90 protein-coding genes, 1 tRNA gene and 1 pseudogene (1 of these 92 only partly in view) are annotated in these 87,919 nt (G+C 71.0%); 58 read left to right on the top strand and 34 right to left on the bottom strand.

The annotated features are described in order from the left end of the window. The 6 genes from AB0L06_RS21915 to AB0L06_RS21890 form a co-directional block, all read right to left on the bottom strand. Positions 1-193: replication-relaxation family protein (locus tag AB0L06_RS21915; protein WP_500232896.1), on the bottom strand; the 193-nt coding region annotated here is incomplete at its 3' end. Then, positions 193-2,574: a type IV secretory system conjugative DNA transfer family protein gene (locus AB0L06_RS21910; RefSeq protein WP_500232895.1), complete on the bottom strand. Its 2,382-nt coding sequence runs from the start codon at positions 2,572-2,574 to the stop codon at positions 193-195. The genes AB0L06_RS21915 and AB0L06_RS21910, both read right to left, overlap by 1 nt. Then, on the bottom strand, positions 2,571-4,283 hold the full coding sequence (locus AB0L06_RS21905; RefSeq protein WP_500232894.1) for a VirB4 family type IV secretion system protein: 1,713 nt from the start codon (positions 4,281-4,283) through the stop codon (positions 2,571-2,573). Before AB0L06_RS21905 ends, AB0L06_RS21910 begins: the two co-directional genes overlap by 4 nt. Positions 4,284-4,318: 35 nt before the next feature. Beyond that, positions 4,319-5,275, bottom strand: coding sequence for a PrgI family protein (locus tag AB0L06_RS21900; protein WP_500232893.1), 957 nt, complete (start codon positions 5,273-5,275; stop codon positions 4,319-4,321). Next, a complete protein-coding gene (locus AB0L06_RS21895) occupies positions 5,275-6,393 on the bottom strand; it encodes a conjugal transfer protein TrbL family protein (protein ID WP_500232892.1) in 1,119 nt (372 codons plus the stop codon). The genes AB0L06_RS21900 and AB0L06_RS21895 overlap by 1 nt, the downstream gene beginning before the upstream one ends. A gap of 395 nt (positions 6,394-6,788) precedes the next feature. Next, the gene (locus AB0L06_RS21890; protein WP_500232891.1) at positions 6,789-7,379 is read right to left on the bottom strand and encodes a pilin; all 591 of its coding nucleotides are present in this window, start codon (positions 7,377-7,379) and stop codon (positions 6,789-6,791) included. 324 nt (positions 7,380-7,703) lie between these two features. Here AB0L06_RS21890 and AB0L06_RS21885 point away from each other — a divergent pair, with 324 nt between their 5' ends. From AB0L06_RS21885 to AB0L06_RS21875, 3 genes are read left to right on the top strand one after another with little or no spacing between them, the layout of a single operon-like run. After that, positions 7,704-8,291, top strand: coding sequence for a hypothetical protein (locus AB0L06_RS21885; RefSeq protein ID WP_500232890.1), 588 nt, complete (start codon positions 7,704-7,706; stop codon positions 8,289-8,291). A 53-nt stretch (positions 8,292-8,344) separates the two neighbouring features. Then, positions 8,345-9,415, top strand: a complete 1,071-nt coding sequence (locus tag AB0L06_RS21880; protein WP_500232889.1) for a DNA cytosine methyltransferase — start codon at positions 8,345-8,347, stop codon at positions 9,413-9,415. Positions 9,416-9,441: 26 nt separating this feature from the next. After that, positions 9,442-10,326 carry a DNA-methyltransferase gene (locus AB0L06_RS21875; protein ID WP_500232888.1) on the top strand — a complete coding sequence of 295 codons (885 nt, stop codon included), beginning with the start codon at positions 9,442-9,444 and terminating at the stop codon, positions 10,324-10,326. Positions 10,327-10,647: 321 nt separating this feature from the next. Here AB0L06_RS21875 and AB0L06_RS21870 read toward each other — a convergent pair whose 3' ends face one another. Beyond that, positions 10,648-11,151, bottom strand: coding sequence for a hypothetical protein (locus AB0L06_RS21870; protein WP_500232887.1), 504 nt, complete (start codon positions 11,149-11,151; stop codon positions 10,648-10,650). On the opposite strand from AB0L06_RS21870, the pseudogene AB0L06_RS21865 reads away from it, so the two are divergent. After that, positions 11,116-11,583, top strand: a pseudogene (locus AB0L06_RS21865) (recombinase family protein); the annotation flags it as partial. The gene AB0L06_RS21870 and the pseudogene AB0L06_RS21865 overlap by 36 nt on opposite strands. Positions 11,584-11,610: 27 nt before the next feature. Here AB0L06_RS21865 and AB0L06_RS21860 read toward each other — a convergent pair. After that, complete coding sequence (locus AB0L06_RS21860; protein WP_500232886.1) at positions 11,611-12,270, bottom strand: hypothetical protein; 660 nt, start codon at positions 12,268-12,270, stop codon at positions 11,611-11,613. 122 nt (positions 12,271-12,392) lie between these two features. Further along, a tRNA-Arg gene (locus AB0L06_RS21855) sits at positions 12,393-12,464 on the bottom strand. Between the two features lie 132 nt (positions 12,465-12,596). On the opposite strand from AB0L06_RS21855, the gene AB0L06_RS21850 reads away from it, so the two are divergent. The 14 genes from AB0L06_RS21850 to AB0L06_RS21785 all read left to right on the top strand — a co-directional run bounded on the left by AB0L06_RS21850 (position 12,597) and on the right by AB0L06_RS21785 (position 27,583). After that, on the top strand, positions 12,597-12,956 hold the full coding sequence (locus tag AB0L06_RS21850) for a response regulator transcription factor (protein ID WP_500232907.1): 360 nt from the start codon (positions 12,597-12,599) through the stop codon (positions 12,954-12,956). A 148-nt stretch (positions 12,957-13,104) separates the two neighbouring features. Further along, on the top strand, positions 13,105-13,677 hold the full coding sequence (locus AB0L06_RS21845) for a DALR anticodon-binding domain-containing protein (protein WP_500232885.1): 573 nt from the start codon (positions 13,105-13,107) through the stop codon (positions 13,675-13,677). Further along, entirely contained in the window at positions 13,674-15,068 is a 1,395-nt protein-coding gene (gene lysA, locus AB0L06_RS21840; protein WP_500232884.1) for a diaminopimelate decarboxylase, read from the top strand. Before AB0L06_RS21845 ends, lysA begins: the two co-directional genes overlap by 4 nt. A gap of 20 nt (positions 15,069-15,088) precedes the next feature. After that, positions 15,089-16,378 carry a homoserine dehydrogenase gene (locus AB0L06_RS21835; RefSeq protein ID WP_500232906.1) on the top strand — a complete coding sequence of 430 codons (1,290 nt, stop codon included), beginning with the start codon at positions 15,089-15,091 and terminating at the stop codon, positions 16,376-16,378. Between the two features lie 119 nt (positions 16,379-16,497). Continuing rightward, on the top strand, positions 16,498-17,565 hold the full coding sequence (thrC, locus tag AB0L06_RS21830) for a threonine synthase (RefSeq protein ID WP_500232883.1): 1,068 nt from the start codon (positions 16,498-16,500) through the stop codon (positions 17,563-17,565). Then, entirely contained in the window at positions 17,562-18,470 is a 909-nt protein-coding gene (thrB, locus tag AB0L06_RS21825) for a homoserine kinase (RefSeq protein WP_500232882.1), read from the top strand. The genes thrC and thrB overlap by 4 nt, the downstream gene beginning before the upstream one ends. A 429-nt stretch (positions 18,471-18,899) precedes the next feature. Beyond that, positions 18,900-20,933, top strand: coding sequence for a transcription termination factor Rho (gene rho / locus AB0L06_RS21820; protein WP_500232881.1), 2,034 nt, complete (start codon positions 18,900-18,902; stop codon positions 20,931-20,933). A 179-nt stretch (positions 20,934-21,112) separates the two neighbouring features. Further along, positions 21,113-22,474 carry a sensor histidine kinase gene (locus AB0L06_RS21815; RefSeq protein ID WP_500232880.1) on the top strand — a complete coding sequence of 454 codons (1,362 nt, stop codon included), beginning with the start codon at positions 21,113-21,115 and terminating at the stop codon, positions 22,472-22,474. Positions 22,475-22,547: 73 nt separating this feature from the next. Beyond that, positions 22,548-23,393 carry an endo alpha-1,4 polygalactosaminidase gene (locus tag AB0L06_RS21810; protein WP_500232879.1) on the top strand — a complete coding sequence of 282 codons (846 nt, stop codon included), beginning with the start codon at positions 22,548-22,550 and terminating at the stop codon, positions 23,391-23,393. Positions 23,394-23,441: 48 nt separating this feature from the next. Beyond that, entirely contained in the window at positions 23,442-24,089 is a 648-nt protein-coding gene (locus AB0L06_RS21805; protein WP_500232878.1) for a response regulator transcription factor, read from the top strand. A gap of 299 nt (positions 24,090-24,388) precedes the next feature. Beyond that, the gene (gene rpmE, locus AB0L06_RS21800; RefSeq protein ID WP_500232877.1) at positions 24,389-24,601 is read left to right on the top strand and encodes a 50S ribosomal protein L31; all 213 of its coding nucleotides are present in this window, start codon (positions 24,389-24,391) and stop codon (positions 24,599-24,601) included. A gap of 89 nt (positions 24,602-24,690) precedes the next feature. After that, on the top strand, positions 24,691-25,764 hold the full coding sequence (gene prfA, locus AB0L06_RS21795; protein ID WP_500232876.1) for a peptide chain release factor 1: 1,074 nt from the start codon (positions 24,691-24,693) through the stop codon (positions 25,762-25,764). Further along, a complete protein-coding gene (gene prmC / locus AB0L06_RS21790) occupies positions 25,761-26,621 on the top strand; it encodes a peptide chain release factor N(5)-glutamine methyltransferase (protein WP_500232875.1) in 861 nt (286 codons plus the stop codon). The genes prfA and prmC overlap by 4 nt, the downstream gene beginning before the upstream one ends. A 98-nt stretch (positions 26,622-26,719) precedes the next feature. Next, entirely contained in the window at positions 26,720-27,583 is an 864-nt protein-coding gene (locus AB0L06_RS21785) for an L-threonylcarbamoyladenylate synthase (RefSeq protein WP_500232874.1), read from the top strand. A 187-nt stretch (positions 27,584-27,770) separates the two neighbouring features. Here the strand turns inward: AB0L06_RS21785 and AB0L06_RS21780 are convergent, their stop codons facing one another. Next, on the bottom strand, positions 27,771-28,295 hold the full coding sequence (locus tag AB0L06_RS21780) for a hypothetical protein (RefSeq protein ID WP_500232873.1): 525 nt from the start codon (positions 28,293-28,295) through the stop codon (positions 27,771-27,773). Positions 28,296-28,673: 378 nt separating this feature from the next. Continuing rightward, positions 28,674-28,856, bottom strand: a complete 183-nt coding sequence (locus AB0L06_RS21775) for a hypothetical protein (RefSeq protein ID WP_500232872.1) — start codon at positions 28,854-28,856, stop codon at positions 28,674-28,676. A gap of 374 nt (positions 28,857-29,230) precedes the next feature. Here AB0L06_RS21775 and AB0L06_RS21770 point away from each other — a divergent pair, with 374 nt between their 5' ends. The 14 genes from AB0L06_RS21770 (at position 29,231) to AB0L06_RS21705 (ending at position 42,055) form a co-directional block, all read left to right on the top strand. Further along, positions 29,231-30,244: a DUF2207 domain-containing protein gene (locus tag AB0L06_RS21770; protein ID WP_500232871.1), complete on the top strand. Its 1,014-nt coding sequence runs from the start codon at positions 29,231-29,233 to the stop codon at positions 30,242-30,244. A gap of 122 nt (positions 30,245-30,366) precedes the next feature. After that, a complete protein-coding gene (locus AB0L06_RS21765) occupies positions 30,367-31,626 on the top strand; it encodes a glycosyltransferase family 4 protein (protein ID WP_500232870.1) in 1,260 nt (419 codons plus the stop codon). 309 nt (positions 31,627-31,935) lie between these two features. Next, positions 31,936-32,403: a Cg1360 family ATP-synthase-associated protein gene (locus AB0L06_RS21760; RefSeq protein WP_500232869.1), complete on the top strand. Its 468-nt coding sequence runs from the start codon at positions 31,936-31,938 to the stop codon at positions 32,401-32,403. A gap of 81 nt (positions 32,404-32,484) precedes the next feature. Beyond that, positions 32,485-32,745, top strand: a complete 261-nt coding sequence (locus AB0L06_RS21755; RefSeq protein ID WP_500232868.1) for an AtpZ/AtpI family protein — start codon at positions 32,485-32,487, stop codon at positions 32,743-32,745. A 136-nt stretch (positions 32,746-32,881) separates the two neighbouring features. Further along, positions 32,882-33,691 carry a F0F1 ATP synthase subunit A gene (gene atpB, locus AB0L06_RS21750; RefSeq protein WP_500232867.1) on the top strand — a complete coding sequence of 270 codons (810 nt, stop codon included), beginning with the start codon at positions 32,882-32,884 and terminating at the stop codon, positions 33,689-33,691. A gap of 66 nt (positions 33,692-33,757) precedes the next feature. Next, entirely contained in the window at positions 33,758-34,006 is a 249-nt protein-coding gene (atpE, locus tag AB0L06_RS21745; RefSeq protein WP_500232866.1) for an ATP synthase F0 subunit C, read from the top strand. A 35-nt stretch (positions 34,007-34,041) separates the two neighbouring features. Then, positions 34,042-34,578 carry a F0F1 ATP synthase subunit B gene (locus tag AB0L06_RS21740; RefSeq protein ID WP_500232865.1) on the top strand — a complete coding sequence of 179 codons (537 nt, stop codon included), beginning with the start codon at positions 34,042-34,044 and terminating at the stop codon, positions 34,576-34,578. Continuing rightward, a complete protein-coding gene (locus AB0L06_RS21735; RefSeq protein WP_500232864.1) occupies positions 34,575-35,393 on the top strand; it encodes a F0F1 ATP synthase subunit delta in 819 nt (272 codons plus the stop codon). The genes AB0L06_RS21740 and AB0L06_RS21735 overlap by 4 nt, the downstream gene beginning before the upstream one ends. An 88-nt stretch (positions 35,394-35,481) precedes the next feature. Further along, positions 35,482-37,116: a F0F1 ATP synthase subunit alpha gene (atpA, locus tag AB0L06_RS21730; RefSeq protein ID WP_500232863.1), complete on the top strand. Its 1,635-nt coding sequence runs from the start codon at positions 35,482-35,484 to the stop codon at positions 37,114-37,116. Between the two features lie 4 nt (positions 37,117-37,120). Further along, positions 37,121-38,020 carry a F0F1 ATP synthase subunit gamma gene (locus AB0L06_RS21725; protein ID WP_500232862.1) on the top strand — a complete coding sequence of 300 codons (900 nt, stop codon included), beginning with the start codon at positions 37,121-37,123 and terminating at the stop codon, positions 38,018-38,020. 4 nt (positions 38,021-38,024) lie between these two features. Then, on the top strand, positions 38,025-39,458 hold the full coding sequence (gene atpD, locus AB0L06_RS21720; protein ID WP_500232861.1) for a F0F1 ATP synthase subunit beta: 1,434 nt from the start codon (positions 38,025-38,027) through the stop codon (positions 39,456-39,458). Positions 39,459-39,533: 75 nt separating this feature from the next. Next, complete coding sequence (locus AB0L06_RS21715) at positions 39,534-39,926, top strand: F0F1 ATP synthase subunit epsilon (RefSeq protein WP_500232860.1); 393 nt, start codon at positions 39,534-39,536, stop codon at positions 39,924-39,926. An 8-nt stretch (positions 39,927-39,934) separates the two neighbouring features. Beyond that, complete coding sequence (locus tag AB0L06_RS21710; protein ID WP_500232859.1) at positions 39,935-40,438, top strand: DUF2550 domain-containing protein; 504 nt, start codon at positions 39,935-39,937, stop codon at positions 40,436-40,438. A gap of 114 nt (positions 40,439-40,552) precedes the next feature. After that, a complete protein-coding gene (locus tag AB0L06_RS21705; protein ID WP_500232858.1) occupies positions 40,553-42,055 on the top strand; it encodes a M28 family peptidase in 1,503 nt (500 codons plus the stop codon). Positions 42,056-42,125: 70 nt separating this feature from the next. Here the strand turns inward: AB0L06_RS21705 and AB0L06_RS21700 are convergent, their stop codons facing one another. Next, positions 42,126-42,854: a DUF4097 family beta strand repeat-containing protein gene (locus tag AB0L06_RS21700; RefSeq protein ID WP_500232857.1), complete on the bottom strand. Its 729-nt coding sequence runs from the start codon at positions 42,852-42,854 to the stop codon at positions 42,126-42,128. 173 nt (positions 42,855-43,027) lie between these two features. Continuing rightward, the gene (locus tag AB0L06_RS21695; protein ID WP_500232856.1) at positions 43,028-43,669 is read right to left on the bottom strand and encodes a cob(I)yrinic acid a,c-diamide adenosyltransferase; all 642 of its coding nucleotides are present in this window, start codon (positions 43,667-43,669) and stop codon (positions 43,028-43,030) included. 85 nt (positions 43,670-43,754) lie between these two features. Between AB0L06_RS21695 and AB0L06_RS21690 the strand changes: the two genes are divergently transcribed. Both AB0L06_RS21690 and AB0L06_RS21685 read left to right on the top strand, forming a co-directional pair. Continuing rightward, positions 43,755-45,347 carry a GMC family oxidoreductase gene (locus tag AB0L06_RS21690; protein WP_500232855.1) on the top strand — a complete coding sequence of 531 codons (1,593 nt, stop codon included), beginning with the start codon at positions 43,755-43,757 and terminating at the stop codon, positions 45,345-45,347. A gap of 401 nt (positions 45,348-45,748) precedes the next feature. After that, positions 45,749-46,480 carry a methyltransferase domain-containing protein gene (locus tag AB0L06_RS21685; RefSeq protein WP_500232854.1) on the top strand — a complete coding sequence of 244 codons (732 nt, stop codon included), beginning with the start codon at positions 45,749-45,751 and terminating at the stop codon, positions 46,478-46,480. Here the strand turns inward: AB0L06_RS21685 and AB0L06_RS21680 are convergent. Next, positions 46,468-47,874, bottom strand: a complete 1,407-nt coding sequence (locus AB0L06_RS21680; RefSeq protein WP_500232853.1) for a DHA2 family efflux MFS transporter permease subunit — start codon at positions 47,872-47,874, stop codon at positions 46,468-46,470. The genes AB0L06_RS21685 and AB0L06_RS21680 overlap by 13 nt on opposite strands. Positions 47,875-47,993: 119 nt before the next feature. Here AB0L06_RS21680 and AB0L06_RS21675 point away from each other — a divergent pair, with 119 nt between their 5' ends. Beyond that, positions 47,994-48,635 (top strand): TetR/AcrR family transcriptional regulator, encoded by a 642-nt coding sequence (locus AB0L06_RS21675; protein ID WP_500232852.1) that lies wholly within the window; start codon positions 47,994-47,996, stop codon positions 48,633-48,635. On the opposite strand, the gene AB0L06_RS21670 is transcribed toward AB0L06_RS21675, so the two are convergent. After that, positions 48,636-49,187: a TetR/AcrR family transcriptional regulator gene (locus tag AB0L06_RS21670; protein ID WP_500232851.1), complete on the bottom strand. Its 552-nt coding sequence runs from the start codon at positions 49,185-49,187 to the stop codon at positions 48,636-48,638. An 82-nt stretch (positions 49,188-49,269) separates the two neighbouring features. Between AB0L06_RS21670 and AB0L06_RS21665 the strand changes: the two genes are divergently transcribed. Continuing rightward, positions 49,270-49,668, top strand: coding sequence for a nuclear transport factor 2 family protein (locus AB0L06_RS21665; protein ID WP_500232850.1), 399 nt, complete (start codon positions 49,270-49,272; stop codon positions 49,666-49,668). Between the two features lie 9 nt (positions 49,669-49,677). Here AB0L06_RS21665 and AB0L06_RS21660 read toward each other — a convergent pair whose 3' ends face one another. The 3 genes from AB0L06_RS21660 to AB0L06_RS21650 are packed head-to-tail and all read right to left on the bottom strand — an operon-like array spanning position 49,678 to position 53,202. Beyond that, complete coding sequence (locus tag AB0L06_RS21660) at positions 49,678-51,177, bottom strand: aldehyde dehydrogenase family protein (protein WP_500232849.1); 1,500 nt, start codon at positions 51,175-51,177, stop codon at positions 49,678-49,680. A 60-nt stretch (positions 51,178-51,237) separates the two neighbouring features. After that, positions 51,238-52,557, bottom strand: a complete 1,320-nt coding sequence (locus AB0L06_RS21655; RefSeq protein ID WP_500232848.1) for a carotenoid oxygenase family protein — start codon at positions 52,555-52,557, stop codon at positions 51,238-51,240. A 42-nt stretch (positions 52,558-52,599) separates the two neighbouring features. Then, a complete protein-coding gene (locus AB0L06_RS21650; protein ID WP_500232847.1) occupies positions 52,600-53,202 on the bottom strand; it encodes a hypothetical protein in 603 nt (200 codons plus the stop codon). Between the two features lie 104 nt (positions 53,203-53,306). Between AB0L06_RS21650 and AB0L06_RS21645 the strand changes: the two genes are divergently transcribed. Beyond that, entirely contained in the window at positions 53,307-53,843 is a 537-nt protein-coding gene (locus AB0L06_RS21645; RefSeq protein ID WP_500232846.1) for a PadR family transcriptional regulator, read from the top strand. Between the two features lie 109 nt (positions 53,844-53,952). Here the strand turns inward: AB0L06_RS21645 and AB0L06_RS21640 are convergent, their stop codons facing one another. Beyond that, entirely contained in the window at positions 53,953-54,774 is an 822-nt protein-coding gene (locus tag AB0L06_RS21640) for an NAD(P)H-binding protein (protein ID WP_500232845.1), read from the bottom strand. Positions 54,775-54,891: 117 nt separating this feature from the next. On the opposite strand from AB0L06_RS21640, the gene AB0L06_RS21635 reads away from it, so the two are divergent. Next, positions 54,892-55,638 (top strand): TetR family transcriptional regulator, encoded by a 747-nt coding sequence (locus AB0L06_RS21635; protein WP_500232844.1) that lies wholly within the window; start codon positions 54,892-54,894, stop codon positions 55,636-55,638. On the opposite strand, the gene AB0L06_RS21630 is transcribed toward AB0L06_RS21635, so the two are convergent. From AB0L06_RS21630 to nucS, 4 genes are all read right to left on the bottom strand, one after another. Next, the gene (locus AB0L06_RS21630; protein WP_500232905.1) at positions 55,635-56,432 is read right to left on the bottom strand and encodes a site-2 protease family protein; all 798 of its coding nucleotides are present in this window, start codon (positions 56,430-56,432) and stop codon (positions 55,635-55,637) included. The two genes, AB0L06_RS21635 and AB0L06_RS21630, sit on opposite strands and share 4 nt — an antisense overlap. A gap of 101 nt (positions 56,433-56,533) precedes the next feature. Beyond that, the gene (locus AB0L06_RS21625; protein ID WP_500232843.1) at positions 56,534-57,127 is read right to left on the bottom strand and encodes a TetR/AcrR family transcriptional regulator; all 594 of its coding nucleotides are present in this window, start codon (positions 57,125-57,127) and stop codon (positions 56,534-56,536) included. A 90-nt stretch (positions 57,128-57,217) separates the two neighbouring features. After that, positions 57,218-57,616 carry a DUF3224 domain-containing protein gene (locus tag AB0L06_RS21620; protein WP_500232842.1) on the bottom strand — a complete coding sequence of 133 codons (399 nt, stop codon included), beginning with the start codon at positions 57,614-57,616 and terminating at the stop codon, positions 57,218-57,220. A 14-nt stretch (positions 57,617-57,630) separates the two neighbouring features. Further along, positions 57,631-58,311: an endonuclease NucS gene (nucS, locus tag AB0L06_RS21615; RefSeq protein ID WP_500232841.1), complete on the bottom strand. Its 681-nt coding sequence runs from the start codon at positions 58,309-58,311 to the stop codon at positions 57,631-57,633. 164 nt (positions 58,312-58,475) lie between these two features. Here nucS and AB0L06_RS21610 point away from each other — a divergent pair, with 164 nt between their 5' ends. From AB0L06_RS21610 to AB0L06_RS21595, 4 genes are all read left to right on the top strand, one after another. Then, positions 58,476-58,658 carry a hypothetical protein gene (locus AB0L06_RS21610; protein ID WP_500232840.1) on the top strand — a complete coding sequence of 61 codons (183 nt, stop codon included), beginning with the start codon at positions 58,476-58,478 and terminating at the stop codon, positions 58,656-58,658. 115 nt (positions 58,659-58,773) lie between these two features. Then, positions 58,774-60,273 (top strand): 3-hydroxyacyl-CoA dehydrogenase family protein, encoded by a 1,500-nt coding sequence (locus AB0L06_RS21605; RefSeq protein WP_500232839.1) that lies wholly within the window; start codon positions 58,774-58,776, stop codon positions 60,271-60,273. Between the two features lie 58 nt (positions 60,274-60,331). Next, positions 60,332-60,652, top strand: coding sequence for an Rv1322 family protein (locus AB0L06_RS21600; protein WP_500232838.1), 321 nt, complete (start codon positions 60,332-60,334; stop codon positions 60,650-60,652). 157 nt (positions 60,653-60,809) lie between these two features. Further along, positions 60,810-61,604, top strand: a complete 795-nt coding sequence (locus AB0L06_RS21595; RefSeq protein ID WP_500232837.1) for an alpha/beta fold hydrolase — start codon at positions 60,810-60,812, stop codon at positions 61,602-61,604. A gap of 24 nt (positions 61,605-61,628) precedes the next feature. Here AB0L06_RS21595 and AB0L06_RS21590 read toward each other — a convergent pair whose 3' ends face one another. From AB0L06_RS21590 to mce, 3 genes are all read right to left on the bottom strand, one after another. Beyond that, entirely contained in the window at positions 61,629-62,936 is a 1,308-nt protein-coding gene (locus tag AB0L06_RS21590) for an AI-2E family transporter (protein WP_500232836.1), read from the bottom strand. A 270-nt stretch (positions 62,937-63,206) separates the two neighbouring features. Next, a complete protein-coding gene (locus tag AB0L06_RS21585) occupies positions 63,207-64,565 on the bottom strand; it encodes a DivIVA domain-containing protein (RefSeq protein WP_500232835.1) in 1,359 nt (452 codons plus the stop codon). Positions 64,566-64,946: 381 nt separating this feature from the next. Beyond that, complete coding sequence (gene mce, locus AB0L06_RS21580) at positions 64,947-65,375, bottom strand: methylmalonyl-CoA epimerase (protein WP_500232834.1); 429 nt, start codon at positions 65,373-65,375, stop codon at positions 64,947-64,949. A gap of 82 nt (positions 65,376-65,457) precedes the next feature. Between mce and AB0L06_RS21575 the strand changes: the two genes are divergently transcribed. Beyond that, on the top strand, positions 65,458-66,648 hold the full coding sequence (locus AB0L06_RS21575; RefSeq protein ID WP_500232833.1) for an acetyl-CoA C-acetyltransferase: 1,191 nt from the start codon (positions 65,458-65,460) through the stop codon (positions 66,646-66,648). 52 nt (positions 66,649-66,700) lie between these two features. Here the strand turns inward: AB0L06_RS21575 and AB0L06_RS21570 are convergent, their stop codons facing one another. Together AB0L06_RS21570 and AB0L06_RS21565 are read right to left on the bottom strand one after the other, a co-directional pair. Then, complete coding sequence (locus AB0L06_RS21570) at positions 66,701-67,414, bottom strand: DUF4230 domain-containing protein (RefSeq protein WP_500232832.1); 714 nt, start codon at positions 67,412-67,414, stop codon at positions 66,701-66,703. 100 nt (positions 67,415-67,514) lie between these two features. Continuing rightward, the gene (locus AB0L06_RS21565) at positions 67,515-68,273 is read right to left on the bottom strand and encodes a DUF2127 domain-containing protein (protein WP_500232831.1); all 759 of its coding nucleotides are present in this window, start codon (positions 68,271-68,273) and stop codon (positions 67,515-67,517) included. Positions 68,274-68,390: 117 nt separating this feature from the next. Here AB0L06_RS21565 and AB0L06_RS21560 point away from each other — a divergent pair, with 117 nt between their 5' ends. Then, the gene (locus tag AB0L06_RS21560) at positions 68,391-68,723 is read left to right on the top strand and encodes a DUF3817 domain-containing protein (RefSeq protein ID WP_500232830.1); all 333 of its coding nucleotides are present in this window, start codon (positions 68,391-68,393) and stop codon (positions 68,721-68,723) included. 8 nt (positions 68,724-68,731) lie between these two features. Here AB0L06_RS21560 and AB0L06_RS21555 read toward each other — a convergent pair whose 3' ends face one another. Further along, positions 68,732-70,627 (bottom strand): hypothetical protein, encoded by a 1,896-nt coding sequence (locus tag AB0L06_RS21555; RefSeq protein WP_500232829.1) that lies wholly within the window; start codon positions 70,625-70,627, stop codon positions 68,732-68,734. Then, on the bottom strand, positions 70,620-71,639 hold the full coding sequence (locus tag AB0L06_RS21550; protein ID WP_500232904.1) for an ATP-binding cassette domain-containing protein: 1,020 nt from the start codon (positions 71,637-71,639) through the stop codon (positions 70,620-70,622). Before AB0L06_RS21550 ends, AB0L06_RS21555 begins: the two co-directional genes overlap by 8 nt. 569 nt (positions 71,640-72,208) lie before the next feature. Between AB0L06_RS21550 and AB0L06_RS21545 the strand changes: the two genes are divergently transcribed. Both AB0L06_RS21545 and AB0L06_RS21540 read left to right on the top strand, forming a co-directional pair. Beyond that, the gene (locus tag AB0L06_RS21545; protein ID WP_500232828.1) at positions 72,209-73,156 is read left to right on the top strand and encodes a tetratricopeptide repeat protein; all 948 of its coding nucleotides are present in this window, start codon (positions 72,209-72,211) and stop codon (positions 73,154-73,156) included. A gap of 376 nt (positions 73,157-73,532) precedes the next feature. Further along, on the top strand, positions 73,533-74,936 hold the full coding sequence (locus AB0L06_RS21540; protein WP_500232827.1) for an NAD-dependent malic enzyme: 1,404 nt from the start codon (positions 73,533-73,535) through the stop codon (positions 74,934-74,936). 82 nt (positions 74,937-75,018) lie between these two features. Here the strand turns inward: AB0L06_RS21540 and AB0L06_RS21535 are convergent, their stop codons facing one another. Then, positions 75,019-75,699 carry a hypothetical protein gene (locus tag AB0L06_RS21535; RefSeq protein ID WP_500232826.1) on the bottom strand — a complete coding sequence of 227 codons (681 nt, stop codon included), beginning with the start codon at positions 75,697-75,699 and terminating at the stop codon, positions 75,019-75,021. Positions 75,700-75,872: 173 nt separating this feature from the next. On the opposite strand from AB0L06_RS21535, the gene AB0L06_RS21530 reads away from it, so the two are divergent. From AB0L06_RS21530 to AB0L06_RS21515, 4 genes are all read left to right on the top strand, one after another. Then, positions 75,873-76,448, top strand: a complete 576-nt coding sequence (locus AB0L06_RS21530) for a YqgE/AlgH family protein (RefSeq protein ID WP_500232825.1) — start codon at positions 75,873-75,875, stop codon at positions 76,446-76,448. A gap of 17 nt (positions 76,449-76,465) precedes the next feature. Further along, positions 76,466-76,723, top strand: coding sequence for a DUF3039 domain-containing protein (locus AB0L06_RS21525; protein ID WP_500232824.1), 258 nt, complete (start codon positions 76,466-76,468; stop codon positions 76,721-76,723). Positions 76,724-76,828: 105 nt separating this feature from the next. After that, entirely contained in the window at positions 76,829-77,890 is a 1,062-nt protein-coding gene (locus AB0L06_RS21520; protein WP_500232823.1) for a zinc metalloprotease, read from the top strand. Positions 77,891-77,926: 36 nt separating this feature from the next. After that, a complete protein-coding gene (locus AB0L06_RS21515; protein WP_500232903.1) occupies positions 77,927-79,672 on the top strand; it encodes a DEAD/DEAH box helicase in 1,746 nt (581 codons plus the stop codon). A 24-nt stretch (positions 79,673-79,696) separates the two neighbouring features. On the opposite strand, the gene AB0L06_RS21510 is transcribed toward AB0L06_RS21515, so the two are convergent. From AB0L06_RS21510 to AB0L06_RS21500, 3 genes are read right to left on the bottom strand one after another with little or no spacing between them, the layout of a single operon-like run. Next, positions 79,697-80,242: a gluconokinase gene (locus AB0L06_RS21510; protein WP_500232822.1), complete on the bottom strand. Its 546-nt coding sequence runs from the start codon at positions 80,240-80,242 to the stop codon at positions 79,697-79,699. Continuing rightward, positions 80,239-80,823 (bottom strand): isochorismatase family protein, encoded by a 585-nt coding sequence (locus AB0L06_RS21505; RefSeq protein ID WP_500232821.1) that lies wholly within the window; start codon positions 80,821-80,823, stop codon positions 80,239-80,241. Before AB0L06_RS21505 ends, AB0L06_RS21510 begins: the two co-directional genes overlap by 4 nt. A 36-nt stretch (positions 80,824-80,859) precedes the next feature. After that, complete coding sequence (locus AB0L06_RS21500) at positions 80,860-82,137, bottom strand: nicotinate phosphoribosyltransferase (protein ID WP_500232902.1); 1,278 nt, start codon at positions 82,135-82,137, stop codon at positions 80,860-80,862. A 321-nt stretch (positions 82,138-82,458) separates the two neighbouring features. Between AB0L06_RS21500 and clpS the strand changes: the two genes are divergently transcribed. The 8 genes from clpS to AB0L06_RS21460 form a co-directional block, all read left to right on the top strand. Further along, positions 82,459-82,755 (top strand): ATP-dependent Clp protease adapter ClpS, encoded by a 297-nt coding sequence (gene clpS, locus AB0L06_RS21495; protein ID WP_500232820.1) that lies wholly within the window; start codon positions 82,459-82,461, stop codon positions 82,753-82,755. Beyond that, entirely contained in the window at positions 82,755-83,342 is a 588-nt protein-coding gene (locus tag AB0L06_RS21490; protein WP_500232819.1) for a DUF2017 domain-containing protein, read from the top strand. Before clpS ends, AB0L06_RS21490 begins: the two co-directional genes overlap by 1 nt. 90 nt (positions 83,343-83,432) lie before the next feature. After that, entirely contained in the window at positions 83,433-84,401 is a 969-nt protein-coding gene (locus AB0L06_RS21485) for an MEDS domain-containing protein (RefSeq protein ID WP_500232818.1), read from the top strand. After that, positions 84,398-85,501: an anti-sigma factor RsbA family regulatory protein gene (locus AB0L06_RS21480; RefSeq protein WP_500232817.1), complete on the top strand. Its 1,104-nt coding sequence runs from the start codon at positions 84,398-84,400 to the stop codon at positions 85,499-85,501. Before AB0L06_RS21485 ends, AB0L06_RS21480 begins: the two co-directional genes overlap by 4 nt. Positions 85,502-85,540: 39 nt before the next feature. Next, positions 85,541-85,972: a M67 family metallopeptidase gene (locus tag AB0L06_RS21475; protein ID WP_500232816.1), complete on the top strand. Its 432-nt coding sequence runs from the start codon at positions 85,541-85,543 to the stop codon at positions 85,970-85,972. A gap of 228 nt (positions 85,973-86,200) precedes the next feature. Next, positions 86,201-86,473, top strand: a complete 273-nt coding sequence (locus AB0L06_RS21470; RefSeq protein WP_500232815.1) for a MoaD/ThiS family protein — start codon at positions 86,201-86,203, stop codon at positions 86,471-86,473. Between the two features lie 16 nt (positions 86,474-86,489). Beyond that, entirely contained in the window at positions 86,490-87,437 is a 948-nt protein-coding gene (locus AB0L06_RS21465) for a PLP-dependent cysteine synthase family protein (RefSeq protein WP_500232814.1), read from the top strand. 336 nt (positions 87,438-87,773) lie between these two features. After that, on the top strand, positions 87,774-87,919 hold the beginning of the coding sequence (locus tag AB0L06_RS21460; RefSeq protein WP_500232813.1) for a thioesterase family protein. It continues 697 nt past the right edge of the window; 146 of the gene's 843 nt are visible here — the first part of the coding sequence; its start codon is at positions 87,774-87,776; its stop codon lies beyond the right edge, outside the window.

Genomic DNA, 87,919 nt, shown 5'->3' with positions numbered 1-87,919 from the left:
CGACGACGCTCATCTCGTGCAGGCGCAGCATGCGCTTGCGGGCGGTGTCGTCGGAGTCGAAGGCGATCTGGGCGATCTGCGGGGCGGTCAGGACGCGGTGTTCCCAGACCAGGCGCAGGACGTGCCGGTCGCGGCTGGTGATGCGGGGCGCGAGGGCGGCCAGGACGGCGGGTGTGTAGCGGCGTGCGGACATCATTCTCCTTCGGTGGGTGCGAGGCGGGGATCATCAGGACGTGCGGTTGCGGCCTCCGAGCGGCGGCCATGGGCGGCGCTCGCGGCGGCGCGAATGCGGTTCGCGCGTTCGCGGTCGGGTTCGGGGAGCGGGCGGGTTCGCAGGGTGAACGGGGGAGTCTCGGCGGCCTTGACGACCAGGCGGGCTGCGGCTTGGTAGGCGGCGAGGCTGGCCAGGTCGTGCGCGGACAGGACGGGCCGGAAGTGGGTGGCGACCGTCGCGGCGTCGTCGGGGGACAGGGCGAAGTAGAGCTTGTTGCGGGCGTCGGAGGAGATCGCCTGACGCAGGGCGCGGGGGAGCTGGTCGAGGTACTGGTGGGCCAGCGTGAGCGAGACGCGGTAGGCGCGGGCCTCGGCGAGCATGTCCGACAGGGCGTGCGGCAGTGTGAGGAAGTTGTGGCACTCGTCCACGTACATAGCGGCGTGTGGGCGGGCGTGGCCGAGGCGTGCGCGGCGGGCGGCGGCCTGCCAGACCTGGGCCAGGATCATCGATCCGAGCAGGCGGGCGGTGTCGTCGCCGAGGACGCCCTTGGGGAGCCGGACGAGCAGGACGCCGCCGTCCAGGATGTCGCTCATATCGAAGGTGGAGCGGGCCGAACCGAGCACGTCACGGACGAACGGGCGCAATAGGAGCGCGCGCAGCTTGTTCATGATGGGGCTGGTGACGTGTGCCTGGGCGGTCTCCGACAGCCCCTCGTACCAGTTCCAGAAGCCGCGCAGCAACGGGTCGGCAAGACCTGCGGTGCGCCGGCGCCGGTAGACGGGGTCGGTGAGCAGGGCGGGAATGTCGGCGAGGGTGCCGCCACACTGGGAGAGGGTGAGGCAGCAGCCGCGCAAGATGTCGTCGGTGCGGGGGCCCCAGGTGTCGGCGTAGATCTGGCGGAAGATCCCGACGAGGTTGTCGGTGGCCATCGCGACGTCCCCGCCCCGGCCGGAGGTCTGCAGGACGTTCAGAGAGGGATGGGAATACCGGTCGTCGGGATCGATGAGCACGACCCGGTTCGCGCATTCCTCTGGCAGCAGCCCTAGCAAGTCGGTGACCAGGTCTCCCTTGGCCTCGATGACCACGGTGCCGCGTCCGGCGTTGACATCGGCGAGGATCATCTGGGCGAGCAACGTGGACTTACCGGTGCCGTTCGGGCCCATGACGTGGACGTGGTGGACAGCGTCCGCGACGCGCAGCCCGACCGGACGGGCCGTGCCGGAGTCGGAATCCCCGAGGGGCTTGGCATCGGGCCCGTGGCGGGCGATCACCGGGGACGGTGCGACGGAGTGGGCTCCGGCCCTGTTCAGCCCGGGGACGGCCTCGTCCAAGGGCAGGTGCGCAACGGCCGCCAGCTCCGAGACCGAGACCAGCTGGCCGCGTCCCAGGTGACGTCCGTTGAGGGCTTGGGCGGGACGGCGCAGGCGGCGGCGCTCCAGCCGGTTGTGCCCGGAGTAGATAGCGAAGGCGGACGCGATGGCGTGCGCACGTCCGACGATGGCGTTGCGGCGAGCCACTTCGGCTTCGGCGGTGAGCGGCTGTTCTGTGGGCGCAGCGGCGACGGCGTACCGGATGGCGATCGCGTAGCGGGACTGGGCGGCCTTGTCTGCGGCGGCGCGTGCTTGGGCGGTGTGTTCGATCTGGTCGGCGCGGTCGGTCACGTCCCGGCCCGCAGGGACCGGAGCACGACGGCGGACGGGATCGAGGAGGGTGAGCAAGGCGCGGGTGTGACGTTCGACGGCCAGCAGGTCCAAGGCGGCCAGGCGGCGTCCAGTCGCGGGCCGGGCCAGGATCTGCACACAGGCGTGCTGGCCGTGGGGCATGGCCGACGTCGCGCCGATCAGGGCACGGAGGGGGTCGTTGTTGTGGCGATCCTTCAGCGGGAGATGGTCGCCGCGCGCCAGCATTAGCCAACCTCCGGCCGCCCACTGCGACGGCGGGATTGGGACGGCCTGGTCGGCTGGGATCGTGGTGGTGCGGGCGGACGGCCAGGCGGCTTCGACGGCGTGTTCGGCCAGACCGTCCGGGACGTTGCCGGGCACCCAGAGCCGGATGCGGATGCCACCCGCGTCGAAGAGGTACTCGAACGCAAGATGCGGCTGCCCGAACAGCACGCGGGCCCAAGCCGGGCGCAGCAGCCCCATTAGGTTGCTCCACAGTGCGTGGGCGCTGGCCAGGTCCGCCTGCGGCGGTGGCTGGATCTCGATGCACCGGCCTCCGGCTGCCATCCGCCGTTGGCGCGAGCGGAGGACGGCGTACCGGACCGTGTCTGCGGCGGTCAGGAGCGGCGCGACGATCAGGTAGTGGCTGTACAGCCAGGTCAGCAGTAGCCGGGGCGCGAACCACGGGTCGGGGTTCACAGCAGGTCGTCCTCCTGTTCGTCCAGGTCGGCCAGCTCGGCGGGGTCGGTCGTGGCGATGCGGGTCTCGGCGTCGCTGGCGATCACCTGGAACGCCACCCGCTGGGATCCGGCGGTGAGCAGGCCGCGTCCGCGTTCGGCCGACAGCAGGAGGCCGCGTTCGCCGTCCGACAGCGCGAATGCGTCGGCGATGGCGTCGATGGCCTGCGGGGCCTGGCGGAGCAGGATCTGGGTGGCGGCGTTGGCGACCACGGCCTGGCCGAGGTCGGAGCCGAGCAGGTCGGCGGCGTCCTGGCTGATGACCGCGAGTCCGGCCCAGTGCTTCCGGGCGGCCTTGGCCATGCGGTACAGGAACTTGGCGCCCTCGGCGTCGCGCATCAGCAGCCACGCCTCGTCCACCACGATCAGCCGGGGACGCCGGTTGCGCGGGTCGGACACGCGCCGCCAGATGACGTCCAGCGTCATCAGCGTGCCGACCGCCTTGAGCTCGTCAGGCAGGTCGCGCAGCGAGAAGGCGACCAGATGGGAGTCGGGGCGGGTCGTGGTGTGCCCGTCGAACAGCGTCTTGTGGCTGCCGGAGGTGAACGGCGCGAGCCTGTCGGCCAGCGACCGCGCGTGCGGGGCCGGGTCGGCGGCCAGTGTCTTGGCCAGGTCACCCAGTAGCGGCGGACGGCGTCGCCAGGTGCGCGGGTCGGCGGTGATCCCGGCGAGCCGGTAGGTCTTCATGACGGCGCGGTCCAGTGCCGCCTTGGTCGCGCCGTCCATCGTCTCGCCGAGCAGGACGGCCAGCAGCGTGTGGATGAAAACCGCGCGGCGGATCAGCGCGTCGGACTCCGCGCGCGGGCCCGCGGGCAGGTCGAAGGGATTGAGCCGCACCTTGGGTGCGCCCAGCCGCAGGTGCGCGCCACCGACCGCGCGGGCCAGGCGCCCGTACTCGTCCTCGGGATCGATGACCGCGACTTCGACTCCGGCGTACAGGTTCCGCAGCGCCTCGAGCTTGGCCAGAAAGCTCTTGCCCGCACCTGAGCGCGCCAGGATCACGCTGTTGTGGTTGTCCTGGGCGAACCGGTCCCACATCACCAGCGACGCCGAGTCGGCGTTCACCCCGTAGAGCACCGGGTGCTCGCCGAGCTCAGTGTTCAGATCGGGTGAGGTGAAGGGGAAGGACGCCGCGAGCGCAGCGGTGTCGAATGCGCGCCGCAGCTTCAGCCGGTCGGTCCCGAGCGGCAGCGTGCTCGTCCAGCCTTGCAGCGTGCGGAAGGTTGCGGGCTTGGCGTCCAGCAGCAGCGATGCGGCCAGAGTGCGGACGCGCCCAACCTCGGCCTCGAGCAGCTTCAACGTGGGCGCGTGCACCGTCAGGTACACCCCGACGCGGAACAGCCGTCCCTGACCTCGGGCGAGCTGGGACGCCAGTTCGTAGGCGTCTTCGGCGGCGGCCTCGGCCTCGAAATCGACCAGGCGTCCGTGGTCGGCGTCGGCCCGGCTGGTGGATTCCAGCCGGGCGAGCTGGCGGCGCAGCCGGTCGGCGGCCACCAGCGGCGGTACCGGCTCGACGTGCACCGACACGTCCAGCCGTCCGGGATAGGTGAGCAGCGGCTGCAGCCACCCTTGGCCGACCTCACGCGGGTACCCGACCACGGCGAAGGTGGTGCACACGCTGCCGTCCAGGCACAGGTGCCGAGGCGCGACCTCGACTGCTGGCGAAGGCACCTGTGACGGCTCTGCTGCGTGACGGTTCAGACGGATCACAGCTGGTCCTCCTTGAACAGGCGGGGCGCGGTGACGGGCTCATCTGGTGCGGCCAGATCGGTCAGGCCAGGCGGCATGTTGGGGTCCAGGCATCCGGCCAGAACGGCGGCGGCCTGCGCGGCATCCAGCACGCGCGCGGTGATTTGCGCAGCTCCCAGTGCATGAGAGGCGTCCTCGGCGCGGCGCAGCACGCGCCCAGCAGCCCCGGCGGCATCCCGGCCACCGGAAGTGTCGTGGGGTTCTCGCAGCACCAGAAGAACGCGGCGGCGCAGCAGGTCACGCGACGCGCCCAGACGTTCCAGGAACGCGGCATGCTCCAGTGCCGCACGCTCCAGCGCCGGATGCGGCAACGCGGGCGCGTCGGCGCGCAGCCGCACAATCGCCGGTCGCAAGTTGACGCGCTCGGCCACCACGACCACCTGGACGGGATGGGTGAGCGAGTTCAGCCAGCGTCCGAACGCCGCCACCAGCGCGAGCTGCTCCTCATCGGTGCGCAGGGCGAAACTGATGGTCGAGCAGTCCACGATCACCGCGACGCCGTCGCCGCTCAGATCCAGAACCCCGTCCTGGCGGATGGATCGGACTGGCAGATTCAGCACACCAGGCAGCGGCTCGTCCAACCGTGGGCCAAGTTCAGACGGGCCAGACACGCCCTCGGGAGCGAAGACCTGGCGGCGCGGTACCCGGCTCTGCCTCCAAGCCGCGACCGCCAACTGGTCCAAGCCGACCCCGTCCCGGCGGAACAGCGCCAGCGCCGCACCGAAGGTCAGCAGCGGAACAACGCTCGCCAGCGCCAGCGCCGCCGGGACGGCACGAGAAGCCAAGCCGTACAGCAGGTAGGCGGTGACGGCGGTGACCGACAGGATCGCCAGCTGCCGGGCAGTCAGCCCCCAGAGCAGGCGGTCCTCGCGTTCCATATCGGCAGGGATCAGGACCCGGGTGTCGTCGTGCATCACGTCCCCTTTCCTCTGCGGTTCGCCTGGGGTGCCGGGCGACGCCGGGGTGACGGCTGCTGAGGGGTGGACGGCGAGCCCGAGGCGGGTCTCTGCGGCGGCTGAGGCGCCGGCCGGGGCGCGGGTTGCCGTGGAGCCTGTGGTTGCCCGCCCGGCTGCGCTGAGGAGGGGCCCGGACGCGGCCCGTAGTACGTGGGCTGTGCGCGGAATGGCCGAGGGCCGGGTTGCCGCGGCGGGTTCTGGCCGCCGCCCCTCCGCCGTCCGCCGCCCGGTGGCCACCCCCCGCCAGGTCGCCGTCCTCCGCCACGTTCCCGGCCCGTGCCGCGGAACCCTCGATGGGCACGACTGACCTGGTAGCGGACGTAGAGATAGGTGCCTACCCGGCTGACAGAGCTGCGCGGAGCCGAGCCCTGGACGACCAGGTGCCACACCCATACAGGAACGCGAACCAGGACGTACAGCAGGCAGATCACCAGGACCATGTCCCAGAACTGGCCGTTGTCGGTGAACGCCTTGGAGCCGTCCGGGGTGAACAGCACCTCGATCGCGATGAGGAACACCAGCGACTGGACGACCTGCGTCAGCAGAACCGCGAGCAGGATCCGCCACCACACCCGCGCGATCGCCTCGGTCTGCGGCAGCGCCTGGCAGGCCAGTGCGAGCGGCCCTCCAACCAGGAGCACCATCAGCACCATCACGCGGATTGCGTAGGTGGCCACCAGGATGCACGCCATGAACGCCGCGACCAGCACCAGGATCACCAGGAAGATCGATCCTGAGCTGATGTGATTACTGAGCCGATCGCCCAGCACCTTCACGGCCGCGTCCGGTGCGATGCCCGGCCCCGCCAGCGCCCTTGCCAGAGCGTTGGCGAAGTGCACCGACTTCTCAACGATCAGGCGGCTGAACTCGGTGGTCATGAACGCCACCACCAGGCGGGGCGCGACGTCCTTGACCGAGTAAGACGTCTGTACCGTCTCGTGCCCCATCAGCAGCAGCCCACCGGCCATCACCAGCAGCACGAAGCAGGTGTTCGCGATCCACAGTGACTGCTGCCACGCGCTCTGGACCCGGGGAAAGCGGACGAACTCCGGGGTCTGGATGAGGTTGTCGCTCATCCCCCCGAACGCCGACTTCACCGCCGACCGCGCGAGCGACACGAACCAGGAGTTGATCGTGCCAGCGATCTTGCAGGGGTAGTCCAGGGGATCGCACTTCTTGTCGTCCTCGGATTCGGACGGGTAGTCGCCGCCGGGCGACGTGGCGTCCGAGCTGGACGATGACGGGCTCCCCGCCCCAGACGGCGACGGCTGAGGAGAGGATTCAGGAGACCTGCCAACTGAAGGTCTCGGCTCAGGCCCCGGGGATGGCAACGGATCAGGCGGCTCGTTCACCGCAACAGGACGGGCATCCAGTGCCCCATGTCCGTGGAGGGCGAGGCCCAGCCCGATCAGCACCGAGACGACCAGCGGGCTGACGACGCACAACCGCGTCCGGCATGAGAGGCCCATGTTCAGACCCCCACGATCTTCTTCAGCGCGGACACCAGAACCGGCGCCAGGGCGGCGATGCCGTAGCCGATCGCGGCGCTGCGCAGAGTGTTCTTGGCCTTGGCCACCTCGCCGGGATCACCACCGGCCAGCAAATACCGCAGGCCGCCGAACGTCGCCATCAGCGTGGCCAGCCCAACCAGGAACCCGATCAGCCAGGTCCGCAGGTTGTCGATGATCTTCCCTAGCTGCGCCTTGGGATCGTCCTGATCCGGCGGCGCGAACGGAACCTGAGCACGCGCAGCGATTGCGATCACCAGCACCACGACCGCAACGATCAGCACCACCGTCAGACCCCGCCGCAACCACCCACCGCCCGAGCGCAACAGCCCGCGTGGATGCAGCCGCCCTGCTGGGGAAGACATCGGGGGAGCGGCCGAGGAGATTTGACCCGCCCGGACGGCGGGACGCTTTCTCGACGGAAATCCACCGGCGTACTCGTGGCCTTTCCATGCCAGAGAACCTGTCTTGCCGGCCGGCAGCTGGAACGTGGCCTCCGCAGCATCCAGCGGAGGACCGGAAGAACCGTCACCAGCTGAGAATTCGAAGGCCATCAGATGCTCCCGCCGACAGGAAATGCGTCTCGGTGACCTGTCTAGGAGCCGCCATTGGCGGATCTCTGGCGCCGCTGATTCCCTCCGCCGTGATCACGTGCCAGCAGGAGGCCCGCCAGAGGCTCAGCACACGCCGCTTGTGGGCCTGCCAGCGATCCGCCAGAGCCGCCCTCGCAGTTGCCAGAGCACCGCCAGACACCGGTGATGGCCTGGGCTCAAGCGTCCATCAGCGAACTCGCGCCCAGCCTCCGCATGTCACCCGCGGCGGCCCCCGGCCGAGATCCAGCGGACGGACATGGGACCCACGAGAAGGACACAAGAGCCATGGACAAGGCGCTCCACCCGGAACTGGCCAAGCACCACCAGAGCGACACCGGAACCTTCGTCTTCCGCCCGCCGGTCACCAGCAACCACAAACCCGAGACCATTCAGGGCGACCCGGCCCTCCGCGTTCTGTCGCTCGACACCAGCCCGCAGGCATCCGCCCTGCTGATGCTCTCGGTCGACGGCGACATTCCGAAGTTCGACCTCGCCATGTACGTTGACCGCCCTGCCGACCGGCCGCGCATGTTCGCCCACCTGGCCGTCATTCAGCAGCGCGCCATCAAAGCCGGAATCCCGATTCTGCGAGTACCGGCCACCGGTCCCGCCGAGCCCGCCCTGCACGACAAGATCCGCGAGATCCTCGGCTTCCCGGCCCCCAGGCCCGTCCCGCCCGGCGTCCACGCCGAACTTGCCTGGCCCGTCAGCCTCGACAACATCCACCAGGCCACCGACTCCACCGAGCGCTACGTCCAGCACTCCTTCCCCCTGCTGGACCTCGGCTGGGCCCTCGGCGACTGCCAGGGCTACCTGCGCTCCCTCAAGCTCGATGTCCCCAGCCGCAACATCCCCGGCCGGGAACTGGCATGACTACCCCCACGCCAGTACCTCCGGAAAGGCGCCCTCCACGCCGGAGCCGCATCATGGACGCCGCGCCGCTGCGCATAGGCTCACTGTGCACCGGCTACGGCGGCCTCGAGATGGCGATCGAAATGCTCTACGACGCTGACGTCGCCTGGTGCGCCGACAACGACCCGCGCGCGGCGACTGTGCTGGCCACCCGCTGGCCCCACGTCCCCAACCTCGGCGATCTCCTCGACCTCGACTGGACCACCGTGCCCAAGGTCGACCTGGTCGCCGCCGGATTCCCCTGCCAGGACATCAGCTTCGCCGGACGCGGGGCCGGGATCAGAAAGGACACACGTAGTGGGCTCTGGATCACCATCGCCAGTTCCCTTCGCCTTCTACGACCGGCATACGTCTTCCTGGAAAACGTCGCAGCCCTCCGCACACGGGGCCTTCCCCAGGTACTCGGGGACCTGGCCGCGCTCGGGTACGACACGGCATGGATGTGCCTACGAGCATCCGATATCGGCGCGCCCCACCGCCGCGACCGGATCTTCCTCCTTGCCGCACGTTCAGATCGCCAGATCCAGCTGCTCCCAGGCCCCGGCACGGGAGCTCCTGGACGGACGCAGGATCGACCGGGCCGAGGTGGTCAGCTTCCGCCTGCTGCCAACTCCGGCGGCATGCAAAGCCAACGACAGCGAACGCGTGGAGAGCTGGCTGGCACGCGCCCGCAGGCAGTGCCCCAACCGCTCGATGCCGCTCAGCATCGCGATCCGGCTGCTCCCCATGCCGGTGGCCAGCGCCACCAGTCGTGGCACCGCGACGACCCCGGGTCCCGAGGGAGACCCGGACCTGCGCCCGGCGCCTCACAGGAATGGGGTGACTACGAGCCCGCCATCCGCCGCTGGGAACAGCTCCTCGGCCGGCCAGCGCCCCATCCCACCGAGCCCGGACGCACTGGGCACCCTCGCCTGAGCGCTCGCTTCGTCGAATGGATGATGGGCCTGCCGGGCGGGCATGTCACCGGCCTTCCCCTGTCCCGCCAGGCCCAGCTCCAGATCCTCGGGAATGGTGTCGTCCCACAGCAAGCTGCCTGTGCGCTGAGCCTGCTCACGGCCGCCCTTGCCGGAACCGAGGCACGATGAGGCAGCCCTACTGGCGCAAGGACACCATGACCCTTCACCTCGGCGATGCGCGGCAGGTCCTGGCGAGCCTGCCGGATCACACCGCCGACTGTGTGGTCACCTGCCCGCCCGCCTACCGTCCCGACGGCAGGCCCACGGCAGGGCACATCGGAAGGGCGGAAACTCCTGCCGCCTACCTGGGCGCCCTGCGGCAGGTGTTTGCCGAGATCTACCGCGTTCTGGTCGCTGACGGCACCGTCTGGATCAACCTTCGTGACCACCGGCTCCCGTCCGCTGCCGGGCAAAGCGCCACTGTTACCGTCGGCGGCAGCCTTCTCGGCATGCCCTGGCAGGTCGCGTCCAGCCTGCGCGCGGACGGCTGGGTCATCCGCGACGCCATTATCTGCCTCAGCCCCACCGCGTCCCCGGGCGACGGCTGCTTCGCTGACAGGTACGACACGCTGTTCCTGCTGGCCAAGCAGCACAATCACTGGTTCACTCCACCGCGCAGCGGCGAAGTCCGCCACGGATGCCGTCCCCCATCTCGCCCCAACACTCATTGCGGCCTGTGGCCGCTTCCGACCGGCCGCCCTCATGACAGGAGGAACCAGCCAGACGTGCTGCCAGCCCGTCGGCAACACGAGGCAAGTGATGGCAGCACCAGCGGAAATGTCTGGACGATCCCTGCCACACCGTCCGGCAAACGGCTTGGGGCGGCAATCCCGGTCGGCACCTCGCTCCGTTGCGTTGCCGCAGGATGCCGTCCGGGCGGCACGGTGCTAGACCCGTTCGCCGCCACCGGCAATGTCGGCATTGCCGCGCGGCACCTTGGGGCCCGCTTCGTGGGCAGCGAACTGAGCCCCTGCCGCTGCGCGCTGATCGCTTGCCGCCTGAACGCCACTGGCTGCCGCGACCTGCCACCGGACGGCTGAGGTGGCTGAATCGGGGCAAGAGCCCTTCCGCGTGCCTGCCGCCAGGCCACATGACCCTTGCCAGGGGCCTCCGGAAACACCTGGGCCTCCCTACGCTGACAAGCCTGCACGACGTCACGGGCGCCCCATGAAGGCGCGGGGCGAACTCCTCGCCCTCACCGACGACCAGAGTGACGAGCTCGAAGCCCGGCAGAACGCCGCGATCTTGGAGATCCTTCGATGGCTTCACCGACATCGGGGAACGTGAGATTTCCCTGGCAAGAGTCCGAGAACAACGACGTAGCCACCGAGGCCACCAGCATGGCGATGCCGGTGGCCTGGCTAGGCCGGACCTCCACCGATGACCAGCAGGACCCGACGTTGTCGCTGCCGCGCCAGCTCAACAGCGCCCGCAACGCGCTGCCCTCCAACTGCATGATCGTCGCGCATTTCTACGACATCGAATCCGGCCGGATGGCCCTGGAGGACCGGGGCCGCGGTCACGCACACGAGGCGTTCGACATCCCGATCGCCCGCGACGGAGGTATCCAGGACCTGCTCGCCGAAGCCAAGCGCCCCGACCGCCGGTTCGTGGCGGTGGTGTGCGAGTCGGTGGAGCGGGTCGCGCGGCGCACCTACTTCGGCACCAAAGTCGAGTACGAGCTGGAGCAGGCCGGGGTCATGCTGCTGGCCGCCGACGAGCCCATGCCCGAATTCGGCAAGCCGTCCACAGGGCGGGCGCAGAAGCGCGCGACTCCGATCCTCACCCGCCGGGTCAAGCAGGCCGTCGCCGAGTGGTACGTCCTGCAGATGCTGGAGCTGTCCTGGGACGCCTTCTGCGAGCACACCGAGCAGGGATGGAACGTCGGCAAGCCCTGCTACGGCTACCGGGCCAAGAGAGTTCCGCACCCAGTCGAGGCCAAACGCGCCCAGGGACGGACCAAAACGCGGCTGATCCCGGATCCGGTCGAGGGGCCTGCCGTCACCAAGATCTTCGAGCTTCGCGCTGTCCTCCGCCTCGGCTACGACGCCATCGCGGATCGGCTCAACGCGGATCCCGAAAAGTACCCGCCGCCGAAGCCGGTGGACCCGCGCCGGGCTTTGGGGCGGTGGAGCGGTTCGGCGATCCGGGAGATCCTGATCAATCCCAAGTACACCGGCTACATGGTGTGGAATCGCCGCTCGACCAAGAAGGGCGGACGCTGTAACCCGCCGGAAGAGTGGGTCTGGTCCAAACATCCTGTCCACGAACCTCTGGTGACCAAGGCGCGTTTCGAGGAAGTAGCGTCCGCTTCCAAACAGGGTTCACGAGCGAAGCCCGGAATCAACCGTCACCCGCAGGCCAAGCGCGTCTACCGCCTGCGTTCCTACGTCGTATGCGATATGTGTGATCGGCGCATGCACGGAAAAGCTCGACGCGAGGTGCCCTATTTTGCCTGCGAGTCGGATATGCGCCACCACCGCGACCGCCGCCAATGGTACGCCGATCACCCCAAGAGCCTCTGGGTGCGTGAAGACGACCTGATGGAAATCGTGGCCGTATTCTTCGCTGATCACGTCCTTGGCCCACAGCGAAAGGCGGCGCTGCGAAGTACGCTCACGGCCGAGAAGACGCCTCCGCCCGCCGTGGTGCGGCTGACCCGTGAGATCGCCGACCTGGAGCGGCGGCGCGAGAACCTGATGACGCAGATGGAGGAGTTCGCGCCCACCGGCGACCCGGAAGCTGACGCCGACCTGCGTGAACGGCTGAGGCGGCGATTTGCCGAGGTGACCCGCGAGCACAAGGGCAAGACCACGGAGGTCGCGAACCTCACCGCCCAGAACGCCGTCGATGCCCCCGACGCCCCGGAGCTTCTCGAAGAGTTGCCCACATTCGCCGCCAGGCTGTGGACAGTGCCTGATGATCTGCTTCGCGAGCTGTTCGACAGCTTCAACCTGGAAATCCGGTACCGGCACACTGATCACTCGGTGATCGTGCGCGTCACCATGAAGGAGAGTTCCATGCCCGTGATCAAGGCCGTTACAAGCAAAATCGCCGACACACCCGAAGGTGTATCGGCGAATGATTCTGCTTTCCTTGTTCCGGGTGCCCCCTGCAGGATTCGAACCTGCGCACACGGCTCCGGAGGCCGTTGCTCTATCCCCTGAGCTAAGGGGGCGTTGCGCCTGGTGTTCCTTGGCGCGAGATGAAGACTACCAGGGTTGGGGGCGTGGTGCGCACCTGGTTGTTTGGGGTGCGACGGGTTCGGTCGTCGGCTAGCTTCGGGGGCGTGACCGAGCCACTGGGACGGGTGCTGGTCGTCGATGACGACGAGGTGATTCGGCAGCTGATCGCTGTGAACCTGCAGTTGGAGGGGTTCGATGTCGTCACGGCGGTGGACGGTCAGGACTGCCTCGACAAAGTTCGGGACGTGCGTCCGGACGTGATCACGTTGGACGTGATGATGCCGCGGCTGGACGGGTGGGGCACGGCGGTGCGGCTGCGCGAGGACGACGAGACGCGGCACATCCGGGTCGTGATGATCACCGCGCGCGCGCAGGATCACGATGTGCGGCGGGGGCACGAGATCGGGGTGGACGCGTACGTCACCAAGCCGTTCGACCCCAATCGGCTGATTCAGACGGTGCGGAAGCTCGCGGCCGGTGCGTGACGTGTCCGCATAGTGGTCGGATAGTCTCGCGAGGGTGACTCCAGCGGTGGTGAGCGGCGTGCTTCGGGACGCCGTGCGCGACGTCGCGGGCGTAGAGCCCGGGGACGTCGCATTGCGCTGCGTTGGGGCAGGGGTTTACGCGAGCCCGGTGGCGTTCAGGCTGGGGCTTGACGCGGGGGCCGTGGCAGAGGCCATCTCACATGATGAGATTTCGGCCGAGATTGATCAGGGGTTCGTGATTCTGCGGGTCCGGGCCGGGGCGCTTGCCGAGGCGATCGCGGACGATTCGGAATATGCGGTCGCGGCCGGGGTGCCCTCAGTTGAGCTGAGCGATCGGCCCAGGGTTTTCGAGAATTCCGGGTTTTCGGTGCGGTTCGCTTATGCGCGCGCGATGGCCGTCCAGAGGCGGGCCGCGGATTTCGGTGTTCGGTGTGGACGGGTTGAGCCCGCCGGGGACGAGCTGCCGCTGATCCAGGTGTTGGGGGAGCTGCCCGGGTGGGCGCGGAGCGCCGCCCGTAAGAAGGACGGTCGGCTTCTCGTGCAGGCGCTGGTCGAGGTGGCGGACGCCTATCACACGGTCTATGAGCGCTGTCCGGCGTTGCCGGTGGGGGAGAAACCCTCGGCGGTGCACGCGTCCCGTGTGACGATCGCGGCGGCTGCGGGCATCGCCTTGCGCAATGGCCTCACCATGATCGGCGAAACCCCGAGAGAGCGGATATGAGCAGAGTTCACCCGGCCGGCCCCCGGCACGCGGACGTCCTTCCCGAAGAGCACCCCCTGCCCGCCCCCGCGGACCTGAACGCGCTGGACGAGCAGGTCTGGCCGCTCAACGCGCGCAGGGACGAGGGCGCTGTGACCGTCGGCGGCGTCGACGTCCGCGACCTGGCCCAGCAGTTCGGCACCCCCCTGTACGTGTATGACGAGAACGACGTGCGCGCGCGGGCGCGTGAGTACGCGGCGGCGTTCCACGACGGCAGCGTCCACTACGCCGGCAAGGCGTTCCTGTGTGTGGCGATGGCCAAGTGGATCAAGGAAGAGGGCCTGGGCCTGGACGTGTGCACCGGTGGGGAGCTGGCCATCGCGCTGGCCGCGGACTTCCCCGTCGAGCGCATCACCCTGCACGGGAACAACAAGTCCGTGCACGAGCTCGAGCGGGCGGTCGAGGTGGGCGTCGGCCGCATCGTCATCGACTCGTTCGAGGAGATCGCCCGGCTCGCCTACCTGGCCGAGAAGCTGGGCAGGCGGCCCAAGGTCATGGTGCGCGTGACGACCGGCGTGGAGGCGCACACGCACGAGTTCATCGCCACGGCCCACGATGACCAGAAGTTCGGGTTCTCGCGCGGTAGCGGGGCCGCGCTGGAGGCCGTCCGGCGCGTTCTGGAGCTGCGGGAGACCCTTGAGCTGGTGGGCCTGCACAGCCACATCGGTAGCCAGATCTTCGATCCGGACGGTTTCGAGGTCGCCGCGCACCGGCTGGCGGAACTGCTCGTCTCCATCAGGGACGAGCACGGTGTCGAGCTCCCCGAGCTCGATCTCGGCGGTGGCTACGGCATCGCCTACACCGACGGTGACCAGCCCATCGATCCGAAGCAGATGGCCGATTCGCTCAGGGACATCGTCCAGCGCGAATGCCGTGCCTATGGGCTGACCATGCCGAGGCTCACGGTGGAGCCCGGACGGGCGATCGCCGGTCCCGGCGGCATTACGCTGTACGAGGTCGGCACGGTCAAGGACGTCGAGGGGCTGCGCACCTACGTGTCCGTCGACGGGGGTATGAGCGACAACCTTCGCACCGCCCTCTACGGCGCCGAGTACACCTGCGTCCTGGCAAGCCGGGAATCGCAGGCGGAGCCCATGCTCAGCAGGCTCGTGGGCAAGCACTGCGAGAGCGGCGACATCGTCGTCCGCGACCTGTGGCTTCCGGACGACCTGGCGGCGGGCGACCTGGTGGCGGTGGCCGCGACCGGTGCGTACTGTCGTTCGATGGCGAGTAATTACAACCATGTCCCCAGGCCGGCCGTTGTGGCCGTGCGGGACGGCGTGGCGCGGGTCGTCGTGCGGCGCGAGAGCGACGCCGACCTGCTCCGGCTGGATGCGGAGGTAGAGGCGTGAATCAGGGCGGGCCGCTGCGGGTGGCGCTGCTGGGGTGCGGCGTCGTCGGCACCGAGGTCGTACGGCTGCTGCGCGAGCAGGCCGACGATCTCACGGCGCGTGTCGGGGTGCCGCTGGAACTGGCGGGGATCGCCGTCCGGCGGCCGGAGCGGGTTCGCGAGGGAGTGCCGCGCGAGCTGCTCACCACCGACGCGCTGGGCCTGGTCACCCGGGACGACGTGGACATCGTCATCGAGGTGATCGGCGGCATCGAGCCCGCCCGGACGCTGATGCTGGAGGCGATGAAGACCGGCAAGTCGGTCGTCACCGCCAACAAGGCGCTGCTCGCCGAGGACGGCGCGACCCTGTTCGCCGCCGCGCGCGAGTACGGCGCCGACCTGTACTACGAGGCGTCCGTGGCGGGGGCGATCCCCCTGCTGCGGCCGCTGCGCGAGTCCCTGGTCGGCGATCACGTGCACCGGGTCCTGGGCATCGTGAACGGCACGACCAACTACATCCTCGACCAGATGGACACGCACGGCGCCGGGTTCAACGAGGCGCTGGAGGAGGCCCAGGCGCTCGGCTACGCCGAGGCCGACCCGACCGCGGACGTGGAGGGTTTCGACGCCGCCGCCAAGGCCGCGATCCTGGCGCAGCTCGCCTTCCACACCCCGGTCACGGCCGCCGACGTGCACCGCGAGGGCATCACCGAGGTCTCCGCCGCGGACGTGGCGGGCGCCAAGGAGACCAACTCCGTGGTCAAGCTGCTCGCCATCTGCGAGCGCGTGCCCGCGGCGGAGGGACGCAACGGACGCGGCGTCTCCGTCCGCGTCTACCCGGCGATGATCCCGCGGTCCCACCCGCTCGCGAGCGTGCGCCAGGCGTACAACGCGGTGTTCGTGGAGGCCGAGTCCGCCGGATCGCTGATGTTCTACGGCGCGGGCGCGGGAGGAGCTCCCACGGCGAGCGCCGTTCTGGGCGATCTCGTGGCCGTCGCGCGCAACATGCGTGGCGGGACGCCCGGTCCGCTAGAGGTCACCTACGCGGAGCTGCCCGTCCTGCCCATGGGCGAGACGCGCACGCGCTACTACGTCCAGCTCGACGTCGCCGACCGCTCCGGCGTGCTCGCGACCGTCGCGGAGGAGTTCGCCAAGCACGACGTGTCGATCCAGGCCGTTCGGCAGGTCGGATCGGGCGAGGACGCCCAGCTCGTCGTCGTGACCCACCGGGCCACCGATGCGGCGCTTTCCGCCACCGTCGAGCGCCTGCGCGGCCTGGAGGACGTCCGCCAGGTGGCCAGCGTCATGCGCGTGGAAGCGGACGAAGTCTAAGGACAGCGGACGAAGTGTAAAGACGGCGGAGTTTTCCACAATCGCCGTCACGGACGACAAGGGCGTCGGCCGGTCCCCTAGGATTCAGATAAAACCGCAGGTCAACAAGGAGACCGACTGTGAACGCGACCACCCGTCCCTGGCGTGGCCTCATCGAGGAGTACCGTGACCGGCTGCCGGTGACGGAGGCGACGCCCGTCGTCACGCTGCTCGAGGGCGGCACGCCGCTCGTGCCCGCCACCCGGGTGTCCGAGCTGACGGGCTGCGAGGTGTACCTCAAGGTCGAGGGCCTGAACCCGACCGGCTCGTTCAAGGACCGCGGCATGACGGTCGCGATCTCCAAGGCCGCCGAGGCCGGCGCGAAGGCGGTCATCTGCGCGTCCACCGGCAACACCTCGGCGTCCGCCGCCGCGTACGCCGTCCGCGCCGGGATGACCTGCGCCGTCCTCGTCCCGCAGGGCAAGATCGCGATGGGCAAGCTGGCGCAGGCCCTGGTGCACGGCGCGCGCCTGCTCCAGGTCGACGGCAACTTCGACGACTGCCTCGAGCTGGCCCGCAAGCTCGCCGTCGACTACCCGGTGGCGCTGGTCAACTCGGTGAACCCGTACCGGCTGCAGGGCCAGAAGACCGCCGCGTTCGAGATCGTGGACGCGCTCGGCGACGCCCCCGACGTGCACTGCCTGCCCGTCGGCAACGCCGGCAACATCTCCGCCTACTGGATGGGCTACACCGAGTACGCCCGCGACGGCGTCGCCTCGCGCCGCCCGCGCATGCTGGGCTTCCAGGCGTCCGGCGCGGCCCCGTTCGTCAAGGGCGAGCCGGTGCTGAACCCGCAGACCATCGCCACCGCGATCCGCATCGGCAACCCCGCCTCCTGGGATCTCGCCGTCGCCGCGCGGGACGAGTCGGGCGGTGCGATCGACGCGGTCACCGACCGCCAGATCCTGCGGGCCTACCGGATGCTCGCCGCCGAGGAGGGCGTGTTCGTCGAGCCGGCGTCCGCCGCGTCCGTCGCCGGCCTGCTCCAGGCCGTCGAGCAGGGCGTGGTCGAGCCCGGCTCGCGCGTGGTCTGCACCGTGACCGGGAACGGCCTCAAGGATCCTGACTGGGCCATCGCCGGCGCCCCCGCCCCCACCACCGTGAAGGTCGACGCCCAGGCGGCCGCCGCCGCCCTGGACCTCGCATGACCGGCCTGCGGGCCGTGACGGTCGAGGTTCCCGCGACCAGCGCGAACCTGGGGCCGGGGTTCGACTCGCTCGGGCTCGCGCTGACGCTCGCCGACGAGGTGACCGTCGAGCTCGGCGGCGACGGCGTCGCCATCGAGGTCGAGGGAGAGGGCGCCGACGTCGCCGATCGGGGCGACCGGCACCTGATCGTCATGACCGTCCGGGCCGCGCTGGAGGCGATCGACGGGCTCGCGGGCACGGACGAGGCCGCCCGGCTCGGCAAGGGCGTCCGGTTGCGCTGCGTGAACCGCATCCCGCACAGCCGGGGGCTCGGGTCGTCCTCGGCGGCGATCATCGCCGGCGTCCTGGCCGCGCGGGCCCTGCACCCGGGTGGCGACGCGATGGACGACGCGGCCGCGCTGCGGCTGGCGACCGGGATCGAGGGCCACCCCGACAACGTCGCGCCCTGCCTGCTCGGCGGGCTGACGGTCGCCTGGGGCGACCGGGCCGTCCGGCTCGATCTCGACCGCGAGGTCGTCGCGTTCGTGCCGGAGACGCGGCTGGCGACCGAGCTGGCCCGGGGGCTGCTGCCCGAGACCGTCCCGCACGCCGACGCCGCCGCGAACGCCGCGCGCGCCGCGCTGCTGGTCACGGCCCTGACCCGGGGCCTGGACGAGGCGACCCTGCTGGACGCGACCGAGGACCGGCTGCACCAGGCGTACCGCGCCCCGGCGATGCCGGAGTCCGCGGAGCTGATCCGGAGGCTGCGCGATCGAGGGGTTCCGGCCGTCGTGTCCGGGGCCGGGCCGACTGTCCTGGCCTTCACATCGGCGTCGCGGATTGATTCAGACGCGCTTGAAGTGGGTAATGGCTGGCACATACACCCCTTGCGTGTCGCCCCCGAAGGCGCCTCAGTCCGAACCTGACCTGCGTCCGTGAGCGGCCGGGTGTGACGAACCGGCTAGGTAAAATGCGAAGACATCGACCTCTGGGGAATAGCAGTGTGCCCTGGTGATGTTAGGCTGAATGCCGCACCAGATGCCCCGTTCGGGGCCGTGTGCTCGTCAGCCACGCGTCACCTGACCGGCCCGTCGGTCGAGTCGGTCCCGCGTACCAGGCTTCCCGTCTCCGTGACACTCCGTTGTCCGGTATTCCAGCGAACTTCGGATCCCCGCGGTCATGGGAAGGCCTGTGAGCGAGCCGTCCCGGCCGACCGCCATCTGGCTGTTGCCCAGCATCGTCCGCCGCGGTTCCTCCGCGGTGAGGCGAGCCCGACTCGGCGCCCCCGCCGGGCCGCACCACCGGGTTGACTGGCCGAACGCCGGCCAACGCCCGCTCCCTGGGAAGGACCCTTAGTGAGCGAATCCAGCGAACTCCTTACGGACGCATCCAGCACGGCAGCCGCGACCGCGGACGAGGCCGGCCAGGGCGCCGCCCCCCGGCGCCGCCGCGCCACCGGCACGGGCCTGTCGGCCATGGTGCTGACGGATCTGAAGAAGATCGCGTCCGACCTCGGCATCAAGGGCGTGAGCCAGATGCGCAAGGGCCAGCTCATCGCCGCCATCCAGGAGAAGCAGGGTGGCGCGGGGCAGGGCGCTTCGGGGGGCGAGCAGGGAGCCGCTGCCAGCGACCGCACCGCGTCCGGCAAGGCCTCGGGCAAGGCGTCCGAGCGGGCGGCCGACAAGGCCGAGAAGACGGAGAAGGCCGAGCGTCCGCGCCGGACCCGCACCGCCGCCGCCAAGCGCGACGCCGAGGCGACCGTGACGGCCGACGCCGGGCAGGCCGAGGGCCGGCAGAGCGAGGAGCGCGCCGAGCGTTCCGACCGCGACCGTGACCGCGACCGGGGCGAGCGCTCCGAGCGCGACGGCGGCCGCGGCCGTGACCGCGACCGCGGCCAGCGGGACGAGCAGTCCGGCGAGCACGGCGGAGACCAGCAGGGCGGCGGCCGGGAGCGCGGCGAGCGCGGCGAGGGCGGGGGACGCCAGCGCAGCCGCCGTGACGGCCGTGACCGCGACGGGCGCGACCGTGACGGCCGCGACGGTGGCCGTGACGGCGGCCGCGGCCGTGACCGTGATCGGGACCGCGACCAGGGTGACCAGGGCGGCAACCGGCAGCGCGGCGGCCAGGGCCAGAGCCAGGGCGGCCCGGCGGACGACGACGAAAGCGGCCGGGGCCGGCGCGGACGCCGGTTCCGCGAGCGCAACCGCGGCCGCGGCCGCGGCGAGCGCTACGAGGAGCCCGTGATCAACGAGGACGACGTCCTCATCCCGGTCGCCGGCATCCTCGACATCCTCGACAACTACGCCTTCGTCCGGACGACCGGCTACCTGCCCGGCCCGAACGACGTGTACGTCTCGCTCGCCCAGGTCCGCAAGAACGGCCTGCGCAAGGGCGACGTGATCACCGGTGCGGTGCGGCAGGCCCGTGAGGGCGAGCGGCGCGAGAAGTTCAACGCGCTGGTCCGGCTCGACACCGTCAACGGGATGGAGCCCGAGCAGGCCCGGCAGCGCGTCGAGTTCTCCAAGCTCACGCCGCTGTACCCGCAGGAGCGGCTGCGCCTGGAGACCGACCCGGGCGTGCTGACCACGCGGATCATCGACCTGGTGTCGCCGATCGGCAAGGGCCAGCGCGGTCTGATCGTGTCGCCGCCGAAGGCCGGCAAGACCATGGTGCTCCAGTCGATCGCGAACGCGATCACCAAGAACAACCCGGAGTGCCACCTGATGGTCGTCCTGGTGGACGAGCGTCCGGAAGAGGTCACCGACATGCAGCGGTCGGTGAAGGGCGAGGTCATCCACTCGACCTTCGACCGTCCCGCCGAGGACCACACCACCGTCGCCGAGCTCGCCATCGAGCGCGCCAAGCGGCTGGTGGAGCTGGGCCACGACGTGGTCGTGCTGCTCGACTCGATTACCCGGCTCGGCCGCGCCTACAACCTGGCGGCCCCGGCGTCCGGCCGCATCCTGTCCGGTGGTGTGGACTCCACCGCGCTGTACCCGCCCAAGCGGTTCTTCGGCGCGGCCCGCAACATCGAGAACGGCGGCTCGCTGACCATCCTCGCCACCGCCCTGGTGGAGACCGGATCCCGCATGGACGAGGTCATCTTCGAGGAGTTCAAGGGCACCGGCAACATGGAGCTCAAGCTCAACCGGGCTCTGGCCGACAAGCGGATCTTCCCGGCGGTGGACGTCGACGCGTCCGGCACCCGCAAGGAGGAGATCCTCATGGCGCCGGAGGAGCTGCGCATCGTCTGGCAGCTCCGCCGCGTCCTGCACGCCCTCGACACCCAGCAGGCGCTGGAGCTCCTCATCGAGAAGATGAAGGAGACCAAGTCGAACGCCGAGTTCCTCCTGCAGGTCCAGAAGACCACCGTGTCCGACGACCGCTGAGTGAACTCCTGAGGAACGCCCCGGCCGCTCCGGCCGGGGCGTTTCCTTTCTCCGGGACGTGCCCGCGCCGCCCGGGGTGGGGTTTACCCCAGTACGGGGTCGGGTGGCTACTTCATGGTGGGGGAGCGGCCGCGTCGGGCAGGCTGGTTTACGGCTTGGACGAGCATGTGGAGGCACGAGTGGGCGAGGATGCCCGGACGCTGATGGGCAGGTCCCGGACGTTGGTGGGCGGGGCCCGGACGCTGTGGGACAGGTCCGTGCTGGACGCGCCGTGGCGTCCGCTGGCGATGCTGCGGACGCCGACGACGTGGCTGGCGGTGGCGCAGGCGCCGCTGGCGTTCGGGTTCGGGATGTTCTGGTTCCTCGCGCTGGCCGTCGGGTTGACGCTGTCGCTGGGGCTGTCGGTCCTGTGGGTGGGACTGCTGATGCTCGGCGCGATGATGGTGCTGTGGCGGGCCGGGGCGATGCTGGAGCGGCGGCTGCTGCGGGTGACGTTCGGGCTGCGGATCGATGATCCGTACCGTCCGCTGGCGCCGGGACGCGGCATGTCGGCCAAGCTCAGGGCGATGGTGGCCGACCCGGCGACGTGGAAGGACCTGATCTACCTCGCTGTGCTGCTGCCGATCGCGATGGCCGAGTTCGTGGTGTGGGTGTCCGTCTGGGGGATGGTGGGACTGCTGGTCCTGTCCCCGGTGCTGGCCGCGCAGGACGGCGGGATGCAGTACGTCATCGGGCCGTTCTCGGTGTACGTCAGTGATCCGCTGAGCGGGTTGTGGACGACGGCGGTCGGGCTGGTCCTGCTCGTCCCGGCGCTGTACGTCACCCGGGTGATGTCGATCGCGCACGCGCTGTGGGCGCGGACGCTGCTCGGCAGGTCCGGGGCGCAGGAGGAGAACGCCCGGCTGAGGGAGCGCGCCGAGCGGCTCCGGGCGAGCCGGGCGCGCGGCGTGGACGCCGTGGAGGCCGAGCGGCGCCGGATCGAGCGTGACCTGCACGACGGCGCGCAGCAGCAGCTGCTGGCCGTCGCGATGGACATCGGCCGGGCGCGCGCCAAGCTGGACACCGACCGGGAGGGCGCGCGCGTGCTGATCGAGCAGGCGCACAAGGGCGCGAAGGAGGCGATCGCCGAGCTGCGCAACCTCGCTCGCGGGATCTACCCGGCGATCCTCACCGACCGGGGCCTGGACGCGGCGCTCTCGGGCCTCGCCGGCCGCGCCGCCGTCCCGGTGGAGGTGGAGGTCGATCTCGCCGAGCGCCCGCCGGCGGCGGTGGAGAGCATCGCGTACTTCGTGGTGGCCGAGGCGCTGACGAACGTGTCGAAGTACTCGAGGGCGACGAGCGCGTCCGTCCGGGTGGCTCGCGCGGACGGGTGGGTGGTGGTGGAGATCGCCGACGACGGCGTGGGCGGCGCGAAGTCCGAGGCGGGCGGCGGTCTCGCCGGGCTGGCCGACCGGGCCGCGACGATCGACGGGATCCTCACGGTGGACAGCCCGCCCGGGGGCCCGACCGTGATCCGCGCGGACCTTCCCTGCGATTGGTGATCATCGCGACGCCTGTCCTGGCATGATCAGAGCAATGCCGACAGGTATGCCGACATAGCCGACGGGGACTTACATGTCGCGTTCGATGCGGGGATTCGCGCTCGTCCTGACGGCCGTTCTGGCCGCGGGCGCGTGCGGTGGGACGGGTGGGAAGCGGGCGGCCGACACGGCGTCCGTGGGGAAGACCGGGGAGAAGGCGGCCGCCGCGGCGTCCTGGTGGCGGCCCAAGCCGCGGACGACCTGGCAATGGCAGCTCAGTGGACGCGTCGACACCTCCGTCCGCGCCCAGGTGTATGACGTGGACCTGTTCGAGACGCCCGCGGCAACGGTCGCCAAGCTGAAGAAGGCCGGACGACGGACGATCTGCTACACCGCGATCGGCTCGGCCGAGAACTGGCGTCCGGACTACAAGCGCTTCCCGGCGCGCGTGCTGGGCAAGAAGGTCGCGGACTGGCCGGGCGAGCGCTGGGTGGACATCCGGCAGCTGAACGTCCTTCGCCCGATCTGGGCCGCGCGGCTCGACCAGTGCAAGAAGAAGGGCTTCGACGGTGTCGAGCCCGACTGGATGGACGGCTACAAGAACGACACCGGGTTCAAGCTGACCGCCCGGGACCAGCTCGCGTTCAACCGGATGCTGGCGTCCATGGCCCACCAGCGGGGTCTCGCGATCGGGCTCAAGAACGATCTCGACCAGATCCCCCAGCTCGTCGGGACCATGGACTTCGCGGTCAACGAGCAGTGCGCCCAGTACGGCGAGTGCGGACGGCTGATCCCGTTCATCAAGGCGGGCAAGGCCGTTTTCCACGCCGAGTACGAGCTGCCGGTCAGTAAATTCTGCCCGACCTCGCGGAAACTGGGCCTCAGCTCGATCCGCAAGCCGCTGGAACTGACCGCCAAGCGCCAGACCTGCCCGGCGTAGCGGCCGATGTGGCGCGGAGACGCCCCCGGGAACCGGGATACTGGGGGCATGCGGGTGGTGATCGCCGAGGATTCGGTGCTGTTGCGCGAGGGGCTCGTCCGGTTGCTGGCGGACGAGGGTATCGAGACGGTCGCGCAGGTCGGGGACGGTACGGGGCTGCTGCCGGCGGTCGAGGAGCACCGTCCGGACCTGGTGGTCGTGGACGTGCGGATGCCGCCGTCCTTCACCGACGAGGGCCTGCGGGCGGCGCTGGCCGTCCGGGAGCGGCTGCCCGGGACGCCGATCCTCGTGCTGTCGCAGTACGTGGAGGAGCGGTACGCGACCGATCTGATCGGCGGCGGCGCGGAGGGCGTCGGCTACCTGCTGAAGGAGCGGGTCTCGGACATCGCGGAGTTCGTGGACGCGGTGCGCCGGATCGCCGGGGGCGGGACGGTGATCGACCCCGAGGTGATCGGCCAGTTGCTCGGCCGCCGCCGGGTCGGGGACCCGCTGAAGAGCCTCACCCCGCGCGAGCAGGAGGTGCTCGGCCTGATGGCGCAGGGACGCACCAACGGCGCCATCGCCGCCGACCTCGTCGTCACCGAGGGGGCGGTGGAGAAGCACATCTCCAGCATCTTCGCCAAGCTCGGCCTCCAGCCCGCGAGCGGTGAGCACCGTCGCGTTATGGCCGTGCTCACCTACCTCGGTCACGCCTGATCACCTGCCCTGGCCACGCCGGCCCACTTCCCTCCCGGCCCGGCACGGCCGGTTTTCCGGGCCTCTGAAGCGGCCTTGTCACCCACGGTGTCCACATATGATCGGAACGTGCTTGCCGCCGTCCGGGTTCCAAGAGCGTGAGAACGGCCCGGAGCAAGATCATTGAGGCGGGTCGGGAATGCCCGGTGACCTCGGCACGTTCGGGTATCTGGCACACTTGGTGTGCAAGCGCTGCGGTACCGGTTCGCGCCCCCACGTCGCGGGACGTCCGGCGACCGCCCCGAGCGAGGAGAAAACCAGTGAAGCCCGACATTCACCCGAACTATGCCGTCACGACGGTGACGTGCACGTGCGGCAACACCTTCGAGACGCGGAGCACCGCCAAGAACGGCGTCATCAACTCCGACGTCTGCTCCAACTGCCACCCGTTCTACACGGGCAAGCAGAAGATCCTGGACACCGGCGGCCGTGTGGCGCGCTTCGAGCAGCGCTTCGGCAAGAAGGCCAAGTAGCTCGCGCCTGCACCACAGCGCCAAGGAGGGGGCCCGGGGACGAGCCGTCCCCGGGCCCGCTCAAGTCTGCTACCAGGCCGGGACCCATCGTGAAACTCGACGAACTCATCAGCGAATACACCGACATCGAGGGACGGCTCGCCGACCCGTCGGTCCACGCCGACCAGGCGCTCGCCCGCAAGCTGGGCAAGCGGTACGCCCAGCTGCGCCCGATCGTCGAGACCTACCGTGAACTGGGCGCGACCGAGGACGACCTCGCCGCCGCCCGTGAGCTCGCGGGCGAGGACCCGGCCTTCGCCGCGGAGGCCGAGGAGCTGGAGAAGCGCTCCGGCGAGCTGGAGGAGCGGCTGCGGCACCTGCTGCTGCCCCGCGACCCCAGCGACGACAAGGACGTGATCCTCGAGATCAAGGCGGGCGAGGGCGGCGAGGAGTCGGCCCTGTTCGCCGGCGACCTGCTCCGCATGTACCTGCGCTTCGCCGAGCGGACCGGCTGGAAGACCGAGATCATCGACACCCACCCGTCCGACCTCGGCGGGTACAAGGACGTCACGGTCGCGGTGAAGAACAAGTCCGGCGGCGCCGACGCCGAGGGCGTCTGGACCCGGCTGAAGTTCGAGGGCGGCGTCCACCGCGTCCAGCGGGTGCCCGCGACCGAGTCGCAGGGCCGCATCCACACCTCCGCCGTCGGCGTGCTGGTCACCCCGGAGGCCGAGGAGGTGGACGTCCAGATCGACGCGAACGACCTGCGCATCGACGTCTACCGGTCGTCCGGGCCGGGCGGGCAGTCGGTCAACACCACCGACTCGGCGGTCCGCATCACGCACCTGCCGACCGGCGTGGTCGTCTCCTGCCAGAACGAGAAGTCCCAGCTCCAGAACAAGGAGCAGGCGCTGCGCATCCTGCGGTCCCGGCTGCTGGCGATCGCGCACGAGGAGGCGGAGGCCGCCGCGTCCGCCGAGCGCAAGTCGCAGGTCCGGACGGTCGACCGGTCCGAGCGGGTGCGCACCTACAACTACCCGGAGAACCGGATCTCCGACCACCGGGTGGGCTACAAGGCGTACAACCTCGACCAGGTTCTGGACGGCGACCTGCACAACGTCGTCCAGGCCCTCGTGGACGCCGACACCGAGCGACGCCTCGCGGAGGCCCAGCAGTCGTCATGAACCTGCTGCTCGACGAGATCGCCAGGGCCACGGCACGGCTCGCCGACGCCGGGGTCGCCTCGCCGCGCGCGGACGCCGAGGAACTGGCCGCCGCCGTGCACAACGTCAGCCGCGCCGAGCTGCACACCGTCCCGGACGGCGCGTTCGACGCGCTGTTCTGGGAGTACGTGGCGCGCCGCGAGGCCGGCGAACCGCTGCAGCACATCACCGGACGGGCGTTCTTCCGCTATCTGGAGCTGAAGGTCGGCCCGGGGGTGTTCGTCCCGCGTCCGGAGACCGAGGTCATGGTCGGCTGGGCCCTGGAGACCCTCCGCGACATGGACGTCCAGGACCCGCTCGTCGTCGACCTCGGCACCGGTTCGGGCGCGATCGCGCTGTCGCTCGCGCAGGAGGCCCCCCGCGCCCGCGTGCACGCGGTCGAGAAGGACCCGACCGCCTACGTCCACACCGACCGCAACATCGAGGACCTCGACGAGCGCGGCCAGGTCAAGCTGCACCTGGGCGACTTCGCGTCCGCCCTGCCCGAGCTGAACGGCACGGTCGACCTCGTCGTCTCGAACCCGCCGTACATCCCGATGAGCGAGTGGGAGTACGTCCCGACCGACGTCCGCGACCACGACCCGGCGGACGCCCTGTGGGGCGGCGGCGAGGACGGCCTGGACGCGATCCGCGTGGTCGAGCGCACCGCCCGCCGCCTGCTGCGTCCCGGCGGCCACATCGCGGTCGAGCACAGCGATCTGCAGGGCACCGCCGTCTACTGGATCTTCGCCGAGGAGCACGGCTGGCGGGACGTCCGCAACCACAAGGACCTCGTCGGCCGGGACCGTTTCGTCACCGCCCGCCTCGGCACGTCCTGACCGTCCGGCGGCCGTCGCGGACCCGCGCACGCGCACTGCCCGGCCGCCGATAGTCTTTCCCACGTCAGCACAGCAAGCCGAGTTCGACGAGGACAGCCGTGAGCCGACGTTATGACTGCTCGGATCCGATGGAGCGGACGCGCGGGATCGCCGAGGCGGTGTCGGCCGTCCGGCGCGGCGAGCTGATCGTCCTGCCGACCGACACCGTGTACGGGATCGGCGCCGACGCGTTCACCCCGTCGGCGGTGACCGGCCTCCTGAACGCCAAGGGCCGCGGCCGCAACATGCCGCCGCCCGTGCTGGTCGGCTCGGTCCGCGCGGCGACCGCCCTGATCGACGATCTCGGCACCTACGGGCAGGACCTGATCGACGAGTTCTGGCCGGGCGCGCTGACCCTCGTGTGCCGCGCGAACCCCAACCTGATGTGGGATCTGGGCGAGACCAAGGGAACCGTCGCCGTCCGGATGCCCATGGACACCCTGGCCGTCGAGCTGCTGAAGGAGACCGGCCCGCTCGCGGTGTCGAGCGCGAACCTGTCGGGCCGTCCGGCGGCCCGGAACGCCGACGAGGCCGAGGAGATGCTCGGCGACTCGGTCGAGGTCTACCTGGACGGCGGCCAGGTCTCACAGGGCGACGCGTCCACGATCGTGGACCTGACCGGCCCGATCCCGCGCCTGCTGCGCCTCGGCGCGATCTCCGAGGACAAGATCCGCGCGGTCGTCGGCGTCCTGCTCACCGACGAGGACGACATCAAGCCGGACGACGACCTCAAGCCGGAGGACGACGTCCAGCCGGACACCCCGCTTGACGCGCCCGCCGAGACCTCCAAGCCGTACGAGCCGTCCGCGGAGCAGCGGAAGGCCGAGGAGCCCGAGGCCGCGAGCGGTGCGCAGCGCGGCGAGGTCCCAGGGGGAGACACAAAGCCTTCACCTCGCAAGGACGAGCCGGGCACGGCCTCCTGAGCGCCGCCTGAGCCCCGTTCCGGGCGTCCGTCCGGCCCCAAAGCAACGCAAGACACCACAAAAGCCCTGAACCGGCGCCCGAGAACAACGAAACGGGGGCCTCACCGCAGCCGCTGCGGTGAGGCCCCCGTCGTCGTTCATCTACTGATCACGTCCGCGCGCGTCAGCGCGCCGGACGGAGGGTCGATCAGTAGAAGATGCGCCACTTGCCGCCGTGCGAGACGTGGAAGCCGCCCTTGACCGGGTAGCCCTCGCACTCGCGCATGTACATCTTGCCCGTGAGGTAGGACGAGATGGTGAGGCGGGCCGTGGTGCCCTTGCCGTGCGTGTTGTAGATGAAGTAGCTCTGGTGCGCCAGCCGCGGGTTCTGGTACTTGCCGGGCCAGAACACGACCTGCATGCAGGAGTACAGGCCCCGCTTGTTGTCGCGGACGCGGCCGTCGAGCACGCGGATCGGCTTGTGGTTGTAGCTGCTGAACCAGTAGTACCCGTACGCGGTGGTCGCGGCCAGGCCGGACTTCTTGAGGGTGAAGGCCTTCTTGCCCTGGGCGGTCATGCCGTCGCCCGCGGCAGGCACGCCCGGACGGGCGCCCTGCGTGCTGCTGACGACCGATGCCTTGCCGGTCGTGTCGGCGAAGGCGTTGCCGCCGGTCGCCATCAGACCGGCGACCAGCGCGCCGGAGGTGATCGCCACGGTGGCGATGCGTCGCATGGATACTCCATTTCTGGGAGGTATCGGGGTGAAGATCGCCGTAACCGTAGCAGGATCTTCGACGCCTGTTTCCATGCCTTTTCGTGACGCAGTGCAATGTTCGAAGGGACGGGAACCGAAGCGGTTCATCCGGCGTCCAACCAGCTTCGGGACAGGCCTGAGCCCCCCGGTCGGGGCCATATAAAGGATCTCTGAGCTGCACAAATGCCAGAACCATGGAAAGTGCCCACCCGGCCATGTGTCTTTCATCACATTCGTTGTTCGACGACCGAATCCGGACCGGGAACGGCCCGATGAACATCCGCCGAACGGCTCCGGGAACGGTCGGAGCCGCCCAGGGAAAGGCGAATGGTCGGGCGGTGAGGGCCGCCCGGCCATTCAGATGATCTTGCTAAAGAACGCTCGGTAGAGCTTCTTCCACGGTCCGTAGACGTACTTCCAGTTGGAGGCCTTGATGCCGACCTCGCACACGTGGAGGTGGTCGACGTGCGTCGAGTACCAGTCGTGCGCGTGGAACGTGAGCTTCCAGTCGGCGGGACGGCCGGTGGAAATGACCTTCACGCCCATGACCCGGGAGTCGTAGTACTTCTTGCCGGTGGACGTCCATCTTGCCGAGCCTGCTGGTCAGCGCCGGCGCGGCCGGCGCCGACTGGGGTGGACTGGCCCCGACGAGTGAGGGGGGTGCGAGCGAGGGAAAGATCGCAACCGTAGCAAGATCGACGTCGGACATCCCGGCACTTTTACACGTTGTGTACGACATCTCGTTGCTGGTGGGAGGCCATCCGTACACGCTCCGTGACGACAGTCGCCGCGTAGCCTCGACACAGAGTGACTGATGGCATCGAAGAGTAATCGTTTCGTTGTCGCGGTGTGCCGGGGTCGCTGGTGGGAGCATGGGCGGGCTGGCTGAGCTGAGAGCTGGGGGCGACGTGCCGGTGCGGAGCCGTGGAGCGGCGGTCGCGGGCGTCTGTGTGCTTGTGCTGGTCCTGCTGTCCGCCGCGCCCGCGCGGGCGCGCGAGGCCACCCGGCGGTTCGCCGGGGACGGGACGATCCCCACCTACGACGTGGCGCTGGTCATCCGGCGGGACGGCGTCGTGGACGTCCGCGAGACGATCACCTTCGACTTCGGGCCGGACGGCGCGCACGGGTTCGTGCGGCGGGTGCCGTACCGGCGGGGCGAACGGGTGTTCGACATCGATGGCCTGCGGACCAGCTCGTCCACCGGGGCCCCGGCGCGGGCGCGGACCGTCACGCTGCCGCGTGATCTCCAGATCACCGTCGGGGACGGCCGGCGGATCGTCCGCGGGGCGCAGGCGTACGTGATCGAGTACGACCTCGGACGGGTGTTCACGCGGCTGCCGGACGGCCGGTGGGAGCTGGAATGGGACGCGATCGGCACCACCTGGGACGTCCCGATCGCCAACGCCGCCGTGCGGCTGGAATCGCCCACCGCGCACTGGAAGACGTCCTGCCGGGCCGGACGGGACGACGCGACCGTGCCCTGCCTGCGCGACCGGGACGGCCCCTACGCGATGGACTTCCTGCAGACCGGGCTCGGCCCGCATGAGGGCATGACCGTCCGGGTACGGCTACCCGGGGACGCGATCACGCCGCGAGCGCCCCGGTACGTCCGCCCTTACTGGGACGGCGGATGGACCGGAACCGGCCTGCTGGCCCTGACCGTCGTCCTCCTGCCGTGGATGCTGCGGCGTCGCGGGCCCGGCGAGCCGGTGGCGTTCGACGGGGGCGCCCGGCGCGTCCTGGCCGGGCGGATCTTGCTGGTGGCGGCGGTTCTCGCCGTTCTCGGCGACGCCGCCGCCGACGTCGATCGTTACGGGATCTGGGCCGTGTCGCTGGGCGATCTGACTGTGGCGGGGGTCACTCTGGCGATCGCCGGAACGGCGGCACTGTGCGGCCAATGTGCGCCATGCGACGGACGGGAGGAATAGAGTTGGCCCGGAACACCGTCAAGGTGAACGACGCGGAACCTTTCGGTGTCCGCCGTACGTAGGGATCTTCGTGGGGCCGTGGAGCCCCGCCCAGGACGAGTGCCGAGGGGAGGCGCGAGGCGTTGCGGGAGTACCTGCTGACCATCCTCGTGGCCGCCCTCGTGACCTACCTGATCACTCCGGCGGTCCGGAAGTTCGCGGTCTGGTTCGGGGCGCAGGCGGTCCCGCGCGACCGTGACGTGCACGTCATCCCGACGCCGCGACTGGGCGGCCTGGCGATGTTCGTCGGCATGGTCGGGGCGCTGATCGTGGCGTCCGGGCTGCCGAAGATGCGTCAGGTGCTGGCCGAGGGCGACGTGAACGTGGGCCGCGCGCTGCTGCTCGCGGGCGGGCTGATCGTTCTGCTCGGCATCGCCGACGACCGGTGGGAGGTCGACCCGCTCACCAAGTTCGCCGGGCAGGTCGCCGCCGCCGGGATCTTCATCATGCAGGGCATCCAGCTGTACGTGCTGCCCCTGCCGAGCGGTGAGCCGCTGTCGCTGCCGCCCGCCTACGGCGTCCCGCTGACCGTCCTGGTCGTGGTCGCGACGATCAACGCGGTGAACTTCATCGACGGCCTGGACGGCCTGGCCGCGGGCGTCGTGGGCATCGCCTCGCTGGCCCTGTTCTCCTACGCCTACCTGCTGTCGCACGCCAAGGGCATCACGACGCTGAGCGGTCCGACGCTGACCGCCGCCGTGCTGGTCGGGATCTGCGCGGGCTTCCTGCCGCACAACTTCAACCCGGCCCGGATCTTCATGGGCGACACCGGCTCGATGCTGATCGGGCTGCTGCTGTCCGGCTCGACGATCATGCTGACGGGCCAGTTCGACCCGGCCATCATCGGCACCTACCGGCTGTTCCCGCTGTACGTGCCGCTGCTGCTGGTGCCGCTGGTCGCGGCCGTCCCGTTCGTCGACATGCTGCTCGCGGTCTGGCGGCGCACCAACGACGGCCGCTCGCCGTTCAGCCCCGACAAGCGGCACCTGCACCACCGCCTGCTGGAACTCGGCCACTCGGTCCGGCGCGCCGTCCTGATCATGTACTTCTGGGTCGGGCTGCTCGCCGGCGGGCTGATGGGCATGGCCACCACCAGCAACCTCGTCCTGGTGGGGTCGGCCACGCTGACCGTCGCGGTCGGGGGAGTCGTCCTGATGATCGTGCTGCCGCGGGTGGCCCGCCGCCGTGCCGCCGCCGCGGGCCCCACGCTGTCGGTCCCGGTCACCGCGACGGTCGCGCCCGCGGTTGCGGGGGACCTGCCGGTTCCCGACGTCGCCGCAGCTCAGGCCCCGGGGACGGACGTTCCGGACGCGGGCACCGGCAAGCACCGCCAGCACATCTGACCGCACCGCCAGCACATCTGACCGCACCGCCGGCACGTCTGACCGCACCGTCCGGACGGTCCGAGCATCGTTCGGCTGCTCCTAGACTTGCGCCCGTCACCGCGACGTCGCGGCGGGCGTGCCGGGTCCCGGCGTGCCCCACGGCGTTCCGCGGAATCCGAACGAAGACCTGGGCTACAGTCCGTGGTGCACAGGTAACGTTCGGGAGCGTCCATTCATTACATCTTGGGTAATTGTGGACGTTCTGGACGCTTGTGATACCTTTCACTAACAAGAGCCGACCACTGAAAGTGACCGCTCGGAGCCCACATGCACTCTTCCGACGCCCGGATGCTACGCGGCGCCGCGATTCCCTCTGCGGCTGCCGGGGTCATCGCCATCGTTCTCGGAGCACTGCTCGCCGGCGCCAAGGGCGCCATCGGCGCGGGGCTCGGCACGGTCACTGTCCTGGTCTTCTTCTCCGTCAGCGTCGTGGCGGTCAGCTACGCCTCGCGGATCTCGCCGCAGATGATGTTCGCGGCCGCCGTGTTCAGCTACATCGGCAAGCTGCTGGTGATGCTGGCGCTGATCGCCGCCTTCAGCGACGCCACCGCGTGGAACCCGCGGGCGTTCGCGTTCACCGTCGTCGCCCTGACCCTGGTCTGGCTCGGCACGGAGATCCGCAGCACGCTGAAGGCCAAGCAGCTTTACGTCGACCCCGCCCCGTCCGGGCAGAACGCCCCGGCGCGAGACGTGTCCGAGCAGGACGTCGCCACTCCGGCCGACCGGAGCCCGTGATGCACCCTCGGATGATCATGGCGGGATTGGACTACTCCAATATGACCACCGGGGGGGTGGCCTGCTATGGTCCGTCCTGCGATGAGCGAGGAGGGGCACCGGCCCGATCCGCAGGACTCCGAGGAATCCGAGCAGGATCGAATCGATGCGGAACACCGAGGCTTCGCCAACGCCGCCTGGTCGATCCCGAGCTACATCTTGAGCGGGATGGCGGTGTACGGCGGGCTCGGCTGGCTGCTGGATCGATGGCTGGGCACCTCGGCGCTGTTCCCCATCGGAATCCTGGTGGGCCTTGCTCTCGCGCTCTACCTGGTCTTCCACCGCTACGGGCGGACGGGCTGAGGCGACAGCCGAAGCACGCCCCGCCCGCAGCGGCGAAGCCCTACGCCGACTTTGGAACGTCGCCGCTGCCTCCGGGCACGCAGCCGACGAAGAACCACCGACTGACTAGCCGAGTCACTGACGAAGGGACTGCCGCGTGAGCGCGCCGCACCTCCTCGCCTCCGGCAGTGGAGACGAGTTCGAGGCACCCGGCCTCGAAATCTTCCACTGGGGGCCGCTGTTCCCCGACGGTCCCTCGTGGCTGCACTGGCTCACCAAGCCCACCCTGATCGTCGCCCTCGCGGGCCTGCTCGCGATCGTCTTCGCGTGGCGCGCGTTCGCCGGCGCGAAGCTGGTGCCGCGGGGCGTGCAGAACGTGGGCGAGGTCGCCTACCTGTTCGTACGCGACCAGGTGGCCCGGCCGATGCTCGGCAAGGACGGGGACCGGTGGATGCCGTTCCTGTTCTCCACCTTCTTCTTCATCCTGTTCATGAACTGGATGGGCGTCGTCCCGGTGCTGTACCTGCCGGTGAACTCGCACATCGCGTACCCGATCGTGCTCGCCATCGCGGTCTACGGGATGATGCTCTTCCTGGGCATCAAGCACCAGGGCCTGGTCGGCTACTTCAAGAACATGATGTTCCCGCCCGGCCTGCCCAAGCCGCTGTACATCATCCTCGCGCCGATCGAGCTCCTCTCGAACCTGATCCTGCGCCCCTTCACGCACTCGGTCCGACTGTTCGCGAACATGTTCGCCGGTCACCTGCTGCTCGCCTTCTTCGCCTCGGTCGCCTACTGGTTCCTGGTGGAGAAGCTCACCGTCCTGGGCGCCGGAGTTGGAATCGTCGGCTTCGTCATGACGATCGTCATGACCGCCTTCGAGCTGTTCATCCAGGCTCTCCAGGCGTTCATCTTCACGCTGCTCGCCGCCAGCTACATCCAGAGCGGCCTGCACGCGGACCACTGATCCACCCGCAACCAAGCAACCCTCCGGTGGGGCGGCCCCGCCGGTCGAGTGAAAAGGAAAGAGCACATGCTCGCTGAAGCCGTCAACACCCTTGCTGGCAGCGACTCCGTCACCGGCAGCCTCGGCTCCGTCGCGTATGGCCTCGCCGCCATCGGCCCGGGCATCGGCGTGGGCATCATCTTCGGTCAGGGTGTGCAGGCGATCGCCCGCCAGCCCGAGCTGACCAACGTCATCCGCCAGAACATGCTGCTGGGCTTCGCGCTCACCGAGGCGCTCGCCCTCATCGGTTTCGTTGTGCCGTTCGTGCACAAGTAAACCTTCCACTACTTGAATCGGAAGGTGGGAACTAGATGATGCTGGCTTCGGAAAACCCTCTGGTCCCAGAAGCCTCTGAGCTGATCTTCGGCACCATCGCTTTCCTCGTCGTCCTCATCCTGGTCGGCTGGAAGCTGGTTCCGCAGATCCAGAAGACCCTCGCCGAGCGGACGGACGCCATCGAAGGCGGCCTGAAGCGCGCCGAGGCGGCTCAGGACGAGGCCAAGGAGACGCTGGAGCAGTACCGCGCCCAGCTCGCCGAGGCCCGCAAGGAGGCCGCCCGGCTTCGCGAGGAGGCTCGCGAGGAGGGCGCCCAGATCAAGGCCGACATCACCGAGCAGGCCCAGGCCGAGGCTCGGCGGATCGTCGAGTCGGCGCACGCCCAGATCGAGGCCGACCGGCAGCAGGCGCTCCAGTCGCTGCGCTCCGAGATCGGCACCCTGTCGGTCGAGCTGGCCGGCCGCGTCGTCGGCGAGTCCCTCGAGGACAACGCCCGGCAGAGCCGCGTCGTCGACCGGTTCCTCGAGGAGCTCGAGGGACGCGCGAGCACGCGGGAGCAGATCACATCATGACCATCACGGGAGCGGTGAGCAGGGCGTCGCTGGCCACGGCCCAGGAGCGGCTCGAGGCGGTCATTCCGTCCGCCGACCTGAGCCGGCTCGGCGCGGACCTGTTCGCGGTGCTGAACCTGCTCGACCGCGAGCACGGCCTGCGGCGGGCGGTCTCCGACCCGTCCCGGGACGGCGCGGACAAGGCGCAGCTCGTTCAGGTCCTGCTTGAGGGCAAGGTCTCGCCGGCCGCTCTCGGGCTGGTCGCCGATGTCGTGCGGACGAAGTGGTCCAAGCCCTCGGAGATGTCGGACGGAGTGGAGACCCTCGCGGTCACCGCCGAGGCCGCGCGCGCCGAGGCCGACGACCAGATCGACGACCTCGAGGACGAGCTGTTCCGGTTCTCGCGGGTGGTGGAGGGCGACCCCGCGCTGCGCGGGGCGCTGTCGTCGCCCGGGATCCCGGACGAGCGCAAGAAGGGCCTGCTGGACGCGCTGCTCGGCGGCAAGGTCACCGCCGCGACGCTCGAGCTGGTCACCGAGCTTGTGCTGCGCCCGCGGGGACGTAGCCTGGAAGGCGGGCTGGCCGAGTACGGCAGGCTCGTTGCCAAGCGGCGGCAGCGACTGGTGGCGCTCGTGCGCACGCCGGTGGACCTGTCGGCCGACCAGCGCACCCGGCTCGCCGCCGTGCTCGCCACGGCCTACGGCCACCAAGTACACCTCAACATCGAGCTCGACCCCACTCTGATCGGCGGCCTGTCGGTCCAGATCGGGGACGAGATCATCGACGGCACGATCGCCGGACGGCTGGACGACGTCCGCCGGCGGCTCGCCAGCTGACGAGCGACGGCTCGCGCCGCTCGGCAAGCTGCACGCACGACGAGCCACCGACGAGCCACCTGAGCCCCAAGGGAGCAAGAGAGGAATCATGGCGGAGCTGACGATCCGTCCGGATGAGATCCGGAACGCGCTGGAGCGCTTCGTCCAGTCGTACGAGCCCGAGGCCGCCGCGCGCGAAGAGGTCGGCACCGTCGTCGATTCCGGCGACGGCATCGCGCACGTCGAGGGCCTTCCCTCCGCGATGGCCAACGAACTCCTGGAGTTCGAGGACGGCACGCGCGGTCTGGCTCTGAACCTGGACGTCCGTGAGATCGGCGCCATTGTCCTGGGTGACTCCAGCAAGATCGAGGAGGGCCAGAAGGTCCGCCGCACCGGCGAGGTCCTCTCGGCCCCGGTCGGCGACGGCTTCCTCGGTCGCGTCGTGGACGCGCTGGGCAACCCGATCGACGGCAAGGGCCCGATCGAGTCGACCGAGCGTCGTGCGCTGGAGCTGCAGGCCCCGACCGTCGTTCAGCGACAGTCGGTCAAGGAGCCGCTGCAGACCGGCATCAAGGCCATCGACTCGATGACCCCGATCGGTCGCGGTCAGCGGCAGCTGATCATCGGTGACCGGCAGACCGGTAAGACCACGGTCTGCATCGACACCATCCTGAACCAGAAGGAAGCCTGGGAGACGGGCGACGAGAACAAGCAGGTCCGCTGCATCTACGTCGCCGTCGGCCAGAAGGGCTCCACGATCGCCAACGTGCGCCGCACCCTCGAGGAAGCGGGCGCGCTGGAGTACACCACGATCGTGGCCGCCCCGGCGTCCGAGCCGGCCGGTTACAAGTACATCGCGCCGTACACCGGTTCCGCGATCGGCCAGCACTGGATGTACCAGGGCAAGCACGTCCTGATCGTGTTCGACGACCTGTCGAAGCAGGCCGAGGCGTACCGCGCCGTGTCCCTGCTGCTGCGTCGTCCGCCGGGCCGTGAGGCCTACCCCGGTGACGTCTTCTACCTGCACTCGCGTCTGCTCGAGCGCTGCGCGAAGCTGTCGGACGACCTGGGCGCGGGCTCGATGACCGGTCTGCCGATCATCGAGACCAAGGGCAACGACGTCTCGGCGTTCATCCCCACCAACGTCATCTCGATCACCGACGGTCAGTGCTTCCTGGAGACCGACCTGTTCAACCAGGGCGTCCGGCCCGCGGTGAACGTCGGTATCTCGGTCTCCCGAGTCGGTGGCTCGGCGCAGATCAAGGGCATGCGGAAGGTCGCCGGCACCCTGCGTCTGGCGCTCTCCCAGTTCCGTGACCTGGAGGCGTTCGCGGCCTTCGCGTCCGACCTGGACGCGGCCTCCCGCGCCCAGCTCGAGCGCGGCGCCCGCCTGGTCGAGCTGCTCAAGCAGCCGCAGGGCTCGCCGTTCCCGGTCGAGAAGCAGGTCGTCTCGGTGTGGGCGGGCACGTCCGGCGAGCTGGACGACGTGCCGGTGGAGGACATCCGCCGGTTCGAGGACGAGTTCCTCGACCACGTCGAGCGCCAGCACGGCGGCATGCTGACCGCGATCCGTGAGACCGGCCAGCTCTCCGACGACAGTCTGACCACCCTCAAGGACGCCATCACGGAGTTCAAGAAGGGGTTCGAGACCAGCTCGGGCGGACTGCTCGGCGACGAGTCCGCCGAGCCGATCGCGGACGAGGACGTCGAGCAGGAGACGATCAAGCGCGTCAAGAAGGGCTGACGTCATGGCCCAGATCCGTCAACTGCGGCAGCAGATCCGGTCGGTGAAGTCCACCGCGAAGATCACGCGCGCCCAGGAGATGATCGCGACGTCGCGCATCGTGAAGGCGCAGGCGGCGGTGGCGGCGGCGAAGCCGTACGCCGACCAGATCGTCCGCGCCCTCACGGCGCTGGTCAGCCACGACGTCGGGATCGACCACCCGCTGCTCAACGAGCAGCCGGAGGACGTCCGCACGGCCGTTCTGATCATCACCAGCGACCGCGGGTTCGCGGGCGGTTACAACGCCAACGTGATCCGCGAGGCGGAGTCCCTGATCGCCAAGCTGCGCGCCGAGGGCAAGCAGCCGGTTCCGTACGTCGTCGGCAACAAGGGCGTCACCTGGTACCGCTTCCGGAACCGGGAGATGGGCGCTCAGTGGACCGGGTTCAGCGACCGTCCGTCCTTCGCCAACGCGGAGGGCATCGGACGGCGGCTGGCCGCGGACTTCCTGAAGACCGACGCTGAGGGCGGGGTCGGTGAGATCCACGTGGTCTACACCGAGTTCGTCTCGATGCTGACGCAGGCTGTCCAGGTCCGCCGGCTGATCCCGCTGGAGATCGAGGACACCACGGCCTCCGACGGCGGTACGCCCCCGGCGTACGAGTTCGAGCCGTCCGCCGCGGACGTGCTCGACCTGCTGCTGCCGAACTACATCGAGAGCCGCATCTTCCACATGATGCTGGAGTCGGCCGCGTCCGAGCACGCGGCCCGGCGGCGGGCGATGAAGTCGGCGACCGACAATGCGAACGAACTGATCGGTGTCTACACGCGCCAGATGAACCAGGTGCGACAGGCGGCGATCACCCAGGAAATCAGCGAGATCGTCGGTGGCGCTGACGCGCTCGCCGATTCTGGCGGGGAGTGAGAGAGTGACCGCACAGGTAGAGGAGACGACGACGGCCACCGGCCGCGTCACCCGGGTCATCGGCCCGGTCGTCGACGTGGAGTTCCCCGCCGACGCCGTGCCGGGTATCAACAACGCGCTGCACGCCGAGATCACCCTCGGCGGCGAGAGCAAGACGCTGACCTTCGAGGTCGCCCAGCAGCTCGGCGACAACGTGATCCGCGCGGTCTCGATGCAGCCGACCGACGGCCTCACCCGTGGCGCCGCGGTCGTCGACACCGGCGCCGCCATCTCGGTGCCCGTCGGTGACATCACCAAGGGCCACGTGTGGAACGCCCTGGGCGAGACCCTGGACGTCCCGACCGCGTCGCTGAACGTCACCGAGCGGTGGGAGATCCACCGCAAGCCCCCGGCGTTCGACCAGCTCGAGTCGCGGACCGAGATGCTGGAGACCGGCATCAAGGTCATCGACCTGCTGTCCCCGTACGTCAAGGGCGGCAAGATCGGTCTGTTCGGTGGCGCGGGTGTGGGCAAGACCGTCCTCATCCAGGAGATGATCCGCCGCGTCGCGCGCAACTTCGGTGGCACCTCGGTGTTCGCCGGTGTCGGTGAGCGTACGCGTGAGGGCAACGACCTCTGGGTCGAGATGGACGAGGCGGACGTCCTCAAGGACACCGCCCTGGTCTTCGGCCAGATGGACGAGCCGCCGGGCACGCGTATGCGCGTCGCCCTGTCGGGTCTGACGATGGCGGAGTACTTCCGCGACGTCCAGAAGCAGGACGTGATGTTGTTCATCGACAACATCTTCCGCTTCACGCAGGCCGGTTCCGAGGTCTCCACGCTGCTCGGCCGCATGCCGTCCGCGGTGGGCTACCAGCCCACGCTCGCGGACGAGATGGGCGAGCTGCAGGAGCGCATCACCTCGACCCGGGGTCACTCGATCACCTCGATGCAGGCGATCTACGTCCCCGCGGACGACATCACCGACCCGGCGCCGCACACCACGTTCGCGCACCTCGACGCGCGGACCGTGCTCTCGCGTGGCATCTCCGAGAAGGGCATCTTCCCGGCGGTGGACCCGCTGGACTCGTCCTCCCGGATCATGGACCCGCAGATCCTGGGCGCGGAGCACTACTCCGTCGCGCAGGAGGTCATCCGGATCCTGCAGAAGTACAAGGAACTCCAGGACATCATCGCGATCCTCGGTATCGACGAGCTGTCCGAGGAGGACAAGGTCACCGTCCAGCGGGCGCGGCGCATCGAGCGCTTCCTGTCGCACCCGATGTACGTGGCCGAGCAGTTCACCGGCCAGCCCGGTGTCACCGTGCCGAAGGACGAGACGATCGCCTCGTTCAAGGCGCTCTGCGAGGGCAAGTACGACCACATCCCCGAGCAGGCGTTCTTCATGTGCGGCGGCATCGAGGACGTGGAGAAGAAGGCCAAGGAGCTGGAGAAGTAGTCCGCTCCGCCGGACCGCGCCCGCCGGGCGCGGGCGCGGTCCGGTGGTCCGCTCCAGTTTTCGGAGGAATGATTCGTGGCAACCCTGAAGGTCGGGCTGGTCTCACCGGAGCGTGAGGTCTGGTCCGGCGAGGCCAAGATGGTGGTCGCGCAGACCATCGAGGGCCAGCTCGGCATCATGCCGGGTCACGCCCCGGTGCTGGGCGTCCTGCTGGACGGCAGCGTGGTGAAGATCGAGCCCGCCGACGGTGGCGAGTGGATCAGCGCCATGGTCGGCAGCGGGTTCTTCTCGATCGCCGACAACGAGGTGTCGGTCCTCGCGGAGCAGGCCGAGCTGGGCGCCGAGGTGGACGTCGCCGACGCCCGCCGGGCGCTGGACGAGGCGCTCACGACGGCGGGGGCGGGCGAGGACAGCACGGCCGAGCGCCGGGCACGCGCCCGGCTGCGCGCGGCGGGCGCGGAAGCCTAGCCGACGCGTTGGGCGGACACCTGGCTCTGGACGCGGGCACGGTGCTCGCCGCCGTCGTCCTGCTGGTCGCGCTGGTGTTCGGCGTGCTCACGCTTCGGCGCTGGCTGTTCGTCCGCGCGGGCGGGACGGTCGAGTGTTCGCTGCGCGAGCTGCGGGCGGGCGCGGACGGCGGGCCGGCGGGAGCCGGCGGCGAGTCCGCTGGCGCCCATGGTCCGTGGCGGCTCGGCTTCGGCCGGTACAAAGGCGACGTGCTCCAGTGGCACCGCGTGTTCGGTTTCAGGCGTAGGCCCCGGCAGGTGATTCACCGCCGGGGCCTTGTCGTCGCCGGACGCCGCGTCCCGCAGGGCGAGGAGGCGGCCGGGCTGCTGCCGGACGTGACGATCGTCGAGGTGCGGGACGGCGGGCGGCGGCTGGAGCTGGCGATGGGCGCGGCCGCGCTGACCGGTTTCCTGGCGTGGCTGGAGGCCGCGCCGCCCGGCTCACCAGTGGATTCGCCCGTGCGGGAGCCCTGAGCGGCTCGGCGGGGTGAGTATCGCCTTGGTCAAATATGTTGCCGACACTTGTCGTAATTGACCACTTTCGTTCATGATCTTGGCACCCCTGTTCGTCCCCCCTCGGGAGTTCATGTGCGTAAGTTCGCCATCGGTGCGGCCGCCGTGCTCGCCGCCACCGGTCTCGTGGTGCCGTCCGCCAACGCGGATCCGGCCCCGAAGGACCTCGCCAAACTGGTCACGGTCAAGGACATCAAGCGGCACCTGGAGAACCTCCAGACGATCGCCGACTACAACGGCGGCAACCGCGCCGCGGGTCAGGCCGGCTTCACCGTCACGTCCAAGTACGTCGTCAGTGAGCTGAAGAAGGCCGGGTACAAGCCCACCGTCCAGAACTTCGACTTCGACTACTACCAGGAGAAGTCCCCGGCGGTCTTCGGCCAGGTCGCGCCGAACCAGGCCGACTACAAGAACGGCGACGACTTCACCGCCTACCAGTACTCCGGGTCGGGCGACGTGACGGCGGAGGCCGCCGCGGTGGACACCCCGGCGCCGAACACCGACGGCGACTCGGGCTGCCAGACGGGCGACTTCGCGTCCTTCCCGAAGGGCGCGATCGCGCTGATCCAGCGCGGTGGCTGCGACTTCGCGGTGAAGGCGTCCAACGCCAAGGCGGCGGGCGCCGTCGCGGTCGTCATCTACCAGAAGCCGACCGTCGCGGACGGCCCGGTGGGCGGCACCCTCGGCGGCCCGGTCTCGGTCCCGGTCCTGGGCCCGAGCTACAAGGTCGGCTCCGACCTGGTGAAGCTCGCCAACGCGGGCGGCCTGAAGCTGCACGTCAAGACCGACACGCTCAACGAGAAGCGCACCACGAACAACGTCATCGCGGAGACCAGGTTCGGCCGCTCCGACAACGTCGTGGTCGTCGGCGCGCACCTGGACAGCGTGGAGGCGGGCCCCGGCGTCAACGACAACGGCTCGGGCACCTCGACCATCCTGACCATCGCGCAGAACATCTCCAAGCTGGGCAAGAAGGGCCTGCAGAACAAGGTCCGCTTCGCCTGGTGGGGCGCCGAGGAGGAGGGCCTGCTCGGAGCCGAGCACTACGTCACCACGCTGTCCGCCGCCGACAAGGCCAAGATCGCGCTCAACCTGAACTTCGACATGACCGCGTCCCCGAACGGCGTCCGCGGCGTCTACAACGGCTCGGATCCGACGGCCCCGCACGGCTCGGCCGCGATCCAGAAGGTCATCAACGACTACTACGGCAAGCGCAAGCTGCCGACCGTCCCGAGCGACTTCAACGGCCGCTCCGACTACGGACCCTTCCTCGATGCGGGCATCCCGGCCGGCGGCATCGACACCGGCGCCGAGGGCCTGAAGACCGCCGAGGAGGCCAAGGTGTTCGGCGGCAAGGCGGGCGAGCCGTACGACGCCTGCTACCACGCCAAGTGCGACCGCATCACCAACATCAACTGGAACCTGCTCGACACCAACGCCGACGGCGTCGCCTTCGCCGTCCAGTCGTTCGCCAAGAGCACCCTCCCGGTGAACGGTGAGGCCCTCCGCACCGGCCGCACCTTCGCCATGCCGGCGCCGACCGCTCCGATGTACCGCGGCGGCCACCTGGTTCGCTAAGCACCGGGTGACCTCGTCACCAGGCCCGGCCCCGGTGCGCTCCGCGCGCCGGGGCCGGGCTTTCGGGTTCTCAGGCGGAGGCGATGGTGACGTCGCCGGTGTCGGTCCGGGCCTCGATGCTGTGCGGGGAGTCGGACGAGGTCGGGACGGTGACCTGCTTCTTGCCCGTGTTGGTGTCGGCGGTGACGGCGTACCGTCCGGCGGCCGGGACGACGATCTTGATCCGGCCCGTGTTGGCGTGGGTGGTCACGTTGGCGGCGGCCGTGCCGAGGGTGAGGCGGATGTCGCCGGTGTCGGTGCGGGCGGTGAGGTGCCCGGACGCGGCGGGCCGCAGGGCGGTGCCGGTGATGCTGCCGGTGTTGGCACGGGCGGAGACCGAGCCGGTGAGGCCGGACAGGGTGATGCCGCCGGTGTCGGTGCGCAGCTCGGAGGTCAGGGCGCGGGGCACGGTGACGCGGTAGTCGACCTCGCAGGTGCGGCCGCTGAGGGAGATGGAGCCCGGGCAGGTGTAGGACACCTCGAGGACGCCGTTGTTCACCTGGTGCTGGGCCTTCGGGTGCCCGTTGTCGGTGAAGCGGAGGTTCTCGGTGACGCTGACGGCGCTGACGTCCGCGCCGACGACCTCGATCTTGCCGGTGTGGCCCGTGACCCGCAGGCCGGTCAGCTTCTGCGCCACGGTGTAGGAGCGCTGGTCCTTCTCCGTCTTGGCGAGGCCGAGGCTCGTGCCGCCGCAGGCCGACAGGGAGAGGACGCCCAGGAGGGCGGCGGCCGAAGTGAGGGTCTTCGCGGGCAGGCTCATCGTGGCGTCTTTTCGCTCGGAGGGGCGGACTCCTCTATTTTCGCGGTCCGACGCCGTGAAACACGAGGTGGAGGGCTACAGACTCGGGGGTGGGGTTAACCCCACCCCCAAGTTGTGCCGGGGTTTACTTCGTGCGCATGGTGTGTCGGGGGTCGGCCCGTGCGCGGGGTGGGTCAGCGTTCTCCGCCCGGCTTCCACTGGACGTCGCCGTGCTCGGCGTTCGCGACGCGGCCGAGGATGAACAGCAGGTCGGAGAGCCGGTTGAGGTACTTGGCGGTGAGCGGGTTGACGCCGTTCGCCGCCGCGTCCTCGGTGGGACGGCCCGACTCGTCCAGGGGGGACGAGCCGTGCGCCTCGATCGCGGCCCACGCGGTGCGCTCGGCGCGGCGGGTGACGGTGCGGGCGACGTGCAGGAGGGCTCCGCCGGGTGTTCCGCCGGGGAGGATGAAGCTGCGGAGGGGCTTCAGGTCGGCGTTGAACTCGTCGCAGAGGCCCTCCAGGCGCTCGACGTAGGACGCCTCGACGCGCAGCGGCGGGTACTCGGGGTCGGGTACGACGGGGGCGCACAGGTCGGCTCCGACGTCGAACAGGTCGTTCTGGACGCGGGTGAGGGCGGTGACGATGTCCTCGCCGAGGCCGCCCATCGTGACCGCGACGCCGATCGCGGCGTTCGCCTCGTCCACGTCGGCGTAGGCCGCGAGCCGGGGGTCGGTCTTGCGGGTGCGGGACATGTCGCCGAGCGCGGTGGTGCCGTCGTCGCCCGTCCGGGTGTAGATGCGCGACAGCACGACGGGGGTCTCCCTGTTCTTCGCCATACGCCGAGCCTATCCAGCGGGGCCCCGAGTCTGGTTCTGTAGGTTTTCACTTACTTGCCTGGTCTGACCCCTTGTGGAGGCGCCCGTGACGTACGACCACATCATCGTCGGCGCCGGGAGCGCGGGCTGCGTGCTCGCGCACCGGCTGAGCGAGGACCCGGGGACGCGGGTGCTGCTGCTGGAGGCCGGGCCGCCGGACGACGCCATGGAGATCCACGTCCCGGCGGCGATCGCTGCGCTGATGAAGGGCCCGCTCGACTGGGACTACTCGACCGTCCCGCAGGAGCACGCGGACGGGCGCAGCGTGTACTGGCCGCGCGGCCGGACGCTCGGCGGCTCGTCGTCCACGAACGCGATGATCTACATCCGCGGGCACCGGTACGACTACGACACCTGGCGCGACTCCTACGGCTGCGAGGGCTGGGGCTACGCCGACCTGCTGCCCTACTTCCGGCGGGCCGAGGATCAGGCGCGCGGAGAGTCGGAGTTCCACGGCGTCGGCGGGCCGCTGCACGTCGAGGACCGCCGGTACACGCACCCGCTCTCGCGCGCCTGGGTGAAGTCGGCGCGGGCGGCCGGGCTGGCGGAGAACCGCGACTTCAACGGCGCGGACCCGGACGGCGTCGGCTCCTACCAGGTCACGCACAAGCAGGGACGGCGCTGGTCCACGGCGGCCGGGTACCTGCGTCCCGTCCTGGAGCGTCCGAACCTGACGGTCGTCACGGACGCGCTGGTCACCTCCGTCGTCATCGAGGACGGACGGGCCGTCGGCGTGACCTACGAGCTGCGCGGGGAGACGGTCACGGCGCGCGCGGAGGGCGAGGTCGTGCTCTCCGGCGGCGCGGTGAACAGCCCGCAGCTGCTCATGCTGTCCGGCATCGGACCGGCCGACCACCTGCGCGAACACGGGATCGACGTGGTCGTGGACGCGCAGGTCGGCCAGGGCCTCCAGGACCATCCGTTCGTGAACGTCATGTTCGCGACGCCGCGTGTGAAGAGCCTGTTCGAGCTGCCGAGCCCGCTGAAGTTCGCGCAGTGGCAGGCGTTCGGGCGCGGGCCCTACGCGTCCAACGTGGCGGAGGTCGGCGGGTTCGCCCGGACCGTGGACGGCCTGCCCGCACCGGATCTGCAGTACCACGTGCTGCCCACGCCGTTCGTCGAGCAGGGCTTGGTGGAGTCGTCGGCGCGGCTGCTGTCGGTGTTCGTCACGGCCGTCGCGGTCGAGAGCCGCGGCGCGCTCACGCTGCGCTCGGCGTCGCCGTACGCCAAGCCGCTGATCGACCCGGCCTACCTGGCGGCCAAGGCGGATCTGGACGTTCTGGTCGCGGGCGTCCGGCAGGCCCGGGAGATCGCCGCGACCGGGCCGCTCGCGTCGCTGATCGCGGGGGAGCACACGCCGGGCGAGCAGGCCGCGGCGGACGAGGACGTCGAGGCGTTCGTCCGGCGCGACGTCGCGACGCTGTTCCACCCGACGAGCACGTGCGCGATGGGCGGGGACGCGTCGTCGGTGTGCGACCCGGAGCTGCGGGTGCGCGGCGTCGAGGGGCTGCGGGTGGTGGACGCGTCGGTCATGCCGTCCGTGCCGCGCGGCAACACCAACGCGCCGACGATCGCGGTCGCCGAGCGGGCCGCGGACCTGATCCGGGGACGTGAGCCGCTCGCTCCCGCATCGGTGTGAAAAGGGAGAGACCCTCACCACCGGAAGGTGGTGAGGGCCTCTTGTCGTCGGGACAGCCGTCCGGTTTCAGGGACGGCGGCCGCTTGGCTGCGGGGGTCACCGCTGACGCGCCTTCGCCTTGGCCTTCGCCGCGCGCTTGGTGGCCTTGGCCTCCGAGCGCCACGTCGCTACGCGCTGGGTGGCGATGCCCTGGGTGAACGAGTGGTGCAACATCTTCTGTCTCCTCATCTCCGCCGGCAGGTCCCTGCCGACATCTATAGATTCGCCCTAAGACCCCGGTGGCCACATGGGGATGACGCCTTATTCGGGCGTTCTGGGAACGTCCTAGTACGCGGCGCGTATTATCCAATCGTTCCCGCGACGGCCTAAGAGCCACCTACGAGCGACCTGAGGAGGCCGTTTTGACCGTTCCCTACCTGGACGGAGTGGCCGCGAGCACACCCGGCCGCACCTACAAACAGCGCGTCATCGACCTGCTCGCTTTGAGCCCCGGCATGGATGTGGCCGACCTCGGCTGCGGTCCCGGAACCGACCTCGCCGCGATGGCGGACGCCGTCGGCCCGGACGGGACGGTCGTCGGCGTCGACCGGGACGACGCCATGCTCGCGACCGCGCGCGAGCGGATGGCGGGCCGTCCGCACGTCTCGCTTCGCGCCGGTGACCTGCACGAACTTCCGCTGGACGACGCGAGCGCCGACCGCGCGCACACCGACCGGGTGCTGCAGCACGTGGCGGATCCGGCGCGGGCGCTCGCCGAGATCCGCCGCGTGCTGCGTCCGGGCGGACGCGTCGTCCTCGCCGAACCCGACTGGGACGCGCTGCTGATCGACACCGTGGACCCGTCCGTGAGCAGGGGATACGCCCGGTTCATCACCACCGAGGTCGTCCGGAACGCGACGATCGGACGGAGTCTCGCCCGCCTGTGCGGCGAGGCGGGGTTGTCCGTCGTCCACGTCGAGGCGTCCGTGGCGGTGTTCCGGGACGTCGAGACGGCGGAGAAGATCCTCGGCGTCCGGCGCAACCTCGCGCGGGCCGTCCGGGCGGGGTACCTGGACGCGGAGCCGGACCTGTCCGGGCCGTTCCTCGCGTCCGCGCAGATCTTCCTCACCGTCGCCGAGCGTCAGGACGGCTGAGGCGCCGTCTCGCGTTCGACCTGCGGGTTCGCGGGCGCCGGCGCGGGCCGTCCGGGGAGCAGGACGGTCGTCGCCGCGGCGAGGAGCAGGCCGCCCGCGAGCAGCCACGCGCCGTGATGGACGCCCGGGACCGTGCCGCCCGACCGCTGCATGATGACCGCGACGGCCGCGATCCCCAGCGATCCGCCGAGCTGGTTCAGCATGTACAGCGCCGAGCTGCCCTGCGCGACGAGCTCGGGCGGCAGCGTCCGGTAGAGGGCGCCCATCGTCGGCGCGGACATGAAGCCCATGCCGAGCCCGGCGGCGAATGCCGCGAGCGCGCTCCACACCTCGGGCGTCCGGGCGCCGAGCCACGCCATCGGCAGGAGGCTCGCGGCCGCGAACAGCGCGCCGCAGCGGGCGAGGACGCGTGACCCGATGCGGTCGGAGAGCCGTCCGGCGACCGGCATCGCCAGCGACGCGCCGAGGCCCATCGGCGCGACCAGCAGGCCCGCGACGCGCGCGCCGTGCCCGTGCGCCTGCTGGTAGTAGAGCGGCAGCAGGAACAGCATCCCGAACGTCACGATGCCCGACAGTGCCATGATCCCGACGCTCGCGCTGAACGACGAGCGGCTGAAGAGCCGCAGGTCGAGCAGGGGAGGGGTGCTCCGGACGGTCACCGCGCGCACGCCGTACCCGGCCAGCAGGACGGCCCCGATCGCGAACGGTGTCCAGGCGTCGGCTCCACTGGCGACGCGTGACAACCCGATCAGGACGGCCGCGAACCCCGGGCCGAGCAGGACGAGTCCGGGCACGTCGAGCCGCTGCGCCGGGCCGTCCGGCTCCTCACGCGGGACGATCCGGAGCGCGAGCGCGAACGCCGCCACGCCGATCGGCAGGTTGACCAGGAACATCCAGCGCCAGCCGAGACCGTCCAGGACCAGGCCGCCGAGGGCCGGGCCGAGGACGGGCCCGAGCGGCAGCACCACGCCCATGATCCCCATGACCCGTCCGGCCCGGGCGGGCCCGGCGCCGCGCGCGAGGATCACCATGACGAGCGGGTCGAGGATCCCCGCGCCCACCCCCTGGACGATCCGGAACGCCACGAGCTGCTCCAGGTTCCCGGCCGACGCGCAGGCCAGCGATCCGCCCACGAACAGCACAAGTCCGACAAGCCAGGGCCGCCGCGTGCCGAACCGTCCGGCGGCCCACGCGGTCACCGGGACGGTCACCGTGAGCGCCAGCAGGTAGCCGGTCGAGATCCAGCCCACGGCGCTCAGCGAGGTGCCGAACTCGCCGACGAGGCGGTCGGCCGCGACCGAGACCATCGTGGCGTCCAGGATCCCCATGATCCCGCCGAGCAGCACCACGGCGATCAGCCGCCGCAGCGCCGGATCGAACGCATCTGTATTCATCAGACTCCTTAACTAGACTGGCTAGTCCAACATAGGAGTCCGTGAAGTCATGGACAAGGTGGTTTGAATTACTGGACCAGTGAGTTCAAGTCGGGAATACGGCCGGTACACTGCGCGGCATGGAGGCGACGACGGCGGCGACGCGAGGCCGCATCGACAAGCGGCGGGCGATCCTCGACGCCGCGTTCGCGGTGATCGGCCGCGAGGGGTACGCACAGGCGGGCGTGGACGTCATCGCCGCCGAGGCGGGTGTCGCCAAGGCCACCGTCTACAACCACTTCGCCGACAAGGAGGCCCTGCTCCGCGCGTCCTTCGCGGCGCAGGCCGAGCGCGTGCTGGCCGCCAACCTCGCCGCGCTGGAGCACCTCGCGGACGCGGGCGACGACCTGCGCGACCAGCTGGAGGACGTCGGCTTCCGGCTGCTCGAGTGCTACTGCGACGAACGGTCCTGGGCCGTCCGGCGCATCCTGATGGCCGAGGGCAACCGGTTCCCCGACCTGCTGGACGCCGCGCAGAGCGGCGTCGCCGACCGCGTCCTGCGGACCCTCGCCGACCGGTTCGCCCGCCTCGCCCTCGCCGGACGGCTGAGCCTGACCGACCCCGAGCTCGCCGCCGAGCAGTTCTCGGCGCTGCTGGGCGGCCCCATGGAGCAGCGCGCCCGCCTCGGCACCCGCACCGTCCCGGACGGCGAGCTGAGGACCGTCGCGCGCGGGGCCGTCGACACCTTCCTCAAGGCGTTCGGACCGGCCGCGGCTTCCTGACTAGCGCGGCTCCAGGCCGTCCCTGACCAGCCGTAGGAGCCGGCGCGCGTCGGACGCGTTCCCGGCCGTCATCGCGCCCCCGCTGACCAGCGCCAGCAGGTCGGCGGTCGCGACGCCGTCCCGGAGCGTCCCGGCCTTTCGCGCCCGGACGGCCAGCGCGTCCGCCGCCTCGTTCAGCGTGGTGTGCCATTCGTGGAAGAGCCGCGAACGCCGTCCGTCCGGGGTCTCGGTGATGGCCAGCGCGAGATCGCGCTTGGTCGCCACGTGCGCGACGAACTCGTCCAGCCACACGTAGAGCGCCTCGCCGGACGGCGTCGACGCCAACTCGCGGCCCAGGCGCCGAAGCTCCTCGATCTCGTCGGTGTACACCGCGATGAGCAGGTCCTCCCGCGTGGGGAAGTTGCGGTACAGCGTCGCGTTCCCGACCCCGGCCCGCTTCGCGACCTCGTCGAGCGGCACGTCCGGCCCGCGTTCGTCGAACAGCTCCTTGGCCGTCGCCAGCAGCAACGCGGCGTTGCGGGCGGCGTCGGCGCGCGGACGGCGAGGAGGCATCGGCGGGATCCCTTGTGTGTCGAGGACGTTCTCCGTAGCCTAGCGCCTTAAGTGGGGAGTTCCCCGTTTTAAGGAGCGAAGCATGACACCGGACGACCGCGCCGCCATCACCGACCTGATCTCCATGCACGGGCACCTGTGCGACGACGGAGAACTCGACCGCTTCCACGAGGTCTTCACGGACGACATCGTCTACGACGTCTCCGACATGGGCTTCGGGCAGCTCCATGGCCTGGTCGCCCTCAGGTCGGCCGCCGAGATCCTCGGCGACGACAACCCGGTGGGCCACCACATCACCAACGTCGTCCTCGCGGACGTGGCGGAAGACGAGGTCCACGCCCGATCCAAGGCCATCGGCATCCAGGCGGACGGCACGGCGGCCAGCGCCGTCTACCAGGACGTCGTCAAGCGAGGGCCCGAGGGCTGGCGCATCGCGCACCGCACCATCCAGGCCCGCAGGAAACCCCTCGGCGCCCGCTGAACGGGGACGTCAGCGCTTGTAGCGCTTGCCGTGGATCATGGTGACGAGCTGCAGGATCTGCGCCATCTGCTTCTCGGTGCGGTCGAAGGTCGTCAGGTTCGTCGGGAGGGCGAAGCGCTGCCGCGTGATGGCCTTGGGACGGGCGAACTCGCGGAGTCCGTCGGCGCCGTGGATGCGTCCGAAGCCGGACTCGCCGACGCCGCCGAAGGGCAGGGCGGCGACCATCGCGAACGCGGCGAAGGCGTTGATGGACGTCATCCCCGAGCGCATGCGGCGGGCGGCCTCCATCGCGCGGCCCTTGTCGCTGGAGAAGATCGAGCCCGCGAGGCCGTAGCTCGTCGCGTTGGCCTTTTCGACGGCCTCGTCCAGGTCGCGGACGCGGTGGACGGTGATGGTCGGCCCGAAGGTCTCCTCGCGGACAGCGGCCGAGTCGTCCGGGACGTCCGTCAGGACAACCGGTTCGACGTACGGCTTGCGGACGGACTCGGGCCCGCCCACGACCGCCTTGCCGCCCTTGTCCAGCGCGTCCTTGATGTGCCGTTCGATGATGTCGAGCTGGGACGGCATGGTGATCGGCCCGTAGGCGGCCTCGCGGTCGAAGCCCGGACGGAGCTTGGCGGCGCGCTCGGTCAGCTTGGCGAGGAAGGCGTCGTAGGCGTCGTCCACGACGTAGACGCGCTCGACGCCGATGCAGGTCTGGCCCGCGTTCGCCATCGCGCCCCACAGCGCCGAGTCGGCGGCGGCCTCGAGGTCGGCGCCGGAATCGACGATGCAGGCGTCCTTGCCGCCGCACTCGGCGACGATCGGGGTGAGGTTCTCGGCGCAGGCGGCCATGACCTTCTTGGCCGTCGGGCCCGAGCCGGTGAACGCGACCTTGTCGACGTCCGGGGACGACGCGAGCGCGCCGCCGGTCGCGCCGAAGCCGGTGACCACCTGGAACACCGGGCGCTCCGGGATCACCGTGGTGAACAGCTCGGCCAGCAGGACGCCGACGCCGGGCGTGTACTCCGACGGTTTGAACACCACGGCGTTGCCCGCCGCGAGCGAGTAGGCGATCGAGCCCATCGGAGTGAAGATCGGGTAGTTCCAGGGGCCGATCACGCCGACGACGCCGAGCGGCTGGTACTCCAGGACGGCCTTCTGGTTCAGCGACAGGACGCCTGGGAACACCGTGCGCGGTCCGAGCACCTTGGCGGCGTGCCGGGCGGCCCAGTCCAGGTGCGAGATCGCCATGATGGTCTCGAGCTGGGCGTCCTGGAGGGTCTTGCCGGTCTCCTGGTGGATGAGCTCGGCCATCCGGTTCAGGTTGCGGGTGAGCGCGCCCTTGACGTTCAGCAGCCGGACGCGCCGCTCCTTCCACCCCAGTTCGCCCCACCAGGCGGCGGCGTCACGGGCCTTGGACACGGCCTCCGCGACGGCCGCGGCGTCGTGCACGGGATGCTCGGCGACCACCTCCCCTGTGGCCGGGTTCAGCGAGGGGAAGGTCGTGCTCTCCGTGGCGACGGACATGGGCTGCCTCCGGGGGACTCAACCGGGTAAGTGGCCACTTGCCTGGTACCGGCTAGTAAATCACCTTACGGCGTCGTCCGGGATCCAGCTCCCGTGGAAGCCGGCGGGGACGCGTCGCGGCAGCTCGACCCGGGCCCGCTCGGACAGATCGCCCGCGTTCAGCACCAGCAGCCGCGAGCCCGCGGTGTCGGAGGCGATGGTCAGCAGCCACCCGTCGTCCTCGGACCGGGCGTCCGCCGAAGGGACGAACACCGCCTCGCCGACATGCCCCCCGAAGTCGCGCTCGGCCGCCGTTCCGGCGTGCAGGTCGTACTTGACCAGCGCGGATCCGGCGACGGTGTAGAGGAAGCGGTGAGGGAGGCCGGTGCGGCCGTCGTCGAGGGTGGGGAACTCGACGTTCCGGTCGTCCAGCGGCTCCTCGGACGCGCGTCCGGTCGCCGGGTCGAGCGTCCAGCGGTGCAGACGGGACGCGCCCAGCTCCGCCGCCGCGGAAGCCGGGTCGGGCGCCCCGCCGATGCCGCCCCACAACGCGGTGATGTCGGCGTCGCGGTAGCGCGCACCTGTGAGAACGACGCCCCCGCGTTCGTTCTCACAGGCGTTGCCGACGTGGAACACGTAGCAGGGGTCGACGTCGAACCAGCGCACCGGCCCGCCGCCCTCGCGCGGCATGATGCCGATCCGCGCGCCGTAGGCGTCGTCCCAGCGGAACGGCATCCCGGCGCGTCCGGCGAGCTCCAGGTCGAACACCATCGGCAGGTCGAGCCAGACGACATGGTTCTCGGTGATGGCGAAGTCGTGCATCATCGTCGGCCCCGGCACCTCGACCTCGCGGCTCTCGACGAGCTTCCCGTCCGCCGACAGCCGGTGGTAGGTCAGGTACGGCGGGACGAACCCGTAGCCGAAGAACAGCAGGTCGCCGGTGCGCGGGTCGCGCTTGGGATGCGCCGTCATCGCCGTCGTGAGCAGCCCGCCGAAGTCGCACGGCCCGACCGTGTCCAGCTCGGGCGTCAGCACGTAGGGGAGGCCCACCTCGACCAGCGCGTACACCGTCCCGTCGTGCGCGATCACGTGGGTGTTCGCCTGGACGGCGGTGAGGTCGAAGACGCCGCCGTCACTGACGAACTGCGCCTCGCCCGTGAACCGGTTCGTCCGGACCCAGCGGTTGCGGTACCACTCGGCGCGTCCGTCCCGCAGCCGGATCCCGTGCACCATGCCGTGCCCGGTGAACCAGTGCCCGCTCGGCTCGCCCGGCTTCGGGTTCGGCCCGTTGCGCAGGTAGCGGCCGTTCAGTTCGGCGGGCAGGGAGCCCGTGACGGGCAGGTCGTGCGCGGTGGTCTCGTCCGGGACGGGCGCGCGGTGGCCTTCGAGCCAGAGCTGCATGGTGGTCGCCTTACGGGATCGCGGGTCGGATCGGGACGCGGGTCAGGCGGCGGAGTGCTCGGCGCCGTGCGCCTCGTCGATGCCGTGCTCCGCGAAGTACCGCTTGCGCGCGACCTCCGGGTACCAGCGGGTGAACCAGACCGGGACCACGAAGCAGGCGACCTTCACGCCGATCAGCAGCGCGGTCTGGTGCGGCGCGAAGTGCTGCACGACGCCGAGGCAGACGGCCGAGACGGTGAACGCGGTGGCCCAGGCGCTGGTCAGGACGACGCCGATCCGGTGGAACAGCGCGGTCGCGGCGATCTCCTCCGACACCTGGCGGCGGGCGATGCCCTCGGTGAACGGCATGCCGGCGGCGATCGTGCCCCACGCGGTCAGTCCGAGCCAGCCGATCGACAGGGACGCGCCGTAGTGGACGATCGCCGCGTGCGGCTGGGCGAACACCAGCCCGGTGAAGCCGGCCAGGAAGGCCGCCGTGGAGATCTCCAGGAGCAGGCCGTCCCAGCGGCGTCCGCGGCGCAGGTCGGCGGCCAGCAGGACCAGTGCCACGGCGAGGCCCGCCGCCGCTCCGGCCTGGGGGTTGAAGCCGCTCACCACGGCCAGGACGATCCAGGGCAGGAACGTGAGTCCGTAGTACTTCGCCATCGTGCGCCGCCTTCCGGCTGCTCGGGAGGATGTGTCTGTTTTGACATGTCGAACTTAGACCTTCTACTTCTGACATGTCAACACCGACGTGTATGGTCAGGAACATGAGCCTTCGACACGCCGCGCTGGGACTGCTGGTCGAGATGGACGGGGCCAGCGGCTATGACCTGCTCAAAATGTTCGAGATCACGATGAACAACGTCTGGCAGGCCACGCAGAGCCAGCTCTACGGGGAGCTGAACAAGCTCACCGCGGACGGGTTCATCGAGGTCGCGAGCGAGGGGCCCCGCGGGCGCAAAGAGTACCGCGTCACGGACGAGGGTCGCGCTGAGCTGCGGCGTTGGCTCCTGGAGGTCCCGCCGAAGGTCGTCCGGCGGGACGAGATCCTGCTGCGGCTGTTCTTCCTCGGCCAGGTCGAGCCGGACGAGGCCGCCGCGTTCGTCCGCGCGCAGGCCGCCACGCTGGACGACCGCCTCACCGCGCTCGGCGACCTCGAGGGGAACATCGAATGGGGTGACGAGAACCTGTCGTTCTACGGCCGCCTCGCGATGGAGTACGGCAAGCGGTTCATGGCCATGCGGCGCGATTGGTACGACTGGGTCCTCGAGGAGCTGGCCGAGCGCGGCGCCCCGGAGAAGTAGGGCTCCAAAGAGGTATGGCCGGTCCCGAGTACGGGAACCGGCCGTCGAGCGACTGCCGCGCGGCCCGGGAAGGGCCGTGCGGTGGCGGCTCAGGTGAAGCGGTGGAGTGTCAGGCGAAGTGGCCGGCGTTGTCGGCCACCCACTCCGAGAACGAGCGCGGCGGACGTCCGGTGATGCGCTCGACCTCGGGCGAGACGTCGTCGGCACGGCCCACGCACTTCTCCCAGAGGTTCAGCAGCGAGTCCGCGATCGCGGGCGTCATGTACCCGCCGCCGAGCATCGCGGCGCGCGCCTCCTCGCGGGAGAGCTCCTCGTAGCGGACGTCCTTGCCGATGACCTCGCCGATCAGCCGGGCCTGGTCGGTGAACGTCAGCGACTCGGGCCCGGACAGCACCGGGCGCGTCCCGACGAGGTCGTCCCGGGTCAGCATGGCGGCGGAGACGGCGGCGATGTCGCGCTCGTGGATGGGCGCGGTCTGCGCCTCCGCGTACGGGCCGGTCACGACGCCCGTGGCGCGGATCTGCTCGGCCCAGTTCGCGGCGTTGGCGGCGAACGCGCCGGGCCGCGGGAACGCCCACTCCAGCCCGGACGCCTCGATCTCCTGCTCCTTGGCCAGGTGGAGCTCGCCGATCGGGTTGCCCGGTCCGGCGCCCAGCGTGGACGACGACGACAGCATGACCACGCGCCGGACGCCGTGCTCGCGGCAGCGGTCGAGCAGGTCGCCGAACCCGCCGTAGAACACCGCCGGGTTGACGAAGACGGCGCTGACGCCGTCCAGCGGGAAGTCCTGGGTGGCGGCGACCTCGACGCCGGTGGGGAAGCGGGCGGACGCGGGATCACGGGTCAGCGCGCGCACCTTGTGCCCCGCGCTGGCCAGCTCGGCGACCAGGTGGCGGCCGACGTTGCCGGTGGCCCCGGTGATCAGGAACATGGCGGATCTCCTCGAAAGGTCTCAGTTCATCCGTTCGGTTGAACACGTCCATGTTCATCCGACGGGATGAACTTGTCAACCAACTAGATAGTTGAAGCCCTGGACTACCATGTGGCCATGAAGGACGCAGGAGACGACGCCCGGACGGACGCGCGAGAGGACACCGGAGACGGCGCGGCGACGGGCGGCGGGAGGCGTCGGCGCGCACCGCGCGAAGGAGGCCGCCGCGCGCCGCGTGAGGGGGAGCGCAAGCTCGACGCCGAGCGGTCCAAGCGGCTGCTGCTGGACGCCGCGCTCGACGAGTTCTCCGCCAAGGGGTACGCGGGCGCGCGGATTCAGGACATCGCCGACCGCGCGGGAGTGAACAAGCAGCTCATCAGCTACTACTACGGCGGCAAGGCCGGGTTGTACGCGGAGATCGGCTGCATCTGGAACGAGATCGAGGCCCGGTTCGCCACCCCGGACGTCCCCCTGCCGGACCTGATCGTCCGGTACCTGGAGCACTCCATGAACGAGCCGCGCGCCACCCGGCTGAACGCGTGGATGGGCCTGACCGGCGACACCACCGGACTGCCGGGCGGACGCGAGGACATGACCGACATGCGCCGCCGCCAGGCCGAGGGCGAGCTCGCCGCCGACCTCGACCCCGAGATGGTCATGCTGATCATGATGGCCGCGGTCGCCATCCCGACGACGATGCCGAACCTCGTCCGGTACGTGTCCGGGATGGACGCCACCTCACCCGAGTTCCGCGCCCGCTACGCCGACCAGCTGCGCCGCGTCGTCGCGCACCTCGCGGAACCCGCCGCCGACGACGGGGACGACGCCGCCGACGAGGACGACGCCGACGGGGAGACGGCCTAGAAGCTCAGGCCCTTCCAGAACTGGAACACCGCGTGCCCGATCTGGATGATCGGCTCGTTCAGCCCGATCGTGTTCGTGATGTGCGTGACCAGGCCGAAGAACGCGCGGTTGATCGGACCGACCCACAGCAGCGCGATGACCAGCAGGAACATGTAGCCGCCGTACGCGCTCACCTGGTTCACCCAGCGCGGCGGCAGGTACGGCTCGACGATCCCGAAGCCGTCCAGCCCCGGGATCGGCAGCAGGTTCAGCAGCGCGGCCGTGACCTGCAGGAACGCCAGGAACGCGACGCCCGACCAGAAGATCCCGTGGTCGCCGCTCGCGAAGTTCCGGTAGACCACGGCGAGCATGATCGCGAGCAGCACGTTGCTCAGCGGCCCCGCCGCCGAGACCAGGCTGTGCCGCCACTTGCCCTGGATCCGCGACCGGTCGATCCAGACCGCGCCGCCCGGCAGGCCGATGCCGCCGAGCAGGATGAACAGGACCGGGATCGCGAAGCTCAGGATCGGGTCGGTGTAGCGCGCCGGGTTCAGCGTCAGGTACCCGCGCGTCGCGACGCTGTGGTCGCCCGCCCGGTAGGCCAGGTAGGCGTGCCCGAACTCGTGCAGGCACAGCGACAGCACCCAGCCCGCGATCACGAACCCGAACACCGCGATCCGGCCCGGCTCGAAGCTGTTGTGCAGCAGGTTCATCGTGATCTCGCCGTACCGCCAGGCGATCAGCCCGCACAGCACCGTGATCCCGCAGATCGCCAGGAACACCGGGCTCGGACGCACCGCTCCCCGGTCCCGCATCTGGTGCACCGAGCCCATTGTCCGCCGTCCTCCCCGCCTAGTCCCGACGGCTTTGACGGTATCGCGTCCGAACGGGTGCCCTGTGTCGTGCGCCGATGCCGTCAGGACGCCGCGATGGCCGGGACCGCGTAGGTGCGGAGGAAGGCCCGGGTGGCCTCCTCGCTCCGGTCCCGGTCCATCACGATCAGCGATGTGATCAGCCGGAACAGGAACTCGACCGCGCCCTCGACGTCGATGCCCGCCCGGACGAGCCGCCGCCGCTGGGCCGCCTCGAAGTGCGGCCGGACGTAGTCCGCGCACACCGCGAGCACCTGCTCGCCCGCGCCCGCGACCGCCGCCTGCATGTGCCCCGCCGCCTCCGGCACCAGCAGCCGCGCGATCGTCGGCTCGGCCCGGACGAACGCCACCGCCGACAGCGTCCCCTCGACGACCGCGTCCGAGACCGACCGCTCCCGGCTCAGCCGCTCCGCCAGGACGTCCAGGAACCGTCGCAGGCTGCGCAGCACGACCGCGAGGATCAGCTCGTCCCGGCCGCCGGTCACCGCCCGGTAGACCGTGGCCCGCGACAGCCCCGCCGCCGCGGCGATGTCCTCCACCGTCGTCTTCGCGACGCCGAACCGCCGGAAGCACTCCTCGGCGGCGTCGATGATCCGCTCGCGCGCGCGGTCGGCGGCCGCCGGAACCCCAGGGGACATGTCCGAAGCGTACGGCCTCCCCACCCCCGGGCGCCGCCCCCGGAAACGCCACGGCCCGCACGCCGTGACGTGCGGGCCGTGGCACCACGATCAGCTCAGGGTGTAATCGAGATCCCACTCGTGCGAGCCGTCGGGGCGGGCGGTGATCCGTCCCTCACCCCGGATGCCCTCGAGCTCCCCGGTCCCGGACGTCGGGACGATCAGCCAGCGCAGCCACTGCGCCCCGTCGTCGCTGCCCGCGCTGTGCTGCAGCACGAACGAGCCCTCCCGGCCGTGCAGGATCCCCTCCACGGTCTCCACGCCGACGTACGCCGCGGGCCCGCCCGCCGTCTCCACCGTGATCAGGTCGGTGACGCTCGTCCCGACCAGATCGCCGTGGAAGGTCTTGCGCACCCGGACCTTGGTGAGTTTCCGGTCGCCCCGCTCGTCGTAGGGCTTCTCGTCGTCCCACGCGTCGATGTCGAAGGTGCCGGCGGCGATAGCGTTCATGAGCTCATGATGGCTCAGAACAGGGTGCCCTCGTGTTCGATGCCGCGCAGCGCGTCGTAGTCGAGCGTCACGCAGTCGATCCCGCGGTCGGTCGCGAGCACCCGCGCCTGCGGCCTGATCTCCTGCGCGGCGAAGACCCCGCGCACGGGCGCGAGCAGCGGATCCCGGTTCAGCAGCTCCAGGTACCGCGTGAGCTGCTCCACCCCGTCGATCTCGCCGCGCCGCTTGATCTCCACCGCGACCGTCGCGCCGCCCGCGTCCCGGCACAGGATGTCCACGGGCCCGATCGCGGTCGGGTACTCCCGCCGGACGAGCGAGTACCCGTCCCCGAGCGTCCCGATGTGCTCGGCGAGCAGCTCCTGCAGGTGCGCCTCGACCCCGTCCTTGACCAGGCCCGGATCCGGGCCCAGCTCGTGCCCGTGGTCGAGCAGCACCTCCTCGATCGTGAGGATGAGCCGCTCACCCGACTTGGTGTGGGTGACCGTCCACTTCGCGACGGCGCCGTTCTCCTCGAACGGCTCCTCCCGCAGCGAGCACGGCGGATTCATCCAGTTCAACGGCTTGTAGGCACGGTCGTCGGCGTGAATGGACACGCTTCCGTCCGCCTTCACCATGATCAGCCGGACGGCGGAGGGCAGATGGGCGGTGAGCTTGCCGGCGTAGTCCACGCTGCACCGGGCGATAACGAGACGCACGTCGGCCGAGCTTAGTGACCCAGCCGACCCCCCGCGCCCGAATGCCCTGCCTAAGACGTCCAGGAGGGGGACTTAGGGCGTTGTGCCGATGTCCGAGGTGGGGGCTTAGGGCGAATCTCGAGGGTGTCGGGGCCAGGAGGTCCGGCGCTGAGGGAGGGTTTCGGATGTTCCACAACGACGTGATCTACGCGGTGATGCGGGAGCGGGCTCGGGAGCGTCAGGAGTTCGCGCGGGAGCAGCGGGACGGCGTGGACGCGAAGAAGGCGGCTGAGCGCCGGGACCAGGAGGCCCTGCTGGTGGCGGCCCCCTGGCGTCCGCGGCGGCGACACACGGCGCACGCGCGGTGAGGGGCCGCGCACGGGTGGGGGCGCAGGATCAGCGGCGGGACGGGCCCGGCCGCGGCGGGTGCCGAAGCGGACGCCCCCGTCCCGGAGGTCCGGGGCGTCTGGGACACTGCCGTCCATGAGTGAGGGTTCGTTCAGCAGGGTCGGAGTCGTCGGTCTCGGCACCATGGGTGCGGGCATCGCGGAGGTGCTGGCGCGCGGCGGCCTCGCCGTCGTCGGCGTCGAGATCAACCAGGACGCGCTGGAGCGCGGGCGCGGGCATCTGGAGAAGTCCACCGGACGGGCGGTGAAGCGCGGCAGGCTGACCGAGGACGGGCAGCGGGAGATCCTCGACCGGATCCGGCTGACCACCGACTTCGGTGATCTCGCGGAGTGCGACCTGGTCGTGGAGGCCGTGCCGGAGCGGCTCGACCTGAAGCACAAGGTGTTCGCCGAGCTGGACAAGGTCGTCCGGGACGACGCGATCCTCGCGACCAACACCTCCTCGCTGTCGGTGACCGCGATCGCCGCCGCGACGAGCCGTCCGGCCAAGGTCGTCGGGGTGCACTTCTTCAACCCCGCGCCGGTCATGAAGCTGGTCGAGGTGATCGGCACCGTCCTGACCGAGGACGGCGCGGTGGACCGCGTCGCCGCCCTGGTCAAGGACCTCGGCAAGACCCCGGTCGTGATCGGCGACCGCGCCGGGTTCGTCGCGAACCGGCTGCTGTTCGGCTACCTCAACGACGCCGCGTACATGCTGGAGACCAAGCACGCGACGCGGGACGACATCGACGTCGCGATGAAGGCGGGCGGCGGCCTGCCGATGGGCCCGTTCACCCTGATGGACCTGATCGGCCTGGACACCTGCCTGGAGGTCCTGGAGGCGATCCACGCCGAGACCCGTGACCGCCGTCACGCGCCCGCGCCGGTGCTGCGCGAGCTGGTCACCGCCGGGCTGCTCGGCCGCAAGACCGGCCGCGGCTTCTACGCCTACGACGCCGCCCAGGACGACGCCCCCGCGCAGGACGCCCCGGTGCCGTCCGTCGCGATCGTCGGGGACGAGGCGCTGTCCCGCGCGTTCGCCGCCGCCGCGTCCGCCGTCGGCGCCCCGACCGCCAAGATCGAGGCCGCCGACCTGATCGTGGCGTCCGGCGAGGACGCCGACGTGGCGTCCATCGAGAGCCGGGCGAAGCAGGGCGCGGTCGTCCTCAGCGACGGCGGCCTCACCGGCGGCGGCGCGCTCGCCGCGCACAAGCCCGAGAAGGACCGTCCGCTCGTCGAGATCGGCCTCACCCCGAACACCCCGTCCGCCGCCGCGGACCGCGCCGCCGAGCTCGTCTCCGCCCTCGGCCTCACCCCGGTCCGCTGCAGGGCCCGCCGCGGCTACATCGTGGACGCGCTGCGCTTCCCGTACATCAACGACGCCGTCGCCATGCTGGACGCCGGGTACGCCGACGCCGACGCGATCGACGCCGCGATGACCCTGGGCTGCGGCTACCCGGCCGGCCCGATCGCCGAGATCGACCGCCTCGGCATCGGCCGCGCCCTCGACCAGCTCGAATACGACCCGGAGGAGGCGAACTCCGCCGTCTCCGACCGCCTCCGCGAGCAGTGGGACCTCGGGCTCAGGTTCCGCTGATCTTCAGGATTCGGGCGCGGACGGGAGGCACCCCGTCCGCGCCTTTATCCTTGATCTCATGAGCCCCCGGAAAAATCGCCGCAATCCGCCCGGCAAGCGGGGTGCCGGCGGCGGGGGCGGCGGGTCCTGGGTGGACGAGACCGAGGACGCCCCGGACGGCGAGTGGCACGTCCGGACGATCGCCGGCGCGAACGCGGTCAAGGCCTACCGCTGCCCCGGCTGCGACCAGCTCATCCCGGCCGGAGTCGGGCACATCGTGGCGTGGCCCGCCGACCGGGGCGGCGCGGACGACCGCCGCCACTGGCATCGTCCCTGCTGGCAGGCCCGGACGCGCCGCGCGCCCAACGTGGTCCGCTCCCGCAACGCCCCCCGTTACTGATCACCTCCCCGGCCCCGCCGTCCACGCGATGTGGACAAACCCGGACGGCCGATCGCGGCCAGAGGTGTCGGCGAGTCACCGCTTCGGGGTGACGATTGGCTGACCGCCGCGTGGCCGGTGGGGGTCGAGGTCGTCAACGGGGAGGTGCAGCGTTCTCATGACCGTTGTGCAGCTGTACGCCAGGGACGTCGGGACGGGCACGCCGCTCGTGCTGCTGCACGCGTTCCCACTGTCATCGGCCATGTGGTTGGCCCAGCGGGAGGTGCTGGCGAACAGGTTCCGCGTCGTCACCCCCGACCTGCGCGGTTTCGGCGGATCCGTGCTCGGCCCGGACGATCCGTCCGTGGACGCCATGGCCGACGACGTCGCCCGCATGTTCCGGAACCTCGGCGTCCAGCGCGCCGTGGTCGGCGGCCTGTCCCTGGGCGGACACGTCGCGATGGCGCTGTGCCGCCGCCACCCCGACCTCGTCCTCGGCCTGGTCCTGTGCGCGACGCGCGGGGCCGCCGACGCCCCCGAGACGAGCGCCACGCGGCTCCGGCAGGCCGAGCGCCTCGAGCAGGACGAGGACGTCTCCGTCCTCGTCGACGAGGTGCTCCCGGACCTCGTCGGCCCGACCACCATGCGGCAGCGGGCCCTGGTCTACGGGCGCGTGCGCGGCCTCGTCCAGTCCACCCCGCCGCGCGCGGCCGCGTGGGCCCAGCGCGCGATGGCCGGGCGCCCCGAGGCGTTCGAGGCCCTCCGCGGCGTGAAGGTCCCGGCGCTCGTCATGGTCGGCTCCGAGGACGTCCTGGCGTCCGAGGCGGACGCCCGCGCGATCGCCGAGGCGATGCCGAACGCCGAGCTGATGATCGTCCCGCGCGCCGGGCACCTCGTCCCGGTCGAGCAGCCGGACCTGTTCAACCAGGCCGTCGCCGAGTTCGCCGCCGCCCTCTCCCGCACCGCCCGCTGACCCGCGCCGGGGTCGGGGGCGAGGTCAGGCGGCCTCCTGCCGGGGCAGGACGATCTCCCTGATCAGGAGCGAGATCGCCGCCGCCGTCGGGATCGCGATCAGCGCGCCCACGACGCCGAGCAGCGCCGCGCCGATGAGCGCCGAGACGATCGTCACCGCGGGCTGGACGTCCACGGTCTTCTTCATCACGCGCGGGTAGACCAGGTAGTTCTCGACCTGCTGGTAGACCACGTAGAAGATCACGGCCGCGATGCCCTCGTAGGTGCCGGTGAGGAACGCGACCAGGCACACGATCACCGCGCCGATCGTCGCGCCCACCAGCGGGATCAGGTCGGTCACCGCCACGATCAGCGACAGCGCGAGCGCGTACGGAACGCCCAGGATCTCCAGGAAGACGTACGACGTCAGGCCCGCGATGAACGCGATCGTGAATTGTCCCGCGACGTAGCCGCCGATGCGGTCCAGGATCTCGTCGCCGAGCAGCGCCACCCGGGCCCGCCGCGTCCGCGGGGCGAGCTGGTAGGAGAACGCCTTGATCTGCGGCAGCGAGCCCAGGAAGTACAGCGTCAGGATCAGGATGGTCAGCATCTTGAACGTGCCGCTGAGCGCCTGCTTGCCGGCGTCCACCGCCCAGTTGGCCATGTCCTGCTGGAACTTGGAGTCGTTGAGCTTGTCCTGCGCCTGCTGGAGCAGGTGGTAGCGGCGGTCCCAGTCCGCGATCCGCCTGTTGCCCTGCAACTGCTCGATGTAGTGCGGCAGGTTCTGCGTCAGCCCGTTCACCTGGTCCACGATCGGCGGGACGAGCGAGGCGACGACTCCGGCGAAGAACAGCACCACGCCGAGGAACACCACCGCGACCGCCCAGCCGCGCGACAGCCCGAGCCGCTTCAGCCGTTCCACCGCGGGGTTCAGCCCGACCGCGAGGAACATCGCCACCACGATCGTCACCAGCGTCGACTTGGCCCCGGTCGCGGCCTTCAGCAGCAGGTAGGCGGTCATCACCCCGAGCGCGGCGGTGAACCCGAACACGAACGGATGATGCCGTCCGAAGGGCGCTCCGGGCTGCCCGAAGGGAAACCTCCGGTCGGCGCTCGCCTCCTGCTTCAACTGCTCCACCTGCTCGACCGCGTCCCCGGCGCCCGCCGCAGGGTCACCGTCCGCGGGAAGGTCGTCCGAGGCCCTCCCGGGCTCGGGAACGACGCCGTTCGCCTCGACCACGCCGTCCCGCGGGGACGCGCCGTCCCGCGGGGACGTGGCGGCCTGCGAGGACGTGGTGACGGTGGCGGTGTTCGGGGATTCCGCCCCGGCGGACGGCGGGGTGTCGTCAGGCACTCCGGCTCTCCTTCAGGTCCTGGTCCGGGGGGAGTTGTCAGGACGAAAACGATACATCGGGTAAAGCCGCGCTAACCTCCCGCGACACCCCCACGAGCCGCGAACACAAGCCAGAAACGCGAGCCGGGACCACGAGCCGGGACCACGAGCCGGGACCACGAGCCGGGAACGCGGGCCGGGAACGCGGGCCGGGGAAAGGCCGAGGCCCAGCGGCGGTGCCGCTGGGCCTCGGTGAACCTCGGGTCCGGTGGGACGACCGTCAGGCGGTCGTCACTCCTGCCACCAGTCCTCGTCGTCGTCCTCGGACTTCTTGCCCTGGGGGCCCTTCGGAGCGGGCTTGCCGCCCTGCTGCTTGGCCTGGCCGTTGCCGGACGGGCCGGACTGACCGCCCTGGTTCTGCGCCGGGGCCGGCTTGGGCGCGGGCTTCGGCTCGGGGGCCGGAGCGGGCGCCTTCTCGATCGCCGGGGCCTCCTCGGCGCCGCCGAGCGCCGGGCCGACGCCGCCGATGAGCTGGCGCAGCTGGTTGAGGTGGCTGGTGATGCTGTCGCGCTGGCGGGTGAGCTCGTCCACCTGGCGCTGCGCGGAGGTGCGGACCCGCTCGGCCTCGGCCTTGGTCTCGCCGAGCAGCTGCTCGGCCTGGCCCTTGGCCTCGGTGATGATCTGGTCGGAGCTCTTGCGCGCGTTCGCCATCAGCTGCTTGGCGTGCGAGTCGGCCTCGCGGCGGGTCTGCTCGGCCTGCTGGGTGGCCTTGGCCGCCCGCTGCTCGGCGGACGCGGCGCGCTGCTCGGCCTCGGCGACCAGCTTCTGGGTGGCCTGCTGGGCGGCGGCGTGGCGCTCGGCGTCCTGGCGGTCGGCCTCCTCGCGGCGGGCCGCGAGCTGGATCTCGAACTCGGCCTCGGCCTGCGCCCGCTGCGCCTCGGACTCCTCCAGGATGCGCTGCGCCTGCGCGCGCATCTCGTCGGCCTGCCGCTTGGCGGTGGTGAGGATCTCGTCCCGCTCGCGCTTGGTGGACGCGCGCAGCTGGGCGACCTCGCGCTCGGTCGTCGTGCGCAGCTTGGCGATCTCGCGCTCGGCGGCGGCGCGCTTCTCGGCGACCTCGTGGTCGGCGGTGGCGCGGAGCTTGGCGACCTCGCGCTCGGTGGTGGAGGTCAGCTCGTCGGCCTCGCGGCGGGCGGAGGTGCGCACCTCCTCGGCCTCGCGCTCGGCGGCGCCGCGCATGTCGTCGCACTCGCGCTGGGCGGTGGCGCGCAGCTCGGACGCGTCGCTCTCGGCGGCCGCGCGCAGCTCGGCGGCCTCCACCTTGGCGGCCGCCTTGATCTCGTTGGCCTCGCTGCGCGCGGCCTGGACGAGCTCGGTCGCCTGCTCCTCGGCGAGGCGGAGCAGCTGCTCGATGCGGGCGCCGAGACCGGAGTAGGTCGGGCGCTCCTGCTCCTGCAGCTGCCGGTGTGCGTCCGACAGCTCGCGCTGGAGTTGCGAGGTCGACTCACGCGTGGTGCGGACCTCGTTGTCGAGCTGCTTGATGTGCTCGTCGACCTGGTGCCGGTCGTAGCCGCGAAGCACCACGTCGAACTCGCGCGGGGGCGTGTCTTCAAAGAAGTTGCTGAGCTGGGCGTCGATGTCGGACTGCATGTGGCTCAATCCTGGTGTGACGGGGCTACGGGCCAAGGTTCCGGGGACCGGACGATCACTTGCTTGAGGGGCGCGCCGCCCCAGACCTCTTCCGGCGAATGAAGCGTACTCCGGCCGCTGTGCTGTTGGGGGCCCAACCGAACGTACTGGGAGGTTTGTCCTTTTTGTCCTGTGAACCCGGGAGGCCCGGTATGGCGGGGCTTCTGGGTGCGAAATGCACCAGAAGTGTCCGAACGGTTACAGCGCACCGCTCTCGACGCCCCGGATCGCTCGTGTGATATCGATCACATCACGATCTCGCAGCGTTCGCGCGTCGGGCTCACGGCGGGCCTGTGACGGCCCGCCGCGGGCTCCCAGCAAGCCCGCCGGAGGCCGAAGCGGTCAGGACGTAGCCTTCTCCACCAGTTCGGTCAGGACGCCGTGGCAGTCCTTCGGGTGCAGGAAGGTGATCCGGGAACCGAGCGAGCCGTGCCGCGGGTTGTCGTACAGCACCCGGACGCCCTTGGCGGCGATGCCGTCCGCCTCGTCCTGGACGTCCCCGTCCGTGCCGAAGGCGATGTGGTGCACGCCCTCGCCGTTCTTGGCCAGCCACTTGGCGACGGTCGAGTCGTCCCGGATCGGGGTGATCAGCTGGATGTAGCTCGCCGCGCCGTCGCTGGTCTCGTTGATCTTGAGCATGGCCTCCCGGACGCCCTGCTCCTCGTTGGTCTCGAAGTGCACGTCGGTGAAGCCGTAGGTCTCCCGGTAGAAGGCGACCGTGGCGTCCAGGTCGTGGCAGGCGATGCCGATGTGGTCGATGCGGGTGAGCATGGGTCCTCCCCGGGGCGATGTGCTTTGGATCCTGCTGAGTATCGTGGCAAACGTCCCGCCGTACGTTCTCGTGGAGGCCCCCTTGTCCGTCGGTTCCGTCATCGTCGCCGGTGCCCGCACCCCCATCGGGAGGCTGCTGGGCTCCCTGAAGGACTTCACCGCCGCCGACCTCGGCGCGCACGCGATCAAGGCCGCCCTGGAGCGCGCCGGGATCAGCGGGGACCAGGTCGACTACGTCATCCTCGGCCAGGTGCTCCAGGCGGGCGCGGGCCAGATCCCGGCCCGCCAGGCCGCGGCCAAGGCGGGCATCCCGATGAACGTTCCCTCCATCAACATCAACAAGGTCTGCCTGTCCGGGCTGGACTCGATCGCGCTCGCCGACCAGCTGATCCGCGCGGGCGAGTTCGACATCGTCGTCGCGGGCGGCATGGAGTCGATGACCCAGGCCCCGCACCTGCTGCCGAAGTCGCGCGGCGGCTACAAGTACGGCTCGGTCGAGGTGCTCGACCACATGGCCTACGACGCGCTCACCGACTCGTTCGAGGGCATCTCCATGGGCGAGTCCACCGAGCGCGGCAACGCCAGGCTGGGCATCTCCCGCGAGGAGCAGGACGAGTTCAGCGCCCGCTCGCACCAGCGCGCCGCCGACGCGATCAAGAACGGCCGCTTCGACGCCGAGATCGCCCCGGTCGAGATCCCGCAGCGCAAGGGCGACCCGATCGTGTTCGCCGCCGACGAGGGCGTCCGCGCCGACACCACGGCCGAGGGCCTCGCCCGGCTGCGCCCGTCCTTCGCCAAGGACGGCACGATCACCGCCGGGTCCGCCTCGCAGATCTCCGACGGCGCCGCGGCCGTCGTGGTGATGTCGAAGGCGAAGGCCGAGGAGCTCGGCCTCACCTGGATCGCCGAGATCGGCGCGCACGGCAACGTCGCGGGCCCGGACAGCTCGCTGCACTCCCAGCCGTCCAACGCGATCAAGCACGCGCTCGGCAAGGCCGGCATGAGCGTGGACGACCTGGACCTCATCGAGATCAACGAGGCGTTCGCGTCCGTCGGCATCCAGTCCATGCGCGACCTCGGCGTCGACGCGGAGAAGGTCAACGTCGACGGCGGCGCCATCGCGGTCGGCCACCCGGTCGGCATGTCCGGCGCCCGCCTCGTCCTGCACCTGGCGTACGAGCTGAAGCGCCGCGGCGGAGGCGTCGGCGCCGCCGCCCTCTGCGGTGGCGGCGGCCAGGGTGATGCGTTGATCCTGCGCGTCCCGTCCGCCTGATCCAGCTGTTGTCGAGCCCCCGTCCGGTCCACCGGACGGGGGCTCGTGGCGTCTACTGGGGTGCCTGCTGGAAGGTGATGGTCTTGAAACCCAAGGCGCGGAGCATGTTCTCCAGCATCGTCTTGGTGTTCTGGTCGGCGCGGGTCTGGAGGCCGCCGTTCCGCGCCGCCGCCTGGATCTTCTGGGACGCCAGCACGTACAGCTGCTGCTGGTCGTTCGGGTTGGAGCTGAAGAAGTCCCCGACGCGGTCGAACAGGCCGCGCTGGGTCGAGAACACGTAGCTGCGCTTCGGGTCGAGGTTCGTCGAGTCGAGTTGCGCGTGGGGGAGCCGGACGGTCGCGGTCGTCCGGTCGGGGTTCACGGTGATGGCCCCCGAGCCCAGCTGGGAGAAGTCGACGTACGCGTTCACCGTGCCCTGCCCGACGAACAGCGTGCGCCTGCCGCGCAGCGAGTTCGGGAGGTACTTGCCCTCCTTGTCCAGGTCGACGACGACCTGGAAGTCGCCGCTGGCGGCCTGGTAGCGGTGCATGTCGCGGACGGACCGCAGCAGCGCCGGGCCGCTGCGGTCCCGGGTGTTCTCGGCGAAGGGGTCCAGCCAGTGGGGCAGCAGCCGCAGGCCGTTCTGCAGGGCGATCACGGCGGCCACGGTCGCCGCGACCAGCAGCAGCGCGACCCCGATGCGCCGCCGAGGGGGTTCGTGGCCCCGGGAGGGCGCCGGGGGCGCCTCCGTCCCGGGACCGGCGTCGTCCGGTCGTGAGCGTGCCATGACCCAAGACATGCCCAGGCTCGCGCTTTACTACCAATTGACCAATGTGAGGCTCTTCTCGGAACCGTTCGGACGCGGGCCTCGTCGCGGTTCCACCACCTCAGACGTGGCTTCCGGCGGCTTCCTCCACTTCCAGGAGGGACGCGCTGCGCAGGTGCGCCTCGTGCGCCGCCTTCCCGCCCCGGACGCCGAACAGCCGCTTGGTGGCGACGATGTAGACGATCAGCCCGATGTTCACCACCAGGGCTCCGATGCGGACGGCGGTGATGCGCTCGCTCAGCTCGTAGATCTCGATCGGCAGCCCGAACGAGGTCGCGATCACCGCGAAGTACTCGCCCCAGCGCTGCAGCAGCCACAGCCCGATCGCCTCGGTGATCTCGATCGCGGCGTACACCACCAGGCCCACGGCCAGCCACCGCAGGGTGTTCGCCTCCAGGTTGAACACCTTCTGGAACGACTCCACGATCTTGGAGTGGTCCAGGTCCCAGCCGATCTGCCTGGCCAGCGGGCGCAGCAGCGGGATCTCCTTCTCGAAGATCCGCTGGATCGAGCCGCGGTTGGCGGCGAACCGCCACACGCCGTAGGCGGCGGCGAGCACCACCAGGCCGCGGATGATCCGCTCGAACGCGAAGAAGCGCATGATGAACGCGTCCCGCAGTTCCTTGCCGCGCTTGACCAGCGGGGCGTGGTCGGCCGGGCCCGTGCCGTGCGGCTCGCCGTGGATGTAGGCGCCACAGCGCAGGCAGCGCCAGGCGTCGCCGATGGGGGTCTCGGTATGGAGCCGCAGCCGCAGCCGGGGCTCGTCGGGCGCGTAGGTGATGTGTCCCTTGCGCGCGCAGGTCAGCAAACTCCAGTCCACGCGGTCACCCTAGAGGTGCAAGGGCCGCGGGCCGAGAGTCCGGAAGGTGAGGCCGGATGTGAGCAGCGCCATAGGGGCGTCCGAAACACTGCGAAGGTGCCGGTACGTTAGTTCCACGTGGACATCGTGAAGACCCTGCGGATCGTTTCCGTGGCCGAGGCCCTGTCGTTCCTGGTGCTGCTGCTTGTGGCCATGCCGCTCAAGTACGGCGCGGACGCTCCGGTCGCGGTCCAGATCATGGGGCCGATCCACGGTGTTCTGTTCCTGGCCTATGTCGGCCTCGTCCTGGTCGGGCATCGGGCGGCGGGCTGGAACATCATGCGGACGCTGCTGGCGCTGATCGCCTCGGTGCTCCCGATCGCACCGTTCTTCGTCGAGCGGAACTGGCTCCGGCCGGTCGCCGACGCCCCGGTGCGGGCGGACGAGGCTCCGGAGCGGCAGACGGCCTGAGCGCCGCACTAAAAAGCTTCTGCGTGGCCGCGGCGGGTCTGGGGGGTCCTGCCGTGGCCGCGCAGAGGGTCTTCGCGCCCCCGCCGGGCGTCCTGGAAAGGATCGTCCGGCGCGGGGCGCATTCCTTTTCCGCCACCCGTCCCTGACGGTGACGGTCCCTCGCCGCCGTGCGCCGAGCCCCGCTCCGGCGCCGTCCGCCCGGACGTCCTCGTCTCGGGAACCGGCCTGCGGGACGGCGAGAGCCCCGGGAACGTTCCGCCCGACGACGGCCTGCCCAAGGGCGTCCATCCGGCGGAGGGCCTCCTGCGGGGCACCGACTTCCTGCCGAACGACGACGCGCGCCCCGACAAAGCGCGTCCCGACAATGCCCGCCCCGACGACGCGCTGCCCGACAACGCGCGCCCCGACGACGCGTTGCCCGACAGTGCCCGTCCCGACGACGCGCTGCCCGGCGACGTGCGCCCCGACGACGCGCGCCCCGACGACGTGCTGCCCGCCGCCGGCGCACCGCCCGACGCCGACGCGGTGCCCGCTGATGAGGCGCTGCCCGGCGAGCGCGTGCTCAAGAGCCCCCTGCCGGACGACGCCTTCCCCGTGGACGCCCCACCCGCTGTCGAGCCGGGACGCGGCTTCACCTTCGCGAGCATGTGCATCGAGAAGTCGGAAGAGTCGAGCGAGCACCTCCGGTAGGCGGTGAAGTGGTCGCGCAGCCAGGCGCGGCGGTCCTCCTCGTCCCAGAGGCCGAAGTGGCGGGCCGCCCTGCGGTCGGAGAGCGCCGGGGCGCCGCCGCCGAGCAGCCACGCGTCCACGAGCGCCTCGTACTCCCGGGGCGGACGGGCCCGTCCGGTGCACGCGTCGGGCCGGAGCAGGCCGTCCCGGATGTCCCGGAGCACCCGGTCGGTGAAGCCCGGGCCCAGCTCGCCAGGCAGGTACAGCCGGACCAGCCCGCCCCGGACCAGCGCGGGCCCCGGTCCCGGCCCAGGTCGCTGCTCGACGCGTGTGAAGGCGGAGTAGGTGTCCGCCAGGCGCGCCGCGAGCGGCGTCAGCGTCTCTTCCAGCACGGGCAGCGCGGGCGCGAGCGCCGGATGCACGCACACCCGCAGCGGCCATTCGCGGCACACGTCCGCGGCCGGTGACGCCTCGACGGCCGTCCCGTGCGTGCCGTGCAGCCGCACCGTGACGGCCCCGGTGAGGACGAGCGCCGACGCGACCCCCAGCAGCAGTGCGGACCGGCGCGTGACCCACCAGCAGTACGCGAGCGCGAGGGCCCCGGTGAGGCCCGCCGCCCACACCGTCTGGTCCGCCAGGACGACAGGGTTCAGGCAGGTGAACAGCTCGACCCGGTGGAGCGCGGCGGGGGGGAGCAGGCTCCACCAGGACGTCCCGGGCAGCCGCGCCGCCGCCCACAGGGCCGCCGCCGCCGGGACGAGCAGCGCCGTCGTGGGCCGCGGGACGAGCCGTCCGGCCAGGTAGCCCGCCGTGACGTGCAGGCTCAGCGCGGCGGACGCCGCCGTCAGGCCGAGCAGGTCCGGGTCCCCGGCCTCGTCGCGCATCAGGGTCCGGACGACGATCACCCCGACCACGACCGCGTAGGACGCCAGCGCCACCATGATCAGCAGCGCCAGGTCGAGGAGCACGCCGGTGATCGGCGACCGGGACGTGACGACCCGCAGGTAGTCGAGGCGCCGCTCCCGCGCGCCCGCGAGGGCGGCGAACCCCGCGGCGACCGGGCCCATCACGCGCACGGCGTTCACCAGGGCGACGATGGAGTTGTCCCAGTAGGCGACGCCGGGAACCAGGGACGGCCAGGCCGCGGCGATGCCCGACGCCGCCAGCACCGCGGCCCCGGCCAGGGGCCTCGCCCGCCGCGCGTCCGCCCGGAGCACGCGGCTGAGATCAACCACCGGCCGCGCTTCCCAACAGCACCAGCCTCCTCCACGCCGCTATGCCCGCCGTCTTGTCCTTCCGGCGGTGCGCGTCCGCGTCCTGAGGGATCCGGGTCTCGTGTTCCTGAGGGATCCGGGCCTCGTGCGTACGCCGCTTGTGGACGAACGCGCTGCGCATGCTCGTGCCGGTCCGCGCGGGCGCGGGCGCGGCGGCTCGTGCGTACGCGAGAGGCGGGGACGCGGCGCTCAGCTCGGAGACGACGGTGAGGCGTCCGCGCGCGAGCGAGAGCACCTGATCGCAGACGCCCGCGAGGGCCTTGGCCGAGGACCCCGTGACGAGCACGGTCGGCGCCAGCGAACGGAGGACGGGTACCAGTTCGGACAACGCGCGCGCATGAGCCGTCCCGCTCAGCGACTCCGGGTCCTGCGCATGCGAGGAGGTGTCCCGGTGGTCCGAGCAGGACGCCCCGTCGTCCTCGCTCTGGGTGAACGGGCCCAGCCGGCCGAGCAGGCGCGGCAGGGACGCCGTGAACTCGCCGCGCTCACCCTCCGGGACGGTCCGCTCGGCGAGCTCGTTCAGCGGGTCGTCCAGCAGGACGATGTCGGGCTCGTGGACGCACGTGGCGGCGAGGCCCACCCGGAGCCGGACGTCCGGCGGCAGCAGGGCCAGTTCCGTGTCCGACACGTCCGCCAGTTCCATGCGCCGCAGAATGCCGCGCGCGTCCGATTCCCGCGCTCGCCGGTAGTAGGCCGCGTAACCCACGAATTCCGCGGCGGTGATATGCGGCTCGCGCCAGAAGTCCGACGGAAGATAGCCGATCCTCGCGCGCACGGCGCGCAGATCTGAGGTTTTCCCGGTACGGTGACCGAGGATTTCGATTTCGCCGACACTGGGTCGGCGAAGCGTCGCGAACGTGGCCAGCAGCGTTGATTTGCCCGCGCCCGGCGGACCGGCAACACCGATCAGGCCCTCAGTGATACCGAGGGCCGTCGGACGGAGGAGCCACCGCCCCCCGCGGCGGACCCCCATCTCATGGGCCACGATCGCGGAAGCGTCCGCGACCATTTCAGTTTTCCCCCCGTTGCTTCACGAGCTCGGTTCGCGACGCCCCGGTCCGCCCGCGACCCCCGTCGCCCGGCGGAGAGTTTCACCCGGCCGAGCAGGCCGGCTGATGAAACTCCCGTGGACGTCGAACCGTGCACGACCAGGCGACTATAACCAGTCTTGGTGATCGGCGTCAGCTCGCTTTTGCTATTGAGCTGCGGCGATCTGATTCTTTACCTTTCGCGACGTTGTCGGATCCGTGTCGCCCGAATTCCGGACCGGTCGTCTTTGTCGGCCACATCCCATCGCGATCCCATCGTGCGCGTCCGCGACCGGCCGCCGAACGGCGCGCGAGGCGCGGCGGGATGCGCGGCGCGGTGTGACGTGCGCTACAGATCGCGCGCCACCCGCGGCTCGGATGACGCGTGTGGACGGGATGGGTCAGCCGGCTCCGCGAGCCCGCTCGAGTTCGCCTCCAGAGGACACCTGCGGCTGCTCATGCGACACGCGCTCTCATGCGGCAGGATGTACATATGCCTTCTCGGGACTTTTCGATGTACGGGGCCGTCGACTTGGGGGCCGTCCAGGCGGCTTCGAAGCAGCGCCAGGAACGCCAGGCGCGCACGGCCCAGGCCGGGGACGCCGCTGCCGGGACCACCGGGGCCCCCGCCCCCGCGGGCGGCCCCTACGTCGTGGACGTCACCGACGAGACCTTCAACGCCGAGGTCGTGGAGCGGTCGCAGGCCGTCCCGGTGCTCGTGGACTTCTGGGCGGAGTGGTGCGGGCCCTGCAAGCAGCTCGGGCCGATCCTGGAGAAGCTGGCCGAGGAGGCCGCGGGCCGCTGGGTCCTCGCCAAGGTCGACATCGACGCGAACCCGCAGCTCGGCGCCTACATGCAGCAGATGGGCGTGCGGGGCATCCCGTTCGTCGCGGCCGTCGTCCAGGGGCAGCTGCTGCCGTTCCTGAACGGCGCGGCCCCCGAGGCCCAGGTGCGCCAGGCCATCGACCAGCTCTTCGAGGCGCTGGTCAAGGAGGGCCTGATCTCGGACGTCCCGGCCGGTGAGGCCCCCGCGTCCGCCGAGCCGCCGGCCGGCTCGATCTACGACGCCGCCGAGGACGCGCTGCGCGCCGGGAACCTCGACGACGCGCGCGCCGCGTTCGAGGACATCCTCGCCCGCGACCCCGGGGACGGCGAGGCCAAGCGCGGCGTGGCCCTGGTCGACCTGAGCCGACGCGTCCAGGCGCTGGACGCCCGCAAGGCGCTGGAGGGCGCCGAGGCCAAGCCCGGCGACGCCAAGGCGCAGAGCGACGCCGCCGACGTCGAGATGGTCTCCGGCCAGGTCGAGGCCGCGTTCGGTCGCCTCGTCTCGGCCGTCCGCCGCACCGCCGGCGACGACCGTGACGTCGTCCGCAAGCACCTGCTGTCGCTGTTCGAGGTCCTCCCGCCGGACGACCCGCGAGTAGCCAAGGGCCGCCGCTCGCTGCAGAGCGCCCTCTTCTAGATCCGGCGGCCGGATCCGACGACGCCGAGTCGCAGGGCGCGCTCCTCCAGCACGGGGGACGCGCCCTGCGCCGTCTCCGCCCCCGGCCCGGCCCCGCAGGGCCCTCTAGCGCGAGTCGTGGCAGAACGCACCAGTGCGACTTGTTGCAGAACGCGCTTTTTTAACGCCGCACGCACAAAGTGTCCTTCTGATCGGGGAGAGCGCGGCGAGCGCGTATCCTCATTGACGGTGACCGCGCCCCCCGCCCCATGCGGCGCCCTCCTCAGGGACGCTCTCGGAGTAGCGCGCTCACGCCGTCCCGGACCCGGTCAGCGGGCTCCGGACGGGTCGACGAACACAGCCGGCGAGACCAAGCCGGTAGACAGGGAGCAGTGTCTTGGCCAGCGTGCCCAGCGTTTCGTACTCCATCACCGTCCGGCTGGAGGTTCCCGCCGGCGGCAAGGCCGTCAGCCAGATCACCCACGTCGTGGAGAACGCCGGGGGCATCGTGACCGCCCTCGACGTGAACACCGCCGGGCACGAGACGCTGCGCATCGACGTCACCATCGCCACCCGCGACACCGAGCACGCCGAGGCGATCTCCGCCGCGCTGGAGACGATCGACGACATCAAGATCCACAAGGTCTCGGACCGGACCTTCCTGATGCACCTCGGCGGCAAGATCGAGATGCAGTCGAAGGTGCCGCTGCGCAACCGCGACGAGCTGTCCATGGCGTACACGCCGGGCGTCGCGCGGGTCTCGCTGGCGATCGCCCGCAACCCCGAGGACGTCCGGCGGCTGACGATCAAGCGCAACAGCGTCGCGGTCGTCACCGACGGCTCGGCGGTGCTCGGTCTCGGCAACATCGGCCCGGAGGCCGCGCTGCCGGTGATGGAGGGCAAGGCGGCGCTGTTCAAGCGGTTCGCCGGGATCGACGCCTGGCCGATCTGCCTGGACACCCAGGACACCGACGAGATCGTCCGGACCGTCCAGATCCTGGCGCCGGCGTTCGGCGGCATCAACCTGGAGGACATCTCCGCGCCGCGCTGCTTCGAGGTCGAGGCCCGGCTGCGCGAGCTGCTGGACATCCCGGTCTTCCACGACGACCAGCACGGCACCGCGATCTGCGTGCTCGCCGCGCTCACCAACGCGCTGCGCGTGGTCGGCAAGGACATCGGGTCCGTCCGCATCACGATGTCGGGCGCCGGCGCGGCGGGCACCGCGATCCTGAAGCTGCTGCTGCACGCCGGGGCCAAGAACGTCGTCGTCTGCGACTACCACGGCGCCGTCCACCCGGACCGCGCCGACCTGGACGACTCGCTCCGCTGGATCGCCGAGCACACCAACGCCGAGGGCTACAGCGGCGACCTGAAGGGCGCGGTCGCGGGCGCGGACGTGTTCGTCGGGGTGTCCGCGCCGGGCATCCTGACCGGGGACGACATCGCCAAGATGAACGACGACGCGATCGTGTTCGCGCTGGCCAACCCCGAGCCCGAGGTGTCCCCGGACGAGGCGCGCGAGCACGCCGCCGTCGTGGCCACCGGCCGCAGCGACTACCCGAACCAGATCAACAACGTGCTGGCCTTCCCCGGCGTGTTCCGCGGCCTGCTGGACGCGCAGGCCGACGGCGTCACCCAGGGCATGCTGCTCGCCGCCGCCCAGGCCCTCGCCGAGGTCGTCACGCCGGGCGAGCTGGGGCCGAACTACATCGTCCCGAGCGTGTTCCACCCGGAGGTCGCGGGCCGGGTCGCGGGCGCCGTCCGTGAGGCCGCCGGCGGCCGTCCCCGCACGGAAGCCTGACCTTCCGGCAATAGCGCACAGCTGATCGAAACGGCCCGGGGCGATCGCCGCCCCGGGCCGTTCAGTTTTTTCGCCGACCGTCCTACTTGGCGGTCTTGCCGCCGAACATGGGGTCGCGGCGGCGCGGCCAGATGCCGCCGTACCAGAGGATGATCGCGCCGGTCACCAGGGCGCCCGCGCCGGTCGCGACCCGCGCCCAGATCATGGCCGAGTCCGCGCCGGTGTGCGGCAGCTTGTTCGGCTTCTTGCCGGGCGCTGCCGCCGCGCAGTTCGCCTTGATCGTCTTCTCCTTGACGAGGCGGTGCGCGGAGTCGTTCACCACGACGAGCGTCCGGCGTCCCTGCTGCATGCGGATCGTGGTGGTCCGGGTGGCGCCCGCGGCGATCTTGGCCGTCACGGGGGTGGAGTTGTCGTCCCGCTCGACCGAGTAGCCCTGCTCCTGGGTGCTCTCGTTGCGGACGGTCACGTCGACCGTCCGGCCGGGGCAGTCCACCGAGCCGAAGGTGACCACAAGCGGCTGCGTGCCCTTCGAGGTCGGGGTGGACGACGGTGTCGTCCCGTGCGTGGGCGACGTCTTCCCCTTCTTGGTGGGCGTGCCCGTCCCGCTCCCGGACGGCGACGCGGTCGGCACCGAGCTGGAGTTGGAGACGGGCTCGTTCGCGGCGTTCGCCCCGCCCGAGCTCCACTTCATCAGCGCCGGCACGGCGATCAGCGCCCCGATGACGAAGAAGACGGCGGCTATGACGACCCTCGGCAACTGCATCGGTGACCTCCGGCCCAGCGACCCGACGGGACCGCGCCCCGCGCACGGCCGTAATCTAGAGCATGCATAAACCCTGACCCATTTTTCTTCATATCCCCTCGGTCGGGCCCGTGTAACAGGGCAACCGGTGGGGGGATGTGCCGCCGGGGCCCATGGCGACGCATGATGGTGCAATGGAAGACGGCATCACGGTCGGGACCCTGCTGGTGGCGACCCCTCAGCTCGACGACCCCAACTTCCGCCGCACCGTCGTGCTGGTCGTCGAGCACGACGGCGACGGCGGCACCCTCGGCGTCGTCCTCAACAGGCCGACCGAGGTGCCGGTCGACCGGGTGCTGCCGCCGTGGGCCGAGCTGGTGACCGGCCCCTCGGTGGTCTTCCAGGGCGGCCCGGTCGCGCTGGACAACGCGCTGGCCCTCGCCCGGCTGCCGGGCGAGGACGAGCCGCTCGGCTGGCGGGCGCTCGACGGCGACCCGTCGGTGGCCAGAGTCGGCCTCGTCGACCTCGACGCCCCGCCCGCGCTGCTCGCGCCCGAACTGCTCCAGCTCCGTGTCTTCGCGGGGTACGCGGGGTGGGGCGCGGGCCAGCTGCTCGGCGAGATCGAGGACGGCGCCTGGTACCTGGTCTCGGCCGAGGCCGGCGACGTGTTCGCCGGTGAGCCCGAACACCTCTGGCAGCAGGTCCTGCGCCGCCAGGCCGGAGACCTGGCGTTCGTGTCGACCTTCCCCGACGACCCCACCCTGAACTGACGGCTAAGGTGAGTGACGTGAGCACGAAGATCCTTCCCGAGAGCGACGTACGGCCGGACCTGTCGACCGGCGACGGCGACCATGAGCGGTTCTCGCACTACGTCAAGAAGGCCAAGATCACCGAGAGCGCCGTCACCGGCACGCCCGTGATCGCGCTGTGCGGCAAGGTCTGGGTGCCGAACCGCGACCCCAAGAAGTACCCGGTCTGCCCCGAGTGCAAGGAGATCTACGAGGGGATGAAGCCGGGCGGCGGCGGCAAGGACGGCGACAAGTAGCCGCGGGCCGCGCGCGTTCTTCACCGTGATCCTCAGGCCGGTCGTGCGACGATCGGTCTGAGGATCACGACGTTTCCGGTACGGGTCTGTTCGGGGGAATGACTCATGAGGCGGGGCTTCGCGCTGTCGTTGTGCGCACTGTCGGTCACGGTCGGTGCGGTCGCGAGTGCGGATGGTGACGTCCGTCCACTGTTGATCGCCAGGTCGCGGACGGGGACGCGCGGAGAGGCGCGGACGGTCTCCGCCGCCCATCCCGCCTGCGCCCGCCAGCGGCGCGCAGGGGCCCCGGGCGGGGCCGCGCGGACGACCCGGGGGGCTCGGGGCTCGGACGGGCAGACGCTGGGACGCAGGCGCTTCGACGCGATGGAGGGCGACCTGCGGCGCAGGCTGATCGCGCGGTTCGGGACGTCCGACGTCGCGGCCATCGACCGGTCGGCGCGGCGCGCGGGGCCGCTGCGCGTGCCCGTGCGGGTCCACGTGCTCACGAACGGCTCTGAGGGCGCTCTGACGAACGCGGAGGTCCAGGGGCAGGTGGACGCGCTCAACAACGCCTACGGCGGACGCTTCGGCGGCGCCGACACGGCGATCGTGTTCCGGCTGGCCGGAATCGACCGGACGAGCGAACCGGACTGGTTCAACGCCCCGCAGCAGTTCGAGGTGCCGTTCAAGCGCGCCCTGCGCCGCGGCGGGCCCGGCACGCTGAACCTGTACACGGCCGCCGTCGGCTCGGACGTCCTCGGGTTCTCCACGTTCCCGCAGGCGTACCGGAAGAAGCCGGTGATCGACGGCGTGGTGATCGACTACCGGGCCATCCCGGGCGGCGCGTTCCAGCACTACGACCGGGGGTTCACGGCCGTCCACGAGATCGGGCACTGGCTGGGGCTCTACCACACGTTCGAGAACGGCTGCCGGCCGCCCGGCGACGCCGTCGACGACACCCCGTACGAGGCCGCCGCCGCCGAGGCGTGCCCCGTGAGGAAGGACACCTGTCCCCAGCCCGGGGACGATCCGATCCACAACTTCATGGACTACGCCTGGGACGACTGCATGCGGGAGTTCACCGCAGGTCAGGGGCGTCGTGTGCGGGTCGTGTGGGCGGTCTACCGGGCGGGCCGGACGGGGGCCGGTCGGGGACATGCGGCGCGATCTGTCGGTAGGGATCGGTAGCCTTCGATGACCGTGAGCACCTTCGCCGCATCGAGCATGCCCCCAGCGTTCCCCGAACGGGCCGCGTGGGGGACCGCGTCGTCCCTTCGCGCCTGGCAGCAGCAGGCCCTCGAGGTCTACTTCGGCCCGGACGGAACGCAGCCCGGTCCGCGAGACTTCCTGACCGTCGCGACCCCGGGCGCGGGCAAGACGACCTTCGCCCTCCGCCTGGCCCGCGAGCTGCTGGACCGGCGCCAGATCCAGGCCATCACGATCATCTGCCCGACCGAGCACCTGAAGCGGCAGTGGGCCGAGTCCGCCGCCCGGGTCGGCATCAAGATCGATCCCGAGTTCCAGAACGGGCAGGGCGCGGTCGGCCGCGAGTTCCACGGCATCGCCGTGACCTACGCGACCGTCGCGGCGCGCCCGGCGCTGCACCGCAACCGCACCGAGATGAAGAAGACCCTGATCATCTTCGACGAGGTGCACCACGCGGGCGACGGCCTGTCCTGGGGCGACGCGGCGCGCGAGGCGTTCGAGCCCGCGACGCGGCGGCTGTCCCTGTCCGGCACGCCGTTCCGCACCGACATCAACCCGATCCCGTTCGTCCAGTACGAGGAGGGCCCGGACGGCATCCGCCGCAGCCGCGCCGACTACACCTACGGCTACGGCCCGGCGCTCGCCGACGGCGTCGTCCGGCCGGTGATCTTCCTGGCGTACTCGGGCGAGATGCGCTGGCGCACCCGGGCCGGCGACGAGCTCGCCGCCAAACTCGGCGAGCCCCTCACGCAGGACCAGATGTCCCAGGCGTGGCGCGCGGCGCTCGACCCCAAGGGCGACTGGATGAAGCACGTCCTGGCGTCCGCCGACAAGCGGCTGACCGAGCTGCGCCGCGCCATCCCGGACGCGGGCGGCCTGGTCATCGCGACCGACCACGAGGCGGCCCGCGCGTACGCCAGGACGCTGCGCGAGGTGTCCGGGCAGGGCGCGACGATCGTCCTGTCGGACGACCCGACCGCGTCCAAGAAGATCAAGGCGTTCGCCGACACCGAGGACCGCTGGATGGTCGCGGTCCGCATGGTGTCCGAGGGCGTCGACATCCCGCGCCTGGCCGTCGGCGTGTACGCGACCTCGACCAGCACGCCGCTGTTCTTCGCCCAGGCCATCGGACGCTTCGTCCGCGCCCGCAAGCGCGGCGAGACGGCGTCGGTGTTCCTGCCGTCGGTGCCGACGCTGATGGGGCACGCGGCCGAGATGGAGACCGAGCGCGACCACGTCCTCGACCGTCCCGTCCGCGAGGACGGCCTGGACGACGACCTGCTCGCCGAGGCCAACCGCGAGCGCAACACCCCGGACGCCGTCGGCGACGAGCTGCCGTTCGAGACGGTCGAGGCGTCCGCGACGTTCGACCGCGTCCTGTACGACGGCGGCGAGTTCGGCATGCAGGCGCTGCCCGGCTCCGCCGAGGAGGAGGAGTTCCTCGGCATCCCCGGCCTGCTCGAGCCCGAGCAGGTCACCCAGCTGCTGCGCAAGCGGCAGGCCGACCAGATCAAGAACGAGCGGAGCCGCAAGACCGGCGACCCGCGCGCCGACCGCACCGCCGCCGAGGACCTGCACGCCCTCCGCAAGGAGCTGAACGGCCTGGTCGGCGCCTGGAGCCACCGCACCGGCCAGCCGCACGGCGTGATCCACTCCGAGCTGCGCCGCACCTGCGGCGGCCCGGTGCTCGCCCAGGCGAGCGGCGACGACATCCGCAAGCGCATCGACAAGATCCGCGACTGGGCCGCCCGCCGCCGCAGCTGACCGTGCCCCGCCGGCCGAGCCCGTTCAGGGGCGGACGGCGGCGGTGACGAGGGCGACGAGGTCGGCGGCGGGGGCGACGACCGGCAGGACGAGGACGTGCTCGTCCGGGGCCGGGCGCTCGAGCACCCGGAACTGGCCGTCGAGCATGCCCGGCCGGAAGAAGTGGTCGCCCCGCTGGGCCATCCGGCGGGCGATGAGGACGCTGTCGCCGTCCAGGAAGACCGGGAGCACCTCGGGGCGGGCCTCGGTCAGCAGCGTCCGGTAGGAGCGTTTCAGGGCCGAGCAGGTCACCACGGCCGGACGGCCCTCCGCGCGGTGGTCGTCGATCCAGGCGGCGATCGTGCTCAGCCAGGGGGCCCGGTCGTCGTCGGTGAGGGGGATCCCGGCGCTCATCTTGGCGACGTTGGCCGCCGGGTGGAACTGGTCGGCGTCGGCGAAGTCCCAGCCGAGCCGCTCGCCGAGCAGCCGCCCGACCGTCGTCTTGCCGCTGCCCGCCACACCCATGACCAGCACGATCGGGGTGGCGGGCAGGGGACGTCCCCAGGCGGCGCGCGCTTCGTCCGGGCTCACCGGCGCAGCACGGGATCCCCGCTCAGGGCGACGCCCGCCGAGCGCAGCTCGGCCAGCGCGCGGTCGGTGGTGTCCTTGGCGACGGCGGCGGTGAGGTCGAGCAGGACGCGGGTGCGCAGCCCCTCCCGGACGGCGTCCAGCGCGGTCGCCCGGACGCAGTGGTCGGTCGCGATGCCCACCACGTCCACCTCGTCCACGCCGCGCTCGCGCAGCCAGGCGCCGAGCAGCTCGGAGTCGTCGTTGAGGCCCTCGAAGCCGCTGTAGGCGGCGGCCTCGCGGCCCTTGCTGAACACCGTCTCGATCGGCGCGAGGTCGAGCGCCTCGTGGAAGTCGGCGCCGGCCGTGCCGATCACGCCGTGCGGCGGCCAGGTGTTCACGAAGTCGGGTGCGTCGGAGAAGTGCGCCCCCGGGTCCATGTGGAAGTCGCGCGTCGCGACGACGTGCGCGTACTCGCCCTCCTTCCCCTTCTTCGCCACGTGCCTGGAGATCGCCGCCGCGACGTCCGCTCCGCCGCTGACGGGCACGGAGCCGCCCTCGCAGAAGTCGTTCTGCACGTCGATGATGAGCAGTGCCTTGGTCATGATCGCTCCTCGCTGTCCGTCCCTTTCGGGGTGTAGCTACCCAGTCACCCGGCGCGGACCGCCGTCGACGAACTCGGTCGGGAGGGCGGGCTCGCCGCGGGAGAGCTGGAGGGCGGTCGGGGGGAGCTCGGCGACGGCCGCGGCGTGGCGGTCGCGGGCGGCGGACAGCGGCTCGCGGCCGACGACCTCGCCCTTGGCGACCAGGGGGATCTGGAGCAGCCGGTCACGGCCGCCGGGCTGCGGCTCGCCGGTCGTGACGACCTCGCGGCAGGCGATGCCGTGGCCGTCCAGGCGGCGCACCGCGGACTTGCGGCCGCCGCGGCTCGGCTTGCCCGTGGAGCGCTTGGAGACCGGGCGCATCGGGGCGTCCGCGCCGGGCGCGTCGGCCCGCGCGACCAGCTTGTAGACCAGCGACGCGGTCGGCGCGCCGGACCCGGTGACCAGGGACGTCCCGACGCCGTAGCCGTCCACGGGGGCGGCGGCGAGGGCGGCGATGCCGTACTCGTCCAGGTCGCCGGTGACCATGATCCGGGTACTCTTCGCGCCCAGGTCGTCCAGCTGCGCCCGGACGCGCCGGGCCATCACGCCGAGGTCGCCGCTGTCGATCCGGACCGCGCCGAGGGACGGCCCGGCCAGCTCCACGGCCGTCCGGACGGCCCGCTCGACGTCGTAGGTGTCCACGAGCAGGGTCGTGCCGTCGCCGAGCGAGTCGAGCTGGGCGCGGAACGCGTGCCGCTCGCTGTCGTGCAGCAGCGTGAAGGCGTGCGCGGCGGTCCCGGCGGTCGGCACCCCGTAGCGGCGGCCCGCCTCCAGGTTGGACGTGGTCGTGAAGCCGCAGATGTACGCGGCGCGCGCGGCGGCGACGGCGGCCATCTCGTGCGTCCGCCGCGAGCCCATCTCGATCATCGGACGGCCCCCGGCGGCGGTCGCCATCCGGGACGCCGCGGACGCGATCGCGCAGTCGTGGTTGAGGATCGACAGGATCAGGGTCTCCAGCAGCACCGCCTCCGCGAACGTCCCCTCCACGGTCAGGATCGGGGAGTTCGGGAAGTAGCAGTCGCCCTCGGCGTAGCCCCGGATGTCGCCGGTGAAGTGGAAGCCGGCGAGCCACTCGGCGGTCGGCTCGTCCACCACGTCCCGCTCCCGGAGGAACGCGAGCGCGTCGGCGTCGAACCGGAACGCCTCCACCGCGTCCAGGAGCCGCCCGGTGCCCGCGACGACGCCGTAGCGGCGTCCGGCGGGCAGGCTGCGGGCGAACACCTCGAACACCGCCCGGCGCTCCGCCGTGCCCGACCGCAGCGCGGCCGTGAGCATGGTCAGCTCGTACTGGTCGGTGAGCAACGCGGTCGTGCCGGACGTACCGGTCGTGCCGAAACTTCCTTGGTCCACAGCGCAAACCCTACTGAGCGGCGTGAACGGCCTGACGGCCGGAGGCGTCCGACGGGTAATGCCCGGATGCCCGACGGATGACCGAAACGGGGGAGAACCAATGGGACACATGGGACGAATGTGGTTCGAGTGGTCCAGAGGGAGTGGAGGTGACACGGGGGCGTGTTCCCCGTACGGAGGTCACACGAACTAGCATTCGTGGAGAGGGGCGGCCATCTGGACCGGGGGAGAGGAAGACGGCGAGCCATGAGCAGTGCACCCGCACCGGTCGAACTCGACCGGCCGGACATCGCCGAGGAAGTGGCCTCGGACCGGCCCTGGCTGGCGATCGTGTGGAACGACCCGATCAACCTCATGTCCTACGTGACGTACGTGTTCCAGGCCGTCTTCGGTTATCCGAAGGTCAAGGCCGAGAAACTGATGATGGACGTCCACCACAAGGGCCGCGCGGTGGTCGCGAGCGGCACCCGTGAGGAGATGGAGCGGGACGTGGAGATCCTGCACTCCTACGGCCTGTGGGCGACCGTGAGACGGGACGACTGATGAAGGTACGCAAGGGACGGGGCGGCGCCGTCCGGATCCGGTTCGAGCCGGAGGAGGCCGCGCTCGTCCGGACGCTGATGGAGCAGATGCTCGACCTGCTGGGCGATCCGCCCGGCGCGGACGACGAGCTGGCCGCCGTCGGGATCACCGACCGGGCCACCACGCCCGAGGACCCGGTCCTGGCCAGGCTGTTCCCGGACGCCTACCGCGACGACGGCGAGGCCGCCGGGGAGTTCCGCCGCTACACCGAGATGGGCCTGCGGGACGGCAAGCGCGAGGCCGCCGGGATCGTCCTGGCCACCCTCGCGGACGCCTTCGGCACGTCCGGGGCGGGCCGCGGGTCCGGGCCGCTCACGGGGATCGAGGGCGGGTCCCCGGCGGACGTTGAGCTGACCGCCGAGCACGCGCAGGCGTGGCTGCGGGCGCTGAACGACGTCCGGCTGGCGCTCGGCACGCGGCTCGACATCTCCGAGGAGTGGTACGAGGAGGCCGAACGCCTCGACCCGTCCGATCCGCGGATGGCGATGTACGCCGCCTACGACTGGCTCACGATGCTTCAGGAAAGCCTCGTCCAGGCCGTCATGTAGGGCTATTTTGGCGAGGTAGGGCGAGCTCGACGGCGGACCCGGTTCCTCCTTCCCGGCACACCGCCGCCCCGACCCCCGGGAGGCGTGACCATGTCCACGCTGGGAGACGACGGCCTGCCGCTGCCCGTACCCGGTCCGGACGCGGAGGACGCCGCCGGGACCGCGGACGCGGCCGTGGCGGTCGGCGAGATGCGGTTCGGCGACCACCTCGCGCTCACCTTCACCGGTGACGAGGAGCGGTACGCGGTGCTCGCCGCCTACGTCCGGGACGGCCTGCGCCGCGACCACAAGATCGTCTACCTGGCCGACCAGGAGGACGCGGACGCCGTCCTTTCCCGCCTCGCCGCCGCCCCCGCCTTCGCCGAGGCGGGCGTGGACGTGCGCGAGGCCGCCGCGGACGGGCGGCTGGCGCCGCGTCCGGTGATCGAGGCGTTCATGGCATCCGGGCGGTTCGACCCGGACGGGACCGTCGAGCTGCTCGGCGCGGAGATCGAACTGGCCCTCGTCCAGGGGTACCGGGGCGTCCGGATCACGGGCGAGACCTCGTTCTCGCTGCGCGGCTGGCCCGGCACCGAGCGGTTCCGCGAGTTCGAGCACGAGTGCCGGCGGGCGTTCCGCGCGCCCGGCTCCCGCGCGATGGCGATCTGCCAGTACGACCGCCGCTGGTTCGGCGACGAGCAGCTGAGACTGCTGCTGGCCTGCCACGACGGCCTCGTCCGGGTGGACGACCTGCACGACGACGGCGTCCTGCGGATCACCCCGACCTTCACCCCGCCCGGCCTGGCCCTGGCCGGCGCGGTCGACGCGTCCACGCTGCCCGCCCTGCGGGCGGCCCTGGCCGTCGCCGGCCGCCGCGACGGCCACCTCTGCCTGGACCTGTCCGGCCTGGCGTTCTGCGACACCGAGGGGCTGCGCGCGATGCTCGAGACCCGCACGTCGGGCGGCGGCCTGGACCGCCAGGTCGTCCTCCGGTCCGTCCCCGGCTACCTGGCCCTGATGCTCCGCATCGCCGGCTGGGACCGGCTTCCCGGCGTCTTCGTGGAGGAGGCCGCGACATGACCGGCGGCGTGCCCACCCCGGCTCCCGCCCCGCGGCACAACGACCCCGACCGCCATCGCGCCGGCGCCGACCGTCCTCCCATGGACGACGACCCAGACCGGCGCCCCGCGGGCGACGACTTCGGCCGTCGTCCGTCCCGCGGCCGCCTCCGGCACCGCGCGTTGCTCTACGCCTCGGACGACGAGTTCCGCGAGGCGGCCATCGCCTACCTCGCCGAAGGCGCCGCGGCTGGAGACGTCCTGGTCGCGATCCTCCCCGAGGCGCGCCGCCGCCTCCTGCTCGCCCCCGCCGCCGCCGGGCTCGGGAAGATCGAGTTCCTGGACGCCTCGGACTGGTACAGCGGCCCGGCCAAGACCATCGCGTCCTTCCACGAGCGGGGACGCACCGACTGGTGGGGCCGCGGGCGGCTGCGCGTCCTCACCGAGCCGCCCTGGGACGGCCGGAGCCCGCTGGAGATCGTCGAGTGGCAGCGGCACGAGTCGGTGCTGAACGTCGCCTTCGCGGCGACTCCGACCCTGCTGACCTGCGCCTACGACATCCGGACCGTCCCTGGGGACGTCCTGGCCGGGGTCGGCCGCACCCACCCCGCCTTCGCGGACGCGGCGGGCGAGTGGCCCAGCCCGTCCTACACCGACCCGGCCGCCTTCTACGCCGAGTGCAACCGGAGCCCGCTCGGCCCGCCGCCCAGGGCCGCCGAGCACCGCCGCTTCACCACCGGGCAGCTCCCGGACGTCCGGCGCTTCCTGTCCGGGCGGGCGGAGCGCTACGGCCTGCCGTCCGACCGCCGCCTGCCGTTCCTGCTGGCCGCCAACGAGGTCGCGACCGCCGTCATCCGCCACGGCGGCGGCCAGGGCGACCTGTGGGTCTGGGCGACCGCCGACGAACTGGTCTGCGAGCTCACCGACCCCGCCGCCCGCGTCGAGGACCGCTTCCTCGGCCACATCCCGCCCCGCCTGGACCGTCCGACCGAGGCCGCCATGTGGGCCGTCCGCTGCCTGTGCCACATCGTCGAGATCCGCTCCGACGCCCGGGCGGGCACGCGGATCCGGCTGCACGTCCGCCTCGACGTCCCTGGTGGGACCCTCACCGGCCAGGGGTGACGCGGGTCGGAGGGACGGTCGCCGGGTAGCCTTCGGCGCATGTTGACGATCGAGCGTGCCCTGGTTGACAAGATCGTCGCGCACGCGCGCGCGGACCACCCGGACGAGGCGTGCGGCGTGGTCGCCGGCCCCGCCGGGTCGGACCGTCCGGCCAGGTTCGTCGCCATGACCAACGCCGAGCGCTCGCCGACGTTCTACCGCTTCGACTCGATGGAGCAGCTCAAGGTGTGGCGGGAGATGGACGACCGGGACGAGGAGCCCGTCGTGATCTACCACTCCCACACCGCCACCGAGGCCTACCCCTCGCGCACCGACGTGTCCTACGCGTCCGAGCCGAACGCCCACTACGTGCTGGTGTCCACCCGGGACGCCGACGAGGTGGAGTTCCGGTCGTACCGCATCGTGGACGGCGAGGTGACCGAGGAGGAGGTCACCGTGGTGGAGGGCTCCCACGCTTCGGAGAGCCACTAGGTCCCGGAAGCTACCGACAGGTAAAATGAGCGCTATGTGGACGACGAGCGTGCCCCGCCCCGGGGACGGCGCGGTGCCTCCTGTGCAGAGTTTTCTGTTCGGGCACTCGCGCGCCGAGGTCGTCTACGACTGTCCGTCCTCGCGACTCCTCCCGTAAGACCCAGCGCCCCGTCCGGCCCTCCCGCCGGTGACGGGGTCCGCCGAGCATGACAAAAGGAGACTTTCGCGATGGCGATCGAGGTTCGGATTCCCACCATCCTGCGCAACCTCACGGACGGCTCGAAGGCCGTCGAGGGCAAGGGCGGCACGCTCGACGAGCTGTTCAGCGACCTGGACACCCGTCACCCCGGCCTGCGGGCCAAGCTCGTCAAGGACGGCAAGCTGCTCAAGTTCGTCAACGTCTACCTGAACGACGAGGACGTCCGCTTCCTCGGCGGGCTCGGCACCGAGCTCACCGACGGCGACAGCGTCACGATCCTGCCGGCCGTCGCCGGCGGCTGACCGAAGCGTCCGTGCCATGCGCTTCGACTCGCTGCTCGACTCGCTGGGGCACACGCCGCTCGTCGGCCTGCCCCGCCTGTCCCCGTCCCCGGACGTCCGCCTCTGGGCGAAACTCGAGGACCGCAACCCGACCGGCTCGGTCAAGGACCGTCCCGCCCTCTGGATGATCGACCAGGCGGAGAAGGACGGCCTGCTCACGCCGGGTTGCACCATCCTCGAACCGACGTCCGGCAACACCGGCATCTCGCTCGCCATGGCCGCGCGGCTGCGCGGCTACCGGATCATCTGCGTGATGCCGGAGAACACCTCTGAGGAGCGCCGCCAGATCCTGCGGATGTGGGGCGCGGAGATCATCGCGTCCCCGGCCGCCGGGGGCTCCAACGAGGCCGTCCGCGTGGCGAAGGGCCTCGCCGCCGAGCATCCCGACTGGGTCATGCTCTACCAGTACGGCAACGAGGCCAACGCCCGCGCCCACTACGAGACGACGGGCCCGGAGATCCTCGCCGACCTGCCGTCGGTGACCCACTTCGTCGCGGGTCTCGGCACCACCGGCACCCTCATGGGCGTCGGCCGTTACCTGCGTGAGCGCGTCCCGGACATCAAGATCGTCGCTGCCGAGCCCCGGTACGGCGAGCTGGTCTACGGCCTGCGCAACATCGACGAGGGCTTCGTGCCCGAGTTGTACGACGAGTCGGTTCTGACCACCCGCTTCTCGGTCGGCGCGTCGGACGCCCTGCGCCGCACCCGGGAGCTGCTCGGCCAGGAGGGCATCTTCGCCGGCCTGTCCACCGGGGGCGCCCTGCACGCCGCCCTGGGGATGGCCCGCAAGGCGGTCAAGGCCGGCGAGCGGGCCGACATCGTCTTCATCGTCGCCGACGGAGGCTGGAAGTACCTCTCCACCGGCGCCTACGAGGGCACCCTGGAAGAGGCCGAAACCCGCCTGGAGGGGCAACTCTGGGCCTAGGCCGTGTCTAGGCCGCGATCCGTGGCGTTTCCCCGGAAGGCCGGACAAGGGCGGCGTCCCGCCCCGGCCGAAGTGGGATTCTCCGAGGTCGGAAGTGGAGTTCGGGCGGACGACGCGCCGTCCGAACTCCATACTTCTGTGTGTGCGGACGGGCCGGACGCGACCGGCGCGTCCGGGGCGTCGGGCCTGGTCCGGACGGGGTGCGTCCGCGCCGGGCGGGGCGGACCGGGACGGCCGGGCGCGGGCGGTTCCCGGAGGGCGGGCGCACGGCCCCCGACCTGGGTCTGTACCCTCGTTCTCGAACGTGGTTCTAGAAGGCCCCCCGGGAGGACGCGGATGAGCAGGTTCGGCGACGCGACGGCGGTCGAACGGCTCGCCGAGGACCGGTACCGGGCCGAACTGGACGAGGGCTTCGGAATCGCCCAGGCGATCAACGGCGGCTACCTGATGGCCGTGCTCGGCCGCGCCGCCGTCGAGGCGTC

The organism is Spirillospora sp. NPDC052269, assembly GCF_040679435.1.
Classification (GTDB): Bacteria; Actinomycetota; Actinomycetes; order Streptosporangiales; family Streptosporangiaceae; genus Spirillospora.
Note: the sequence above shows the minus strand (reverse complement) of the source record. Positions and strands in the feature narration are given on the sequence as shown.

Bases quoted from the DNA above. Each gene is read 5' to 3' on its own strand.
- AB0L06_RS21900 (WP_500232893.1), bottom strand. From the start codon at position 5,275: ATGCACGACGACACCCGGGTCCTGATCCCTGCCGATATGGAACGCGAG.
- AB0L06_RS21895 (WP_500232892.1), bottom strand. From the start codon at position 6,393: ATGAGCGACAACCTCATCCAGACCCCGGAGTTCGTCCGCTTTCCCCGG.
- AB0L06_RS21890 (WP_500232891.1), bottom strand. From the start codon at position 7,379: ATGGCCTTCGAATTCTCAGCTGGTGACGGTTCTTCCGGTCCTCCGCTG.
- AB0L06_RS21885 (WP_500232890.1), top strand. From the start codon at position 7,704: ATGGACAAGGCGCTCCACCCGGAACTGGCCAAGCACCACCAGAGCGAC.
- AB0L06_RS21880 (WP_500232889.1), top strand. From the start codon at position 8,345: ATGGACGCCGCGCCGCTGCGCATAGGCTCACTGTGCACCGGCTACGGC.
- AB0L06_RS21875 (WP_500232888.1), top strand. From the start codon at position 9,442: ATGACCCTTCACCTCGGCGATGCGCGGCAGGTCCTGGCGAGCCTGCCG.
- lysA (WP_500232884.1), top strand. From the start codon at position 13,674: ATGAGCAGAGTTCACCCGGCCGGCCCCCGGCACGCGGACGTCCTTCCC.
- thrB (WP_500232882.1), top strand. From the start codon at position 17,562: ATGACCGGCCTGCGGGCCGTGACGGTCGAGGTTCCCGCGACCAGCGCG.
- AB0L06_RS21810 (WP_500232879.1), top strand. From the start codon at position 22,548: ATGTCGCGTTCGATGCGGGGATTCGCGCTCGTCCTGACGGCCGTTCTG.
- AB0L06_RS21805 (WP_500232878.1), top strand. From the start codon at position 23,442: ATGCGGGTGGTGATCGCCGAGGATTCGGTGCTGTTGCGCGAGGGGCTC.
- prmC (WP_500232875.1), top strand. From the start codon at position 25,761: ATGAACCTGCTGCTCGACGAGATCGCCAGGGCCACGGCACGGCTCGCC.
- AB0L06_RS21780 (WP_500232873.1), bottom strand. From the start codon at position 28,295: ATGCGACGCATCGCCACCGTGGCGATCACCTCCGGCGCGCTGGTCGCC.
- AB0L06_RS21760 (WP_500232869.1), top strand. From the start codon at position 31,936: ATGCACTCTTCCGACGCCCGGATGCTACGCGGCGCCGCGATTCCCTCT.
- AB0L06_RS21755 (WP_500232868.1), top strand. From the start codon at position 32,485: ATGAGCGAGGAGGGGCACCGGCCCGATCCGCAGGACTCCGAGGAATCC.
- atpE (WP_500232866.1), top strand. From the start codon at position 33,758: ATGCTCGCTGAAGCCGTCAACACCCTTGCTGGCAGCGACTCCGTCACC.
- AB0L06_RS21740 (WP_500232865.1), top strand. From the start codon at position 34,042: ATGATGCTGGCTTCGGAAAACCCTCTGGTCCCAGAAGCCTCTGAGCTG.
- AB0L06_RS21735 (WP_500232864.1), top strand. From the start codon at position 34,575: ATGACCATCACGGGAGCGGTGAGCAGGGCGTCGCTGGCCACGGCCCAG.
- atpA (WP_500232863.1), top strand. From the start codon at position 35,482: ATGGCGGAGCTGACGATCCGTCCGGATGAGATCCGGAACGCGCTGGAG.
- AB0L06_RS21725 (WP_500232862.1), top strand. From the start codon at position 37,121: ATGGCCCAGATCCGTCAACTGCGGCAGCAGATCCGGTCGGTGAAGTCC.
- AB0L06_RS21700 (WP_500232857.1), bottom strand. From the start codon at position 42,854: ATGAGCCTGCCCGCGAAGACCCTCACTTCGGCCGCCGCCCTCCTGGGC.
- AB0L06_RS21695 (WP_500232856.1), bottom strand. From the start codon at position 43,669: ATGGCGAAGAACAGGGAGACCCCCGTCGTGCTGTCGCGCATCTACACC.
- AB0L06_RS21680 (WP_500232853.1), bottom strand. From the start codon at position 47,874: ATGAATACAGATGCGTTCGATCCGGCGCTGCGGCGGCTGATCGCCGTG.
- AB0L06_RS21675 (WP_500232852.1), top strand. From the start codon at position 47,994: ATGGAGGCGACGACGGCGGCGACGCGAGGCCGCATCGACAAGCGGCGG.
- AB0L06_RS21670 (WP_500232851.1), bottom strand. From the start codon at position 49,187: ATGCCTCCTCGCCGTCCGCGCGCCGACGCCGCCCGCAACGCCGCGTTG.
- AB0L06_RS21665 (WP_500232850.1), top strand. From the start codon at position 49,270: ATGACACCGGACGACCGCGCCGCCATCACCGACCTGATCTCCATGCAC.
- AB0L06_RS21660 (WP_500232849.1), bottom strand. From the start codon at position 51,177: ATGTCCGTCGCCACGGAGAGCACGACCTTCCCCTCGCTGAACCCGGCC.
- AB0L06_RS21655 (WP_500232848.1), bottom strand. From the start codon at position 52,557: ATGCAGCTCTGGCTCGAAGGCCACCGCGCGCCCGTCCCGGACGAGACC.
- AB0L06_RS21650 (WP_500232847.1), bottom strand. From the start codon at position 53,202: ATGGCGAAGTACTACGGACTCACGTTCCTGCCCTGGATCGTCCTGGCC.
- AB0L06_RS21645 (WP_500232846.1), top strand. From the start codon at position 53,307: ATGAGCCTTCGACACGCCGCGCTGGGACTGCTGGTCGAGATGGACGGG.
- AB0L06_RS21640 (WP_500232845.1), bottom strand. From the start codon at position 54,774: ATGTTCCTGATCACCGGGGCCACCGGCAACGTCGGCCGCCACCTGGTC.
- AB0L06_RS21635 (WP_500232844.1), top strand. From the start codon at position 54,892: ATGAAGGACGCAGGAGACGACGCCCGGACGGACGCGCGAGAGGACACC.
- AB0L06_RS21630 (WP_500232905.1), bottom strand. From the start codon at position 56,432: ATGCGGGACCGGGGAGCGGTGCGTCCGAGCCCGGTGTTCCTGGCGATC.
- AB0L06_RS21625 (WP_500232843.1), bottom strand. From the start codon at position 57,127: ATGTCCCCTGGGGTTCCGGCGGCCGCCGACCGCGCGCGCGAGCGGATC.
- AB0L06_RS21620 (WP_500232842.1), bottom strand. From the start codon at position 57,616: ATGAACGCTATCGCCGCCGGCACCTTCGACATCGACGCGTGGGACGAC.
- AB0L06_RS21610 (WP_500232840.1), top strand. From the start codon at position 58,476: ATGTTCCACAACGACGTGATCTACGCGGTGATGCGGGAGCGGGCTCGG.
- AB0L06_RS21605 (WP_500232839.1), top strand. From the start codon at position 58,774: ATGAGTGAGGGTTCGTTCAGCAGGGTCGGAGTCGTCGGTCTCGGCACC.
- AB0L06_RS21600 (WP_500232838.1), top strand. From the start codon at position 60,332: ATGAGCCCCCGGAAAAATCGCCGCAATCCGCCCGGCAAGCGGGGTGCC.
- AB0L06_RS21595 (WP_500232837.1), top strand. From the start codon at position 60,810: ATGACCGTTGTGCAGCTGTACGCCAGGGACGTCGGGACGGGCACGCCG.
- AB0L06_RS21585 (WP_500232835.1), bottom strand. From the start codon at position 64,565: ATGCAGTCCGACATCGACGCCCAGCTCAGCAACTTCTTTGAAGACACG.
- mce (WP_500232834.1), bottom strand. From the start codon at position 65,375: ATGCTCACCCGCATCGACCACATCGGCATCGCCTGCCACGACCTGGAC.
- AB0L06_RS21570 (WP_500232832.1), bottom strand. From the start codon at position 67,414: ATGGCACGCTCACGACCGGACGACGCCGGTCCCGGGACGGAGGCGCCC.
- AB0L06_RS21550 (WP_500232904.1), bottom strand. From the start codon at position 71,639: ATGGGGGTCCGCCGCGGGGGGCGGTGGCTCCTCCGTCCGACGGCCCTC.
- AB0L06_RS21545 (WP_500232828.1), top strand. From the start codon at position 72,209: ATGTACGGGGCCGTCGACTTGGGGGCCGTCCAGGCGGCTTCGAAGCAG.
- AB0L06_RS21535 (WP_500232826.1), bottom strand. From the start codon at position 75,699: ATGCAGTTGCCGAGGGTCGTCATAGCCGCCGTCTTCTTCGTCATCGGG.
- AB0L06_RS21530 (WP_500232825.1), top strand. From the start codon at position 75,873: ATGGAAGACGGCATCACGGTCGGGACCCTGCTGGTGGCGACCCCTCAG.
- AB0L06_RS21520 (WP_500232823.1), top strand. From the start codon at position 76,829: ATGAGGCGGGGCTTCGCGCTGTCGTTGTGCGCACTGTCGGTCACGGTC.
- AB0L06_RS21515 (WP_500232903.1), top strand. From the start codon at position 77,927: ATGCCCCCAGCGTTCCCCGAACGGGCCGCGTGGGGGACCGCGTCGTCC.
- AB0L06_RS21505 (WP_500232821.1), bottom strand. From the start codon at position 80,823: ATGACCAAGGCACTGCTCATCATCGACGTGCAGAACGACTTCTGCGAG.
- AB0L06_RS21500 (WP_500232902.1), bottom strand. From the start codon at position 82,137: ATGCTCACGGCCGCGCTGCGGTCGGGCACGGCGGAGCGCCGGGCGGTG.
- clpS (WP_500232820.1), top strand. From the start codon at position 82,459: ATGAGCAGTGCACCCGCACCGGTCGAACTCGACCGGCCGGACATCGCC.
- AB0L06_RS21490 (WP_500232819.1), top strand. From the start codon at position 82,755: ATGAAGGTACGCAAGGGACGGGGCGGCGCCGTCCGGATCCGGTTCGAG.
- AB0L06_RS21485 (WP_500232818.1), top strand. From the start codon at position 83,433: ATGTCCACGCTGGGAGACGACGGCCTGCCGCTGCCCGTACCCGGTCCG.
- AB0L06_RS21480 (WP_500232817.1), top strand. From the start codon at position 84,398: ATGACCGGCGGCGTGCCCACCCCGGCTCCCGCCCCGCGGCACAACGAC.
- AB0L06_RS21475 (WP_500232816.1), top strand. From the start codon at position 85,541: ATGTTGACGATCGAGCGTGCCCTGGTTGACAAGATCGTCGCGCACGCG.
- AB0L06_RS21470 (WP_500232815.1), top strand. From the start codon at position 86,201: ATGGCGATCGAGGTTCGGATTCCCACCATCCTGCGCAACCTCACGGAC.
- AB0L06_RS21465 (WP_500232814.1), top strand. From the start codon at position 86,490: ATGCGCTTCGACTCGCTGCTCGACTCGCTGGGGCACACGCCGCTCGTC.